This is a genomic window from Actinosynnema sp. CA-299493 (assembly GCF_050946825.1).
GTDB lineage: Bacteria > Actinomycetota > Actinomycetes > Mycobacteriales > Pseudonocardiaceae > Actinosynnema.
Genome location: NZ_CP191993.1, coordinates 4003013 through 4118355 on the forward strand (window position 1 = coordinate 4003013; position 115343 = coordinate 4118355).

General features: G+C 73.4%; 46 protein-coding genes and 3 pseudogenes (2 of these 49 running past the window's edge). 31 read left to right on the plus strand and 18 right to left on the minus strand.

Translation table 11 applies throughout. The features are described 5' to 3' along the window. From ACQPYE_RS17390 to ACQPYE_RS17405, 4 genes are all read left to right on the plus strand, one after another. Positions 1-28268: the 3' portion of a hypothetical protein gene (locus tag ACQPYE_RS17390; RefSeq protein WP_498722373.1), read on the plus strand. It extends 8305 nt beyond the left edge of the window; 28268 of the gene's 36573 nt are visible here — the last part of the coding sequence; the start codon falls outside the window, past its left edge; the stop codon is at positions 28266-28268. Positions 28269-28421: 153 nt separating this feature from the next. Continuing rightward, positions 28422-29135, plus strand: a complete 714-nt coding sequence (locus ACQPYE_RS17395) for a type VII secretion system-associated protein (RefSeq protein WP_498722375.1) — start codon at positions 28422-28424, stop codon at positions 29133-29135. A 310-nt stretch (positions 29136-29445) separates the two neighbouring features. Then, positions 29446-30642 carry a glycoside hydrolase family 16 protein gene (locus ACQPYE_RS17400; RefSeq protein ID WP_498722376.1) on the plus strand — a complete coding sequence of 399 codons (1197 nt, stop codon included), beginning with the start codon at positions 29446-29448 and terminating at the stop codon, positions 30640-30642. Between the two features lie 229 nt (positions 30643-30871). Continuing rightward, positions 30872-31237, plus strand: coding sequence for a hypothetical protein (locus tag ACQPYE_RS17405; RefSeq protein WP_498722377.1), 366 nt, complete (start codon positions 30872-30874; stop codon positions 31235-31237). Between the two features lie 43 nt (positions 31238-31280). Here the strand turns inward: ACQPYE_RS17405 and ACQPYE_RS17410 are convergent, their stop codons facing one another. The 3 genes from ACQPYE_RS17410 to ACQPYE_RS17420 form a co-directional block, all read right to left on the minus strand. Then, positions 31281-32522: a PrgI family protein gene (locus tag ACQPYE_RS17410; RefSeq protein WP_498722379.1), complete on the minus strand. Its 1242-nt coding sequence runs from the start codon at positions 32520-32522 to the stop codon at positions 31281-31283. Next, on the minus strand, positions 32495-33232 hold the full coding sequence (locus ACQPYE_RS17415) for a pilin (protein WP_498722380.1): 738 nt from the start codon (positions 33230-33232) through the stop codon (positions 32495-32497). The genes ACQPYE_RS17410 and ACQPYE_RS17415 overlap by 28 nt, the downstream gene beginning before the upstream one ends. A 189-nt stretch (positions 33233-33421) precedes the next feature. Further along, positions 33422-34408, minus strand: a complete 987-nt coding sequence (locus ACQPYE_RS17420) for a hypothetical protein (protein WP_498722381.1) — start codon at positions 34406-34408, stop codon at positions 33422-33424. Positions 34409-34975: 567 nt separating this feature from the next. Between ACQPYE_RS17420 and ACQPYE_RS17425 the strand changes: the two genes are divergently transcribed. The 3 genes and pseudogenes from ACQPYE_RS17425 to ACQPYE_RS17435 form a co-directional block, all read left to right on the plus strand. Next, entirely contained in the window at positions 34976-36067 is a 1092-nt protein-coding gene (locus ACQPYE_RS17425) for a hypothetical protein (protein WP_498722382.1), read from the plus strand. Then, positions 36064-36600, plus strand: a pseudogene (locus tag ACQPYE_RS17430) (TRM11 family SAM-dependent methyltransferase); the annotation flags it as partial. The gene ACQPYE_RS17425 and the pseudogene ACQPYE_RS17430, both read left to right, overlap by 4 nt. A 177-nt stretch (positions 36601-36777) precedes the next feature. Beyond that, positions 36778-37323: pseudogene (locus ACQPYE_RS17435) on the plus strand (DNA cytosine methyltransferase); the annotation flags it as partial. Between the two features lie 318 nt (positions 37324-37641). On the opposite strand, the gene ACQPYE_RS17440 reads toward ACQPYE_RS17435, so the two are convergent. Both ACQPYE_RS17440 and ACQPYE_RS17445 read right to left on the minus strand, forming a co-directional pair. Next, complete coding sequence (locus tag ACQPYE_RS17440) at positions 37642-38271, minus strand: 2'-5' RNA ligase family protein (protein WP_498722383.1); 630 nt, start codon at positions 38269-38271, stop codon at positions 37642-37644. Continuing rightward, positions 38268-39596: a helix-turn-helix transcriptional regulator gene (locus ACQPYE_RS17445; protein WP_498722385.1), complete on the minus strand. Its 1329-nt coding sequence runs from the start codon at positions 39594-39596 to the stop codon at positions 38268-38270. Before ACQPYE_RS17445 ends, ACQPYE_RS17440 begins: the two co-directional genes overlap by 4 nt. 589 nt (positions 39597-40185) lie before the next feature. On the opposite strand from ACQPYE_RS17445, the gene ACQPYE_RS17450 reads away from it, so the two are divergent. Beyond that, on the plus strand, positions 40186-41007 hold the full coding sequence (locus tag ACQPYE_RS17450; protein WP_498722386.1) for a DUF4082 domain-containing protein: 822 nt from the start codon (positions 40186-40188) through the stop codon (positions 41005-41007). Positions 41008-41197: 190 nt separating this feature from the next. On the opposite strand, the gene ACQPYE_RS17455 is transcribed toward ACQPYE_RS17450, so the two are convergent. Genes ACQPYE_RS17455 through ACQPYE_RS17465 form a run of 3 tightly spaced genes read right to left on the minus strand, consistent with a single transcriptional unit; the run spans position 41198 to position 44387 of the window. Continuing rightward, positions 41198-42250, minus strand: coding sequence for a zinc-dependent alcohol dehydrogenase (locus ACQPYE_RS17455; protein WP_498722387.1), 1053 nt, complete (start codon positions 42248-42250; stop codon positions 41198-41200). After that, positions 42238-43587, minus strand: coding sequence for an MGH1-like glycoside hydrolase domain-containing protein (locus ACQPYE_RS17460; RefSeq protein WP_498722388.1), 1350 nt, complete (start codon positions 43585-43587; stop codon positions 42238-42240). The genes ACQPYE_RS17455 and ACQPYE_RS17460 overlap by 13 nt, the downstream gene beginning before the upstream one ends. A gap of 5 nt (positions 43588-43592) precedes the next feature. Continuing rightward, a complete protein-coding gene (locus tag ACQPYE_RS17465) occupies positions 43593-44387 on the minus strand; it encodes a sugar phosphate isomerase/epimerase family protein (RefSeq protein WP_498722389.1) in 795 nt (264 codons plus the stop codon). A gap of 195 nt (positions 44388-44582) precedes the next feature. Between ACQPYE_RS17465 and ACQPYE_RS17470 the strand changes: the two genes are divergently transcribed. The 8 genes from ACQPYE_RS17470 to ACQPYE_RS17505 all read left to right on the plus strand — a co-directional run bounded on the left by ACQPYE_RS17470 (position 44583) and on the right by ACQPYE_RS17505 (position 55164). Continuing rightward, on the plus strand, positions 44583-45974 hold the full coding sequence (locus ACQPYE_RS17470; protein ID WP_498722390.1) for an ABC transporter substrate-binding protein: 1392 nt from the start codon (positions 44583-44585) through the stop codon (positions 45972-45974). A 7-nt stretch (positions 45975-45981) separates the two neighbouring features. Further along, positions 45982-46953 (plus strand): carbohydrate ABC transporter permease, encoded by a 972-nt coding sequence (locus ACQPYE_RS17475; RefSeq protein WP_498722391.1) that lies wholly within the window; start codon positions 45982-45984, stop codon positions 46951-46953. Then, the gene (locus tag ACQPYE_RS17480; RefSeq protein WP_498722393.1) at positions 46950-47843 is read left to right on the plus strand and encodes a carbohydrate ABC transporter permease; all 894 of its coding nucleotides are present in this window, start codon (positions 46950-46952) and stop codon (positions 47841-47843) included. Before ACQPYE_RS17475 ends, ACQPYE_RS17480 begins: the two co-directional genes overlap by 4 nt. Before the next feature lie 49 nt (positions 47844-47892). After that, complete coding sequence (locus tag ACQPYE_RS17485; protein WP_498722394.1) at positions 47893-49095, plus strand: ROK family transcriptional regulator; 1203 nt, start codon at positions 47893-47895, stop codon at positions 49093-49095. A 47-nt stretch (positions 49096-49142) separates the two neighbouring features. Beyond that, complete coding sequence (locus ACQPYE_RS17490) at positions 49143-51344, plus strand: alpha-galactosidase (RefSeq protein WP_498722395.1); 2202 nt, start codon at positions 49143-49145, stop codon at positions 51342-51344. Next, complete coding sequence (locus ACQPYE_RS17495; RefSeq protein WP_498722396.1) at positions 51341-52300, plus strand: Gfo/Idh/MocA family protein; 960 nt, start codon at positions 51341-51343, stop codon at positions 52298-52300. The genes ACQPYE_RS17490 and ACQPYE_RS17495 overlap by 4 nt, the downstream gene beginning before the upstream one ends. A 159-nt stretch (positions 52301-52459) precedes the next feature. Further along, positions 52460-52675 (plus strand): hypothetical protein, encoded by a 216-nt coding sequence (locus tag ACQPYE_RS17500; protein WP_498722397.1) that lies wholly within the window; start codon positions 52460-52462, stop codon positions 52673-52675. A gap of 95 nt (positions 52676-52770) precedes the next feature. Next, positions 52771-55164 carry a tetratricopeptide repeat protein gene (locus tag ACQPYE_RS17505; protein WP_498722398.1) on the plus strand — a complete coding sequence of 798 codons (2394 nt, stop codon included), beginning with the start codon at positions 52771-52773 and terminating at the stop codon, positions 55162-55164. Positions 55165-55318: 154 nt separating this feature from the next. On the opposite strand, the gene ACQPYE_RS17510 is transcribed toward ACQPYE_RS17505, so the two are convergent. After that, the gene (locus tag ACQPYE_RS17510) at positions 55319-55459 is read right to left on the minus strand and encodes a hypothetical protein (RefSeq protein ID WP_498722399.1); all 141 of its coding nucleotides are present in this window, start codon (positions 55457-55459) and stop codon (positions 55319-55321) included. An 83-nt stretch (positions 55460-55542) separates the two neighbouring features. Here ACQPYE_RS17510 and ACQPYE_RS17515 point away from each other — a divergent pair, with 83 nt between their 5' ends. Further along, positions 55543-55677, plus strand: a complete 135-nt coding sequence (locus tag ACQPYE_RS17515) for a hypothetical protein (RefSeq protein WP_498722400.1) — start codon at positions 55543-55545, stop codon at positions 55675-55677. A gap of 72 nt (positions 55678-55749) precedes the next feature. On the opposite strand, the gene ACQPYE_RS17520 is transcribed toward ACQPYE_RS17515, so the two are convergent. Beyond that, positions 55750-57003, minus strand: a complete 1254-nt coding sequence (locus ACQPYE_RS17520; RefSeq protein ID WP_498722401.1) for a hypothetical protein — start codon at positions 57001-57003, stop codon at positions 55750-55752. Between the two features lie 149 nt (positions 57004-57152). On the opposite strand from ACQPYE_RS17520, the gene ACQPYE_RS17525 reads away from it, so the two are divergent. Further along, a complete protein-coding gene (locus ACQPYE_RS17525; protein ID WP_498722402.1) occupies positions 57153-60131 on the plus strand; it encodes an AfsR/SARP family transcriptional regulator in 2979 nt (992 codons plus the stop codon). Positions 60132-60189: 58 nt separating this feature from the next. Here the strand turns inward: ACQPYE_RS17525 and ACQPYE_RS17530 are convergent, their stop codons facing one another. Next, positions 60190-60954: a Calx-beta domain-containing protein gene (locus tag ACQPYE_RS17530; protein ID WP_498722403.1), complete on the minus strand. Its 765-nt coding sequence runs from the start codon at positions 60952-60954 to the stop codon at positions 60190-60192. 209 nt (positions 60955-61163) lie between these two features. Here ACQPYE_RS17530 and ACQPYE_RS17535 point away from each other — a divergent pair, with 209 nt between their 5' ends. The 4 genes and pseudogenes from ACQPYE_RS17535 to ACQPYE_RS17550 all read left to right on the plus strand — a co-directional run bounded on the left by ACQPYE_RS17535 (position 61164) and on the right by ACQPYE_RS17550 (position 62790). After that, positions 61164-61328, plus strand: coding sequence for a hypothetical protein (locus ACQPYE_RS17535; RefSeq protein ID WP_498722405.1), 165 nt, complete (start codon positions 61164-61166; stop codon positions 61326-61328). A gap of 605 nt (positions 61329-61933) precedes the next feature. Beyond that, on the plus strand, positions 61934-62308 hold the full coding sequence (locus tag ACQPYE_RS17540) for a transposase (protein WP_498722933.1): 375 nt from the start codon (positions 61934-61936) through the stop codon (positions 62306-62308). Between the two features lie 18 nt (positions 62309-62326). After that, positions 62327-62449 (plus strand): annotated as a pseudogene (locus ACQPYE_RS17545) (DDE-type integrase/transposase/recombinase); the annotation flags it as partial. A 101-nt stretch (positions 62450-62550) separates the two neighbouring features. Next, positions 62551-62790 (plus strand): integrase core domain-containing protein, encoded by a 240-nt coding sequence (locus tag ACQPYE_RS17550; protein WP_498722934.1) that lies wholly within the window; start codon positions 62551-62553, stop codon positions 62788-62790. Here ACQPYE_RS17550 and ACQPYE_RS17555 read toward each other — a convergent pair. Then, positions 62713-63021: a transposase family protein gene (locus ACQPYE_RS17555; RefSeq protein ID WP_498722406.1), complete on the minus strand. Its 309-nt coding sequence runs from the start codon at positions 63019-63021 to the stop codon at positions 62713-62715. The two genes, ACQPYE_RS17550 and ACQPYE_RS17555, sit on opposite strands and share 78 nt — an antisense overlap. A gap of 413 nt (positions 63022-63434) precedes the next feature. Between ACQPYE_RS17555 and ACQPYE_RS17560 the strand changes: the two genes are divergently transcribed. Next, on the plus strand, positions 63435-64067 hold the full coding sequence (locus ACQPYE_RS17560) for a ribonuclease domain-containing protein (RefSeq protein ID WP_498722407.1): 633 nt from the start codon (positions 63435-63437) through the stop codon (positions 64065-64067). Between the two features lie 237 nt (positions 64068-64304). On the opposite strand, the gene ACQPYE_RS17565 is transcribed toward ACQPYE_RS17560, so the two are convergent. Further along, a complete protein-coding gene (locus tag ACQPYE_RS17565) occupies positions 64305-64601 on the minus strand; it encodes an integrase core domain-containing protein (RefSeq protein ID WP_498722408.1) in 297 nt (98 codons plus the stop codon). Positions 64602-65405: 804 nt separating this feature from the next. On the opposite strand from ACQPYE_RS17565, the gene ACQPYE_RS17570 reads away from it, so the two are divergent. Together ACQPYE_RS17570 and ACQPYE_RS17575 are read left to right on the plus strand one after the other, a co-directional pair. Next, positions 65406-66602 carry a macrolide family glycosyltransferase gene (locus ACQPYE_RS17570; protein ID WP_498722409.1) on the plus strand — a complete coding sequence of 399 codons (1197 nt, stop codon included), beginning with the start codon at positions 65406-65408 and terminating at the stop codon, positions 66600-66602. A 416-nt stretch (positions 66603-67018) separates the two neighbouring features. Further along, positions 67019-69853 (plus strand): helix-turn-helix transcriptional regulator, encoded by a 2835-nt coding sequence (locus tag ACQPYE_RS17575; protein ID WP_498722411.1) that lies wholly within the window; start codon positions 67019-67021, stop codon positions 69851-69853. A 76-nt stretch (positions 69854-69929) separates the two neighbouring features. On the opposite strand, the gene ACQPYE_RS17580 is transcribed toward ACQPYE_RS17575, so the two are convergent. From ACQPYE_RS17580 to ACQPYE_RS17595, 4 genes are all read right to left on the minus strand, one after another. After that, positions 69930-70691 carry a thioesterase II family protein gene (locus ACQPYE_RS17580; protein ID WP_498722412.1) on the minus strand — a complete coding sequence of 254 codons (762 nt, stop codon included), beginning with the start codon at positions 70689-70691 and terminating at the stop codon, positions 69930-69932. A 75-nt stretch (positions 70692-70766) separates the two neighbouring features. Beyond that, on the minus strand, positions 70767-71474 hold the full coding sequence (locus tag ACQPYE_RS17585; RefSeq protein WP_498722413.1) for a thioesterase II family protein: 708 nt from the start codon (positions 71472-71474) through the stop codon (positions 70767-70769). 203 nt (positions 71475-71677) lie between these two features. Next, a complete protein-coding gene (locus ACQPYE_RS17590; RefSeq protein ID WP_498722414.1) occupies positions 71678-72355 on the minus strand; it encodes a response regulator transcription factor in 678 nt (225 codons plus the stop codon). 45 nt (positions 72356-72400) lie between these two features. Beyond that, positions 72401-74296 (minus strand): sensor histidine kinase, encoded by a 1896-nt coding sequence (locus ACQPYE_RS17595; protein ID WP_498722415.1) that lies wholly within the window; start codon positions 74294-74296, stop codon positions 72401-72403. Between the two features lie 173 nt (positions 74297-74469). Between ACQPYE_RS17595 and ACQPYE_RS17600 the strand changes: the two genes are divergently transcribed. The 3 genes from ACQPYE_RS17600 (at position 74470) to ACQPYE_RS17610 (ending at position 76479) form a co-directional block, all read left to right on the plus strand. Continuing rightward, entirely contained in the window at positions 74470-75438 is a 969-nt protein-coding gene (locus tag ACQPYE_RS17600; RefSeq protein ID WP_498722416.1) for an ABC transporter ATP-binding protein, read from the plus strand. Next, positions 75435-76265 (plus strand): ABC transporter permease, encoded by an 831-nt coding sequence (locus tag ACQPYE_RS17605; RefSeq protein WP_498722417.1) that lies wholly within the window; start codon positions 75435-75437, stop codon positions 76263-76265. Before ACQPYE_RS17600 ends, ACQPYE_RS17605 begins: the two co-directional genes overlap by 4 nt. A gap of 73 nt (positions 76266-76338) precedes the next feature. Next, on the plus strand, positions 76339-76479 hold the full coding sequence (locus tag ACQPYE_RS17610; protein ID WP_498722418.1) for a hypothetical protein: 141 nt from the start codon (positions 76339-76341) through the stop codon (positions 76477-76479). Positions 76480-76554: 75 nt separating this feature from the next. Here ACQPYE_RS17610 and ACQPYE_RS17615 read toward each other — a convergent pair whose 3' ends face one another. Continuing rightward, positions 76555-77754 carry a macrolide family glycosyltransferase gene (locus ACQPYE_RS17615; RefSeq protein WP_498722419.1) on the minus strand — a complete coding sequence of 400 codons (1200 nt, stop codon included), beginning with the start codon at positions 77752-77754 and terminating at the stop codon, positions 76555-76557. Between the two features lie 305 nt (positions 77755-78059). Between ACQPYE_RS17615 and ACQPYE_RS17620 the strand changes: the two genes are divergently transcribed. The 3 genes in view from ACQPYE_RS17620 to ACQPYE_RS17630 are tightly spaced (at most 46 nt apart) and all read left to right on the plus strand, a layout consistent with a single transcriptional unit that may run on beyond the window. Beyond that, on the plus strand, positions 78060-90497 hold the full coding sequence (locus tag ACQPYE_RS17620) for an SDR family NAD(P)-dependent oxidoreductase (RefSeq protein WP_498722420.1): 12438 nt from the start codon (positions 78060-78062) through the stop codon (positions 90495-90497). Between the two features lie 46 nt (positions 90498-90543). After that, entirely contained in the window at positions 90544-103764 is a 13221-nt protein-coding gene (locus ACQPYE_RS17625) for a type I polyketide synthase (RefSeq protein WP_498722421.1), read from the plus strand. 37 nt (positions 103765-103801) lie between these two features. Further along, on the plus strand, positions 103802-115343 hold the 5' portion of the coding sequence (locus tag ACQPYE_RS17630) for an SDR family NAD(P)-dependent oxidoreductase (protein WP_498722422.1). It continues 7040 nt past the right edge of the window; only the first 11542 of its 18582 coding nucleotides appear in the window; its start codon is at positions 103802-103804; the stop codon falls past the right edge of the window.

Sequence of the window (115343 nt, forward strand, 5' to 3'; positions counted from 1 at the left end):
GCGACCTCGGCGCGGCGGACGTCGCACGGCCGGACACCGCCGACGGGCGGATGCCGTGGACGTACCGGCAGGTCGGTGACGTGGCCTCCGAGGTGCTCCGGATCCCGCGGATCCCGCGGGCGCCCAGAACGGCGGAACGGGCGGCGCTGATCGTCGACGGCACGTTCGCGTTCGACGATCCGGACCTCCGGGTGCGACGGGATCTCCTGCTCGTGGTCGAGGACGCCTTGGCCCGCGGGAGTGACGTGGGCGACGTCCTGCGGCTGGCCGGCGACATCGCGACCGACCTGGGCATCGAGGCGCCCGCTGGTGCTGCCCCCGTTCCCCCGGGCGTCGAGCCGACGCCGTGGACGGTGGACGACCTCAGGGTCGCCGCCGAGCGGACGTTCCGCCTCCTGCTGACCCAGCGGGGACTGGAGCAGAGGTCGGTGTTCCAGCAGGCGGAGCAGGTCCTCGGCTTCACCCACGACCTTGACCGGGTGGCGCCCGACGCCCAGGGGATGATCCGGTTCCTGATCGCCGGCGCCCTGACGCAGGATCGGACATCCGGTCCCGCGGTGGAGCTGGCGCGGACCATCGCCAGGGACCTCGGGGCCACCTCGCCGGCCGACGGCGGTGACGAGTCCTGGCGCGACGCCGTCGGCCGCAGGTCCGCGTGGACGAGTGACGAGGTCCTGCAAATCGGTGTCCAGGAGCGGTTCAAGGCTGGTCGCGCGATGCCGCCATCGCGGCGTGCCGCGCACCTCCAGGCAAAGTGGATCATGATGAGGACCTGCCACGTGGATGTGCTGGGCAACGGCGGCGACCTGCCGGCCGCCCTCACCCTCGTTGTGGTGGGCGAACTCGAGCAGGGCCGGGACATCCCCGCCGTGGTGGAGCTGGCCCGGACGATCGCCACCGACCTGGGGATCGCCGCCGCCGGCGACGGGCGATCCGGTGGCGACGCCGACGAGGTGGTGTCGCAGTTGGCGACCATCGCGACCGAGGTGCGGACCGAGCTGGACGCGGTGACGCCCGGCGAGCGCGACAGGTTGACGCGGCGTGCCAGGGACGTGATCACGTCGGCCACCAGCGCGCTCGTGCTCGACCGGTACGGGCCGGACGGTTTCCGCGTCCTGGACGATTTCGTCACGGTGGTGGCCGCGGACCTGCACCTGCGACCCGGCTACCGGAGCGGTGCGCTGTTCGCCCACTGGATCGCCGAGAACCTGGGGCTGGCCAACGCGATCGCGCCTCTGGAGGCGGCTGTGGACGCCGCCGCACCCGGGAACAGCGGGACCCTGGAGTTGTCGCTGGTCCCGGCCGCGGCCGGGGGCACGCTGTCGGACGCCCAGCTGAAGCCGGTGCGCGAGCTGGCGGTGACCCTGGGCGCAGTCGGGACCAAGCGACGGGAGCAGGGGTACGACACCCCTGTCGTCCGTCTCGTCGGGGACGAGTCGTCGCTGCGGCAGGTCGCCACGCTGCTGCCGGCGTCCGACGTTGCGGTGGACCGACGCCCGCGCGGCGTGGACGTGTACATCGACTGGGAGCTGCGACGGTCCGCCGAGACCCCGACCCCGTCGACCGCGGTGGTTCCGGTCACCGCGGTGGCGAGCACGCCCTCGCAGGACCTGCGGCACTCGCCGGAGTACGACGACGAGCGTTGGCGGCACAGCACCCGGTCGACGGCCGACTGGTTCGCGCCGGACAACCCGGTCTCCTCGCAGGACATCGCCACGGCCCGTGCCGACGCCCCGATCACCGAGTGGGTGCGGGGCCGCACCACCGTCGCTATGACCGGCAGTTCGTTCACCCCGATCCGAGCGACCCTGGCCACGGCGCAGGGCGTCGTCGCCTACGACGTCCGCGCTTTCGAGGTCGCCGGTGTGCCGGTGCGGGACCTTACGGTGCGGTTGTTCCTGGACCCGGCGGGCAGGCCGGTGCTGCCCGAGGTGGTCGAAGGCATGCGGCGGCGCGCGGTCGCCGGCGTCGAGGAGGCGTTCAACCAGGGTTATCGCCTGCCCGGTGGTGAGCAGTTGCACGTGACCGTCGAGTTCATCGACGACCCGACCACCGCCCACGGCCGCATCACGGTCTCCCCGCCCAGCAGCGGGACCGACCAGCTCAACTGGCCCGAGGACGCCGCGGAACGGGCGTTCGCTCACGAGACCGGGCACTTCCTCGGCTTGCTCGACGAGTACTTCGACCGGAGGGCGTCCAAGCCGGTCTTCCAAAGCCGCCCGTACGGCAGTGGTGCGGTCGTGTACGACCTGTCCCTCATGTCGGAGTTCGGCAAGTCCGAGTTCAGCATGGCGGTCAAGCCTCGTCACGCCTGGTTGATCGGCCGCACGATGAGGTCGCTGGAGAGCCGGCACGAACCCGAGGCCCAGGCCACCGAGCGGTTCGATGCTGTGCACACCGCCCAGGCGCTGATGTCCGGCGCGGCGGCGCTCGACCGGCCCGCGGGTGGCGCATCGCACGGGGGTGGCGCGAAGGTCGTGCGGCACCGGACGACCGCCCTGCCCGGCGGTTGCACCGCCTATTCGACGGCACCCGCTCCCAGCTCCACGACCTCGGCCCCCGGTCCCCGGTTCGAGGTGCCGGGAGGTGGTGGGATCCGGTTGCCCGCGGGCGGTGAGCCGCCCTTCGCGCCCGAGGACCTCGGCCGGGTCGAGGAGGACCTGCGCGACGCGCGTGCGGGGCTCGACACGAGCAGCGCCGCGGAACGCCGCGCGGTCCTCGCCGCGACGGGCGAGCCGGCCACCGACGGGCTCTCCCCGGACGATGTCGCGTTCGTCGACCTGCGCGACGGCGGCGGCAACCGGGTGGGCGTCGGCTTCCTCACCGGAGGCCAGGCCGTGAAGGCGGCGGAGACCTTCCGCAACCGCCGCGACGACGGTCGCTTCCGGGTCGCGGTGCACCACGACGAGGCCGGCTTCCGGGTGCCGCTGCGATCAGGCGGGCAGGTCGCGCTGGACCGCGGGGCCTTCCTGGCGCTCCTGTTCCGCTCCGGCCTGGTCGGACGGGACTCCGCGTTGGTGCTGCTGGCCTGCGACGTGCCCGACGAGTCGGGTCTGCGGGCGCTGGGCAGGGAACTCGGCCACCGGGGGACGATCGAGGCGTTCGAGGGCAAGGTGGTCCTGTCGCCGAGCACCGGCGCGGTCCAGGCGCTGCCCCCCGGTGTGGTCCCGATGGTGTCGGGCGCCGAACTCGTCCTGTCCGGCGACCCGATCGAACTCGGCCTCAACCGGATGGGCGTGCGGGGTGTGGTCTTCCCCCTCGACCAGCACCACGAGGAGCGGGTGCGCGGCCACCACCACGGGGTGGTGAGCGTGGAAGCCGTGCAAACCCTGCGGGTGTACGTGGCGTTCCGGGACGGGGGCTTCACCGTGCGCGGCGTCCCCGACGACGGCACCCGCCTCGCGGAGGAGGTGGCCCGGACCACGGCCTTCGGGCGCACACCGCCCACCGCGCCGATCACCCTGGTGGTGGACCCGTCCGAACCGGGCGGTCGCGACGTCCAGGCGGCGCGGGTGTTCGCCGAGGCGTTGCGCGGCGCCCGCGAGTACCGCAGCGTGTGGGCGGTCGGCGTGGGCCTCGACCGGTCGTCGCAGCTGCGGGTGTCGCCGCTGCGCGCCTCGGACGTCGTCGCGCGGACGTGGCCGGCCCGGCTCACCGGCGAGTCCTTCGCGCTGTCGCTGATGTCGCCGCGGGACGAGTTCGCCGACACCCTGGGCCGGCTCGCCGAGGACTTCACCGAGCACACGCTGCGCTACCTGCGGTGGGTCATCCCGGACGGGCGCACGGTGGAGCTGACCGCGCCCTGGGCGACCGCCACGGGGGTCGGCCGCGCCCAGCCGTTCCTGGTGTTCCTCAGCTCCGCCCACGGTCACTACCTCGTCCTGACCCGCGGTGGCCGGGTGGTCCTCCTGGACGCGAGCGAGATGGCCGAACTGCTCGTCTCCCACGAGGGCTTCACGACCGCGGCCGGGGGGTTCGCGCGTCGGCCGGTGGTCCTGATCAACGTCGGCCAGTACGACCGGCGGCTGAACCAGAACCTGCTGCGGGAGCTCCAGAGGCTCGACGGACCCAGGTTCACCTACGAGTACTCGGGCCCGATGCCCGTGTCGAACGCCTTCGGCGTCCTGAGCGTCGCGCGACCGGACGACTTCAGGCCGGGACCGCGCCCTCGGCTGCGCGACCACCTGGCCGTCGCGGGGGAGCGCTTCTTCGCCTTCGACGGGATGGATCCCGGTGAGGCGATGGTGGTGAACGCGCTGAAGTACGGGGTCGAGCTGTCGGGACCGTGGGCGGAGCCGGACCCGATCGTCGTCGTGGTGTCCGCGACGGAGCGGTTCGCCCACGTCTTCGGGGGCGCCGGGCCGGCGGAGGAGTTCGGCAGCGAGGCGACCGACGGCGGGGGATCGGTCGCCGAGGAGGCAGCCGAGGACGACCGGTCGGTGGACGACGACCCGGTCGAGCCGGCCCCGGGTGCGGAACCCGGTGGCAGCTCGACCGACTGGGTGGTGGAGTTCGACGGCGCGGAGTTCGCCACCGACATGCTGGACGTCGAGGGGTTCACCAGGGCGCTCGACACGTCCTCCGGCCCGATCGTGCTGGTCGGCGACCACGCGGGTGACCACGTCGCGCCAGGTGGGTTCGGGTACGACTTCGCGGGCGCGCTGCGCGCCGCGGGGATCTTCCGCGACGTGTACGCGGTGGCGGGCCGCGGCGTCGAGGTGCGCGACCGCGCCGTCGCGCCGAGGTCGGGCGCGCGGTTCGAACTGGTGTCCGTGCCACGCGCGGACGACCTGCGGCTGACCGAGCTGCGCAACGCGGACGGGGACTTCGTCGGGTTGCTCCTGCACGGCGCCGGCGGGCAGGACCGGGAGGACCGCGTGCGCGCGGCGCGGGCCTGGGCCGACGCGGCGACGCCCGACGCGCTGGCCCGCTTCACCCGCACCTCCGACGGCACCGAGTGGGACGCGCCGTGGACCGCGGCGGGGGAACCGACACCCCTGGTGGTGTTCGTCACCGGCTCGGACCCGGGGCACCCGGTGCTGCGCCGCGATGACGTCGAACTGCTGTTCTCCACGGCGGGGGTCGGCGGATTGCTGAGCCAGGAGGGGAGGTTCCGGGCCAAGGCGGGCACCGACCCCGCCCTGCCGTTCCTGCTGGCCTCCCTCGACGGCGGTCGCGTCGACGCGGCCGGCTTCGCCCGGGCCATGGCGGGCGGCGGCTACCACCGCCGGGTGCACCACCCGGAGGGGGCGCTGCGCCTCGCGGCGGACGGCCGGCTGGAGGTCGACGAAGGAGGCTTCGCCACCGTCCGACCGGAGCTGGACCCCGCGGCCGTGGTGACCCACGCACTGGGCAACGGTCGGTTCTTCCCGGTCCACCCGTTCGACGCGGCGTTGATGGCCGCCGGGCGGGACAGGACCGACGACCCCTACCGCTACGAGAACGTCGCCGGGCACCTGTCGTGGGGCGCCGAGGACGGGTCGCCGTGGTTGCTGGACGCCCACCGCGGCGCGGACGGCATGATCGTCCGCCTCACCACCGACGCCGACCTGCCCGGTGACGTCCTGGAACTGGACCGGCGCCAGTCCGAGGCGGTCCTCCGCGCCGGTTCGCTGGACCCGGACCTGGTGTTCCCGCCGAGCGCCTCGACGGAGGACCTGTTCGCGTGGCGGCAGGGGGTCATGAGGCTCCCGTCCGATCGCGACACCACCGCCCTGGCCTTCCCCGTCGACCACGAGCACATCAGCCACCTGCGCCTGCTGCACCACCGCCTGCGCCCGGCCGACGTGGCCGGGCTCGTGCTGGTGTACGCGGCGTTCCACAGCGGCGGGTTCGTGGTGCGCGGCAGGTCGGTCGACGGCGCGACCCTGGCGGACGAGGTGTCCAGGGCGATTCCCCCGCGGGCCGCGCCGGACAGGCGTCCGGTGCGACTGGTGGTGCTGTGGCACCAACCCGGCTCCGACTACCTGCCCCAGGCGGCCGCCTTCGCCGAGGCGCTGCGCGGTGACGGCCCCTTCCGCCAGGTGCTGGCCACGCACGACCTCGACATCACTCCCCGGGGTGCTGTCGACCTGGAGGCATCGCGGTTCGTCGAGGTGTCCAGGCCCAGGCCGTCCGACGCCGCGCACCTGTCGACGCGTGACCTCGCCGGCAACGACTTCGCCCTGGCGCTGGTGGCGGACGAGACGGTCAACGCCGCGATCGCGGACTTCTCCTCGCGCGTCACCGACCACGTGCTGCGCTACGTGCGGCGGTCCTTCGTCGAGCCCCGGCACGCCGAAACGCCGGCTCTCTGGGCGTCGGCCGCGGAGGGGAGCCGGGCCCGGCCGTTCCTGCTCGTCCTGCAAGGCGACGAGCACGGCTACTTCACCTTCTCCTCCCGCGAGGGCATGCGGCACTTCCTCCCCCCCGATGAGATGGCCGCGTACCTGGCCGGCCACGACGGCTACCGCCGGCTGGCGGGCGGTCCCGTGCGGCGGCCGATGATCCTGGTCACCCACGGCCCGCGCAACGCGGAGCAGAACCGGCGGCTGCTGGTGGAACTGGCCCGGTTGGCGGGGCCCCGGCAGGTCTACCACTACTCGGGTCCGCTGCCGCTGGGCGACGGAGCCCTGGTCGAGATCGCCCGGCCGGAGGTGGACTTCGAGCCGGGACCGGCGCCCGCGCCGGGCACCTACGCACAGGTGCGTCGCCGCGGGGCCATCGGCTTCCCCGCGGTGGACCCGGCCGGCTCCCGGGACGAGGTGGTCTCCGCGCTGGCGGAGGGCGCGACCGTCGAAGGGCCGTGGGGCGACGACGAGCCCTTGGTGCTGGCGCTGTCCACCGGGCAACGGCACGGCAGCCTCTTCGAGGCCAACGGCCGGCCGACCGAGTTCGACGGCGCCGAGTTCGCCACGAACCTGTTCCACGACGACGAGGCGGTCCGGGAACTGGAGTCGTCCCGGACGCCGATCGTGCTCGTGGGCGCGCACGCGGGCGACCACGTCGCGCCCGGTGGGTTCGGGTACGACTTCGCGGGCGCGCTGCGCGCCGCGGACATCTTCCGCGACGTGTACGCCGTGGCCGGTGGCGGCGTCGAGGTGCGGGACGGTGTCATCGTGCCCGTGCCGGGCGCGCGGTTCGTGCCGGTGTCCGTCCCACGCGCGGGCGACTTCCGCATGAACAGGCTGGTCAACGGCGCAGGCCTGTCCGTCGTGGTCGTGCTGCGCACGCCGAACGACGACATGTCCCCGGACCTCGTGCGGTCCTACCTCGGCAGGTCCGTGAACCGGGGCCTGTCCCCCGTGCGACCGGACGGCACGCCGGTGGAGACGCCGTGGCTGTTCGAGGGCACACCGCTGGCGATCGTCCTCCCGAGCACGCCCCACGGGCACCCGGTGTTGCGGCGCGACAACGCCGAGCGGGTCGTGCCCACGCGTGAGGTGGGCGACGTGCTGGCCGACGACCAGGGTTTTCGCACCATGGCGGGCACCAACTCGGACCGGGCGCTCGTCCTGCTCCCGCTGGGCGACGGGTCGGTCGACGCCGAGGCGTTCGCCGAGGCGATGGCCCGGGGCGGCTACCGCCGCCGGGTCCACTACCCCGAAGGGCCGGTCCGCTTCACCGACGACGGCCGGCTGGTGGTCGAGAGCGGCGGGTTCCGGACCGTCGAGCCGGCCGAGCTGCTGGCCGACGACGTGGCGACCCACCCGCACCTGGTGCCGGGCACGAACACGATCCGGGGACAGTTCTTCCCCGACGCGCTGGGCGACGTGCCGGAGATGGCGACGGCGGGCGCGCTGGAGGCGAGGCACCGCAGCGACCACTACTACCGGATGATGCCGTCGACCGTCGACGGCGTCGTCTCGTACGTCCCGCAGGACGACCTCCTGCCGTGGGCCGAGGAGGAAGCCACGCCGTGGTTCGTCGACGCCCGCGGCGATCACCACCACATGCGGGTGCGGCTGGCCACCCACCACCCGCACCGGCTGGGCGACTCCCTGTGGCTGGACGGCCGCACCGCCGGCCGCGTCATCCGGACCGGCCGGCACTACCGGGAGGCCGCTCGGGACGTGGGCCAGGGGCTGGCACTGGGCGAGGGGAGCTTCGCGGCGGCGCCGGCCCCCGACCGGATGACGGTCGCCGAGGGCATCCGGCAGGAGTTCGAGCGGCAGGAGGGCGTCCGGGTCCCGGTGTGGGCCGCGACGAACGCCACGGGCCACACCCGCGGGGGCGGGCAGCGGGTGGTCGGCTTCGGCGGCGCCTACGTGGAGGAACAGCTGCCCCTCTACCCGACGGCCGCCACCGACGTGCCGCCCGGCTACGAGCAGCCGCCCGGCTACGGGCCGGACCCCGGCGCGACCGTGACGCCGGACGACGTGTCGTTCGTGCCGCTGAGGGACGCCCGGAACCGGGTCGTCGGCGTCGGTTTCCTGGCCGGTGCCGAGGCCGACGCCGTGACCACCACGGTCAGCGCCTCCGCGGACGACGCGGACGGCGACACCGACGCGGTCGACACCTTCACGGTGGCGGTGCACCACGGCCCGGACGGGTTCCGGGTGCCGCTGCGCTCCGGCGGGGAGGCGCTGCTGGACGACCACGCCTTCGCCGCCCTGCTGTTCGCCCGCGGCTGGGCGCCGCCGGGTTCCACGCTGGTGTTCCTGGCCTGCGGCATCACCGACGACACCGTGCTGCGCGACCTGGCCGCCGCGCACGGGCACCTCGGCCCGGTCGTCACCTACTCGTCCAGGGTGGAGCTGACGCCGGACGGCGAGGTGCGGGAGCTGTCGGGCGACGACCCCGGCACCCCCGGCTCGGTGGTGCTGTTCGGCGGCCGGGACAGCGCTTCCCACCTGCCGTGCGACGCGAAGGCCCAGGCCGTGATCGCCTTCCCGACGGGGTGGCGGCACCGGCGGAACCTGGAGCACCTGCACCGGGAGGTCCCGCCCACCGGGCAGTCGCGAGCGGTGTTCGTGCACGTGCCGGTCCGGCAGGGTCGGTTCCTGGTCGGCGACGACCTGCTCGACGCCCGCGGGCTGCTCGGCGAGTTGGAGAACGGCACCGAGGGCTTCCGCTTCCGCGACCCGGGCACCCCGGTGCACCTGGTGCTGGACCGGGCGGGCCAGGGTTCCGATCAGCAGGCTGCCGACCCCCTGGCGTCGGCGCGCGAGTTCGCGGTGGAGGTGCGCGGTGACGGTCCGTACCGCGACGTGTGGGCCACCACGGCTTGGGCGGGGTCCGGCCTGCTGTTCACCCGGGTCGACGCGACGGTGCGCGTGTCCCGGCTCCGGCACTCCGATGTGGTGCAGGACGTCCACTCCTCCGACTTCGGCCTGTCCCTGATCCCGGACGGCCTGCACGACGCCGACCTGGCGCGGTTCGCCCGCGGCTTCACCGACCACTCGCTGCGCCACCTGCACCACACCGGCCGGGGTGGGGAGCCGGTGACGCGGGTCGCGCCCTGGGCCGCCGCCGCCGACGGCACGCGGGCACGCCCGTTCCCGCTGTTCCTGTCGTCCGACGGGCACGGCTACGTCGTGGCGACCCCGCAGGGCGCCCGCCTTGTCCTGTCGGCGCGGGAGATGGCCGAACTGCTGGTCTCGCACCCCCGCTACCGCGCCCGGACCGGCGGCCCGCTGGTCGTGGTCACCTCCGGGCCTGCCTCGGCCGGCGCGCTGAACCGGAAGCTGCTCAAGGCCCTGGCCAGGTTCGACGGCCCACGGCCCGCCTACGAGTACGCCGGCCGGTTCGAGGTCGATCCCGAGGTCGGCCTGCTGGGGGTCGACCGACCGGACGCCTTCCGGCCCGGTCCCGTGCCCGCTCCTGACCGGTACCGGCACACCGCGCTGTCCGACCGGCTGGTCTTCCCGTCGCGGCGGGGGACGAACGCCGGCCACACCGCGCTCGCCGGCGCCCTGCTGACCGGGAAGCGCGTCAGGGGCCCGTGGAACTCGCCCCCGGTCGTGCTGGCACTGCCCACGACCGAGCGCCACGGCGAAGTCGTCGGCCTCGACGGCCGGGTGGCCGAGTACGACGGCGCCGAGTTCGCCCGCCTCGTGCTGGAGAACCCCGGCTTCACCGGCGCCCTCCGCTCGACCGCGGGTCCGGTGGTGCTCCTCGGCGAGCACTCGGGATCGCTGGTGGCCATCGGCGGGTTCGGCTACGACTTCGCGGGCGCGCTGCGCGCCGGGGGGATCTCCCGCGACGTCTACGCGCTGTCCGGCGGCGTCGCCGTCGACCGGGACGCCGTCTCGGCGGCCAGGCCCGCGCCCTTCGTGCTGGTGTCGGGCCCGCGTGCCGGTGACCTGGTGGTCGAGCCGCTGGGCGGTCGGGAGGGCGGTCCGCCGGCGGCCTTCACGTTCCGCTCGCCGAACGACCACGACCGCTTCGCCGAGCACACCCGGTGGGCCGACCGGGTGTCCGGTGGCTCGTCGGCCCACGTGCTCTCCAACGGCAGGAGGCAGCGCGCGCCCTGGGCGACCGGGGACGCACCGCTCGTCGTCTTCGTCCTGGGGAACTCCCGGGCCCTGCCACGTCCGGGCAACGCCTCGCTGGTGATCTCCGACGGGCAAGCGGGCGACGTGCTGCGGGACGATCCGGCGTTCCGCGACGCGGCGGGCACCAAGATCACCAAGCCGTTCCTGCTGATCCCGCTCGACGGCGCGCCGGCCGATCCCGAGGCGTTCGCCGAGGCGCTGGCCAGGGGTGGTTACCACCGCGCGGTCTACGCCCCGCTGGGCAGGGCGTGGGTGACCCCGGACGGCGGCATCGCGGCCGACCGCGGGTTCCGCGTCGTGGAGCCGCCCGGCCTGACGCCGGACGACCTGCTGACCTTCCCGCACGTCGTGCCCGGCACCGGGCAGTTCTTCCCGCTGCGCCCGTTCGACGCGGTGCGGATGGCCGCACTGGGGCTGGGCAGGTTCGGCGCCCTCCACGACGGGCAGCCGCGCCGCGGCCTGTCCCCGGTCGACCCCGACCGGTCCTGGTTCGTGACCGCCGAGGGCGACTCGCGCGCCATGTCGGCGGCCCTGGCGTCCGGGCACCCCTACCTGCCCGGCGACCGGGTCGCGGTCGACGGCGCGATGGCGGCGCTCGTCATCCACCACAACGGTGTCCGCCGACGGGCCGGGTACGGCGTGCGCCGTGACTTCGTGCTGGAGGGCGGCGCCTTCGCGGCGCCGCTGGCGGGCGGCGCGCCCGTGCTGGCGGCACGGGCGCTGACCGGGCTCAGGGCGCTGGAGCACCACGCGGTGGTCGTCTGGGCGTCGGCGACCCCGCGCACGGCCGCTGCCGGGCTGCCCCTGCCGTTGGCCGGGTTCGAGCGGGTGTCGGCGCTCCCCGAGGCGGGCCTTCAGCAGGCCGGCCCCTGGGCGGCCACCGACGACGACCCCGTGCGGTTCGTGCGCCTGTTCGACGCCGATGGCGAGCCGGCGGGCATCGCGTACCTGGTCGGCCGCGAGGCCGAGGTGGCGCAGGCGGTCGCGCGCACCCACTTCCCCGTCAGGCGACGCCGGTTCCACGTCGTGGCGCACCACGGCGCGGACGGCTTCCGGGTGCCGTTGCGCTCCGGGCGGGAGAGGGTGCTGGCCGATCGCGCCTTCGCCAGGTCCGTGTTCGACGTGGTGAGCGTCCCCGAGTCCTGGCGGCTGGTGTTCCTCGCCTGCGACGTGCGCGAGGTGGCGGACCTCCTCGCGGCGGCGCGCGGACGGGGGCACCGGGGGGACATCGAGGAGCACCCCGGCCCGGTGCGGCTGTCGGTCGCGCGCGGGATCGAGTACTTCCCCGAGGGGACCGTGCTGCCGCCGATGGCGGACGCGGTCGTGCTGTCCGGGAACCCGGTGAGCCTCGGTCGGGCCGCGGCCACCGGCGGGGCGGCCTCGGTCGCGGTCGCCTTCCCCGTCGACGCGGAGCACGAACGGCGTTCGCGCGCACTGCAAGCCCGGCTGCCGCACGGCGGGCAGCACCCGCCGGTGCTGGTCCACGCCGCCTACCGGCACTCGGCGCACGGGCAGCCTCCGTCGACGGGCGGGTTCGTGGTGCGCGGCCGGCTCGACGACGGAGCCGGCCTGGCCGCGGAGGTCCGGGCGGTCGAGGGCTACGCCGACACCGGCGCCGGCCACCGGGTGCACCTGCTGGTGGACTGGCCTGCCGACGTGTCCGACCACGCCGAGTTGACGCGGGCGTTCGTCGACGCTCTGCGCGTCGACGATCCGCAGCGCGACGTGTGGGTCAACACGCTCTCCGCGGCCGTGCCCGCCGACGGGGTGTTCGACTGGAACGTGCTCGCCCTGCGACGGGTGTCCGGACCGGACCTGTCCGAGGTGCGCCCGCAGGTGCTGCGCGACCGTGACGGCGTCGACACCGGCCTGTCGCTGATGCCGGACGACGAGCACGGCGACTTCGTGCGCGACACCGTCGAGGCGTGCCTGTACCCGGAGGACCCCGGCGGCGCGTGGGCGGTGACCCCTGATGTCGTCGGGAGTCGGCCGTACCTGCTGGTCCTGCGCGGGGACGAGGACGACATGTTCATCGTCCGCGTCGACGGGGGCACGCTCCGCGTGGAGCCCCGGAGGCTGGCGGCGATGCTGTTCTGCCTCGACCAGGTCCGCGACGCCCTGCTGGGTGGAACGGTGCGGCGGCCTCTGGTCGTGGTGACCATCGGCATGGGCGACATGGCCAACCTCGACCTGGTGAACGAGCTGAACGGGCTCGCCGGCCTGCGACCGGCCTACACGTACACGGTCCCGTTCGAGGAGTTCGGCGACCCCCAGATCCCGCGACCACGTGATTTCACGCCCAGGTCGACCTTCGTGCAGGGCGAGTACGCGACGAACCTGGCGCCGGACGTCCTGTCCTACCCCATCCCCCCGCACCACGACGGAAACCACTCGGAGGTCGTGGACGCCCTGTCGCACGGGGCGCGGGTGGAGTGGGACCGGCGCGATCAGCGCCCGGTCTTCGTGGTGCTGTCCTCGTCCAGGCGCTACGGCCACGTCTTCGGCAACACCGGCACGCCGGCGCTGTTCAGCGGTGCGGAGTTCGCCCGCAACCTGGTGCAGAGCGGCGCGTACATCCGCAACACGTCGTCGGGAGGACTCGGGGGACCCGTGGTGCTGCTGGGCGCGCACGCGGGTGACCTGATGGCTGCCGACGGGTTCGGGTTCGACTTCGCCGCCGCCCTGCGGGAGATGAGGATCCCCCGTGACGTGTACGCGTTGGCCGGTGGTGGTGTGTGGGTGGAGGAGGACGGCGTCATCCGGCCCGAGGCCGGCGCCTTCTTCCGGCTGGTTTCGACGACCGCGCCCGTGCCCGACCCGCCCGGCCCTGTTCCCGGCCCCGCCTTCGCCCTCATGCACAGCTTCCTGGACAGCCTCCTGGACAACGGCTTCGACGACGGTGACGCGGAGCGCTACTCGGCGTACGGCTATTCCACCGACGACTCCGAGCCGGAGTTGCTGTGGGGCTCGACCGAACTGCCCGCGCCACGGGGCCGGACCGGTCAGGTCCGGCGGTGGCAGCCCTCCGCGGCGACTCGACCGGACAGCGCGGAGCCGATCGTCTTCGCCGAGGACCCCGCCCACGAGCTGCGGCTGCGGGAGTTGCACGAGCGGATGCCGCACGATGAGGAAGCACCGCCGATCCGCGTGTACGCGGCGTTCCGGGACGGTGGGTTCGTGGTGCGGGGGAGGGTGGTCGACGGCGCCGCCCTGGCCACCGAGGTGGCCGGCACCCGGCGGTTCCAGGAGGCGTCCGCGACCGCCCCGGTGCACTTCGTCGTGGACCGGGGGGTGAGGACCGACCACGAACAGCAGGCGCGCGCGTTCGCCGCCGCCCTGCGCGGCGACGGCCCGTACCGCGAGGTGCTGGCCACCACCGAGCCGATCAACTCCTGGTCGCACGCGGTCGACCTGCTCGAACTGCTCGGAACGGGCGCCATCGGGCTGGAACGGATGTCCGAGCTGCGGCTGCCCGACTCGCGGCTCACGCTCGCCGGTGACGCCGAGGGCACCACGTTCGTGGTGTCCCTGCTGTCGGAGGCGTCGGACACGAGCGCTGTCGAGGCGTTCGCCCGCAACGTCACCGACCACTCGCTGCGCCACCTGAGGCGGACGCGGTTCGTCGATTCCCGCCCGACCGAGCACTACGACGAGGTCGTGGCGCCGTGGGCGTTCGCCGCGACCGGCGACAGGGCACGGCCGGTGTTCGTCTTCCTGAGCGCCGACGCCGAGGGCAGGTTCGTCCTGCCGCTGTCGAACGGCACGCGGATCACCGCCGGCCCCCTCGAAGTGGCCGAGCTGCTGCTGGGCCTCGACGGCCTCCGGGACCCGGCGAACCCGTCGCTGCTGCGGCCGGTGGTGCTGTTCACCACCGGCGCCGGCAGGCACGAGGCGAGCCGGCAGCTGCTGCGCCGGTTCGTCCGCCTCGGTGGCGTGCGGCAGCTCTACCGCTACAGTGGGAGCGCGGACAGGCTGCCGGTGTCGCGTGACTCCCTGGCGCTGGAGGTCGGCCGGCCGGACGACTTCCAGCGCGTCGACCTGGTCGAACGCGACCACGGCCGTTACGCGCACACCGCGTCGAATGACGTCCTGGTCGTCAACGCGCCCGAGTCCGCCGACCCCGGGGTGGCGGCCGCGGTGGAGGCGTTGTCGGGTGGGGCGTGGGTGGACGGGCCGTGGTTCGAGCGGAGCCCGATCTTCGTGGCGGTCTCCACCACCGGCGGGCACGCCGTGATCGGCGACACCGGCACCCTCACCGGGCGCCCCTCGGTCGCCGAGTTCGACGGCACGGAATTCGGCGCCATGACGCGCGGCAACCTGGACTTCACCGCCGCGTTGAACGTGTTCCAGGGGCCGATCGTGCTGCTGGGCGCGCACGCGGGCGACCACGTGGGCATCGGCGGGTTCGGGTACGACTTCGCGGGCGCGCTGCGCGCCGCGGGGATCTTCCGCGAGGTCTACGCGGTGGCGGGCGGTGGCGTCGAGGTGCGGGACGGCGTCGTGGCGCCGGTGCCGGGCGCGCGGTTCGAGCGGGTGTCGGTGCTGCGGGCGGGCGACCTCCACGTGGTCGAGCTGCCCAACCGCAACGGCCGCACCGGCGTGGTGGTGCTGCGCAGCTCGGGTGATCGGGAGCGGGTGGACCTGCTGAGGAGCTGGATGGCCACCACCCCGGTGACGATCCCCCGCGTCGTCCGGCGGGACGGCACGCCGCTGGCCCGGCCTTGGGAGGACAGCTCCGCACCGCTGGTCGTCGCGTTCGGCGACCCGTTCGCCGGCCGGTTGGGCACCCGCCGGGACGGACACGACGTGCTCCTGACCGATGGCGACATCGGCGCGGTGCTGGCCGACGACGAGGACTTCCGCCGCGCGGCGGGGACCGATCCCGAGGTGCCGATCCTGCTGCTGCCGCTGGACGGTACCCCGGTCGACGGCGAGGAGTTCGCCTCGGCGCTGGCTCGCGGCGGTTACCGCCGGCGGGTCCACGTCCCGGACGGTCGGGTGACCTTCGGGCGCGAGGGGCGGCTGGTGGTCGACGGGAACGGGTTCCGGACCGTCGAGCCCGGCCCGCTCGACGCCGCCGACGTGGTGACCCACCCGTACCCCGGTCCGGGGCGCACCCGGCCGGAGGGCCAGTTCTTCCCGTCCCGGGCCTTGGACACCGTGCGGATGGCGGCGGCACGGGCGCGAGAGGTCGCGTCCGGCTCCCACTCGTACCCCCGGCGCACCGCCACGGGGGAACTCGCGCTCGAACGGCTGCCGCGGACGGACGCGGACGACTCGCCGTGGGTGGTCGACGCCCGGGGCACCTCGACCGAGGCGCGGGTTCGGCTCGTCACCGGGAACCCGCACCGGATGGGGGACCTCGTCCCGCTGGAGGGGCCCGCGTTCGGCGCGGTCATCCGCAACAGCGCCGTCCACCGTGACTCCGGGCACCCCGCCGACCACGGGGTGGTGCTGCGCTACGGGCCGTTCGGCGCCGTGTCCGCGGACGCGACGACCTCGGTGGCCGTCGGCGTCCGGGAGGAGTTCGAGGCTTCGGAGAACACCACCGTCCCCGTCTGGGCGGCCCGTGCACCGGCCGACGAGCCGGATGACGACGACGTGGACTCCCTGGGGCAGGAGGTCCGCTGGGACGACGATGACGACCTGGACACCCGCGGGGCGAGCACCGGTGTGCCGACTCCCTGGAACGTCCCCCAGACCGAGGTGGTGCCTCCCTACCAGGCCGAACCGGCGCGGCGACCGCAGCGACCGCCGGCCGGCGACCCGCCTCCGTACGACGAGGCGACGCGACCCGCCCACCTGGCCGCGGACGACCCGCCGCCGCCCGCCTACACGCCGCCGGCGGTGGACGACGTGGCGGTGGTGCGCCTCCACGACGGTGCCGGCCGACTCGTGGGCGTGGCCTTCCTCGCCGGAGCCGAGGCGGACATCGCCCGCGACGCGTTCCGCGCCGGTGCCGCGGAGGCCGGACTGCCGATGCGCGTCGAGGCCGACAGGGGTGAGGGACGGGTGTCCCCGGCCGGCAGGGCGCTCAGTCCCACCGCCGCCGAGTTCCGGTGGCTGCTGGGCGAGCCCGCTGCGGGCTCCGGGAACCGTCCGAGCCGCTTCTCGGTGGCCGTGCACCACGGCGGCGACGGGTTCCGGGTGCCGCTGCGCTCCGGCCGCGAGGTGGTGCTCGACGACAGCGTGTTCATGACGCTGCTGTTCGGCACGGGTGTCATCGACCCGGCCGACCACCTGGTGTTCCTGGCCTGCGAGATCGACGACGACGGCCCGCTGAGGCAACTGGCGGGGCAGTTCGGTCACCGGGGCTCGATCACGACCTCGGGGTCCAGGGTCGAACTGAACCGCGACGGCCTGGTGCGGCACCTGGCCGCCGACCAGACCGCGACTCCCGGCTCCGTGGTGCTGGGCCCGTCCGAGTCCCTGCTGTTCCCGATCCACGAGGGCGACCAGGTCAGCCTCTACTGGCACGCCCTCGACGCCGCGATGCCCCGTGAGAACGAGGTGCGGGTGTTCGCCCACGCCCACAACGGCCTGTTGTTCGCCCGGGACGGGTGGCGCCCCGCCGAGGACTTCGCCGCGGTGGTGCGCGACGCCTCCGCCTACCGCACCGCCGAGCCCACCACACCGCTCGTGCTCGCCGTGCACCTGGACCGGCCTTCGGCGGACCACCTCGACGCGGCCCGGCGCTTCGCCGAGGCGCTGCGGGGCGACGGGCCCCACCGGCCGGTGGTGACCAACACCGCGCCGCTGGTGCTCGCGCCCGGCACGGCCAGGTTCGACGCCGCGGCGGCCCGGTTCGTGCAGGTGTCGTCGGTGTGGCCGCGGGATTTGGTGCCGGCCACCGGGCACATCACGCTCGGTGGTGGGATGGGGTGGGCGTTCGCGCAGGACGACGTGCTCCACATCCCCCTGGACGAGCCCGATGACGCGGAGCCGGTGGTGTTCCCGCACCTGCCCGGCGGTGAGGACGTCGTGCGCTGGCGCGACCTGCACCGGAGGATGGTGGTGTCGGACGAGGTGGTGGTGTTCGCCCACGCCGGTGCGGGCCTGTTCTTCGCCGACGGGTGGCGTGACGACCGGGGCTTCGCCGCCGCGGTCGCCCGCAGCCCGCGGTACCTGGCGGCGGACCCGACGACGCCGCTGGTGTTCGTGTTCGACACCGGCGACTCCGACGGGGTCGACCTCGACGCGGTGCGGCGCGTCGCGGAGGCGCTGCGGGCGGACGGTCCCTACCGCCCGGTCGCGGTCAACAGGGTCCGGATCGACCCCGACCCGTCCACCGGCCTGGTGCTGCGGACCGGGGAGGGGTTCACCGAGGTGTTCGCGCTCCGCCCGTCCGACGTGCGGGCGGAGGGTTTGCGCGACGTGTACCGCCGTGCCCAGGGTTTGGCCCTGGTCCCCGACCCGGACCTGCGCCGCGACCTGGCCCGCGCGGCGGCGCTCACCGCGGACACCGCGCAGGGCATGGCGCTGTTCGTCGACGACCTCACGGACCTGCGCAACCCTGACTTCGCGGTGCAGGAGTGGGCCTCGACGACGACGGGTGACCGGGCGCGACCGTTCCTGCTGCACCTGGCGAGCCGCGGGGGCCGCTACGAGATCGGGTTGAGCGACGGGCGGCAGGTCCTCCTGACCGCCGAGGCGATGCGGTCGGTGCTGCGCGAGCAGCCGTTCTACCAGGTGCCGGCCACCGGTCCGGTGCGGCGGCCGTTGGTGTTGATCACGCACACGTCCGAGCCGGACAGCGCGTTGAACCAGGCACTGCTGGCCCTGCTGCGCCAGGACGGGATCCGGGCGTCGTTCGAGTACTCAGGTCCGGCGATCGTCGTCGGTGGGACGTCGAACGGCAGGTTGGTCAACAGTGCCATGCTGGTGGTGCTGTCCAGCGACCACAAGTTCTCCCGGGGGCCCTCGCTGGGGCCCGAGGACGTGGCGCTGACCGGCGCCGGTCGCAGGTTCCGCCTGGCCGCCACGTGGGACGTCGACGGCGACCTGGCGGCGCTGGCCGACCGGATCGCGACCCGGAACAGCGAACCGCTGGTGCTGGAGGTGGACGCGCGGGTCGAGCACGCGGTCGTGCCGACCGTCGACGGCGGCCTGGTCGAACTCGGCGGCGAGGAACTCGGGTCGATCGCCCTGCGGCACGAAGGCATCGCGGCGGCGCTCCGGGAGAACCCGTACCGGTCGGTGGCGCTGGTCGGCGAGCAGGCGGGCGCCCTGCCGGGGGTGGGCGGGTTCGCCTTCGACTTCGTCTCCGCGCTGCACGCGGTCGGCGACTTCCGGCCCGTCCTCGGGGTGTACCGGGACGCGGGCGGGCGACTTCGGATCAACCCCGTCGGGGGGTTGCGGATCGGTGACCTGACCGTGGACGTGGTGTCCGACTCCTGGGGGACGGCGGCCGCGGTGGTGGTCCGCTCACCCGGTGACGAGGAGCGGTTCGAGCAGGTGCGCCGGTGGGCGCGGGCCACCACGCCGGGCACGTGGTCGGGGCTCCGCGCGGTCCTGGGCGTCGCCGCCGACGTGCCGGGACGTCCGGTGCTGCTCTTGGCCTCCCGGTCCGGCGCCGGCTACCTGGTCGCGTTGTCGAACTCGTCCCCCTTCGTGACCGACGCGGTCGGGCTCGCGGCGGTGCTGCGCGACCACGACGACGTGCGCGACGTGGCGGGCATCGACCCGCGGGTGCCGTTCGTGCTCGCCTCGCTCGACGGCGCCCCGGTCGGCGGCGAGGACTTCGCCCGCGAGCTGCTGCCCGGCGGCTACGCGCGGCAGGTCCACCTGCCCGACGGGCGGTTGCTGCTCGGCGCGGACGGCACGATCGGGGTCGACGGCATGGGTTTCCGGGCGGTGGAAGCGCCCCCGGTGCCGCACAGCCGGTTGGCCGTCCACCCCCTCCACGACCCCACGACGGGCTGGGTCATCGGGCAGTTCAGCCCTGGTTCCGAGGCGGACCTCGCCACCATACCGAACAGCCTGGCGTTCGAGGCGATCACGGAGCGCAAGCACTACCTGAGTCAGCGCTTCGCGTCGCAGGAGAGCGGCACGACACCGCCCTTCGACGTCAGGCGCCGGATGAAGTGGCTGCACTCGGCGATGCCGCCGTGGTACTTCGCCATGCACGGGCTGCCGGGCGTGACCCTCGCGAGGTTGCGCGCGACTCGTCACCGCCTGGGGGACGAGCACTACCTCGACCCCGCGGCCACGGGGAGGTTCGCGGTCGGGAACCAGGTCTACCGATCGGTGCCGCACCTGCCGGGTCGTCCTGTGGTGGGTCACGTGTGCTTCATGGCGACCCCCGGCCAGGGCGGCGAGTCGGTCGCGTCCCACGTGCTGGCCGCGTTCCGCGCGGCGGAAGGTCCGCAGGTCGTGCTCTGGGCCGCGAACCAGGTCGTCGCCATGAGCCGCCGGAACGGCATGAGGAAGGTGTACGGCGGCGGTAGGTTCCGCCGGGCGGCGCTGCCGGGGCAACCGGAGGAGGAGTCCTCCGACGACGAGTCGGTGACCGGCGCCGACGAAAGCGGTGCCGGCCCGGAGCCGGGCGCACCGGCCGGCGGTCAGGTCCTGCTCCTCGGCGCGGGGGTGGGGTTCACGCAGCCGACCACGTCGACCGGGAACCTCGGCGGCTACCCGATGCCGTCGACCGGTGCGCCGGACTCCCCGCCCGGCCTCGCCTTCCCGACGCACGCGTCGGACCTGGAGCGGTGGGAGGTGCTGCACCGGGGCCTCGCGTCGTCCGGGGAACAACCCACCCCGGTCCACGTGTTCGCCCACTACCGGAACCAGGAGTTCCTGGTGGACGGGAAGTGGTGCGACGCCCCGCGGTTCGCCGCCGGGATCGCCGCCGCGCCGGACTACCGGGCCGCGCCTGCGACCGCGCCGCTGTTGCTGGTGCTCGACGGCGCGGGCACCGACCGAGAGGACCTGGCCGCGGCCCGAGCGGTCGCGACCGCGTTGCGGGGAGACGACGCCCCCTACCGGAAGGTCAAGGTCAACACGGCCCCGGTGACCGCCCACCCGGTCACCGGGGTGGTGGACCGCGTCGGAGCGCGCTTCACCGTGGTGTCCCTGGTCCAGGGAGCCGACGTGCGGGGACAGGAGCTGCGCGACGCGCGGAACCGCGAGTACGGCCTGGCCCTGTTGCCCGACGCGGAGCACAACGACGACCTGCGCGTCGCGGCGTCGTTCGCCACGGACTCCGCGCAGGGCACGGCGATGTTCGTGGAGGACTTCACCGACCTCGACAAGGCGACGTTCTCCGCGCAGGAGTGGGCACCGGCCACGACGGGCGACCGGGCGCGGCCCTTCGTCCTGCACCTGGCCGCCTACGCGGGCCGCTTCGAGCTGCGGACCCGCGAGGGGGTGACGGCGAGGCTGAACGCGTCGGAGATGCGCTGGTTGCTGCGAGGGCACGAGGTCTACCGACGCCTGGCCGCCGGGCCGGTGCGGCGGCCACTGGTGTTGATCACGCGTGCGCCCGGGCCGGACCAGCGGCTGAACCAGGAACTGCTGGCACTGCTGCACCAGGACGGGATCCGCGCGTCCTTCGAGTACTCGGGCCCGGTGGGCACCTGGCCGCGCACGTCGGACGGCCTGATGAGCAGGCCGTACCTGCCGCTGCCCCTGTCGAGCCTGCACACCTTCTCCCGCGGTCCCGCCCTGCGGCGCGCGGACGTCGTGCTGACCGGGACCGGCCGCAGGTTCCGCCTGGCCGCCGATGCGACCCTCGCCGGCGATGTGGTCGCGTTGGCCGACCACCCCCGGATGAGCGACTCGCTGATCATCGAGCTGGACACGGAGGTCGACCACGCGGTCGTGCCGACGGTGGACGGTGGGCGGATCGAGGCCGGCGGCGAGGAGGTCGGTCGGATCGCCTTGCAGGACCGCCGGATCGCGGCCTTGCTGAAGGCCCGCCCGAGCCTGCCGGTGGTGCTGTTGGGCGAGCAGTCGGGTGCGCTGCCGGAGATGGGCGGGTTCGGGTTCGACTTCGCCTCGGCGTTGCACGCGGCCGGTGACTTCCGCACGGTCGTCGCCCTGCACCGGGACGAGAACGGGGTGTCGGCGTTCAGGGTCGTCTCCCGGCTGCGGGCCGGTGACGTGGCCGTGGAGTCGGTGCGCGACCGCGATGGCCGGGTGGCCGCGGTGGTGGTGCGCTCGCACGATGACGAGGAGTGGGTCGACCAGGTGCGGGAGTGGGCGCGGGCCACCACCCCGGACACGTGGTCGGGGCTCCGCGCGGTCCTGGGCCCGGCTTCCGGTGACGCACGGCCGGTGCTGCTCCTGGCCTCCCGGGCGGACGACGGCTACCGGGTGGTGCTGTCGAACTCGCGGCCCTTGGCCGACGTGGCGGCGCCCGAGCTCGCTTCGGCGCTGCGCGATGACCGGGACCTCCGCCGGGTGGCGGGCATCGACCCGCGGGTGCCGTTCCTCCTGGCCTCGCCCGACGGTGTCCCGGTCGGGGTCGACGACTTCGCGCGCGGTCTGCTGCCCGGTGGTTACTCGCGGAAGGTCTACTGGCCCGACGGGCCGTTGCTGCTCGGCGCGGACGGGTCGATCGCGGTCGACGGCACGGGCTTCCAGGCGGTGGGTCCGCACCCGCCCGACGTCGACCGGTTGGTGGTCAACCCGATCCACGAGAAGGGCAGCGACCGGGTCATCGGGCAGCACGCCCCGCGTGACGAGAACGACGCCGTGACGGTGCCCGGCAGCCTGCTGGTCGAGACCGACGCAGGGTGGCGGCACTACTGGAACCAGCGCCCGGGGCAGGGACCGGCCGGTGCGAAGCCGTTCGACGTCAAGCGCCGGATGAAGTGGTTGCAGTCGACGATGCCGCCGTGGTACTTCGCCGTGCACGGGAGCCCTGGTCGCACGATGGCGCGGATCCGCGCCGCCGGTCACCGCCTGGGGGACATGCAGGTCCTCGACCCGAGGACCACGGCGAGGTTCGCGGTCGGGAACGCGGTCTACCGGTCGGTGCGGCACCTGCCGGGTCGTCCCGTGGTGGGTCACGTGTGCCACATGGCCGCGCCCGGCCGCGATGGCGAGTCGGTCGCGTCCCACGTCCTGGCGGCGTTCCGCGCCGCGGAGGGTCCGCAGGTCGTGCTCTGGGCCTCGTTCCAGATGGTGGCGGTGAACAGCGGCACGGGCAAGCGGACGGTCCGCAACGGCGGTCGGTTCCGGAGGATGGCGCCGCCGGGGGAGCCGCTGGAGGAGTTCTCCGACGACGAGTCGGTGACCGACGCCGAGGAGGGTGGTGCGGCTCCCGGTGGCGGGCAGGACCCGACTTCGGACGGGCACGTCCGGCTCGGCGGCGGGATGGGGTGGGGCTTCCCGCAGCCGGACGAGGAACCCGGCGGTCGCCTCGTCCCGTTGACCGCCACACCCGGCTCGGCCGCCGGCCTGTCCTTCCCGGCGCTGGCGTCGGACTGGGAGGAGTGGCAGGCGCTGCACCGGGGTCTCTCCTCGTCGGGTGAGCACCCCGCACCGATCCACGTGTTCGCCCACTACCGGGAGCACGGGTTCCTCACGCACGGCGCGTGGTGCGCCCCTGAGCGGTTCGCCACCGCGATCGCCCGCACCTCGCGGTACCGGGTCGCCGACCCGACCGCGCCACTGGTGCTCGTGCTGGACGGCGCGGCCTCCACCCAGTCCGACCTGACCGCGGCCCGAGCCGTCGCGGTGGCGTTGCGGGGTGACGGTCCTTACCGGGAGGTCCGGGTCAACACGGCGCCGCTCACCACCGACCCGGACACCGGGGTGGTGGACCGCGCCGGAGCGCGCTTCGCCGTGGTGTCCCCGGTCCAGGGAGCCGACGTGCGGGGACAGGAGCTGCGCGACGCGCGGAACCGCGAGCACGGCCTGGCCCTGCTGCCCGATCCCGAGCTCAACGACCACCTGCGGATCGCGGCGTCGTTCGCCACGGATTCCGCGCAGGGCATGGCGATGTTCGTGGAGGACTTCACCGCCCTCGACAAGGCGACGTTCTCCGTGCAGGAGTGGGCCCCGGCCACGATGGGCGACCGGGCGCGGCCCTTCGTGCTGCACCTGGCGAGCCGCGAGGGCCGCTACGAGATCAGGACGGACACCGGGGTGGAGGCCCGGTTGACCGCCTCCGAGATGAGGTCGCTGCTGCGGGAGCACGAGGTCTACCGGCGCCTGACCGGCGGACCGGTGCGGCGACCGCTGGTGCTGATCACCCGCACGGACGAGCCGGACAGCGCGCTCAACCAGACGTTGCTGACGTTGTTGCGCCAGGACGGGATCCGCACGTCGTTCGAGTACTCGGGGCCGGTCGGCACGTGGAAGTCCGCGTCGAAGGGCCTGCTGAGGAGGCCGTACCAGCCGCCGCCCCTGTCGAGCCGGCACGGGTTCACCCGCGGCCCCGAGCTGCGGCGGGCGGACGTGGTGCTGACCGGCGGCGGTCGCCGGTTCCGACTGGCCGCCGACGGCGCCCTCGCCGACGAGTCGGTCTGGTTGGCGGACCAGGTCGAGGCCGGTCCGGTCGAGTCCCTGGTCCTGGAGCTGGACACGGGGGACGACCACGCGGTCGTGCCGACCGCGGACGGCGGACGCGTCGAGGCGGGCGGTGACGAGGTCGGTCGGATCGTCCTGGCGGACCCGGAGATCGCGGCCCTGCTCAAGGCCCGCCCCGACTTGTCGGTGGTGCTGGTCGGCGAACGGTCGGGGGCCCTGGCGGAGGTCGGCGGTGTCGGGTTCGACTTCGCCTCGGCGCTGCACGCGGCCGGTGACTTCCGGCCCGTCTACGCCGTGGACCGGGACGAGAACGGGACGCCCGGGCTCAGGATCGTCTCGCACCTGCGGGCCGGCGACGTGGCCCTGGAGTGGGTGCGCGACCGCGACGGGCGGACGGCCGCGCTGGTGGTGCGCTCGCACGACGACGAGGAACAGGTCGAGCTGGTGCGGCGGTGGGCGTCGGCCACCACGCCGGAGACCTGGGCCGGGCTGCGCACCACCCTGGGCGCCGGGGCCGGTGACGCCCGCCCGGTGCTGGTCCTGGCCTCCCGGGCGCACAACGGTTACCGGGTGGTGTTGTCGAACTCCTACCCCCTCGACGGCGTGGGGGCGGCTGGACTGGCAGCGGCGCTGCGCGATGACCAGGACCTGCGCCGCGTGGCGGGTGTCGACGCGAGCGTGCCGTTCGTCCTCGCCTCGCTCGACGGTGCCCCGGTCGGGGTCGACGACTTCGCGCGGGGTCTGCTGCCCGGCGGCTACTCGCGCGAGGTGCACTGGCCGGACGGACCGCTGCTGCTCGGAGCGGAGGGGACGATCGCGGTCGACGGCACGGGCTTCCAGGCGGTGGGCCCGTACCCGCCGAACGCGGACCAGTTGGTGGTCCGTCCCCTCTACGAGAAGGGGAGCGACCGGGTCATCGGGCAATACGCTCCGCGCGACGAGGTCGATTTCGTGAGGTTGCCCGGAAGCCTGATGTTCGAGGCGGCATCCGGGGGGAGGCACTACTGGAACCAGCGCTCCGGGTCGGAGGCGATCGCCGCGAGATCCGACTTCGACGTCAAGCGCCGGATGAAGTGGCTGGGGTCGACGACGCCGCCGTGGTACTTCGCCATGCACGGCGGGCCGGGCCGCACCGGCGCCGGCATCCACGCCGGTCGTGGCCGTCTGGGGGACAGGCAGCGTCTGAGCCCGGTGGACACGGCGGCGTTCGCGGTCGGGAACCGGGTCTACCGGGTGGCGAAGCCCCGAGGTGCGGACGTGGTGGGCCTCGTCTGCTCCATGGCCGCTCCCGGCTCTGACGGCGAGTCTGTCGCCTCCCACGTCCTGGCGGCGTTCCGGGCCGCGGAGGGGCCTCGGGTGGTGCTCTGGGCGACGAGCCGGGACACCGGGGTGAGCAGTGACCACGGCAGGCGGGTCGTGACCCGAGGCGGGCGGTTCCGCAGGGCTGCGCTGCCCGGCGAACCGGATGAGGAGTTCTCCGACGACGAGTCGGTGACCGGTGCGGAGGGGGTCGACACCGCGGAGGGCGGTGCGGCTCCCGGTGGCGGGCTGGACCTGGCGTCGGACGGGCACGTCCAGCTCGACGGCGGGATGGGCTGGGCTTTCCCGCAGCCGGCCGAGGAACCCGGCGGTCGCCTCGTCCCGTTGACCGCCACACCCGGCTCGGCCATCGGCCTTTCGTTCCCGGCGCTGGCGTCGGACTGGGACGAGTGGGACGTGCTGCACCGCGGGCTCTCCTCGTCGCAGAAGGACCCCACCCCGATCCACGTGTTCGCCCACTACCGGAAGCAGAGGTTCCTCACGCGCGGCAAGTGGCGCACCCCCAAGCAGTTCGCCGCCGACATCGCCCGCACTCCCCAGTACCGGGCCGTCGACCCGACCGCGCCACTGGTGCTGGTGCTCGACACCGAGGACTTCACCCAGGCAGACCTGGCCGTGGCACGCGTCGTCGCGATGGCCCTGCGGGGTAACGGCCCCTACCGCGAGGTCGGGGTCAACCAGGCTCCGCTGACCATCGACCCCGACACCGGGGAGGTGGACCGCGCCGGAGCGCGCTTCGCCGTGGTGTCCCTGATCCGAGCGTCCGACGTGGTGGCCGGGGAACTGCACGACGCGCACGCCCGCGAGCACGGTCTGGCCCTGCTGCCCGACCCGGGCCTCAACGAGGAGCTGCGGATCGCGGCGTCGTTCGCCACGGACTCCGCCCAGGGCCTGGCGATGTTCTCCGACGACGTCGCCACGTTGCTCAACGTGAAGTTCTCCGTGCAGGAGTGGGCCCCGGCGACGTCGGGGGACCGGGCGCGGCCCTTCGTGCTGCACCTGGCGAGTCGCGGGAACCACTACGAGGTCAGGACGCACTGGGGGGCGCCAACCCGGCTGAACGCCTCCGAGATGCGCTGGTTGCTGCGGGAGCACGAGTTCTACCGGCGACTGGCCGGTGGTCCGGTGCGACGTCCGCTGGTGCTGATCACACGTGCGCCCCGGTCCGACAACGCGCTGAACCAGGACCTGTTGGCCCTGCTGCGCGAGGACGGGATCCGCGCGTCCTTCGAGTACTCGGGTCCGGTCGGCACGTGGGAGCGCACGGAGCAGGGTCGGTTGAACAGGCCGTACACCCCACCGCCCCTGTCGAGTGGCCACGCCTTCTTCCGCGGCCCCGCGCTGCGGCGGGCGGACGTGGTGCTGACCGGTTCCGGTCGCCGGTTCCGCCTGGCCGCCGACTCGGCCCTCCCGGGCACCGTGGTCGCCGCGGCCGACCGGATCGGGTCGAGCGCGATCCCCTCGCTCGTCCTGGAGTTGGACACGAGAGCCGACCACGCGGTCGTGCCGACTGTGGACGGCGGCCTGGTCGAGGCGGGTGGAGAGGAGGTCGGTCGGATCGCGCTGGAGGACCCGGGGATCGCGGCCCTGCTCCAGGCGCACCGGGACCTGCCGGTGGTGCTGGTCGGTGATCAGGCGGGAGCCCTGCCGGAGATCGGCGGTGTCGGGTTCGACTTCGCCTCGGCGTTGCACGCGGCCGGTGACTTCCGCCCCGTCTACGCCCTGAACGAGCACGGGAACGGGGTGCCGGAGTTCGCGCTCGTCTCGCAACCGCGGGTCGGGGACCTGGTCGTGGACAAGGTGCGCGACCGCGACGGTGTGGTGACGGCGGTGGTGGTGCGCTCACCCGGCGACGAGGAGCGGTTCGAGCAGGTGCGGCAGTGGGCGCTGGCCACCACCCCGGACACGTGGACCGCGCTCCGCTCCACCCTCGGCGTCCCCGGCTCGGTGGAAGGGCGACCCCCGCTGATCCTGGCTTCCACCTCCGACGTCGGCTACCGGGTGCTGCGGTCGGACTCGCGTCCCTTCGGCGTGGTGTCCGCCGTGCTCGCGGGGGTGCTGCGCGACGACCCCGTCGTGCGCGAGGCGGCGGGAACCGACGTGCTCCTGCCGTTCGTCCTCGCCTCCCTCGACGGTGTCCCGGTGGGAGCCGAGGACTTCGCCCGCGGACTGCTGCCCGGTGGCTACGCGCGGAAGGTCCACTGGGCCGACGGGCCGTTGCTGCTCGGCGCGGACGGCACGATCGCGGTGGCCGGCACCGGTTTCCCGGAGGTGGGCCCGTTCCCGCCCGACCTGCGGCAGCTGGTGGTCCACCCGCTCCACGACCGCGGGAGCGACCGGATCACCGGGCAGTTCGCCCCCGGTAGCGAGGGCGACCTCGCGATGATCCCCGGCGTCCTGCTGCTCGAAGCGGCTGCGGAGCGGCGCCACTACTGGAACCAGCGCACCGGAGACGACGGCGCGGCCCCGTTCGACGTCAAGCGCCGGATGAAGTGGCTGGAATCGACGATGCCGCCGTGGTACTTCGCCATGCACGGAGGTCCGGGCGTCACGCGCGCCAGGATCCGCGCCCCTCATGGTGCTCTGGGAGACGTGTACTACCTGGGGCCCAAGTCCTCGGGACGGTTGGCGGTCGGGAACCGGGTCTACCGGTCGGTGGCGCACCTGCCGGGTCGTCCCGTGGTGGGTCAGGTGTGCTCCATGGCCGCTCCCGGTGCGGACGGTGAGTCGGTGGCGTCCCACGTCCTGGCGGCGTTCCGCGCCGCGGAGGGCCCGCAGGTCGTGCTCTGGGCCGCGGACCGGGTCCTCCGGCTCGACGGCGCGGACGGCAGGCGCGCCGTCTACAACGGTGGCCGCTTCCGGAGGGCGGTGCTGCCGGGCCAACCCCAGGAGGACTCCTCGGACGACGAGTCGGCGACCGGTGCCGAGGACGACGAGCCCCCGCAGCTCGACGCCGCGATGGGACGGGCGTTCCCGCCACCAGCCGAGCCGGCGTGAGGACGGGGTACCGGTGACCCCGGATGCCCTGGAACGGGTCGATGGGGAACCGGCGCGTGCCTCAACGCGCCGGGTGGCCCCGTGCGAGTTGTCCGGGCGTGACGCCTGCCCGTGCAATGGTCCACGGCCACAACACCGCGACAGGAGGACGACGTGGAGGTCGACGCCGACGTCGAGAACTGGTTCCTGCTGATGGACCACACGTGGGAGCCGCAGAGCCAGGACGAGGCGCCGCCGCTGGAGGCGGTGGTGGGTCTGTGGCCGGTGCACCCGGACGGGAGGGTCGGGCCGTTCCGCACCAACCCGGCCTACTTCCCCGGCGACCCCGACTCGCCGGCCGACCCGATGGACGCGCTGCTGCGGCAGGTGATCAACGGTCAGGCGCAGGCCGAGCAGTTCCAGCTGCTGCTGCGCGACTCGCTGTTCGACATCGCCATGAACGGCGACGACCGGCCGCTGGTGATGCTCTCACCGGACGACGTGCAGTGCGTGGTGATCACCACCTCGGAGGTGCACCGGCAGCGCGTCAGCTCGCCGGACTGGCGGCGCATCGACCTGGCCGACCTGGTGAACCTGCTCGCCGACGACGTCGACGTGCTGTTCAACCCCGGCGGCCCGGCCTCGGCGCGCCTGTTCGGCGACTTCATGCGCCGGGCGCTCGCCATGACCGACGACGAGTTGGCCGAGGCCTACGAGCGCTTCCGCAAGACCGATGTGCTGGAGGTGACGCCCTGGGAGGTGCCGCCGGTCAGCAGTGCCAAGACCGATGACGTGGTGGACCCCGTCGGAGCTCCCCACCTCGACGGCGTGCCCGTCCCGGACGGCGAGGCCGACGTCGAGGAGCAGGCGCCTCCGCCAATCGTCTGACGACTGCCCCGCCGGTGCCCGAAGAGGCGGACCTGACCGGCCGGCGTCCACTGTCCCCGCTCACGCGTTGCCCCGTCCGGCCGAGGTCGGCGACGGTCGTCACCGACGACCGATCACGCGGAGGAGCAGGTTCATGGTGTCGCCACCGAAGTGGTACTGGAGGCTGCGCAGGCGGCTGGTGAAGTTGGCGCTCCGGCGACCGCGACTGCCCCGGCCCTCTCTGCCCCGATTCTCCCTGCCCCGACTCTCTCTGCCTCGACTCCCTTTGGCCAGGTTCTCCCCGCCCAGGCTTCCGCTCACCAGGCACCGGTTGTCCCGGACCCGGTTCCTGGCCACCGCGGCGCTGCCCCGGCTCCGGCTACCCGCGTTCCGGTCGTCGTCGAGGCCGCCCAGGGCGGCGCTGCTGCTGCCGGTCGCGGTGGTCGCCGTCGTGGTGGTCCTGGCCGCCTTGACGATCAGCGGTGACAGCTTCGTGGGCGGCACGGCCGCGTCCCGCACCACGGCTGCCGTCCCCGCGACCTCCACATCGACCCTCACCCCTTCGTCCGCGTCCTCCTCCAGCGCCGCCGGCTCCCCGGCCCCGCTCCCCGCCGCGCCCGCGGCCTCCGACCCTCCCGCGCCCGTCGCCCCGCCCGCCGTCGTGAAGCCGATCGCGGCCGGCCCACCGCCGTGCGGCCGGTTCTTCGACGACTTCCGGTACTCCTCCAGCCGCGACGGGCGGCTGACCGCGGCGGGGTGGACCGTCCGCACCGACCCCGGCGGCCCCGGCCCGGGTGGCGCGCGGTGGTCGGCGGACGCCGTCACCTTCCCCGCCGTCGACGGTGAGTCGGTCGCCCAACTCGCCGCCTCCACCGACGGCACCGCCGCCGGTACCACCCAGGCCGAGTTGTTCCAGGGCGCGCGCAGGTTCCGCGAGGGCACCTACGCCAGCCGCGTCCGCTTCGCCGACGGCCCGACCACCGGCGCTGACGGCGACCACCTCATGCAGGCCTACACGACCCTGTCCCCGATGAACGGCGACTACGACCCCCTCTACAGCCAGCTCAGCCTCACCGAGTACACGCCGAACGGCGCGTGGGGCTCGCCAGGACCGATGCGCAGCCACGCCAGCGTCTACACCGTGCGTCCGGACCCGTACGACGCCAAGCAGGCCGTCACGACCATGACGAGCAGCGCGAACGGCTGGCACACGGTGGTGGCGCAGGTCGGCGGCGGTCACGTGCGCTACTACTTCGACGGTGCGCTGGTCGCCGACCACACCAGCGACGGCGAGGGGCACTCGGTGCTGCCGCGGCAGGGGATGGGGCTGTACTACAACACCTGGTTCGTCGACCTGAACGGCCACCAAGGCGGTCGCAGCACCTACGTGCAGCAGGTCGACTGGACCTACTACGCGCAGGACGCGTCGATCGCGCCCGGTGACGCGGTCGGGCAGGTGACGGGTCTGCGCTCCGGGGGTGTGGAACGCCTCGACACCCTCCGGGGCTCGACCGCCCCGTGCGGCTGAACGGTTCCGGGGACCTCGTCGCCAGTGGACGGTCTACTCAGGACGGCCCCGGCATCCTGCCGGTGCGAGGTTTCTCTCGCTCACGTTGAGCCGAACAGATAAAGCGTCCCGCCCGTTCGGGCAGCGACGTCCGATCGGCGTTGCCGAGCACGCGGCGACGGCGTGAGAGTACCGGTGTTCCAAGACGCCGTTGCACACCCTTTCCTTGGACATGAGGAGTGACCGCACCATGACTTTCCTGAAACGCGCCGTCCTGGCCGTGGCCGTATCGCTGCTGGCCGCCGTGGCGGCATTCGGCACGGCCGGCAGCGCGCAGGCCGCGACGCCTGCTTTCAAGCTGTGCAACTACGGTTCGGGCTACCTCGCGTTCGCCAGCTTCCCCGACCGGCGCATGTCGACGGTCGGTGTGTGGCCGAACCAGTGCGTCGAGATGGTGGGTGTCGGCGCGAACGAGAGGTTCGCGATCTCCGCCCGGCCGATCGTCGGCAACGCCCTGACCCCCTCCCGCGTGGACTGGACCTTCGCCGGCGGGCGGACCCTCGTGCAGACCTGGGGAACCTTCAACGCCTTCAGCTACGGCAAGCTCCCCTACTGACCGGTGGTCACCGCTGTGACCCGGACCGCGACCGCGGTCCGGGTCACGGCCGTTTCCGGGGCTGTGGACGAGCGGCTGTGGCCCGTGGTCGTCGACTCCTTCGCGAGGCTGCGGCGTCCGGTCGCTCTGATCGCGCATGGCCAAGCGTGCAGACGCCCCTACTTCCCCCCGCGTCCGGTGCGCTTAGTTGATCGTCACGGCGAGTAGCTCTCATGGAGATCGACTGCGCGTACGGTGACGGCCGTCGCGGGTTCACGTGAGGGATCACATTGGGGATCAGGTTAGGGATCCTGTTAGGGCACCACCCCCACCGGTCGGTGTAGAGGCAGGCCGGCATGCTGTAAGGGGATCCCTTGGTATCCCAGACTCGCTTGCCCGCAAGCCGGTGGACACATTGGGACGGACTGGTGCTCACGCTCCGGGCCCGCATGTCCCCTACGATTCCGCTCGTCCTTCGTCGCCTTGTCGTCCTGTCACTTCCGTTCTTTAATTTCATAGCCGGCGGGAAACGGTAGCGGCGGAGGCGCTTGCCGGCCATCGCGCCGAGCACCGCCAGCGGCCCGGGGCCACCCAGTCCGTCGGTTGGAGCGGCACCGTCGATCGGTTCGCGCAGCAGGTCGGACTGTTCGCCGAGTTGGGCCAGGTAGTCGGCGTGCTCGACCGCGGCGGCCTCCAGCGCGGGGTGCGGCAGTCCGCCCGCGCGCTCTCGCAGCTCGGCGGTCAGGTCGAGCCGTTCGGTGCGCACCACCACCTGCACCGGGGCGGTGAGCGAGTGCAGGTAGCGGCCGAACGAGGCGACCAGCGCCTCCTGCTCGTTCGGGGTCCGCAGCGCGAAGTTGACCGTGGAGGCGACCGCGACCACCGCCAGGCCGTCACCGCCCAGGTCCACCACCCCGGTCTCGGTCACCGCCTCGGCAGGCAGCCGCAGCGCCGAAGGGGAGACCTGCTCGGGTCGCTCGACGCGGCCCTTGCCGTCGGTGGTCCGGTTCGCGGTCGGGGTGAGCCACGCGGGTGCCGGTCGCACTCCCTCCGGGGCGGCGACGCGGTGGCGTGGGGCCAGGCGTTGTCGGATGGCGGCGAGCAGCAGTGTGTCCAGCGGCATCCCGTCGCGTTTGCCGACCGCGAGCATCGTCGCCGCCGCGCCGAGCGGGACGACGAAGGCCGCGAACACGGCGATCGGCACGAACGTGCGGGTGGCCGCCCAGATCAGGTAGAGGACTGTCCCGGTGGTGGCGAGGACGGCGAGTTGGCGTGCGGTCAGCGGGCCGAGTACTCGGTCGTGCATGTCGACATTGGCCGGGATGCGACTGCTCCCAGATCTCCCCGACCCTGGGCAGGTCGTCCAGCGTCGGCGTGGACAGCAGACTGCTGCCCACCCAGCCCAACAGGACGTTGAGCGACTCGCCGACCAGCAGGTGCAGGAACCCGGCGATGCCCTCCCCGATGCAGGCGCCGGGGTTGAGAATCCCGCACTCGGACTCCGCCGGACGCATCGGTGCGGGCAGGCACTGCGGCGGTGGAGGCTGACCCGACTGCGGGCTCAGGCACGGGTTCGGCGGCGCTGTCGTGGACGGCACCGTCGTCGGTGGCGATGCCGTCGGTGAGTTCGTCGTGCTCGGTGGACACGGCACCAGGCACGGTCCCGGGCCGGCGCACGGATCGGCGGGTTGCGCGGATGCCGACAGTGGTGACACCGCCGATCGATGGCGATGCAGACCCGAGGCCGGTCAAGGACATGTTCCGCTGGTGCGGATGCGCGGTGGATGCAGCGGACTTCTCCTGCTCGCCGGGGTCGCCGGCGCCGAATACCCGCCGCACACCGCCCACGGTGAGGAACACCGTCGCCAGTCCGGCGAGGATGCCCATCAACCAGTTGCGGATGTTGTTGAGCACCTCGTCAACGCTGCCCGCGATCGTGAGCACCACGGTGTCCGCCTGGGCGGCCGACCCTGGGGCGAGCAGTACCAGCAGGACCACCTTGGCGAGCACGAGCATGCGGCGGAACGCGCGGCCCGCATCGCGTGAGAGATCGGAGGATTGCAGTCCGCCGGCTGCACGGAGCGGAGCCGAGGCAGGTGGCCGGACGGACGTGCGAACTGGTCTCACAGTGGTCCGGTGCGCATCGGTCGACGGGTCGGTTGTGGGCGTGTCGGCGGTGGTGGCGAGGATGGACGGGGGTCCGGGTCAGGCGCATCGTGAGGCTCCCGGAGTCGGGCCCGACAGCCGCTGTGGCGGCTCGGGTGAGGAGGTGGTGGGCGCGGGGGAGGGCGAGGTCCTCCCGCGTCCGTGAACTCCGGAAAATCCGTCCCGCGGGGACAGGCGGTCCCGCGATTTCCGTGGCGCGCGCTTCCGTAAAGCCGTCACTTTGCGTGATGAACCGGTAGTGGAGATCGACCGTCGGGCGGCCGTGGTGATGACCACCGAGTCGACCGCCCGGGTCGCCGGATCGTCCTCGCCCGCACCGGTGTGCGTCGTGTCCGCGGTGTCGTCGAGCAGGTAGGCGACCAGGCGGTGCTCGGCACGCCGGCGCGCTTTCTTCACCGCTTGGTAGGACAGGTCGCGTGCCGCCGCGGCGTCGGTCAGGGACACGCCTTCGAGGCGGGTGGAGCCGATGAGTTCGGCCTCGGTCGCGGTGATGGCGCCCTCGGCGACGGCGCGGGCCAGGACGAAGTCGGGGTGGCCCCACGGGGGTTGTGGCGCGGTCGAGCGGAACCCCGGGCTGAACGGCATCGGCCGGTCGAGCGCCTCGCGCACGGCCGCGTGGCCGGCGCGGTAGGCCGCCCACCGCAACCGCAACATGATGCGCGGCCGACGCAGATCCACCTCGCCCAGCTCGGCGACGAACCCGGCGAGCACGGCGGCGTGGATGTCGCTGGGATCGCCGGCGAACTTCGCCGACAGCGCGGCGACGATGGAGATCAGCGCGGGCAGGGCGACACCGACCGCGCCGACGGTCCAGGTGCCGCCCTCGGTGCGGGCGAGCAGGACCAGGTGCGCCCACACCGCGTCCCGCAGCGCCTGCGGGCAACGGCGGTTCAGCAGCCGGTCGCGCAGCTCGTCCAGCGGCACCCGCCGCGCCGGCAGGCCGGGGAACAACCGGCCGTCGACACCCACCGGGTGCGGGCCGACGGTCAGCCACGCGAACGCGGACCGGACGGCGTCCAACGGCATGTCACCACGCTCGAAACCCGAGCGCGGAACGACGTCATGTGAAGTCATGGAACAGCTCCCGAAGCGAGTCGGAACAACGACTCGCCCAGGACGCCACAGCGGGTAGTACCAACCACTGACCAAACTAGTACCGCACAGGTACCGACGACCTTCCGCGCGCCTCCCTGATCATCCGCAGATCGACCTTCACGGTGAGCATGATCATCGGCTTGACGTTTTCAAGATCCTCAACGGCGCGGCGGTAATGCCCCTCTAGCTGTGCTTAGTCGGGTCCGGTACTAGTTCGGTACCAGTTTGGTCATAGCGGTGTCCCTCAGGCAGCGGCGCGAAAATGACGAGCCGACCGGCGACGACTCGCGCCGGAAACCGCCGCCACCGTCCCGCGTGAAAGCCGCCCTCCTCGCATGCGCGAAGGCGGAGCGTAAGCCTTCACCAGTTTCAACGTGACTATGGAGTCATTCGGAAAGTGGCCCACCGCATGTCCCCGGAGGGCCTTTATTCGGAGTTCTCGGGTGTCGTCAGCGTCCCGCACCGACGGGCGCACCCCACCTCAGCGACGGGAATCCCATGGCCCGACCCGAGCACTCCGACAGCCGCCCACCACAACGCCACGCCGACACCACGCACCCCACCCCACCCCGCCCCGGTGGACGGCAGGGCGCAGACCGTCGTCCCTGGCCGACCGCCCCGACCACCACCCGCGTCAGCCCCGCCAAGCCCACCGGCGACACCACCCGTTCCCGGCCGCGCGGCTCGACCTCCACACCCACCCCGGCCACTGTCTGGACCGCCACCGCGCACCCGATCGACCTCGACGCCACATGGCCCACGGCGCTGGTGCAACGCATCGTCACCTCGTTCAGCCGTCCCGCCGCACAGGTCGTCCTGCTCACCTGGCCCACCACCGGCCACCAACTACCGGGGACCGTTCCGGAGGGGATCGACGGCGTCATCGACCACGCGCCGGACGCCGAGCCGAACCCCGAACTCGCCGACGCCGTGCGCACGATCGAACACCTCGACCGGGCCGTGCGCGTCGAGCACGTCCCGGCCGACCCGACCGCCACCGACCCGGCCTCCCGCCCCTTCCGGGCCGACTTCCTCGACGACACCGGCCCGGCTTCCGCGACCGTCCCGACGACACCGGCAGTCGCCATCGAAGCCACGGCGCACCATGGTCTGCTGACGGCCGACGGCACCGCGGACCTGGTCATCACCAGCCTGCGCCCGCACCACTCCGATGACCGCGCGGCAGACCTCGTCGCCGTCCACGCGGCCCGCCTGCTGCGATCCGGCGGCACCCTCACCGTGCTCACGCACTGTGACTGGACCAGCGGTGAGCTGACCGACCCGACCGGCGCCGTGGTGACCGCCGGGCAGAACGCCGACCTCCTCTACCTCCAGCACGTCGTCGCCGTCCACGCCCCCGTCCGCGACGGACAGTTCCACCTCGCCGACACACCACCCACCCACCACCGCGACGGCACGTCAGACCACACCGACACCGACGACGCACAGGCCCGCACGCGGCACCGCGCGCAAGTACGCGGACTGCCCGCACCCCACCAACGCATCCACTCCGACGTCCTCGTCTTCGCCCAACCGCACGACCACCAACCCCCGACGGACGCACCCGTGCGGAAGGAAGACATCCGATGAGCGTGCCGCGCACTCCCCGTTCTACTCGACCCTCCGCCGACACCGACGCGAACCCCTCGACCGGCACCAGCGACGACCGGCCCGAGCCGCCCGCGGTCTCGGTGTGGACCACCGCGCAGGCGTCACCGGCGGCCCAACGCAAGAACACCTACGTCCCCGACTCGACCGCGCACCCGGCCAAGATGCTGCCCGAGGTCGTCCGCCACGCCGTCACCCACTACACCCGCCCGGGCGAGCTGGTACTCGACCCCATGTGCGGGATCGGCACCACCCTCGTCGAAGCCGTCCGTCTCGGCCGCCGCGCCGTCGGCGTGGAGTACGAACCCCACTGGGTGCAGGTCGCCAACACCAATCTCGACCTCGCGCGGAAGCAGAACGTCGGCGGTGAAGATTGCATTGATGCGCGGGTGTTCCACGGCGACGCCCGCCAGCTCGTGACGCTGCTGCCGGAGGAGTACATAGGGCAAGCGGCGCTGGTGGTGACCTCCCCGCCCTACGGCCCCTCGACCCACGGGCAGGTGGCGGTCGCGCCGGGCGCGTGGGGTGCAGAAGTACCACCTCATCGCGCACGAGGACGTGCTCGTCTTCCGCACCGCCCTGCACAAGACCGCTGGCGGGCCTGCGGCGAGCGTGACCGACCTCGGGCAGGTCCGTTCGACGCTGTCCACCGGCCACGTCGGTGACGGTTCCGCCCAGCGAGGACGGGCGGCATGACCCGGCACCGTCTACCCCGCTCGCCCCGTGTGCGGGCGGCACGTCCGCTCGTTCCTGCCCCGGCTCCGGCGGTGACGCCGGGGCCGGGGCAGGGCACCTCAAGCCTCGAATGCGGTCCGGTCGTGGGGTCGTTGTGCACCGGCTACGGCGGCCTGGACCTCGGCGTGCTGACCGCACTCGGCGGCGGCCGGATCGCCTGGGTCGCCGACCCCGACCCGCACATCGAGCAGATCCTCGCCGCCCGGATGCCGGGCGTGCCCAACCTCGGCGACCTGAGGCACATCGACTGGGCGGGAGTCGAGCCGGTCGACGTGCTCGCCGCCGGATGGCCCTGCCAGGACATCTCCTCCGCCGGCAAGCGCGCGGGCATCGAGAAAGGAGCCCGCAGTGGACTCTGGACCGACATCGTGGCGGGCCTTCGCCTACTACGACCAGCGCTCGTCGTCGTGGAGAACGTCGCCGCGCTTCGGTGGCGCGGGGGAGGACTGCACCGTGTACTCGGCGACCTGGCCGAAACGGGGTACGACGCGGCATGGCGTAGCGTCCGCGCCTCCGACATCGGAGCAGCCCACCGCCGCGAACGGGTGTTCCTGCTCGCCTGGCTCCGCGTGCCCCGCCCCGGTCGAAGGGGCGGGGATGCCGGCGATGTCGACCGCGCACGACGGCTCATCGAACGGTGCCGCAGCCGCGAGCAGGCAAGGTGGCCCGACGCCGGGCGAGCGTCCGCTACTGCCCACCCCGCGGGCCTCGGACACCGCAACGGCGGGCCGTGCGGCCGGACGGGGATCCCGGCCACCGCTGTCGCAGCAGGTGCTCCCACTCGTGAACCCGACAGGGTTACTGACGACACCGCGAAGTATCTAGGTGGTTCCGAGGTCGACGGTGGCGACATCGGTCCACTCGTACGCTTTGTGGTCGCGGTTGAGGTCGATCAGCGACACGGTCGACACGGTGACCTCGCCGGTGTGCCCGCCGTGGGTGCGGAGGGTTTCGGCGATGGGTTCGGCGGGACCTGCGGTGTTGGAGTAGCCCAGCGACACGTGTGCCCGGAAGCCCGTCTCGGGTTCGGGGACGTTGTCGGGACCCCGGATGTCGCCGATGGCGGCACGGATGGCCTGCCGCAACCCGGCGAGCGGCTCCAGCGGTCGGGCGGGCATCTGGATGGTCTCGGGGTCGACGTGGGCGGGGCCGATGGTGACGGTGAACGGTTCCAGTTCGGCGCAGCGTGTGCGGGCGGCGTCGACGATCCGGTTCACGTCGTGTCGGTTGATCTCGTCGGTGAAGCCGACGCCTTGCAGTGTCAGGTGCAGCCAGCGCGTGGGGACCGGGTCGAGTTGGGGCAGCGAGGCGAGCGCGGGCGCGTAGTCGGCGACGAGCCGCCGCGCGCCGGGCTGGTCGGCGAAGGTGACGTGCCAGGTGTAGAACGACCGCCCGGCCTTCCAGCCTGGCCGCCACCACCAGTGGTCCCGCATGGGTTCCAGCTCGTTCACGCGGTCAGCTCCCTCGTCGCGGTGTCTGCGCGGAAGTCGACGATAGCCTCGAGGATTCGTTTGGCGGCGGGGTCGGAGGTGTGGCCGGTCCGTGCTGTGAGCTCTCCGGCTTCGGTCACGCGGTGCACCAGCGGCCGGACGCGGTGGGCGGCGGGTGTGTCCAGTACAGGCCGCAACGCGTCCTCGGCGGCGGCGAGATCACCGAGCACCAGGTGCGCTTTGACCTGTTGGAGTCGGGTCATGCGCTCCGAGCCCGGGTTGCGGCGTTCGCGCGGGGCGGCCTCGAACTCCGCCACGGCGCGGTCGGCGAAGGCCAGTGCGTCCTCGGCGCGACCCATCGCCAGTTCGGTGTCCGACCACAGCGACCCGGCGCGGTCCACCGAACACATCAGCGGCCCTGCCAATTCGTCCTCGACCCGAGCCGCGGTCTCCGCGATGCTCTGCGCGCGACGCAGCGCGATGCCTGCGCCCTCGCTGTCACCACCGCGGGCGAGGTCCAACGCCAGTGCGCTGGACAGGAACAGCTTCGCCGTGCCGGTCGTGGTGTAGTTCAGGCCGTCGGCGGCGTACCGGGCCGCGGTCGCGTAGTCCTGTCGCCAGAACGACGCGGTGTGCTGTGTGGCCCGCACCCACGCCCGCAACGCGTGGTGATCGGCCCGCTCGGCGCACATCCACGCGGCACGGGCGTGGTCCTCCGCGGCGTCGGCCCGCCCCAGATCCACCGAGATCCACGACAACACGGTCAACGACCATCCGGCGGCGGCGTACAGCTCGCGGGTGTGGCGAGGATCCTGGTGCCCGGACAGCAGGGTGAACGCCCGATCCCGCAGCGCCTTGGTGCGCGCGAACAACGGCAGGGTCGGAACCTTCAGGTAGGAGTGGGCGATACGTCGGATCTCGGCGTGCATCTGATCGACGGTCAGGTCGCCGACGTTCGTGGACTCCGCCCATGTCAAGAAGGCGGAAGACTCCTCGGCCGCACTCATCAGCAGTTCCTCCACAGTCCCCGGTTCGGCCGCCTGCGTGACAGGCACCGCGGTAGCCTCGATCCGTGATGCTCTCTTCGACATCACCTGTTGGTGAAGTTGTTTCTGGTTACGTTTGCCTTGTTCGCGTAGCGCGATCAACGAGCCATTCGCGTCCAGGACGTGGTCGAGGGCCTTGACGAGGTCGACCGAGGGCAGGTTGTGGTCCAGACGCTCCGCCAGTGACACGTACTGCCTGGTGTAGCCGATCTTCGTGGCGAGCTGTGGCTGGCTGAGGCCTGCTTGGATGCGTCGGCGGCGGATTTCGTGGGCGAGTCGGACACCGGCCGCTTCGAGCACGGTGGAGTGTTCATCTCGTGTCATATCGCCTCCGCCTGCGCCAGGGGGCAAATAGGGGCAAATAGCATGTTGCCTCTTGCGTTGTTCCACGATCGTACCTGGTACGGCTGAAATACGTCTGGACGATACAGGCCTTGAATGGTCAGGATTATGGTGCTGCGTGTGGTTCGCCCCTCATGGCCATGGCCATGGCCGGGTCAGGGCGATTGCGTAGTCAGTAGCTGTTTTCGAGCTTGGGAAAGTTGTTGTCGTGCCCAATCTCCGCGGGCGGTTCCACCTCGGGTGCTCCATGCTGCTGTCTGACGACCTCCCACCAGCCCGTTCAGCGGGCGAGGCGTTATCCCGGTCGGCGGCCTGCTCGGCCTCTTGCTTCATCCCGGCACGGGCCGCAGCGCACACTACGATCGCCGAAGTGCCGCACAACGAGTGAACCGGGCGTCCGATGTCGTGCGGCCACGCGGCGTGCACCACCCGGACCCACAGCCGACCGGTCGAACGCCGGGGGAGCCGCTGCGGGACGGGGCACGGCTTGTAACAGCGGCACGTGAAGCGCCGATCACCGTCCGTGAAACGAATCCTCGTTGTCCTCTTGTCCGCGACCTTGATCGGGTCTCTGCTCACCGGGACGGCCCACGCCGCGCCGGCGGCGTACCCCGCTTCGCCGACCAACGGGTCGACGGTGGACGTCGGCGTGCCGCTGCTGATCGCCGGGTCGGCCGCGAACGGCGAGTCGGGTGACGTCACCGGCGTCGACATCACCTTCGACGGCGGCGGGACGTGGATCCCGACCGGGACCGGGGCCACCGGCGAGCTGTGGATGCACGAGTACCCCTCCGCGGAGGAGGGGATGGTCACCTACAGCCTGCGCGCGTCCGGCTCCCAGGGACCCGGCCTGGTGACCGGGCCGTTCCACTTCTTCGTCGGCGGATCGGCCACGCCGCCCGAGCCCAACTGCCTGGCGTGCGCGCTGAACCTGCCGAGGCTGCCGGGCAGGCCGGTCGTCCAGGACATCGACGACGCCCCGGTGGAACTGGGACTGCGGGTGCGGGTCGACCGCTCGGGCCACCTCACCGGCGCGGCCATCACCCGCGGCGCCTACACCGGCCCGCGGACCCTGCACGTGTGGTCGGCGGACGGGACGCTGCTGGCCGAGCAGGTCTTCCCCTCGAACGCCCCCTACTACCTGACGCTCCAGAGTCCCGTTCCGGTGGTCGCGGGGGAGGAGTACGTGGTCTCCTACTACACCCCGGAGGGCGGGTACGCCTCCACGGAGGACTACTTCAGCGCCTCGATGGTCATCGCGCCGTACACCATGTCGAAGGGCGCGGGCGTCTACTCGTACGGCGGCGGTTTCCCCGCGGACACGTGGAACGGCAGCAACTACTGGATCATGCCGACCTTCGGCCGGTAGCGCGCTACGGGCCCGCGTCCTCCGGTTCCCGGTCGCCGTGCTGGTGCGGCAGCACGGTGGCCAGGTAGGAGCGCGGCGCGGCGGTCGTGCCGACGTCGCGGCCCGCGTTCTCGGACAGGAACCGGTGGGCCGAGCCGATCCGGCCCGCCGCTCAGGGCATCGGGTCGGCGCACGCCGACACCCCGGCGACCTACCCGGCCGCGGGTGGCGCGGCGAACCGCAGCACCACCTGCGTCACCTGCTCCGGCCGGGTGTCGATCAGCTCGTAGGCCGAGGCCGCCTCCTCGGCCGGCAGCACGTGCGACACCAGCGGTCGCAGCAGGAGGCGCCCGGCCACGGCCAGGTCGATGACGGTGGTGTTCAGCCGCCGGCGGTCCCAGCGGTGGGACAGGCCGGGCGCGACGCCGGAGATCTGCGAGCAGACCAGGTCGACCCGGTTGTGGTGGAACTCCTCGCCGAGCAGCAGGCCGCGCGCCTCGCCCTGGTAGAAGCCGCCCGCGACGACACGCGCGTTGTAGGCGACGGTGCGGACGGCCTCGTTGAGGGCCCGCGGGTTGCCGCTGACGTCGAGCGCGACGTCCGCGCCGCGCCCGCCGGTCAGCACCCGCACCTGCTCGGCGACGCCGCCCACCCGCGCGTCCAGCGTCTCGTCCGCGCCGAGCCGCCCGGCCAGCTCCAGGCGGTGCGGGATGGCGTCCACCGCGACGACCCGCGCGCCGTTGAGCCGGGCCAGCTGCGCCACGATCTGCCCCACCACGCCCAGCCCGAACACCACGACCGTCTCGCCGACGTGGATGTCGGCGTCCAGCACGACGTTGAGGGCCACCGCGCCGATGTGGCTGAAGATGCCGAGGACCGGGTCGGCCCGCGGGTCGAGCACCCGGTCCGCCGCGTACGACTCCTCCACCACGGCCGTCGAACGGTGCCCCCAGGTGCCCCAGACCACCTGACCCGGCTGGACCGCGGTGACGTCCTCGCCGACCTCGACCACCTCGCCGACCTCCTCGTACCCGACCACCGCCGGGTACGAGGAGGTCGGCTGCCCCGGCACGAACAGGCGCAGGTCGGGGTCCCACGTCTTGACGAAGTGGGCGTTGGTGCCGCGGTACTGGGTCATCTCGGTGCCCGCGGAGATCCCCGAGTACAGGGTGCGGAGGCGGACGCCGGTCGGCCCGGGCGGCGGGTCTGGCTCCTCGGCGAGCGAGACGGACCTGGGCGCGTCCAGCCGTACTACCGTTCCCATCGCTGCCCTCCTGGTTCGCTTGCGAGGACGTCCAGCAGGAGCGCCGCCGTCCAGCTGAAGTGGTCGGCGCCCAGGCCGTCCCCGGTCACCGGGTCGAAGTACTCCCGGAACCCGGCGCCGGCGACCAGGCCGACCATGTCGGACGCCAACCGCTCGGCGTGCCCGGTCTCGCCCTGCCGCCGCAGCGCCGTCCACAGCAGCCAGTTGGTGTTCATCCAGGTCGGCCCGCGCCAGTACCGGTGGCGGTCGACGTCGGGCGCGGTGAGGTCGTAGCTGGGCACGCCGCGCACGTGCGGCGAACCCAGGCCGAACGCGGGGCCGGTGAGCGTCGCCAGCAGCGCCTCCCGCCGCCCGGCGGGCAGGTCCGGCAGCAGCAGCGGCACCAGACCGGCCACCGTGCGCCTGGGCACGGCACGGCCGGTGCGCGCGTCGAGCGCCACGTAGCAGCCCAGCGCCGGGTCGAACAGCCCTGCGTGGATCTGGTGCGCCAGCTCCCCGGCCCGCTCGACGTGCCTGCCGGGGTCCGCGCCGGCGCGTCGGGCCAGGTCCGCCAGCGCGCGCTCCGACCAGGCCAGCACGGCGCAGAACAGCGGGTCGACCACGCAGAACGGCAGGCCGGTCAGGTCGTCGTCGGCGTAGCCGCGGTCGCGGTAGGCGGCGACGATGCCCATGTAGCGGGCGTAGTCCCGGTCGGTGGGCCGGTGCCCGGCGTCGGCGTGCCGCAGGTCGCGCCGCAGGCCGGTGATGTCGTCGGCCGACGCGGGATCGGCCGCGCGCAGCGGCTCGTCCCACGACGGGCTGTTGTCCAGCCCCGACTCCCACGGGTGCACGATGCCCACCAGGCCGGAGGCGACGCGCCGCCGTTCGAACAGGTAGTCGTGGAACCGGGCGAGCGCGGGGTAGAGGCGTCGGACCGCCGCGTCGGTCGCGTCACCGGGGTGGCGTTCGGCGACCGTGAGCACGGCGGCGGCGTGCACCGGCGGCTGCACCAGGCCGGTGGTCGACACGCCCGCCGCCGGTCCCTCGGGCGGCAGCGGTCGCCAGAACCCCGGACCGGGGAAGTAGGCGTCCTCGGGGACGGTCGGGTTGAAGACGATCTGCGGCACCCGCCCGTCACGCCACTGCGCGCCGTGCAACGCGATCAGCTCGGCGAACGCCCGCCGCGGGCTGAGGTGGGCCTGGCCGATGGCGATGAACGCCGAGTCCCAGCTCCACTGGTGCGGGTACAGCGTGCCGGTCGGCACGGTGGCCGAGCCGCGCCAGTTGCGCAGCAGCGTCGCGGCGGCCCGCCGCCGCAGGTCGACGACGTCGGGCGCGGAGGTCGTCCCGGTGCTCACCGCCCTCACCCGCCGGCCTGCCGGAGCAGGCTCACCGCGGCCGGCAGCACGGACTCCGCCGGACCGGACAGGTCGCACGCCAGGGACACCCAGCCCCGGTGGCCCGCGGCGTCGAGCGCCGCGAACGCCGCCCACCAGTCAACGTGGCCCGCACCCGGTTCCAGCCCGGTGGAGTCGGCCAGTTCGACGTGCCCCAACCACGGCCCGGCGGCCAGCAGCGCACCGGGCGGGTCGACCTCCTCGACGTTCATGTGGAAGGTGTGCGCGGCCACCCGCAACGACGGCAGCCCGATCACCCGGCACAGCTCCACCGCCTGGTCGAGGGTGTTGACCGGGCGGCCCTCGTAGCGGTTGACCGGCTGCACGCACAGCGACACGCCCTCGCCCTCGGCCCGTTCGGCGAGCCGGCGCAGGTCGTCCAGCGGCGCCCGGTAGTCCTCGGCGGACGGCGCCGCCGCGTGCCCGCCGGTCACCGGCAGCACCACGACCCGACCGCCCAGCGCCGCGATCACGCCCATCCGCTCGGACACCTGCCCGATGAGGTCCACCCGCCGGTCCACGTCGCCGCCCAGTGGCAGCACGTCCAGGCACACCGAGGGCACGACGACACCGCGGCCGACGGCCCGGTCGAGGTCGCCGAGGCGGGCGTCGAACGCCTCGCCGCCCGGCGCGCGCAGCTCGATGCCGTCGAAACCCGCCAGCCGCGCGAACTCCCACTTCTCCTCCACCGAGGCGCCCGGCAGGAGGTGCTCCTGGCAGGCGATCTCCCACTGCGGCATGTCGGCCATTAATCCCGTCATCGGGCAGAACGGCAATGCGGCATACCGATCCCGGCCCGCCCCCGTTCGGCGAACGCCTGCGCAGCACCCGAACTCGGGCCCGAAGCGGTCTCCGGGTTGGCGCTTGTCACGGGACGAACACGGGTGTTCAGTGGCGCCCACTGACGCCAGGGACATGGCCCGTGCCAGGTCGCGGACCACCGGAAGGGAGCAACCATGACCGGACGAGGACTCCGCGTGCTCGCCGCCGCGGTGCCCGTCGCCCTCGTGCTGGCGGCCTGCGGGAGCGACGAGCCCGGCGGCTCGGCGGACGGCCCGCTCGTCTTCTGGACGATCGAGGACACCGCTGACCGCGTGCAGGCCCAGGAGCGACTGCTCGCCCGCTTCACCGAGAAGACCGGCGTGCGGGCCGAGCTCGTCGCGGTCGCCGAGAACCAGCTCACGACCGTGCTCACGTCGGCCGCCGCGGCCGACGAGCTGCCCGACGTCATCGGGTCGATCTCGCTGCCGATCATGAGCCAGCTGCGCACCGACGACCTGCTGGACACCGAGGCGGCCGAGCAGGTCGTCGACAGCCTGGGCGTCGACACGTTCGCGGAGCAGTCGCTGGAGCTGACCCGCGAGGGCGACGCGCAGCTGGTGGTGCCCAGCGACGGCTGGGCCCAGTTGCTGTTCTACCGCAAGGACCTCTTCGCGCAGGCCGGGCTCCGGCCACCCACCACGTTCGACGCCATCCGGGCCGCCGCCGAACGGCTCGACCAGGGCGACGTCGCGGGCATCACCGCCAGCACCACGCCGGCCGACGTGTTCACCCACCAGACGTTCGAGCACCTCGCCCTGGCCAACGGCTGCCGGCTCGTCGGCGACGACGGGACGGTGGCCCTGGACAGCCCGCAGTGCGTGAACGCGTTCCGCTTCTACACCGACCTGATCGGCGAGCACTCCGTGGCGGGCAACCAGGACGTCGACACCACGCGGGCGACGTACTTCGCGGGCAAGTCGGCCATGGTGATCTGGTCGTCCTACCTGCTCGACGAGCTGGCGGGCCTGCGCGACGACGCCCTGCCCACCTGCCCGCAGTGCCAGGGCGACACCGCGTTCCTGGCCAGGAACACCGGCGTGGTCGCCGGGCTGCGCGGACCCGACGGCGGCGAGCCGACCACGTTCGGCGAGACCGCGTCGTTCGCCGTGCTCAAGGACGCCGCCACGGACGACGCCAAGCGGCTGGTCGAGTTCCTGATGACCGACGGCTACCGGGACTGGCTGGCCATCGCGCCCGAGGGCAAGGTCCCGGTCCGCGCGGGCACCGCGCAGAACCCGCAGGAGTACGCCGAGGCGTGGCGAGGGCTGGACGTCGGCGTGGACACCAAGGCCCCGCTGTCCCGGTTCTACGACGCGGAGACGCTGACGGTGGTGCAGGACAGCCCGAAGACGTTCCGGCGCTGGGGTTTCAACCAGGGCAAGGCCGAACTCGCGGGCGCCGTCGCCGGGCAGCTCGTCGTGCCCAAGGCGCTGGCCGAGGTCGTCAACGGCTCCGGTGACGCGGCGACCGCGGCGGGCAAGGCGAACGAGCAGGCCGCGGCCATCGCCCGAGAACTCGGCGAGTAGGCCCGTCGTGGCAGCGGGAACCCGCGTCGCACCGGCGCGCCGCGGGCGCACGGTCAAGCAGCAGGACGCCCGCACGGGTCTGCTGCTCCTCACCCCGACCCTGGTGATCGTGTTCGCGGTCGTGCTCGTGCCGCTGGCGTGGTCGGTGCTCATCGCGTTCCAGCGGGTCCGGCTGATCGACGTCGGCCGGACCGGGCTGTTCGCGAGGCTCACGACGGACAACTTCGCGCGGGTGTTCGCCTCCGACGTGCTGTGGGAGAGCCTGCGCACCACGGTCGTCTACACCGCGGGCTCGACGGTCCTGGCGGTCTCGCTGGGGCTGGTCGCGGCGCTCGCGCTGCGCAACCCGTTCCGCGGCCGGTCGTTCGTGCGCGCGGCGATGCTCATCCCCTACGTCGCGCCGGTCGTCGCGGTCACGTTCGTCTGGCGGGTGCTGCTCAACCCGGAGTTCGGCATCGTCAACAGCTGGGGCAGGGAGCTGTTCGGGTGGGACGACCCGATCGCGTTCCTCTCCCAGGGGCGCGCCGAGGTCCCGCTGTTCGGCCTCGACGTGCCGGTGCCGACCGCGCTGCTGACCGTCATCGCGTTCGAGGGGTGGCGGTACTTCCCGTTCGCGTTCCTGTTCCTGCTCGCCCGCCTGTCGGCGCTGCCCGCCGACCTGGAGGAGGCCGCCACCGTCGACGGGGCGACGCCGTCGCAGCGGTTCCGGCACATCGTGCTGCCGCAGCTGATGCCGGTGATCGCCGTGCTGGTCGTGCTGCGCAGCATCTGGACGTTCAACGAGTTCGACGACATCTTCCTGCTCACCGGCGGCGCGGCGGGCACCCAGGTGGTCAGCGTGCGCGTCTACGAACTGCTCACCGTGCAGCGCAACGTCGGCGCCGCCGCCGCCCAGTCCGTGCTGCTCGCCGTCGTGCTGGCGGTGCTGCTCGGCGCGTACCTGTGGTTGCTGCGGCGTCGGGAAGGAGCCAGGCCGTGAGCCGGACCGCACCGCCGCGACCGTGGACGCGCGACCGCGTCGAGCGCGCCGTGCTCGGCGTCCTGCGGCCGGTGGTGATCGTGTTCTTCCTGATCGCCACCCTGCTGCCGTTCTACTACATGCTCGTGCTGTCGGTGCGACCGATCGAGGACCTGCTGCGGCGGCCCGACTCGCTGCTGGTCGACTTCTCCGAGCTGACCCTGTCCACCTACGCCACCGTGCTGCGGCCGGTGCGCGAGGGCGGCCAGGGATTCCTCAGCCTGCTGGGCAACAGCGCCGTCGTGGCGTCCGCGTCGGTGCTCGTGGCACTGGTGATCGCCATCCCCGGCGCGTACGCGGTGAGCAGGCTGGAGTTCTTCGGCAGGCGGCAGGTCAGCTCGCTGTTCCTGGTGGTGTACCTGTTCCCGGCGATCGTGCTGGCGATCCCGCTGTTCGTGCTGCTGACCCGGATGCAGCTGCGCGGCTCGTTGACGGGCCTGGTGCTGGTCTACATCGCGCAGACCGTGCCGGTCGCGATCTACATGCTCAAGAACTACTTCGAGACGATCCCGGAGAGCGTGGAGGAGGCCGGTCTGGTCGACGGGTTGACCCGGGTCGGCGTCATCCGCCGGATCAGCCTGCCGCTGGCCATGCCGTCGGTCATCGCGACCGGGATCTTCGTGTTCATGATCGCCTGGAACGAGTTCCTGTTCGCCCTGCTGTTCCTGGTCGAGCGGCGGGACCGGTGGACGGTCTCGCTCGGCTTGGCGCAGCTCTCCGGCAGCGTCGAGGTGCCCACCACGGTCCTGATGGCCGGGTCCGTCGTCATCACGCTGCCCGTCGTGCTGCTGTTCTTCCTGACCGAACGGCTACTCTCGCAGGGGCTGACCAGCGGCGCGGAGAAGGGCTGACCCGCCGGTGGCAGCCGAGCCGACGCCCGTGGCGAGGAGGGGACACCCGGTGGCGCGCAGCGGTTTCACGGCGTCGCCGGGCGAGATCCTGGTGCTCGTCCGGTCCGGGCGGGTGAAGACCCGGCGCGACCTCCAGGAGCTGACCGGGCTGTCCCGCTCGACGGTGTCGCTGCGGGTCGACCAGCTCATCTCGGCGGGCTACCTGCGGGCGGTCGAGCGGCGGCGCGGCGCCGCGGGCAGACCCGCCGAGCTGCTGTCGTTCGAGGAGGGCGACAAGCTGGTGCTGGCCGCCGACCTCGGCGCGACGCACGCCCGCTTCGCGTTGACCGACGCGGGTGGCCGGATGATCGCCGAACGCACCGAGGACCTGCTCATCGGGCAGGACCCGGACGTCGTGCTGAAGATCGTCATCAGGCGGTTCCGGGAACTGCTCAAGGGCGCGGGCCTGGACCGGGCGCGGCTCGCCGGGATCGGCGTCGGCCTGCCCGGCCCGGTCGACTTCCGGACCGGGCGCCCCGTGCAGCCGCCGATCATGCCGGGCTGGCACGGCGTCCCAGTGGCCAGGACGCTCGCCGACGCGCTGGGCTGCCCGGCGTTCGTGGACAACGACGCCAACGTGCTGGGCCTGGGCGAGGTCCGCGAGCGCTACCCCGATGTCGACAACCTGCTGTTCGTGAAGGTCGGCACCGGCATCGGGGCCGGCGTGATCCTCGGCGGCCGGCCCGAACGCGGCGCCACCGGCCAGGGCGGCGACATCGGCCACATCCGGCTCGCCCGCCCGGTGGACGGCGCGCGGTGCCGGTGCGGCGCCACGGGCTGCCTGGCCGCGCACGCGAGCGGGGCGGCGCTGGCCCGCCAGCTCACCGAGCGCGGCATCCGGGCCGGGACCAGCCGTGACGTCGTCCGGCTCGTCGAGCAGGGCGACCCGGACGCGATCACCCTCGTCCAGGACGCGGGCCGGCTGCTGGGCGAGGTGCTGGCGACCGCCGTCGCGCTGCTCAACCCGACCGTCGTGGTGATCGGCGGCGACCTCGCGCGCACCCGCGAGCACCTGCTGGTCGGCGTCCGCGAGCGCCTGTACGAGCGCACCGTGCCGGGGCTGACCAGCAGCCTGGCCGTGGTGGAGAGCCGGCTCGGGGACCAGGCGGGCGTGCACGGGGCCCGGCACATGGTGATCGACCAGGTCTTCTCCGCCGAGGCGGTGGACGCCCGGCTCCCGCACGAACCCGCGCGGGCCGCGCTCGCGACCTGACCCCCGGACGACACGACACCGAGACCGGGCGACCTCGAAGGAGCGCGATGCCCGCCGATCCCGCCGCACCCGATCCCGCCGCACCCGACCTCCCGATCACGCGGACGACCTGCGCCGGACGCCCCGCCTGGCTGCTGCGGACCGCGCGGAACGCGATGCTGCTGTCCGTCGCGGACGGCGGGTCGCTGCGCCTGGACCACTGGGGCGGCGACGGCGGCGGTCTCGGCGGCGACTCCTACCTGCCGCACATCCCGTGGAACCGGCCGTCGCAGGCCCACTTCCTGGACGGCGTCCCGCTGGCCTACTCCGCCCACGGCGACCCCGCCTTCAAGGAACCGGCCCTGGTCGTCGCGCGCGAGGACGGCTCGTCGGTCACCCGCCTCACCTGGCGGGAGGACCGGGTCGGGACCGACGCGGGCGCGCCCGTCCTGTTCCTGGTCTTCGAGGACACCGCCACGGGCCTCGTGGTCGAGCACCGGTTCACCGTCCACGCCGAGTACGGCGTCGTCGTCCGCGACGTGCGCGTGGAGAACCGGGGGCTCGCGCCGCTGCGCGTGGAGCGGATCGCGAGCGCGGTCCTCGGCCTGCCGCCGGCGCACTACGAGTCGTGGACGCTGCACGGCAGGTGGGGCGACGAGTACCAGCTGACCCGACGCCCGTTGGCGGCGGGCAAGCTGGTGCTGGAGAGCAGGCGTGGGTTCACCAGCCACGAGGCCAACCCCTGGTTCGCCGTCACGCGGGCGGGGGAGGAGGGACCGGTCTGGTTCGGCGCGCTCGCGTGGAGCGGGAACTGGGTGATCAGCCTGGAGACCGAGCGCAACGACGCGCTGCACGTCGTCGCGGGCATCCACCCGTTCGACTCGGCCTGGCACCTCGAACCCGGCGAGGACTTCCGCACCCCGGCGCTGGTGTGCGGCTACGCCGACGACGGCCTCGACGGGGCGGCCCGCCTCATGCACCGCTACCAGCGCGACCACGTGCTGCCCGCCCGGCACCGCGACTCGCCGCCACCGGTGCACTACAACACCTGGCTGGCCACCTCCTTCGACGTCGAGGTGGGGCACCAGATCGCACTCGCCAGGCAGGCCGCCGACCTCGGCGTCGAGCTGTTCGTGGTGGACGACGGCTGGTTCGGCGCGCGCACCGACGACCACGCCGGGCTCGGCGACTGGGTGGTCGACCGGACCAAGTTCCCCGACGGCCTGGGACAGCTCGTCGACGAGGTCACCCGGCTCGGCATGGGGTTCGGCATCTGGCTGGAACCGGAGATGGTCAACCCGGACAGCGACCTCTACCGCGCGCACCCCGACTGGGTGCTGCACCTGCCCGACCGCGAGCCCACGATGTCGCGCGACCAGCTGGTGCTCAACTTCGCCAGGGAAGAGGTGCGCGAGGGCGTCCTGGCCCAGCTGCGCGCGCTGCTGACCGACCACCGGATCGACTTCGTCAAGTGGGACCACAACCGCCCGTACACCGAGGTCGGCTGGCCCACGGCGCGGCCGGAGCGGCGGCGCGAGGTGTGGGTGCGCCACGTCCGGGGCGTCTACGAGGTCATCGGCCGGCTGCGCGCCGAGTTCCCCGACCTGATGATCGAGACGTGCGCGGGCGGTGGCGGCCGGGTGGACCTGGGCATCCTGGGCCTGGCCGACATGGCGCAGGTCAGCGACAACACCGACCCGGCCGACCGGCTGCGGGTGCAGCACGGGTTCAGCCGCGCCTACGCGCCCCGGGCGATGGTCGGCTGGGTGGCCGACACCCCGGAACCCACCACCGGCCGCACCACCCCGCTGGAGTTCCGCTTCCGCGTGGCCATGCAGGGCGTGCTGGGCATCTCCGGCGACATCCTGCGGTGGGGCGAGGACGACCGGGCGCGGGCCCGCGAGCTGATCGCCGAGTACAAGCGGCTGCGCCACCTCGTCCAGGACGGCGACCAGCACTGGCTCGTCCCGCCCAGCGACACCGAGCCGTGCGCCGTGCAGTACGTGTCGCGCGACCGCGGCGAGGTGGTCGTGTTCCTCTACCAGGTGCGCGGTGTCGCGGGCGAAGGCCAACGCAGGATCGGGTTGCGCGGCCTGGACCGCGCCCGCCGCTACCGGCGCGAAGCGGACGGGCTGGTCACCACCGGAGCCGCGCTGATGGCCGCCGGCCTGCCCGCCGCGTTCCCGCCGCCGCCGGCGCCCGGGCACACCGAGGACTGGCGCAGCCGGGTCGAGTTCTGGCGCGCGATCGACGAGGAGGCGACCCGATGAAGGTGGCGTTGATCGGCACCGGCTACATCGCCGGGCGGCACGCGGCGGCGTTGACCGGCCTGGGCGCGGAGGTCGTCGGTCACGTCGGCCGCACCGACGTCGAGCGGGCCGCCGCGCGCTGGGGCGGCCGGGCCTACCGGGACACCGCCGGGCTGCTGGCCGCCGAGGAGGTGGACGCGGCCTGGATCTGCGTGCCGCCCGACGCCCACGGCGACATCGAACTCGCGCTCATCGAGCACGGCGTGCCGTTCTACGTCGAGAAGCCGGTGGGCCGCGACCTCGACGTGCCGCGCCGCATCGCCGCCGCGCTCGCCGACGGCGGGCCGATCGCCTGCGTCGGCTACTACTGGCGCGGCATGGACGTCGTCCCCGGGTTGCGGCGGATGCTCGTCGAGACCCCGCCGCACCTGGTGCGCGCCGCCTGGCACGGCCTCGTCCCGCCCGTGCCGTGGTGGCGGGTCGAGGCGCGCAGCGGCGGACAGGTCGTCGAGCAGGCGACCCACCTGTTCGACCTGGCCCGCTCCCTGCTCGGCGAGGCCGAGGTGCTGCACGCGGTCGCACGGCACTCCCCGGTGCCCGACCACCCGGACCTGGACGTGGCCACCGTCACCGCGGCCACCCTCGAATTCGCCTCCGGCCCGCTGGGCGTCTTCACCTCGACCTCCGTCCTGCACGCCACGGTGGACGCCGGCATCGAGTTCCACTGCGAGGGCCGCAAGCTGACCCTGACCACCAAGTCGCTGCGCCGCGAGGACGCCGGGGGCACGCACGAGACCCCGATCGGCCGCGACCCGCTCGTCACCGCCGACGAGCGCTTCCTGACCGCCGTGCGCGAGCGGGACCCGAGCCACCTGGTATGTGACTACGCCGATGCCTTGCGCACCCAGGAACTGTGCTGCCGGGTCCGCGACCTGGCGAGTCGAGCGGACGTCACATCACGTGGAACACCGCAGTGACACGTGGAAAGGGATAACAGCGGGTCGAGCCGCGCCGATCCCGCCGTGTGAACGGCCGTCCCGGCCGTGAGAGGCATACCTTCAGTAGTCACCGCGCGACGAAGGGGCGGCAGACCACCGGCACTGCTGCTCTCGATCGCCGTCACCGCGGCAGTGCCGGTGCTCTCCGTCGCGCCCGCCGCGCACGCGGGCGCGACGTCACCGGTCGTCCGGACAGCCGGGCCGACCGGCACCACCCCGGCCGACGGCGCGGGCAGCGTGGCGCTGACCCCGCCTCGTCCCGGGCGCCGTCCGGGCCCGGTGGGCGCAGGTGGTGAGCGGCACTGCCCGGTGGGGCGTCCGCCGTCGTCGAGCGCGTTCGACGGCGAGGTGTGAGCGACCTTCTTGTCGCGCCATCGCCCGCCGCCTCGACGAGGCGGTGACGAGCGTGTTGACCCGGTAGCAGTTGGCCGCCGCGAGAGCATGGAGACGTGCAGCACAACGAGATCAGTGGCGGGCTTTTCCTCAACGCGGTCGTCCAGGGGCGGAAGATCGTCATCAAGTTTCCACAGAAGATCACCCCGGCGCTGGGCGGGCTGCCCGACCGGTCGGCGGCCTTCGCGGGTCGGGACGACGTGCTGCGAGACGTGCTGGCGGCCTTGGACCCGGCAGCCGAGGAGGTGCTGGTGCAGGCCGTGTCCGGGCTGGCCGGCGTGGGTAAATCCGAACTGGTCAAGCAGGTGGCCCACGCGGCGCTCGGCAACGCGGGCTGGTTCCCGGGCGGGGTGCTGTTCGCGGACCTGTCCGGCCAGGACCCGATCCGCCGCCTGGAACCGGGGCAGGTGCTGGAGGGGTTCCTGCGCTCGCTGGCCATACCTCCGGCGCACATCCCACCGGACGTCCAGGACCGGACCCGGCTGTACACCTCGGTGCTGGCCGCGTACGCCGCGCAGGACAGGCGCCTGCTGGTCGTCCTGGACAACGCCGCGGACGCGGCGCACGTGCGGCCACTGCTGCCCACTGACGGGTCCACCCGCGCACTGGTGACCTCCCGCCGCCGGATGGGCGGATTGGACGCGCGGCTGGTTGATCTCGACGTGCTGACCCCTGCGGCGTCCGTGGACGTGTTGCGCGACGTGCTGCGCCTGGCACGTGGGCAGGGCGATCGCCGGGTGGACGACCACCCCCGGGACGCCACGACCGTGGCGCACCTGTGCGGCCACCTGCCCTTGGCGCTGCGGATCGCGGCCGCGCTGCTCGCGGACGACCCGGCGTGGTCACTCGCGGAGATGGCAGTCGCGCTGGAGGACGAGCGCGCCCGGCTGGACGAGCTGAGCAACGAGGACCGCGCGGTGCGCGCCGCTTTCGACCTCTCCTACGACCGCCTCGACGCCAGGCACGCCAGGATGTTCCGGTTGCTGGCGGTCAACCCCGGTCCGGAGGTCTCCACCCCCACGGCCGCCCGGCTCGCCGACGTTGACGAGCGCACCGCCCGGCGGATCGCGACGGAACTGGCCCGGGCCCACCTGATCGAGCACGGCACCGCCTCCGGTCGGTGGCGCATGCACGACCTGGTCCGCATCTACGCCGTGGAGCAGGGCGAGCGCAACGCCGAGGCCGACGACCGCGGCGCGGCCCTGGACCGGCTGCTGGACCATTACCTCACCACGACGCAGGCGGCCACTCGCGCGTCCTCCGGTGACGACGAGGCGGGCCCGTTCGCGAGCCGGGAGGACGCCACGTCGTGGCTGGACGTCGAACGCCCCAACCTGACGGCCGCCGTCCACGCCGCTGATCACCGGCCCGAGGCGGTGGTCGCCTTGGCCCTGGCGGTGGACGACTACCTGGGCCTGCGGCACCGGTACCCGGAGTGGATCGCCGTCGCCGACGCGGCGGTGACAGCCGCCCGGGGGTCCGGTGACCGACTCGGGGAAGGTCGGGCCTTGGAGAGCCTGGCCAACGCGTTGTGCGGGATCCACGCGGTGGATCAGGCCATCGAGACCGCGCGGGAAGCAATCGCGGTGCTGCGCGCGGCGAACCGGCCGGAGGAGGAGTCGGGCGCGTGGTCGACCCTCTCGTTCGCCTACGCCGCCGCCCGGCGTTTCAACGAGGCGACGGACGCCATGCACCGGAGCGCCATGGTCTTCTTCGAAGATGCCGACAGCTCTGCGAAAGCGAGCAGGGTCAGCACCGACGAGGGAACGTTGCTGGACACGATGCGGAAGTTCGACACCGCGTTCGAGACCTACGCCGAGGCGACGGCCGCCGCCCGGGAGTCCGCCGACCCGAAGGCCGCACAACGTGCGGGCGAGGAGCTGACCTTCGCCCTGACCGGCGAACGATCGGCCGACCGGGCAGACGAGGCGATCGCCGAGCAGATGCTCGACTCGGAGGCCGTGAACTCCGACCCGGGGTTACGGGCCGCGGCCCTCCACTACAGGGCGCAGGCCCTGGCACGTCAGGGCCGACTGGCGGAGGCCGTCGACGCCTTCGACGACGCCGTCTCGGCCGTGCGGCACGTGGACCGCTCCGACGGGCTGGCCCTGGCGCTGACCGACCGCGCGTTCCTGCTGCGGAGCGCGGGCCGGTACGACGAGGCCCTCTCCGACCTCGATGAAGGGGCGGAGCTGTTCCACGACACCGGTGACCTGCTGCGATCGGGCCTGGCCCGCAACAGCCTCGGCACCGTGCTCACCGGCATCGGTCGCCATGAGGAAGCGATCGAGGCGTTCCGCGCCGCGTTGGACGCCTTCGACCAGTCTCCGCACCGCCTCGCCCGGACCAACCGACGCGCCACGCTGAACAACCTCGCCATCGCCCTGGACCGGGCAGGCCGGCCGGACGAGGCCACCGAGACCCGCCACCAGGCCGAGACCGGGACCTGAAGACCGTGCCGGCCGTGGCCTTGGACCCGGTCCGAAGAAGCCGGTACACCCTGATCAGCAACCGGTGCCGGTCACGCACGACGAGTTTGTTCTCCACCACGATCCACTTGGCGAGGCCGATGATCCACAACCAGTCCGTCGACCACGACGTCCGTCACTCCGCTTCGTCGACGACATCGAGGCGCAACAGCAGGGGTTCCCGATCCAGCTCGCCGTTGTCGTAGGAGTGGACGAACGACCTCAGGGTCGCGCCGCCTTGGGACGGGGTGAGGAACTGGGCCGCCCGCGCCTTCAACCCGGCCCTGTCGCCGACCAGGATGACGTCGCGCGTGTCGTGGTTCGAGCGTCCGCGGGCGTCGGCGTTGCTCGCGGTGTTCGATGACCCGGACCGCGGGCTTGGACGCGCTGGTGACCGGGCTCTCCGGCGGGCAGCCGCTCCTGCCCGCCGACACGGTGAACCTCCTCCGCGACCCGTGCCTGCGCCATCTGCGGGAGGAGAAGAAGGACGGATGAGCGCCCGTGCCACGACGACGGCCGGGGCGCGAGCGGGATTCGCTCGCGGCCCGGCCGTGGTCGGTGGAGGGGTCAGGGGAGCACCTCCAGGTGGGCGTTGACCCGGTAGACGCCGCCGTGGCCCTTGTACCAACCGGACATGGTCGGCGAGCGGTGGTCGTCCCAACCGAGGTGGACCGGGTTGGTGTACATGAACTCGGCGTTCGACGGCAGCTTGACGTTCACGTGCTGCGGTGCGAAGACGTCGTCCTTGACGAGCTTGATCAGCCACCCGATGAAGACGTTGACCAGCCATGCGACCGCCTTGCCGATCGCGCCGGCGATGGCGGCGCCGAGGTAGGGCGAGAGCAGCCCGCCGATCAGCTTCTCGATCGCGTCCTGCACGATGCCCTTGACCTTCTCCCAGGCGGTCGTCAGGGCGTCGGAGAACCCGCCGAGATCCTCCTCGGAGAGGAAGACGCTGTGCCCGTAGTACCGCGGCCACACGCCGGGCTGGGACATGTCGAGCGTGGAGAACCGCTTGCCGCCGTTGCCGTAGGTGATGATCTCACCGGCGTCGAAGTCGTCGTGCACCTGGAACGGCGGGACCTTCTTGGTCACCCCGTCGGAACCGACGACCACCCCGCCCATCTCGATCTCGTCGCTGAACCACTCCTGGGAGGTCGTCTCGAAGCACTTCACCGACGTGATGTCCAAGGCGAGCGCCTTCACCCGCTTGATGGTGGACGGGTCGACGCCGAGCCTGTCGGCCTCCTCATTGACCTGCTGCTCGGCCGCGCGGCCTTCGATCGCCAGTTGGTCGGCCTGGCTGGTCAGCCGGGCGGTCAGCGCGGCCCGGTCCACCGGCAGCGTCTCGGTCTGGAAGACGCCCGCGAACCCCAGCCGGGCGTGCGTGGTCCAGTCGTTGCGGCCGTACTGGCCGAACTCGGCCATCCTGGCGTCGATGTCGGCGTTCACCATCGCCTGCGCCGAACGGGTGGCTTCCCGCAGCACCTCCGCCGGCATCGTGAGCATCCCGGCCTGGAGGATGGCCTCCACCGAGCCCTCCGGGTACACCCTGGTCGGGTCGGCCGCCACAACCGCCGTGGAGTACTCCAGGGCGTCCGCCGCGGCGCTGGTGACGGCCAGCACCTCCGGGTCGGTGCGGGTCGGGTCCGGCGTGGTCATCGGCGGGAAGTCCTGGTCCTCCCCGACCGTCGTGGCGGGGTTCACCAGTGCGACGGCCTGGGCCGGGACCAGCGTCGCGACCACGGCGGCGGTCACCAGGACGGCGGGCAGCGCGTAGCGCCGAGTGCTTCTCGGACGACTACGGAAGTGTGTATCCATCGCAGCTTTCCCCTCGGTTTCCGGGCGATCCCTGTCCGCCCGACACCGATAGGTCTACGGAGGTGTCGTTGTCCTGCGGTTGTGGTGCTGTTGTGACCGGTGCCGGGCACCTGGAACACCCTGCTGACCTGGTCAGATCCGATATCCGCGTGCTGGGTCCGGTCTGCGCGCACGGCTCCGGCGGCGCGGCGGCGCTGGCCGGCACCCGACAGCGTGCGGTGCTGGGCGTGCTCGCCCTGCACGCCGGCGAGGTGCTGTCCGCGTCACGACTGGTGGACGTGTTGTGGGGCGAGGACCCGCCGCGCACCGCACTGCGCACCCTGCACAGCCACGTCGCGCGCATCCGCCAGGCGCTGTCCGCCTGCGGCGTGCCCGAGGCGTTGACCACGCGGAACCCGGGCTACGTCCTGGACGTGCCGCGTGAGGAGGTCGACGCGCACCGGTTCGAACGGCTGGCGTCGGCCGGGCGGTCGGCCCTGACCGGGGGAGCAGCGGTCGACCGGGCGGTGGCGGTGCTGCGCGAGGCGGTGGGCCTGTGGCGGGGCGACGCGTTCGCGGGCACCGACCTGAGCTCGTGGGGCGAGCACGAGGTGGAACGCCTGCACGCGCTGCGGCTCTCCGCCGTGGAGGACCTCTGGGAAGCCGAGATCCGCACGGGTGGCCACGAGGCCGCCGTGCTGGAACTGCCCCGACTGCTGGCCGAGCGCCCGACCACGGAACGACTGGTCCGGCTGCACATGCTCGCGCTCTACCGCTGCGGCAGGCACACCGACGCCCTGGACGCGTTCGCCCGCCTCCGCCGCACGCTCGCCGACGAGTTCGGCGTCGACCCCGGTCCGGAGCTGGTGGACCTGCACACCGCCATCCTGCGCCGCGAACCCGTGCTCGACCCGCTGCCCGCGGCGGTCACCGTGCCGCCGCGGCAGCTCCCGGCCAGGGTCGGCCACTTCACCGGCCGCACCGCGGAGCTGGCCGAACTGGACCGGATGCTCGCACCGCACGACGCCCGGGACGGGTTCCCGATCGTGGTGGTCGCCGGCGCCGCCGGCATGGGCAAGACCTCGCTGGCCTTGGAGTGGGCGCACCGGGTCGCCGACCGGTTCCCCGACGGGCAGCTGTACCTGGACCTGCGCGGGCACGACCCGAAGCTGGCCCTGCCCGGCCGCGACGCGTTCGCCCACCTGCTGCGCGCCCTGGACGTGCCCGACGACCGGATCCCCGGCGAACCCGACGAGCAGGCCGCGCTGTACCGGTCGCTGCTGCACGGCAAGCGGTACCTGGTGGTGCTGGACGACGCGGCCGGAGTGGAGGACGTGCTGCGCTTCGTGCCGCCCGGCCCCGGGAGCCTGTTGCTGCTCACCAGCAGGCAGAACATGGCCGCGTTGGCCGCCCGGCACGCCACCCGGGTCGTCGGCGTGGCGGCCCTGTGCGACGACGAGGCGGTCAGCCTGCTCGGCAGCGTCATCGGGGACGACCGGGTGGCCCGCGAGTCCGGTCCGGCGGCCCGGCTGGCCCGGCTGTGCGGCGGGATGCCGTTGGCCCTGCGCATCGCCGCGGCCCGACTGGTCGGCCGGCCCGTCGGCGCGGTCGCCGAGTTCGCCGCCGAACTGACCGACTCCGAGCGGCTGGACGGCCTGGCCGTCGTCGGCGACTCCCGCACCGTGCGGACCGTCCTGAACAGCGCCTACCGGCCGTTGACCGCGGAGGTGGCCCGGGTGTTCCGCGGGCTCGGCCTGCACCCCGGCCCCACGTTCGGCGGCGACCTCGGTGCGGCCGTGTGCGGCCTGCCCGCCGCGGCCGGTCGACGTGCCGTGGCGGAACTGGCCGCGTCACACCTGGTCACGCCGGTGGAGCAGGGCCGCTACCGGTTCCACGACCTGATCCGCGAATACGCCCGCTGCCGCGTGCGCGCCGACGAACCCGACCACGACGGCACCGCGCGGCTGGTCGACTGGTACCTCGCGGCGGCGTTCCGGGCGAGCAGGCTCATCGACCCCGACCGCAGCCCGGTCACCCCCACCCTGCGGCACACGCCGGCCGAGCCGCCGTTCGCCCCGGACAAGCGCGCGGCGCTGGCGTTCCTCGACGCGGAGCGGGCCAACCTGGTCCCGGTCGTGGCGCACGCCCGGGAGAACGGCCACCTCACCGCGGCCTGGCAGCTGACCTCGCTGCTCACCAGCTTCTACGACGCCGCCGGCCACTGGCACGACCGCGTCGAGCTGTGCCGGCACGGCGCGGCGGCGGCCGGCGACCTCGGCGACACCGCGGCCGAAGCGGAGATGCTGCGGGCGCTCGGCGTGGCCTACTTCATGACCCGCAGGCTGCCCGAAGCGCTCGCGGCCAGCGACCGCGCCCTGACCGTCGCGCGTGCCGTCGGCGACCTGGCGGCCCAGGGCCACATCCACAACAACATGGCCAACATGCACGCCGAGCTGCGCCACTTCGACCGGGCCGTCACCGCCCACCACCTCGCCGTCGAGCACAGCACCGCCGCCGGGAACGACCTGGGCCGGGCGCTGGCCCAGCGCAACCTCGGCCACACGTACGTGCGGATGGGCCGGCCGGACCTGGCGTTCGCCCCGCTGCACGAGGCGCTGCGCCGGCTGCGCGAGCTGGGCCACGCCCGGCTGGAAGCGGGTACCCTCGACACCCTCGGCGAGGCGTACTTGCAGGTCGGCGAGCGGCACCGGGCGTCGGAGCACTTCGAACGCGCGCTGGCCATCAGCCGCGACATCGGCGACCGCTGGCTGGAGTGGGAAACGCTGCTCGACACCGGTATCGCGCGCCTCGACGGCGGGCACCACGCGTCCGCGCTGGAGCGCTTCGAAGAGGCGCTGGCCGTCAGCCGCGAGGTGGGTGACCGGCACGGCGAGTCCTCGACGCTGGGCCACATCGGTCGCACGCTGCTGCTCGTCGGCGACCTCGACGCCGCCCGCGAGCACCTGCACGCCGCCCTCGTCGTGAGGGAACGCGTGCCGGACCCCTACGAGGAGGCCCACGTCCACCGCAACCTCGCCGATCTCGCCGACCGCCTGGGCGACCCGGTCGCGGCCCACCACCGCCGGACGGCGATGAGGCTGTACGAGCAGGCCAACGCCCTGCCGGACGCCCAGGCGCTCAGCGCGTGACCGTGGGGGGCGATGACCACCGCCCCCCACAGTCAGCGCACTCCGCCACGCGGCCCGATCAGGTCGGGGGCCGCACCGTCACCGTCGCCCGGCTGGTGCCGACCGTCCCCGCCGACGGGTCGAAGATCTCGACCACGAAGTACCGGTCCGGCTCCCGCTCGGCACCCGGCAACAGCCGCACCGCGGCCACACCGGTCGTCGAGCCCGCGGGGATCGTGACCGTCCCCTCGCGGACCGGCTCGTAGTGCACGCCCGCCACGGCCGTCCCGCCGGACACGTGGAACCTGACGGTCACCGGCACCTCGGCCGCGGACGTGAGGTCCAGCTGCACGCCCGTCCACTCCGGGTCCCAGCAGATCTTGCCGCCGTCGAGCGACACCGACAGCGAGTCGTCGTCGTACACCGTGCCGAGGCCGAAGACGTCGTTGACGATGACGACCCCCTGCGGGTCGTACAACTCGACCGCGATCGACTCGTCCTTCTCGACCTCCTGGTCCGAGACCAGCGGCACCTTCACGACCAGCGGCTCCTGCCCGACCTGGAGCACCCCGTTCACCGGCGTGTAGTCGTTGTGCGCGGTCGCCCACCCTTCCACGCCGTTGTAGTCCTTGGTCCGGTACGCCACCGTCCCCTGCCCATCGCACCCCGGCGCCACGTCCACGGTGAACACCAGCGCGTTGGCCGCGTTCAGGCTGCCCTCGTACTGCCCGGCGTTCTGGATGGTCACCTCGGGCACGCACGTGGCGTGCGCGGTCGCGGTGTGCGCCATCATCGGCGTCAACGCCGCCGCGGCGGTGAGCACTGCCGGTATGAGTCTGCGCATCTTCCTGTCCCCCTCTGACTGTCTTGCCTGGTGACAGGAATACGCGAGCCCTGTTGCGGCCCGGTTGTGAACGTCCTGCGATGAGACGGGAGGCCCGGAGCAAGAGTCGTTCCGGGCCTCCGCGTCATCGGCTGGTCAGGCCTGCGCGGCACGTCAGGCTCGGCCGGTTCCAGTTGCCGCCGTGCCGGACGGTGCTGGTCGTAGGGCACATGGCCGCCGATTTCGTCGAACAACCGGCACATGCGCTTCACCACGATTCCGATGGGCTTGCCATCGGCATCCTCAACGACGTCGTCGAGCGCGGTGGCATGACCGGCCGTGAAGATCGCCCGCCGGCCCTCGTGTTCGACCAGGGAACCAAGCTTGCCGTTTAACCTGTTCGGCGGGGTTTGGTGCCCTTCTTGTGGTGGGCCGGTCGGGTGTGTGCCTGGCCGGTGGCCAGGAGTAGGCCGACGTCGAAGCGTTGCGCGATGACACGGTTCTTCGACCCGGCCGGTCGCCCTGGGCCGGGCCGAACGGGTTTCGGTGCCGCTGCTGGGCGGGCGAGAGGCTGTCGCACATCAGTCGACCTCAGGTCGTCAAGGGCGTGTCGTTGCTCTGTTCGGGGGATCACGCGGCAGCCATCGGTGGATGGCGTTCAACTTCACCGCTCGTGGCACCGGGGAGGCGTTCGCGCTCCCGCAGGACGTCCGTGACCGGCTTCCTCGACGGCATCTGTGCTGGAAGGTGCTGGAGGTGGTCGACGACCTCGATCTGTCCGGGTTCCTGGCCGGTTGCCGCCGCGCCGACACCGACGGCCGCGGCCAGGCTGACCCGAGCACGGATGGCGACCCTGCTCCGCCGAGCCGGCCGCCGGAACGACCCCGGCCTGGCCGAGCGGATCGTCGCGCAGCTGCAGACGCCGGCCCTGCGCCAACCGCCACCAGTGGAAGCAGGCTACGGTCACGCCGTCGCGGCGCTGCCGGCCATCGTGACCGTGATGCAAGTCGGTATCGCAGACCTCGAGGCCGCGTTGGCGACCGAACTCGGCCGGCACCCGACCGTCGAACTACTGCGCTCGGCACCTGGGCTGGGACCGATCCTGGCGGCGCGCGTGCTCGCCGAGATCGGCGATGACACCACCCGCTTCGCCACCGCTGGTGGGCCTTCGCCTCGATCACCAAGTCCGCTGGCGCCCGAGCCACTACGACCAACGCCGCGCCACCGGCGACAGCCACAACGCCGCCCTGCGCAACCTGGCCAACAAACTCCTCGGCCGCCTCTGGTGGTGCCACACCCACAACCAACCCTGGCGCGAAGACGCAGCCTGGCCCCAACCACAACCACCAAACAACACCCCCCGCTTGACACCTGACCCGCGTGAGGTGTCTACCTGCCCACGCGGGAGGGGTGGCTCTACCTGGCCACGGTGATCGACCTGCACAACCGCGAGGTCATCGGGTACGCGATGGCCGACCACATGCGCGCCGACCTGGTTCGCGACGCCCTCGACCTCGCCGTCAGGCGCGGCCTGACCAGCGATGATGCGGTTTTCACGCCGATCGCGGGTCGCAATACAGCTCCGGACTGTTCCGCTCCGCGCTCGCCGGTCACGGCATCCGCCCGTCGGCCGGCCGAACCGGATCGTGCTTCGATAATGCGGTCGCCGAGTCGTTCTCCGCCACCCTCAAGACCGCGATCCGCACCTCCGTCTGGGACACCCGCGACGACGCCCGACGCGACGTCTTCGCCTACCTGGGCTACTACAACCACGACCGTCTACATTCGACACTCGGCTACCGCACCCCGCATGAAGCCCGTGTCGGCTATCGTCAAGGCCTCGCCCTCGTGGCATAAAATCCGGTGTCCGGCCTCCGGGGACAACCTCGCCTGCTTCCAGAAGATCTGCCGCAGGCAACTCCGAGCCGGGCAGACCAGCCGCCGGGCGCGCAGATGCACGACGACCTGACGGCCGTCGACCGGCACGTCCTTCAGCATCCGATGGTGGTAGCCGTGCACCTTCGCCGCCGCGGTCTCGCACACCGGACACGGCACGGCCACATCCAGGGTGCGGGCCGTGACCGCCACGATGCCGCCACTGTCCGCCACGTCCTGGACGGCCAGCGCCGACAGTCCGAAAACACCGTTCCCACAAGGGAATCGACATCCATCACAAGGTCATGATCATGGCTGGCTACTCGGCGTCACCACCGACCACGGGTCAGAGCCGATCTTGAAACAGTCCCCGAGGCCTCGCTGTCCGTTGTGGCCACCCCGTGTGGGGGATGTCGACGTGACTGGTGTGCCGAGTTGTGGGCGATGCGTGAACGAGGCTAACTCACATGGGTGGTGGTCGGGGTGAACCAGTGTGTCGGGGCTTTCGGTGGTCGGGTGCGGTAGGGATGGTGGGACGGAGTCCCGGGCCCGCGTGGGTCCGGATCGTCGAGATCTGTGGGAAGGATGCCGAACCACATGGAACCGAAGATGTCCGACCAGCCACAGTGGACGCCAGCATGAGGAGGGCGGCATATGCGAACTACGCCGGAGTGTTCGACGCCCTCACCGGCAAGGGCGACGTCGAGGAGGTTAACCCGCCCCACGACTCGGAGAACATGGTGCTGACCTTCTGCCCGCCGGGCCAGGCGGTGCGCGAGGCCGACTTCGCTATTGCCTGGACGCCGGGCAACAGCGCCGGTGGCCAGGGCAACGCGTTTACCTGGATCCGGTACTGCCTGCGCTACACCCTAGTCGTGATCGCGGCCCTCGTATTCGGCCTGACATCGTCAACCGCAGCACTCGCGTCCGCCACAGCACCCGCAGCAACTTCGGCACAGACCCTGGTGGTGCCCAAGGATGCCTACACCGCGTACGGCCGCTGGAAGGCCAAGGACTGGCCTGAGGAACGCAAGTGGTACACCATCAACGGCAAGCACTGCTACGCGGGAGGCAAGTTCGAAAACCGGGAAGGTCTCCTGCCCGCTGGCGGCGACTACTACGAGTACGATATCTACTGCTACACCTCCGTACCCCCTCCCGGCGGCCGAGGGCCCAAGCGCATCGTCGTGGACATGAAGTTCGCACCACCGCGCGGCTACTACACCCCCGACCACTACCGCACCTTCCAGCGAATGTAAGTGCCCGTTTCCGAGCTTGGGCAGGCGAAGGCTCTTTGGTGCGCAGACGAGGGAACTCCTGGTAGATCGGACGTTGTCGAAGCGCCGCTCTGCCAGGAGTTCCATTGTTATCGTGCCCGATGCCCGCAGGCGGATCCATCGCGGGGGCCCTCTGTTGCCTTCTGGCGGCCTCTACTGGAGAGGCCCTCTCCGGTCCGGCACTCCGGTAGTTGTCAATTCAGATGAGACAGGTTGTGTTTATGGGGTCGGTTGCGGTTGCTCGATGGGCTGGTTGATCCAGGCCACGTCGGGCAGTGCGGGTGGACGGGGACGGCGTGCGAAACGCGCCGGATATCGGGCGTAGGCGCGGTCGAGGACGCCCTGGCGTTGGTCGCGGATCTGGTCGGCGGTTCCGAAGTGGACGGACGCGGGGGTGTGCATGCCGATGCCGGAGTGTCGGTGTTCGTGGTTGTAGGCGAGGAAGAACTCCTCGCAGAACGCGCGGGCGTCGGCCAGTGAGCCGAACCGTTCGGGGAAGTCGGGCACGTACTCCATTGTCTGTTCTCGTCTGTGCTCTCTGAGAGTTCCCGCAAGAGCGCGTGTGCTTTTCCCATGATGTCCAGCGCCATCCGGGTCCTGGTCAGGTCGGAGGTCAGTTTCTCGTTCTGCCGGCGCAGTTTCTCCATTTCGATCTGCTCGGCCGACCTGCGCGCCGGTGTCGCCGGGGCCGTCGATGCCGCGGGCCCACCACCCAGCCGCCCCGCGTCGCGGGCCCTGGTCCACTCGATCACGTGCGAGGAGTACAGGCCCTCGCGTCGCAGGATCGCGCCCTTCTCCCCATTTGGGGCGTTCTCGTACTCGGCGGCCAGGGCGAGCCTGTACTCGGCGGTGAACGTCCGCCGGGACGGGCTCGCGGCCGGATCGGCGGACGCCGCGCCGGAAGAACGCCGGGGCCGCTTGTCGGATGAGGTGGACACGAGCACCAGGATCTCCGATCCCGCCCTTGATCAGGAACCCCGCTCACACGAGGTGTCTCACAGCAGTCTGACCAAGAGGGGGCCGAGGTGATCAGGCAGCGCGCCGCCGCCCGCGAGTGACGTCGGCAGGCGCAGGACCGACATCGGTTCCACCCCGGACCGCCGGGGCGGATCCGCGGCCGGGGCGTCGGGTCGACTCGCCTGACACCGACCGGCCACCCCCCGTGCCGGGTCGTGGTTCCGGGTCGCCGAACCAGGGGGTGGCAGGGGTACACCCTTGTCGGCGACGGCTGTTAGCGTCCGCTGGCCGAGGTCGTTCTTCGTGGTCGCGTCCCGACGTCTCGCTGCGGGTGCCGGATCACCACACGGGAAAGCGTCTCAAATGGGCCACCACTTCGCTTTCATGACCGTGCCCGCGCACGGGCACGTCAACCCCGGGCTCCCGGTCGTCGCCGAGCTCGTGCGGCGCGGTCACCGGGTGACCTACGCCATCAACGACGAGTTCGCCCCGGTGGTCGCCGCGACCGGTGCCGAGGTGGTCGGTTACCGGTCGACCGTGCCGTCCGAGTCCGACCCCACCACGTCGTGGCCGGAGAGCGACATCGCAGCGCAGCGCATGTTCCTCGACGAACTCCTCGCGGTCACGCCCCAGCTCGACGTGGCGTATGCGGGGGACGTCCCGGACTTGGTGGTGCACGACGTGTGCGGTTGGCACGGAGCCGTGCTGGCCGCCGAGTGGGGGGTGCCCGCCGTGCAGCTCTCGCCGACGTTCGTGCCCTACGACGGCATGGCCGAGGACTTCGGCATCGACCTCTCGGCGCCGCCCGCGCCGGAGATGGCGAAGCTGCTGGCGGAGTTCGAGGGCTTCCTCAAGGCCCGCGAGGTGCCGCTGACCCCCTTCGGGATCATGTTCGGGCCGCGCCGTGGGCTGGTGACCATGCCCAGGGCGTGGCAGGTGCGCGGGGAGCGGGTCGCACCCAACTACACCTTCGTCGGTCCGGGTGTCCGCGCCGCGGCGGGCACCTGGCAGCCGCCCGACGACCGCCCGGTGCTGCTGGTGTCGCTGGGCTCGGCCTACACCGACAAGCTGGACTTCTACCGCCGGTGCTTGACGGCCTTCGCGGAACTGGACTGGTACGTGCTGATGTCGGTGGGTCGCTTCGTCGACCCGGCGGACCTCGGCCCGGTGCCGCCCAACGTCGAGGTGGTGCGCTGGGCGCCTCAGGTGGAGGTGCTGGCGCACGCCGCCGCGTTCCTCACCCATGCGGGCATGGGATCGACCATGGAGGCGCTGTCCTTCGGGGTCCCGATGGTTGCTGTGCCGCAGGCGTGGGACCAGTACCTCAACGGCAGCCGCATCGCGCAGCTCGGCGTCGGCGTGCACCTGCCGGTGGCCGAGGCCACGCCGGCCCGCCTGCGGGAGGCGGTGCTGCACGTCGCGGGTGATCCGGGCGTCGCGGCCCGGGTCGCCGCGATGCGGCGGGAGGTGCACGACGCCGGCGGTGCGGTCGCGGCGGCGGACGCGTTGGAGGCGGAGGTGGCGGTGTCCGCCCGCGCCGCGGTCCGATCCCGGCGATGAAGCCGGTGGACGGCGCGCACCCAGTGTGATCGACTGAATGTGACGGGTAGCGGTTCAGGTCTGATCGATTGGAATTCTTGATGGCGGCGAGGTAAAAGACGAGGGCTCGTGTTAAGTCGTCATGAGCAGTGTCGGCTATTGTTCCGCCACTTGTAACCGAGGCGTCCTCGCATGTGCCCGGCCGGGCGTTGCAGGCTTGCTGCCCGCACGTTCCGGCTGCTTGTTGGTGCTTTTGCGGCAATGCACTGCTCCGAACGGCGGTCATTCGGATCGCGATTTCCTGTCCGGTCAGCTGTGTTGACAAGTCTCCACATGCGGCCTTCTTCCGGTTACATTTGCACCGCTCCAGGGCGTGCCCGCAGCGCGCTCTCGGTGTCGGGGACAACGCGGTGGGGGAGTTCAATCGGAAGGGTGTTATGGCACTGGTCGAGCGGCATGAGGAATTGGCGACCCTGGACCGGCTGTATGCCGAGTGCGTGAATGGCAGGGGCCAGGTCGTCGTCGTCAGCGGCGGGGTCGCCAGCGGCAAGACCGAACTGGTGCACGAGTTCGCGGAGCGCGTGGCGGCACGCGGCGCAACGCTGTTGAGCGCCGCCAGCTCCCGCGCCGAGAGCACCCTGGGGTTCAAGGTGCTCGGCCAGCTTTTCCGCAGCCCGTCGTTGCCCGAGCCGGTAGCCGATCGCCTCAACGCGCTCCTGCGCGACCACGACCACGACCACGCCCGGCCGACGACGCCCGACGACCCGATGGCCATCGGGGACGCCAGCGCGGGTCTGCTCGACCAGGTGTGCACGGCTCTGCTGGAACTGGCCAGGGGCGAACCGCTGGTCATCTGCGTCGACGACGTGCAGTTCACCGACGTGCCGTCCCTGCAGGCGCTGCTCTACCTCCAGCGGCGGATGCGGTTCGCGAAGGTGCTGGTGGTGCTCGGCAAGTGGGTGCTGCCCAGACCGAGCCAGAACGCGTTCCGCACCGAGCTGACCCGCCACCCGCACACGTCCCACCTGAGGCTCGCCCCGCTGACCCACGACGGGGTGGCGGAACTGCTCGCCGGATCGTTCGACGAGGTCACCGTGCGGGCGCTGGCGCCGGTGCACCACGCGATCAGCGGCGGCAACCCGCTGCTGGCCAAGGCGCTGGTCGAGGACCACCTCGCGGCGGTCCGCCCGGGCGCGGCGCCCGCCGACGGCGATGTCGTCGTCGGGCACGAGTTCGGGCTCGCCGTGCTGACCTGCCTGCACAGGTGGGATCCCTCGATGCTGCGGGTCGCCTGCGGGCTGGCGCTGCTGGGCGACGCGAGCACCCCGGTGCTGCTCGGCAGCCTGCTCGACGTCTCCTCCGACTTCGCCGCGCAGATGCTCGACGTGATGGAGATGGCGGGCCTGCTCAACGGCGGGCGCTTCCGCCACCCGGTCGCCCGCGCGGCGGTGCTGGACAGCCTCACCGCCGCCGAGCGCGCCGCGCTGGACCTCGCCGCCGCCGCGCTGCTGCACGCCGACGGCGCCGCCGCGCCCGAGGTGGCCGCGCACCTCGTCGCCGCCGACCGGTTCGGCGGCCAGGTCACCGGTCAGTGGGCCGTCGCCGTGCTGCGGCACGCCGCCGGCGAGGACCTGGGCCACGGCCGGAGCGACGACGCCCTGGCCAAGTTCGACCTGGTCGTGCGGATCACGTCCGACGACGACGAGCGGGCCGACATCAACGCCCTGCTGCTGCAACTCGCGTGGAGCCGCAACCCGGCGGCGGTCGGCAAGTACCTGACGCCGCTGCGGACCGCCCTCGCCGAGGGGCGGCTGTCGCGGCACAACACGCTGCAACTAGCCAAGTTCCTGCTCTGGTACGGCTGCACGAAGGAGCTGTCCGGTGCACTGGTCGAACTCGCCGCGGCGGCGGGCGGCGCGGACGCCGGCGGCGAATTCGGGCTGGTGGTGCAGTGGCTGTCGTTCCTCTACCCGGCCGCGGCGCCGGTGCCGGCGCCCCGTCGTGCCGAGCGCCCGCGCGGCACCGTGTACGGCCCGTGGACGGGTGCGCTGACCATGCTCGAACGGCTGTGCTCGGGCGAGTCGGCCGACGAGATCGCGATGACCGCGGAGCACGTCCTGCAGAACAGCAGGTTCGGCGACCGCACGCCGGGGGAGCAGGTCGCCTCGGTGGCGGCGGTCACCGTGCTGGTGCACACCGACCGCGCCGAGGCGGCGGGCCGCTGGTGCGAGGCGCTGCTGGCCGATCCCGCTGTGGGCGGTCTGGAGATCTGGGGCGCGCTGTTCGGCGCGCTGCGCGCCGAGGTGCTGTTCCGGCAGGGCGACCTGCTCGCCGCCGCCGAGCAGGCCCGCGAGGCGCACGAACTGCTGCCGCCGCGGGGCTGGGGCGTCGTGGTCGGTGTGCCGCTGTCGGTGCGCGTCGCCGCGGCAACGGCGATGGGCAGGCACGACGAGGCGGCCGCGCTGCTGCGGATCCCGGTGCCCGACGCGGTGTACGACACCCAGTTCGGGCTGCACTACCTGTACTCCCGCGGGCAGCACCGCCTGGCCGTCGGGAGCCCGCACGCCGCGCTGAACGACTTCCGGCGCTGCGGCGAGCTGATGCGCGAGTGGCACCTGGACCTGCCCAACCTGGTGCCGTGGCGGATCGGCGCGGCGAAGGCGCACCTGCTGCTGGGCGACCGGCAGGGCGCGCGGGCGCTGGTCGTCGAGCACCTCGGCCTGCGCGGCGCCGACGGGCCGCGCGCCCGCGGCATCGCGCTGCGAGTGCTGGCGTCGACGGCGCCTCAGGAGCGCCGGACCCGGATGCTGCAGGAGTCGGTGGAGCTGCTGCGCGTCGCCCGGGACCGCTTCGAGCTGGCGCACTCGCTCCTGGACCTCAGTCGCGCGCACAAGGCCGAGGGCGACTGGGAGCAGGCGCGGGCGATGGCCCGGCGCGCCGGGCAGATGGCCAAGGCGTGCCGCGCGGAACCGCTGAGCCGGGAGCTGTCGATCGGCCGGGGCGACGAGGTCGCGGAGACGCGCGACCCCGGCGCCGGTGACCAGGACAGCCCAGACGCTTTGAGCGAGGCCGAACGCCGGGTCGCCGCGCTGGCGGGCCTGGGGCACACCAACCGGGAGATCAGCGAGAAGCTGCACATCACGGTGAGCACCGTCGAGCAGCACCTGACCAAGGTCTACCGCAAGCTCAACGTCACCAAGCGCGCCGAGCTGCCCGCCAGCCTGCCGCGCGAGGTGCTGTCGTCGGCGGAGAAGCACCGGCACCTCGGCTGAGGTCGTGAGGTCGTCGCGCCCCCCCCGGCCGGTGGTCCACCGGCCGGGGGCAAGCGCCCTGACCGGCACCGGCGCTTCAGCTCGTGGTCACCGCGCCGGTGTGCCGGGCGATCCGCCCGATCACGGCGGGGGCGTGGTGGTTGAGGTAGAAGTGACCGCCGGAGAACACCTCCAGCTCGAACGGGCCGTCGGTGTGCTCCGCCCAGCGGCGCGCCTCGGACAGGTCGACCTTCGGGTCGGCGTCGCCGACCAGGGCGAACACCGGGGTCCGCAGCTTCGGCCCCGGTCGGTACCGGTACAGCTCCGCGGCCCGGTAGTCGGCGCGCACAGCGGGCAGCACCATGCGGAGGACCTCGTCGTCGTCGAGCAGCCGGGACTCGGTGCCGTCGAGGCGCTTGATCTCGGCGATCAGGCCCTCGTCGTCGCGTTCGTGCACCCGCTCGTCGCGGTGCGCGCCGGGCGCCCGGCGACCGGACGCGAACAGCCCGGCCGGCTCGACCCCGCGCTCCTCCAGGCGCAGGGCCAGCTCGAACGCCACCGAGGCGCCCATGCTGTGCCCGAACAGCGACAGCGGCCGGTCGGCCCACTTCAGCACGACGTCCACCAGCAGGTCCGCCAGTTCGTGCACCGAGTCGACGCACGGTTCGTGCCGCCGGTCCTGCCTGCCGGGGTACTGCACCGCCAGCACCTCGACGTCCGGCGTCAGCGCCCGCGACACCGGGAAGTAGAAGCTTGCCGACCCGCCCGCGTGCGGCAGGCACAGGAGTCGGTGCCGCGCCCGCGGCGACGGGTGGAACCTGCGCACCCACGGGTCGGTGGGATCGGGGACGGAGAGCATGGAGCCGACCATCCCAGCGGGTGTCGGGGGAGGACAACCCCTACCGACCGGTGGCCCGCGCCGCGCCACCCCGCGTCAGCCGTAGTTGCCCTCGCACAGCGCGATGACCCGCTGCGACACCGCGTTCGCCACTGTGGACACGAAAACCCTCAGGTAGAAGTGGTCACCGGAGAACACCTGCAGCTCGAACGGTCCGGAAGTGACCTCGCCCCACTGCAGCACCTCCTCGACCGGAGCGCTGGGGTCGTGGCCGCCGACCATCGCCAGCACGTGGCAGGCGAGCCTCTCCCGGTGGTCCCACCGGTACGTCCGGAGCGCGGTGTCGTCACCGTCCCGTGCGGACTGGGGCACGCCGGCGCCGTCGAGGAACAGCACGGAGCGCGGCTCTGCGGGGTGGGGGAGCGACGGCGCGGGCGTGCCGGAGGCGACCAGGGCCAGCGGCTCCGCACCGCGGCGACGCAGGCGCAGGGCCGTCTCGAAAGCCACCAGCGCCCCCATGCCGTGCCCGAACAGCACCAGCGGCGGCGCCGAGCCGGTCGGCAGGGTCGCCACCACGCTGTCGGCCAGTTCGGTGATCGTGAGCACCGGCGGCTCCCCCCTGCGGTCCTGCCTGCCGGCGTACTGCACGGCGGCGACCGACAGGGACCGGGGCATGGCCTGGGCTATGTGGGAGAAGAACATCGCGGTCGCCCCCGCTGGGGCGAAGCACAGCAGTCGTGCGCAAGCGTCCTCGGACTCGCGTAACTGCGTCGTCCATGAGTCCCTCCCCGGTCCTGCACCCATGCTCTCCACACTTCTCTCCGCGGCGTCGGTGTCGCGGGCGGCGGACGGCGGACGGCGACGAGCGACGCGGGACCGGCTCGGCGGTCCTGGTTTGTGACTTGGTCAAGGTCTCGACCCACGAGGTGGACGGCAACCCCTACCGGGCGACCAGGTGATCGGGCACGCGTCTGCGCGGCGAGGTTTCGAGGAGGTTAAGGGTGCCTCTAGGGGGTGCCTCTCGGGGGCGTCCAATCAGGACTTCCGTCGAGGTAGGCCAGCACCGCCAGCACCCGGCGGTTGTCGTCGGGGGAGTCCGTTATGCCGAATTTCGCGAAGATGCTGGTGGTGTGCTTGCTGATCGCGCCCTCGCTGAGGTGCAGCCGCTGCGCGATGGCCGCGTTCGACCGGCCCTCGGTCATCAGGTGGACGACCTCCCGCTCGCGCGGGGTGAGCCGGTCCAGTGGCTCCTGCCTGCTGCCGCTGCTCAGCAGCGTGGAGATGACCTCCGGGTCCAGGGCCGTGCCGCCGCCCGCCACCTGCCGCACCGCGTCGATGAACTGGTCGCCACCGAGCACCCGGTCCTTGAGCAGGTAGCCGATCGCGCCCGCGCGATCGGCCAGCAGCTCCCGCGCGTAGAGCTGCTCGACGTGCTGGGAGAGCACCAGGACGGGGAAGCCGGGGGTCTCCCGGCGGGCCGCCAGCGCCGCTCGCAGGCCCTCGTCGGTGAACGTCGGCGGCAGCCGGACGTCCACGATCGCGACGTCCGGCCGGTGCTCGCGCAGCGCCTCCAGCAGCTCCACGCCTGTCTGCACCGCCGCGACCACTTCGATGCCGCGGGCGGTCAACATGTGCGTGAGACCCTCACGCAGCAGGTGCAGGTCCTCGGCGAGCACGACGCGCACTGGCACTCCGGTGATGAGGGGGTCCGGCGTCCCAGCGTAGCGCGATCACTCCTGCCGCCAGCTCTCGCACGGCACCCGCAGTGCCACTACGGTGGGTCCGCCCGCCGGGCTGTCCACCGAGAGGTCGCCGTCGAACGCGGCGAGCCTGCGCCCCAATCCCCGCAACCCGCTGCCCGCGCCGGGTTCGGCGCCGCCGACACCGCTGTCGCGCACCTCCGCGTGCAGCGCGCCGTCCCGGAACCGCAGCCGCAGCCACGCGCGCCGCGCCCCGGAGTGCTTGGCCACGTTGGTGAGCAGCTCGCGCAGCGCGAAGTAGACGGCGGACTCGACCGCGGCCTCGGCGCGGCCCGGCAGGTCGATCTCGGCGGTGACCTCCAGCGGCGAGTTGAGCGCCAGGGCGCGCACAGCGTCGCCCAGCCCTCGCTCGGCCAGGACCGGCGGGTGGATGTCGCGGATCACCGCGCGCAGCTCCACCAGCGTGCCCGCCAAGCCCTGCCTGGCCTTGGCGACCATCGCCTTGGCCTGTTCGGGATCGCGGTCGACCAGGTGCTCCACCGCGTCGAGCTGCATCCCGATCGCCACCAGCCCGGCTTGAACGCCGTCGTGCAGGTCCTGCTCGATGCGGCGCAGCTCGGCCACCTGCACCTGGTTGGCGTCGGTGCGCGCGTCGGCCAGCTCCCGCACCCGGCGGGCCAGCAGCGCCGCTTCGGTCGGCGCCAGCAGCGCCACACCCAGGCGGTCGTGCCACCGCAGCAGCCACGGCGCGACCAACGCGCCACCCACCACCACCAGCACGCCCAACACCAGGCCTGTCACCGGCGGCGCGCCGGTCGGCCACCCGGTCATCCCGGTCACCGCCCACCAGCCGAACGCCGGGTCGTAGTCCAGCCAGGACCGGGTCGGCACCCACCACACCCAGGGCCACACCAGCGCCGCTGCCGCGTAGCAGGTCGCGGCGATGATCATCGCCCCCGGCAGGCGCACCACCGGCTGCGCGGCGAGCCACAGCAGGTCGCGCCACGTCGCCTTGTCGCGCAGCACCCACCGGTACCGCCGCAGCCGCACCACCGGCCGCGGCGAGCGGACCAGCGTGCGCCCCACCAGGTACAGGCCGTCGCGGCGCGGCTCGGGCGGCTCCGGCGGCGGCAGGTAGGGCTCCGGCACCTCCCGGCCGGTCCGGCGTGCCAGCAGCCCGCGCCGCAGACCCAGGTAGGGCCGCACGACCCGCTGCGCGGCAGGCAGCAGCCACCCGCCCGGCACCAGGCACAGCACGACGAGCACGGCCAGCACCAGGTCCGGCCCGGCCAGCAGGACTCCCAGCGCCAGTTCGCCCAACGCCACCAGCCGCCCGCGCAGCCGGGCCAACGGGCCACGTCGCCCGGCGTGCGACCGGGCCGGCCCCAGCAGCGCCGCGGCAGACCGGCCGTACCCGCGCAGAGCGCCGGGCCCGACCGCGAGAGCCGCGGCGACCGCCACCACCGCCAGGGGCACGCCCGGCCACGCGGGCGCCGCCCACACCAGCGCGACGGCCGCCGCGAGCAGCGCGACCGGCACCAGCGCGGTCACCGCGCCCACCAGCGGGGACAGCAGCAGCCACAGCGCGTCCCGGCGCGTGGCCGGGTCCCGCACCAGCCAGTTCAGCGTCCGCTGGTACCGGGGCAGCGCTGGGGAGCGGTGGAGCTGGTCGCCCAGCCGGTAGTAGCCCAGCGCGTCGGCCTGCGGCGGCGCGGGTCGCGGGTGGTACGGGGAGGGGATGTCCACCCCGCACCACCGGCCTGCCAACGATCGGGTCAGCTCGACCAACCGCCGCGCGCCCAGGGTGGCCGAGAGCAGACCTGACAGCGTGCCCAGGAACCCGACCAGCAGCACCGGCGGGCCCAGCACCCCCAGCACTACCAGCGCGAACCCGCGCAGCGGCACCCGCGCGCACCGCTCGACCATGCCCCGTCCTCCCCACGCCGTCCGCGCCCAGTGTGTCCGATGCCCGTTCCCCACGCGTGACCCCTGGCGACCCCTACCGGCGCGTCGGCGGTTCCCCCCTAACTTGAGGCGCGGCTCCTAATACCGAGGTGACGGGCTTTTGCGCCTTCGGGTACGGCCATACGTTGTGGCGCGTGACTGAAGCGGTGGCGGTCGACGACCTGCGGAAGACCTACGCGAACTCGCCGGTGGCGGCGGTCGACGGGTTGAGCTTCTCGGTCGAGGCGGGGGAGGTCTTCGGCCTCCTCGGGCCCAACGGCGCGGGCAAGTCGACCACGATCGGCGTGCTGACCACCCGGATCCTGCCGACCGGCGGTTCGGCCCGCGTCGGTGGCGTGGACGTGGTGCGCGAGCCGTCGCGGGCCCGCAAGGCGCTCGCCGTGGTGTCCCAGCGCAACAACCTGGACCGGGGGGTGACCGTGCGGCAGAACCTGCTGTTCCACGCCGCGTACCACGGCGTGCCCCGCGCCCGCCGCGTCGCCGACGCCGACCTGGTGCTGGAGCGGATGGGGCTGGCCGAGATGGCGAACTCCCGGGTGGACTTCATGTCCGGCGGCCAGGCGCAGCGGGTGATGATCGCCCGTGCCCTGATGCACCGGCCCACCGTGCTCTTCCTCGACGAGCCCTCCAGCGGCCTGGACCCGCAGTCGCGGCTGTTCGTGCACGACCGGATCGCGGAACTGCGCGCCGAAGGCGTCACGGTCGTGCTCACCACGCACGACATGGACGAGGCCGAGAAGCTGTGCGACCGCATCGGCATCATCGACCACGGCAAGCTCATAGCGCTGGACACCGCCTCGGCGCTGACCCGGACGCTGCCCGGCAGCACCACGATCACCGTCGCGGTGCGCCTGGACGACGCGTCCGCCGAGGGCGTCTCCGCCGCGCTGGAGGGCGTCAACGACGTGGAGCGTGTCGAGGCGCTGGGTGCGCGGGAGGGCGCCGAGCAGTTCCGCCTCTACGCGGCCGCCGACTCCGACGTCGTCCTGCCGTCGGCGCTCAAGGTCCTGGGCGACTTCGGCTGCCGGGTCAGCGACCTGTCCATCGGCACGCCGAGCCTCGAGGACGTCTTCATCCACCTGACCGGCCGGGAGATGCGATGACCACCACCGATACGCGGGCCGTGGCGGAGCGGACCCTCGGGCCGCACACCGCGGGCGATTCCCTGCGCGCTTTCCTGGCGGTGCTGGGGCGCGACGTCTTCGTCACCGGCCGCGAACTGCCCTCGTTCCTGGCGCAGGTCGTCCTGCAACCCCTGTTCACCCTGTTCATCCTGGGCAAGGTGCTGGGCGACCTGGGTTACGTGGGCACCGAGTTCGAGAAGGTGCTGCTGCCCGGCGTGATCGGGCTCGCGGGCTTCGTCGGCGCGCTCCAGAACACGGCGTTGCCGCTGGTCCTGGACTTCTCCTACACCCGCGAGATCGAGGACCGCCTGCTGGCGCCGCTGCCGACCTGGTTGGTGGCGGTGGAGAAGATGGTCTTCGGCGCGGTGCGCGGCATGATCTCCGGCCTGCTGATGATCCCGTGCGGGATCCTGCTGCTGGACAACGTGGACTGGCCGTGGGCGCTGACCCCCGGGGTGATCGGCGTGCTCGTGCTGGGCACCCTGCTGGGCGCCGTCCTCGGCATGACCATGGGCACGTTCGTCCCGCCGCACCGCATCGAGATCATGTTCGCGGTGATCCTCACCCCGCTGATGTTCACCGGTGCGACCCAGTTCACCTGGCTGGCGCTGGAGAAGCTGCCCTGGTTCCAGGTTGTCAGCGCCCTCAACCCCCTCACCTACATCAGCGAGGCGCTGCGCGCGGTGGTGCTCGGCGACCAGATCCGGTCGATACCCCTGTGGGTGTCGCTGACCGTGATGGTGGGCGCGTTGCTCGTATTCGGCGTGGCCGGGGTGAAGGGCTTCCGCAAGCGCGCGCTGGACTGAACCGGCGACCCGGCGGTGGTAATTTCGAGTGATAACGTCCGGTGCGCATCGGACCACTATGGAAGGTTTCGCGGTGAACGAACGTTACCTGGGGCTGCTCGGTCTGCTCGGTCTGCTCGCCCTGCTGGGTTTCACGAACTCCTGGTTCTTCGCGTTCGCATTGTTCTTCCTGTTCTTCTTGTTCTTCCTGGTCAAGCCGAAGGCACGGCCCTAGCACAGGGGACGACGGCCCGAGGACCCTCCCGCCGCGGGGTCCTCGGGCCGTCGCACGTCCGCCGCGCCGGCGGTCTCACGGCCGCGCCCGCAGGCTCTCCTCCACCACGTCCGCGGCCCGCGCCACGCCGCCACCGGTGGCCATCTCCTCGCTGAAGCGCGCCACGCGTTCCCGCTGGGCGTCGTCGGCCAGCACCTCCCGGATCGCCGTGCGCAACGACTCCGGGGTCACGTCGGTGGGCGCCAGCGCGTGCGCCACACCCAACTCGCCCAACCGCTCCGCGACGTAGTCGTTCTCCACGTGCTGCGGCACGCACAGCAACGGCGTGCGGTGGTGCAGGGCCATCAGCGAGGTGCCGAACCCGCCGTGCGTCACGCACGCCGACGCCTGCTCCAGCACCGCGTGCAGCGGCAGCCAGGGGTGCGCCACGACGTTGGGCGGCAACGGCCCCAACGACTCGGCGACGCCGGACTTGCCCAGCGCCAGCAGGACGCGCTCCGGTTGGCCTGCGAAGGCCGCCGCGCAGTCCCGGAAGAAGTCCGGACGGTCGTTGAACGCCGAGCCGAGCGAGATCAGCACCAGCGGCCCGTCGCCGGGCGGTGCCTCGAACCCGCCGCGCTCCGCCGCCGGGTCCAGGCAGGGCCCGACGAACTCGAACCGGGCGTCGAAGGTCTCCTCCGCGATCTGCGCGCGTCGGGGCAGGAAGACCAGGTTGCGCGGCTCCACCTCGCCCAGGAACGCGCCCACGTCGGCGCCCGCCATGCCGTGATCGGCCAGCAGTTGCACCAGGCGCAGGAAGAACTCGGTGAACTTCGGGTGCCGTGGGTCCACGCCGTAGCGCGGCCCGGCGAGCTGGTCCACCGAGAACCGTTCGTGCTGCGCGAACGTGGGGAACGTGCGGATCGCGGGCACACCCAGGTTCCGGCTCAGGATGCGGCCGGCCGCGAACATCGTGGTGTCGTAGAGCACCAGGTCCGGCCGGTCGCGCTCCAGCACCGCCGGGCAGACCCGCATCGCGGCGATGTTCTCCCGCAGATAGGTCAGGGGCACCGCGGCGATGACGTCCGGCGTCATCTCGGTCGGAATGGGCTGCCGCGCCAGCGGCGAGCTGTACGGCACCGGTTCGGCGCCCGCGCCGACGACCACCTCGGCGTACTCCTCGCCCACCGCGTAGGTCACCCGGTGGCCGCGGGCGACCAGCTCGGAGACCAGGGGCAGCGTGGGCCGGACGTGCCCGTGCGCCGGCAGGTTGAGAAAAGCGACATGACTGCGCACAGCGGTTGTCCCCGCTTCACGAAGGCGTCGTGACGCCGGTTCCGACGATTTCCCACCACGTTAACACCGGCGCACCGCGACGTTCCCGCACACACCGCAGCATCCGGGGTTGCCGGGCCGGGGAATGGTGTGTCGGGATCGGGGTTAGGGGCGATTAGGGGTGTGGTCGGATCGCCGCCCGATTGTAACTTCAGTCGACCCCGCACCACGTCGGACCGGCCGATCGGTGTGGCTCGGGGCGCAATTCGGAGTACGCCCGCGCGGAACGGGAACATCGCGAAAGCCGAGGGGCGGGTGATCTTGTGGTGAGCCGGCCCGCTGTCGCACCGACCGGCGCCGACCACGACTGCGCGGTAGGGGTCGTCGGACTGGCCTGCCGGTTGCCGGGGGCGTCGGACCCCCGCGTCTTCTGGGACCTGCTGCGCGCCGGGCGCGACGCCGTGGCCGACGTGCCGCCCGGCCGCTGGCCGGACGCGGAGGAGGTCCTGGGCCGCTACCCGGCCGGGATCCGCCGCGGCGGCTTCCTGGACGACGTCGCCGGGTTCGACGCGGAGTTCTTCGGCATCTCCCCGCGCGAGGCCGCCGTCGTGGACCCGCAGCAGCGGTTGGTGCTGGAACTGGCCTGGGAAGCGCTGGAGGACGCCGGCACGACCCCCGAGGTCGCGGCCGGCCGCGGCGCCGGGGTGGTCATCGGAGCGATGGCCGACGACTACGCCACGCTCACCCGCTCCGCCGCCACCTCCCACACCCTCACCGGTCTGGCCAGGGCGATGCTGGCCAACCGCGTCTCGCACCTGCTCGGCCTGACCGGTCCCAGCCTGACGGTGGACGCGGCGCAGGCCAGTTCGCTGGTCGCGGTGCACCACGCCTGCCGGCTGCTGCGCCGCGGCGAGGCCGACACCGTGCTCACCGGCGGGGTGAACCTGAACCTGACCCCGGTCGGCAGCGCCGTGCTCGCCGAGTTCGGCGCGCTGTCCCCGACCGGTCGCTGCCACACCTTCGACGCCCGCGCGGATGGCTACGTGCGCGGCGAGGGCGGCGTGGTCCTGGTGCTGCGCAGGCTGGCCGACGCGCTGGCCGACGGCGACCGGGTGTACGCGGTGATCGCGGGTGGCGCGGTGAACCACGACGGCGGCGGCGAGGGGCTCACCGTGCCGCGCGCCGACGCGCAGCGCGACGTGATCCGGCTCGCCCACGCCGACGCCGGCGTCACCGCCGCCGACGTCGACTACGTGGAACTGCACGGCACCGGCACCCGCGCGGGCGACCCGGTGGAGGCGGCGGCCCTGGGCGCGGTGTTCGCCGGGAGCGGGCCGCTGGCCGTCGGCTCGGTGAAGACCAACATCGGGCACCTGGAAGGCGCGGCCGGCGCGGCGGGCGTGCTCAAGGCCATCCTCGCGGTTCACCACGGCGAACTGCCGCCGTCGCTGCACTTCGCGAACCCCAACCCGGGCATCGACCTGGACGGTCTGGGCCTGCGGGTCGTCACCGCGCTGGAACCGCTGGCCGGCGGGGTCCGCACCGCGGGCGTGTCCTCCTTCGGCATCGGCGGCACCAACTGCCACGTGGTCGTGCGCAGCGCCCCCGCCGAGAACCCGGCACCCGCCGACACTCCTGCACCCGGCGTCGACCTGCCCGGACCGGTGCCCCTGCCGCTGAGCGCGCGGTCTGCCGAAGCGCTGCGGGAGAGCGCCGCGCGGCTGAGCGCGTACTTGGCCTCCGAAGCCGTGCCGCTGTCCGCGGTGGCCACCACCCTGGCGACCGGCCGCGCGCGTTTCGAGCACCGTGCCGTCGTCCTGGCCGCCGACCGCGACACGGCTGTCCGCGGTCTCACCGCGCTATCCGAGGACCGGCCGGCGCCCTCGGTCGTGCTCGGCCGCGCCGGCGATCCGGGCCGGGTGGTGTTCGTGTTCCCGGGTCAGGGCTCCCAGTGGGTCGGGATGGCTGTGGAGCTGGCGGAGCAGTCGCCGGTGTTCGCGGCGCGGTTGGCGGAGTGCGCCGCCGCGCTCCGGCCGTTCTGCGACTGGTCGTTGGACGACGTCCTGGTTGATCCGCTCGCGCTGGAGCGGGTGGACGTGGTTCAGCCGGTGTTGTTCGCGGTGATGGTGTCGTTGGCGGCGTTGTGGCGGTCGTGGGGGATTGAGCCGGCTGCTGTGGTCGGCCACTCCCAGGGCGAGATCGCGGCGGCGTGTGTCGCCGGTGCGTTGTCGTTGGAAGATGCCGCGCGGGTGGTGGCGTTGCGGTCGCGGGTGCTGCGGAGGTTGGCGGGTCGCGGCGGGATGGTGTCGATCGTCGCCTCCGAGGACGAGGTGCGTGGGTTGATCGCGCCGTTCGGCGAGCGGATCTCGATCGCGGCGGTGAACGGGCCTTCGGCGGTGGTGGTGTCCGGTGAGCCGGGCGCGTTGGACGAGCTGGCCACGGGTGTTCTGCGGGCGAAGCGGATCGCGGTCGACTACGCGTCGCACTCGGCTCAGGTGGAGGAGTTGCGCGAGGAGCTGGCGGAGGTGTTGGCTCCGATCCGGCCGCGTGTCGGTGACGTGCCGTTGTACTCGACGTTGACCGGTGAGGTGGAGGACGGGTCGGGGCTGGACGCCGAGTACTGGTTCCGGAACCTGCGTTCGACCGTGGAGTTCGCCTCGGCGGTGGAGAAGCTGGCGGGTGACGGTTTCGGTGTGTTCGTGGAGTGCTCGCCGCACCCGATCCTGAGCACGTCAGTGCGAGAGCAGGCCGATGTCGTCGCGGTCGGGTCGTTGCGCCGTGACGACGGTGGCCTGGACCGGGTGCTGCTGTCACTGGGCGAGGCCGTGGTGCGCGGTGTCACTCCGAAGTGGACGGACGTGGTCCCGGACGGCGGGCGTGCCGACCTGCCCACCTACCCGTTCCAGCGCAGGCACCACTGGCTCGGTGGCGTTCCACCGATCACCGCCACCGCTCCGCCGCCACCACCGCGGGCGCAGGCCGTCCGCACCGGTCCCGGACCGGGCTTCGTGCTCGCGCACACCGCCGCCGTCCTGGGGCACGAGAACCCGACCGACGTCGACGCCGCCCGCACGTTCCGCGACCTGGGCTTCGACTCGGTGATGCTGGAGGAGCTGCGGAGCAGGCTGGCGGACCGGTCCGGCCGCACCGTGCCGGGCTCCACGCTGTTCGACCACCCCACCCCCGACGCGCTGTCCGCGTGGTGGGCCGATGGTGCCGCACCCGAACCCGTCCGCGCGAAGCCGCGGCGGGCGGACGGGCCGATCGCCGTCGTCGCCATGGCGTGCCGTGCCCCCGGCGGCGTCACGTCGCCGGAGGAGCTGTGGGACCTCGTCGCGGCCGGCGTGGACGCCGTCTCGGGCCCGCCGACCGACCGCGGCTGGGAACGGGCGCTGCCCGGCGGCACCTCCGCCGTGCGGGGCGGGTTCCTGCACGACGCCGCGGGGTTCGACCCGGAGCTGTTCGGCATCTCGCCGCGCGAGGCCGTCGCGATGGACCCGCAGCAGCGGGTGCTGCTGGAACTGGCCTGGGAGGCGTTCGAGCGCGCCGGCATCGACCCCGCCGCCCTCCCCGGGCGCGGCACCGGCGTGTTCATCGGCGCGATCCCGCAGGAGTACGGACCACGGATGCACCGCGCGGGCGACGACACCGCCGGCTACGTGCTGACCGGCACCACCACCAGCGTCGCCTCCGGTCGCATCGCCTACCAGTTCGGCCTGGACGGCCCGGCCATCACCGTGGACACGGCGTGCTCGTCGTCCCTCGTGGCACTGCACCTGGCGTGCCGATCGCTGCGCGACGGCGAGACCGACACCGCCCTCGCCGGCGGCGTGACGGTGATGGGCGCGCCCGGCATGTTCGCGGAGTTCGCCCGGCAGGGCGGGCTGGCACCGGACGGGCGCTGCAAGTCCTTCGCCGCGACCGCCGACGGCACCGGCTGGGCCGAGGGCGCCGGACTGCTCGTCCTGCGCCGGCTGTCCGACGCGCGGCGCGACGGTGACCCGGTGCTCGCGGTGATCCGCGGCAGCGCGGTCAACCAGGACGGCGCGTCGAACGGGCTGACCGCGCCCAGCGGCCTGGCCCAGCAGCGGGTGATCCGGGCCGCGCTCGCGGACGCGGGGCTGGAACCGTCGGACGTGGACGCGGTCGAGGCGCACGGCACCGGCACCAGGCTGGGCGACCCGGTCGAGGCGCAGGCGCTGCTGGCGACCTACGGCGCGGACCGACCCGCCGACCGGCCGTTGGCGCTGGGCTCGCTGAAGTCCAACATCGGGCACGCCCAAGCCGCGGCGGGCGTGCTCGGCGTGATCAAGGTCGTGCAGGCGATGCGGCACGGCGTGCTGCCCAAGACCCTGCACGTGGACGAGCCGACCCCGCACGTGGACTGGTCGGGCTCGGTGGAGCTGTTGACCGAGGCGCGACCGTGGGCGGGCGAGGGTCCGCGGCGTGCCGCGGTGTCGTCGTTCGGGATCAGCGGCACCAACGCGCACCTCGTCCTGGAACACGCCGTCGAAGCCCCCGTCGAAACTGTCCGGAACCCGGACCGGTTCGCGGTGTGGCCGTTGAGCGGGCACAACGAGGCGGCCTTGCGGGCACAGGCGTCCCGCCTGCGGTCCGCGCTCGACTCCTCGGCGGATCCGCACGCCGTGGCCCGGTCGTTGTCCGTCCGCGCCACGCTGGACCACCGGGCCGTCGTGGTGGGGACGACGATCGACGAACTGCTCGACAGCCTGACCGCCGTGAGCGAGAGCCGTCACGGTGCTGTGGTCCGTGGTGGGACGGCGTTCCTGTTCACGGGTCAGGGTTCGCAGCGGGTGGGGATGGGTCGTGGTTTGGCGGCGTCGTTCCCGGTTTTTGCTGATGCGTGGGGTGAGGTGTTGTCGTACTTCCCGGCTTCGGTGCGGGAGGTGCTGACCTCGGATGATGCACGGATTGACGAGACGGAGTTCGCTCAGCCCGGTCTGTTCGCGGTCGAGGTGGCGTTGTCGCGGTTGTTCGCCTCGTGGGGCGTGACGCCGGATGTGGTGGCGGGTCACTCGGTCGGTGAGGTCGTGGCTGCTCACATCGCGGGTGTGTTGTCATTGGAGGACGCGTGTCGTGTGGTGGTGGCGCGTGGTGCGTTGATGCAGGTGCTGCCCGCGGGTGGGGCGATGGTCGCGGTCGAGGCGTCGGAAGACGAGATCACCTTGACCAGGGGTGTGTCGTTGGCTGCGGTGAACGGGCCTCGTTCGGTGGTGTTGTCCGGTGATGAGGAGCCGGTGCTGGCGTTGGCGGCGGGGTTCGCTGCGCGGGGTCGTCGGACGAAGCGGTTGACGGTGAGTCACGCGTTCCACTCGGCGCGGATGGACGCGATGCTGGACGAGTTCCGGGCCGTTGTGTCGTCGGTGTCGTTCGCCGAGCCTCAGGTGACCTTTGTGTCGACTGTGGATGGTGGTTCGGTCGCGGACCCGGAGTATTGGGTTCGGAATGTGCGGCAGACGGTCCGGTTCGCGGACGCCGTGGCGGAGTTGCCGGATCAGGGTGTGGTGCGCTGCGTCGAGGTCGGGCCGGACGCGGTGTTGACCGCGTTGGTGCCGGACCTGCCGTGTTTCCCGGTTTTGCGCGCTGATCGGGATGAGGCGGTCACGGCTGTCTCCGCTCTGGGTTCCGTGTACGCCACGGGCGGCGTGGTGGACTGGTCGAGCATGCACGAGGGCGGCCGGATCGCGGACCTGCCGACCTACGCCTTCCAGCGCACGCACCACTGGCTCGCCCCCGACGACGCCCCGACCGCCGCTCGTCCCCGCGAAGACCTGGTCTACCGGGTGCGCTGGGCGCACCACCCCGATCCGGACACCGCCACCGCCAACGGCAGGTGGCTCGTCGTGGTCCCGGATGAGGTGGTCCACCCGGCGGCCGGAGGACTGCCTGCCGCGCTGGTCCACCGCGGCATCGACGCCGTGGTGCTCGCAGTGCCCGCCGCGGCCGGGCGCTCCGAGCTGGTCGACCTGCTCCGCCCGCACCTCGCCTCCGCCACGGCCGTGTTGTCCTTCCTGGCCCTGGACGAGCGCACACCCCCGACATCCGGCGTGCTGGCGCTGTTCCAGGCGTTGCAGGACCTCGACGCGGCGGTGCCGACCTGGCTGCTCACGTCGGGCGCGGTCGGCACGGACCCCGTCGACCCGCCGCGGTCACCCGCGCAGGCGGCCGTGTGGGGACTGGGTCGGGTGGCCAGGCTGGAGTCACCGCACCTGTGGGGCGGCCTGCTCGACCTGCCCGACGTGGTGGACGACGCCGTGCTGGACCGGGTGTGCCGGGTGCTGACCGCGCCGGGGCAGGAGGACCAGTACGCGGTCCGGGCACCCGGGACGCGGGTTCGGCGGCTGGTGCGCGCCGACCTCCCGGCCGGGGACTTCCGCCCGCGCGGCACGACCCTGATCACCGGTGGCACCGGGGCGCTGGGCGCCGCGGTGGCCCGTGACCTCGCGGACCGGGGCGCGGAACACCTGCTGCTCGTCGGCCGGCGCGGCCCGCTGGCTCCCGGTGCCGCCGACCTCGCCGCCGACCTGGAACGCCGGGGCGCGCGGGTCACCGTGGCCGCTTGCGACGTCGCCGACCGGGCCGCGCTGGCCGAGTTGCTGGCCGGCGTGCCGGTCGACCTGCCGCTGCACGCGGTGTTCCACGCCGCCGGGGTGGTGCAGGACGCCACCGTCGCCGAGTCGTCCCCGCAGGCCCTGGCCGTGATGGACAGGGTGAAGGCCGAGGCCGCGCACGCGCTGCACGACCTCACTCGCGACCTTCCGCTGACCGCGTTCGTGCTGTTCTCCTCAATCGTCGGCGTCACGGGCAACCCCGGCCAGGCCGGCTACGCCGCCGCGAACGCCGCCCTGGACGCCCTGGCCGAGTGCAGGCGGGCCGAAGGGCTGCCGGTGACCGCCGTGGCGTGGGGGCCATGGGCGGGTGCGGGCATGGCGGATGGGGTGTCCGACGGCCTCACCCGGCGCGGGCTGCGTCCGCTTGACCCGGCCGTCGCCGTGGCAGCGCTGCACGACGCGGTGGCGTCGGCCGAACCCGCCGTGGTCATCGCGGACGTGGACTGGTCCCGGTTCGCCTCTGTGCTGCGCGCCCCGCGTCCGTCCGGCCTTCTCGACGCGATCGTCCCGGCCGAGCCGGCGGCGGTTGCCGACACCCCGATCCGCGCGGACGCACCCGCCGCCGAGCGCCGCCGGGCCGCCTTGGCGCTGGTCCGCGCGCACGCCGCCGCCGTGCTCGGCCACACCACCCCGAACGCGGTGCGCCCGGACACGGCCTTCCGCGACCTGGGGTTCGACTCGCTGGCCTCGGTGGAGCTGCGCAACGCGCTCGGCGCGGCCATCGGCCACCGGCTCCCGGCCGGCGTCCTGTTCGACCACCCGACGCCCCGCGCGCTTGCCGAGCGGGTCGAGCGGCTCGTCTTCGGCGACGCCGCACCGGTCACCGAGGAGCGCGCCCGACCGGTCGAGGAGCCGATCGCCCTGGTCGGCATGGCGTGCAGGCTGCCCGGCGGTGTGCGGACCCCCGACGAACTGTGGGACCTGGTGGCGCGCGGTGGTGAGGCGATCAGCGGTCTGCCGACCTCGCGCGGGTGGGACCTCGACGCCCTGCGCGCGGCGGGAGTGGTGGACCGGGGCGGCTTCCTGCACGACGCCGACCGGTTCGACGCGGCGTTCTTCGGCATCTCGCCGCGCGAGGCGTTGGCGATGGACCCGCAGCAGCGGCTGCTGCTGGAGACGTCCTGGGAGGCGGTGGAACGCGCGGGACTGGACCCGCATGCGTTGCGGGGCACCGGGACCGGCGTGTTCGTCGGCGCTTCGCACCAGGAGTACGGGCCACGGCTGGATGCGGCAGGGGAGAACGTCGCCGGACACCTGCTCACCGGCGGGCACACCAGCGTCGCGTCGGGCCGCATCGCTTACGCGCTGGGTCTGGAAGGTCCGGCGTTGACGGTGGACACGGCGTGCTCGTCGTCGTTGGTCGCCCTGCACTTGGCGGCCCAGGCGCTGCGCTCGGGTCAGTGCGACCTCGCCCTGGCCGGTGGCGTCACCGTGATGGCCTCACCCGGTGTGTTCGTGGAGTTCGGCAGGCAGCGTGCGATGTCGCGGGACGGCCGCTGCCGGTCGTTCGCCGCGTCGGCGGACGGCACGGGCTGGGCCGAGGGCGTGGGTGTGGTGGTGCTGGAGCGGTTGTCGGACGCCCGGCGCAACGGTCATGGGGTGTTGGCGGTGGTGCGTGGTTCGGCGGTGAACTCGGATGGCGCGTCGAACGGGTTGACGGCTCCGAGTGGTCCGGCTCAGCAGCGGGTGATCCGGGCCGCGTTGGCGGATGCGGGCTTGGCTCCGTCCGATGTGGATGTGGTGGAGGCTCACGGCACGGGGACGACTCTGGGTGACCCGATCGAGGCCGAGGCGTTGCTGGAAGTGTACGGGCGGGACCGCGACGAGCCGTTGTGGTTGGGGTCGTTGAAGTCGAACATCGGGCACACCCAGGCCGCGGCAGGTGTCGCGGGTGTGATCAAGATGGTGTTGGCGATGGAGCACGGCGTGCTGCCCGGGACCCTGCACGTGGACGAGCCGACGCCGCACGTGGACTGGTCGGCGGGTTCGGTGGAGCTGTTGACCGAGTCCCGGCCGTGGACGGGTGGCGGCCCGCGGCGTGCCGGGGTGTCGTCGTTCGGCATCAGCGGTACCAACGCCCACGTCATCCTGGAGCAGGCCGATGCCGAACCGGCTGTCCCCGAACCGGCCGGTGCGGGGGAGCGGGCCGGGCTGACCGCGTGGCCGCTGTCGGCCAAGGACGAGGACGGGCTCCGGCGGCGGGCCACCGCGCTGGCCGACTGGCTCGCAGGGCCGGGCGACGCGGCGACGCCAGGCGCTGTCGCTCGAGCGCTGGCCGGTCGGACCGCGTTCGACCACCGGGTGGTCCTGCTTGGCCGTGACCGCGTGGAACTCGCCGCCGCGGCGCGCGCTCTGGGCGACGGCGTCGACGACCCGACCCCGCCGCGCGGTCGGGCGGCCGACGGCGGGCTGGCGCTGCTGTTCCCGGGTCAGGGCGGCCAGCGGTGGAACACCGGGCGCGAGCTGCACGGCGCCGAGCCCGCCTTCGCCGCCGCGTTCGACGAGGTCACCTCCGCCCTGGACCCGCTGCTGGACCGACCGCTGCGCGACGTGCTGTGGGCCGACGAGGGCTCACCCGCCGTCGGGCTGCTGGACCGCACCGAGTACGCCCAGCCGGCGTTGTTCGCCGTCGAGGTCGCCCTGTTCCGGCTCCTGCACGCCCGCGGGGTGCGCCCGGACCTGCTGCTCGGCCACTCGGTCGGCGAGCTGGCCGCCGCGCACGTGGCCGGTGTGCTGTCCCTGCCCGACGCCGCCGCGCTGGTCGCCGCGCGCGGCAGGCTGATGGGATCCCTGCCCGCCGGCGGCGCGATGGTGGCCGTTGCCGCGTCCGAGGACGAGGTGCGACCGCTGCTCGACGAGGGGGTGTCGATCGCCGCGGTCAACGGCCCCCGCTCGGTCGTGCTCTCCGGTGACGCCGACGCGGTGGACCGGCTCGCCGGGCGGTGGCGCGACCGGGGTGTGCGCACCACGCGCCTGCGGGTCAGCCACGCCTTCCACTCAGCGCACGTGGACCCGGTGCTCGAAGAGTTCCGGGTGGTGGCGGAGAAGCTGTCCTACTCCGCGCCGCTGCTGCGCGTCGTCTCGAACGTGACCGGTCGGATCGCCACCGACGAGGAGCTGACCTCGCCGGAGTACTGGGTCCGGCACGTGCGGGCCGCGGTGCGGTTCCACGACAGCGTCGTCACCGCCCTGCGGGACGGCGCGGACGCGTTCCTCGAACTGGGCGCCGGCGGCGCGCTCACCGCGATGGTCGCCGAGTGCCTGGGTGACGAGCCGCGTCCCCGACCGGTGGTGGCCGTGCCGCTGCTGGGCCGGTCCTCGCCCGAGGCCGACGCGGTCACCGCAGCACTGGCCCGGCTGCACGTCCACGGCCGGGCGCCGGCGCCCGTGCCCGGCGGTGCGGGCGGGCGCCTGGACCTGCCGACCTACCCGTTCCGGTCCGAGTCGTTCTGGCTCACCGCGCCCGCCGCGGGCGGCTCGAACGGCCACCCGCTGCTGCACGGCGAGACGACCCTGGCGGGCACCGGGGACCTGCTGCTGACCGGCGCCGTGTCCACGGCCGCGCAACCGTGGCTGGCCGGGCACGTCGTCGGCGGCCGGGTGCTGCTGCCGGGCACGGCCCTGCTCGACCTGGTCTGGCACGCCGCCGGCCGCGCGGGCGGGCACCGGGTGGACGAGCTGACCCTGACCGCGCCGCTGGTCGTGCCCGAGGGCGAGGAAGTGGCCCTGCAGGTGCGGGTGGAGCCGCCCGCCGAGGACGGTTCCCGCGCGGTGTCCGTGCACGCCCGCCGGGCCGGCGGCGCGTGGACCGCCACCGCCACCGGACGCCTCGCCGAGGACACCGGGCCCGAGCCGGAGCCCGCCGCCGCGCAGTGGCCCCCGGCGGGAGCCGACCTGGTCGACGCCGCCGCCCTCTACGACCGGTTCGCCGACAACGGGCTGGACTACGGGCCGGCCTTCCAGGGCCTGCGCGGTGTGTGGCGGCACGGCACGGCGCTGCACGCCGAGGTCGTGGCACCCGACGACCTGGTGGGCGCCGCCGGCGCCGCGCCGCACCCGGCCTTGCTGGACACGGCGCTGCACCCGGTGGGCCTGGGCACGCTCGACGGCGACCGGGGCAGCGGCCTGCTGCCGTTCTCCTTCGCCGGCGCCCGCCTGCACGGCCCCTTCACCGGCACGCCGCTGCGGGTCGCGCTGGAGCCGGTCGGGCCGCTGACCGTCGCGGTCACGCTCACCGACGACACCGGTCGGCTGCTGGCTTCGATCGACCGCCTGGCGCTGCGGCCGGTCACCCCGGAACTCCTGCGCGCCGCCCGACCGGCCGTCGACTCCCTGCACCGCCTCGACTGGAAGCCCCTGGACGACCGGGCCGCACCCGACCGGGACGCGCGGTTCGTCCTCGTCGGCCACGATCGGGAGGTGCGCGTGGGCGCGCTGCCCACCGCCGAGGAGGTGCACGCCCTCGCCGCCGACACCCTCGCCCGGATGCACGGTTTCCTCGCCGACCCCGGCACCGCCGACCGGACCATGGTCGTGGTCACCAGGGGCGCGGTCGCCGTGCGGGACGACGAGGACGTCACCGACCTGGCCGGCGCGGCGCTGACCGGTCTGGTGCGCTCGGCGTGCGCCGAGCACCCCGGTCGGTTCGCCCTGGCCGACGTGCCCGCCGCCGACGACCTCGACGCCCTCGCGGGCGCGCTGGCCGCCGGTGAGCCGGAGGTCGCGCTGCGCTCCGGCCGGGCGTTCGCGCCTCGACTGGCGCGCGTGACCCCGGACGAACGCGCCGGGACGCTCCCCGCCCTCGACCCCGACGGCACCGTGCTGATCACCGGCGGCACCGGTTCCCTGGGCGCCCACCTGGCCCGGCACCTGGTGACCGGGCACGGCGTGCGGAACCTGCTGCTGGCCGGCCGGCGCGGAGCCGAAGCGCCGGGAGCGGAGCGGCTCGCCGCCGAGCTGGCGGCCCTGGGCGCCCGGGTCGAGTTCGCCGCCGGTGACGTGGCCGACCCCGCCTGGTGCGCCGACCTGCTCGCCGCCGTCCCCGACGACCGCCCGCTCACCGCCGTGGTGCACGCCGCAGGCGTCTTGGACGACGGCGTGCTGACGGGCCTGACCCCCGAGCGGCTCACCGCCGTGCTGCGGCCCAAGGTCGACGCGGCCCTGACCCTGCACCGGCTCACCGCCGACCTGGACCTCGCCGCGTTCGTGCTCTTCACCGCCGCCGCCGGCGTCTTCGGCACGGCGGGACAGGCCAACTACGCGGCGGCCAACACCGCCCTGGACGCCCTGGCACGGCACCGCGCGGCCCGCGGCCTGCCCGCGACCGCCCTGGCGTGGGGGCTGTGGGCCGACGCGGGCGGCATGACCGGGCACCTGGCCGACGTGGACGTGGCCCGGTTGGGCAGGCTCGGCATCCGACCCCTGGCCGTCGAGGACGGGCTCGCGCTGTTCGACGCGGCCCTGCGCACGGGTCGACCCGCGCTGGTGCCGGTCGAGCTCGACCTCGTCGCGCTGCGCGAGGCCGATGGCGTGCCCCGGCTGCTCGCCGGGCTCGTCCCCGTACGGCGGACGGCACCGAGCGGTCCACGCGCGACACCCGACCTGGCGGCCCGCGTCGCCACGATGACGCCCGCGGAACGGGAGCGCGAGCTGCTCGCCCTGGTTCGCGGCAGGGTCGCCGCGGTGCTCGGGCACACCTCGGCGCTGAAGGTCGACCCCGACGCCGCGTTCACCGATCTCGGGTTCGACTCGCTGGCCTCGGTCGAGCTGCGCAACCAGCTCGCCGCCGCCACCGGGCTGCAGTTGACCGCCACGCTGGTCTTCGAGCACCCGACGCCCGTCGCGCTGGCCACCGGCCTGGCCACCCGCCTGGGCGACGCCGCGACGCCGTCCCCGCGACCGTCCCCGACCGGGTCGACGCCGGTCGGCGGGGTGCAGTCGCACCTCGACGGGCTGCGCCAGGCGCTGGCCGCCGCCCACCCCGCCGACCGCGCCGGCCTCACCGCCCGGCTGCGGGAGCTGCTGACCGACTGGGCCGGACCGGACGACCCGCCGGAGGTGCCGGACGAGGACGTGGCGGCCGCCTCCGACGACGAGCTGTTCGACCTGATCGACAAGGAGTTCGGCGACTAGTGGAGCGCACATCCCCCATCCGGCCGATCAGAGCAGGTGACCTCGCGTGACCACCGAGCAGAAGCTGCGCGACTACCTGAAGAAGGTCACCACCGACCTGCGCCAGACCCGACGTCGCCTGCAGGAGGTGGAGGCGGGCGCGACCGAGCCGATCGCGATCATCGGCATGGCCTGCCGCTACCCCGGTGGTGTGCGCTCACCGGAGGACCTGTGGCGGCTGGTCGCCGACGGCCGCGACGCGGTGTCGCCGTTCCCCGACGACCGGGGCTGGCCCGCCGACCTGCACGACCCCACCGGCCGCACCCCGGGCACCTCCCTGACCGGCGAGGGCGGGTTCCTGCACGACGCGGCCGAGTTCGACGCCGACCTGTTCGGGATCAGCCCGCGCGAGGCGCTGGCGATGGACCCGCAGCAGCGGCTGCTGCTGGAGGTGGCGTGGGAGGCGTTCGAGCGGGCGGGGATGGACCCGCGCGGCCGGCGCGGCAGCCGCACCGGCGTGTTCACCGGTGTGATGTACCACGACTACGCCTCCCGGCTCGACGGCGTGCCCGAGCACCTCGAAGGCTTCATCGCGAACGGCAGCGCGGGCAGCATCGTCTCCGGCCGCATCGCCTACACCTTCGGGCTGGAAGGCCCGGCGGTCACCGTGGACACCGCCTGCTCCTCCTCGCTGGTCGGCCTGCACTGGGCGATGCGGTCGCTGCGCGCGGGTGAGTGCTCGCTCGCCCTCGCGGGCGGGGTCACCGTCATGTCCACCCCGCACACGTTCGTGGAATTCTCCCGGCAGCAGGGCCTGGCGCTCGACGGCCGCTGCAAGTCGTTCGCCGAGTCCGCGGACGGCACCGGCTGGGCCGAGGGCGCAGGCCTGCTGCTGGTGGAGCGCCTGTCCGACGCGGTCCGCAACGGTCACCAGGTGCTGGCGGTGGTGCGCGGCTCCGCGGTGAACCAGGACGGCGCGTCGAACGGGTTGACCGCTCCGAGTGGTCCGGCGCAGCAGAAGGTGATTCGGGCCGCGTTGGCGGACGCGGGCTTGGCCCCGTCCGATGTGGACGTCGTGGAGGCGCACGGCACGGGTACGACGTTGGGTGACCCGATCGAGGCCCAGGCGTTGTTGGCGACCTACGGCCAGGAGCGCGAGACCCCGTTGTGGTTGGGGTCGGTGAAGTCGAACATCGGGCACACCCAGGCCGCCGCCGGCGTCGCCGGGATCATCAAGGTCGTCATGGCGATGCGGCACGGCCTGCTGCCGCGCACGCTCCACGTGGACGAGCCCTCCTCGCACGTGCCCTGGTCCACCGGCGCGGTGTCGCTGCTGACCGAACCGGTCACCTGGGCGGCGGGCGAACACCCGCGCCGGGCGGGCGTGTCGTCGTTCGGCGTCAGCGGCACCAACGCCCACGTCCTCATCGAGGAAGCCCCCGAACCCGCGCCGGAGCCCGCTTCGCACACCGCACCCGCCGGCCCGGTGGCGTGGCCGCTGGGCGGGCACTCGCCCGAGGCCCTGCGCGCCCAAGCCGACCGGCTGCGCTCGTACCTGGCCGACCGCCCGGACCTCTCCGCCACCAACGTGGCGTTCTCGCTGGGCACGGCCAGGGCCGCGCTCGGCCACCGCGCCGTCGTGGTCGGTTCCTCCCGCGAGGAGTTGCTGGCGGGCTTGGCGGCCGTCGACAGCCAGGGTGCTGTGGTTCGTGGTGGGACGGCGTTCCTGTTCACGGGTCAGGGTTCGCAGCGGGTGGGGATGGGTCGTGGTTTGGCGGCGTCGTTCCCGGTTTTTGCTGATGCGTGGGGTGAGGTGTTGTCGCACTTCCCGGCTTCGGTGCGGGAGGTCTTGTCTTCGGATGACGTGCGGATTGACGAGACGGAGTTCGCTCAGCCGGGTTTGTTCGCGGTTGAGGTGGCGTTGTCGCGGTTGTTCGCGTCGTGGGGTGTGCGGCCGGATGTGGTGGTGGGTCATTCGGTCGGGGAGATCGCCGCTGCTCACGTCGCGGGTGTGTTCTCGTTGGAGGATGCGTGTCGTGTGGTGGTGGCGCGTGGTGCGTTGATGCAGGCGTTGCCTACCGGTGGAGTGATGGTCGCCGTGGAGGCGTCCGAGGATGAGATCACCTTGCCCGAGGGTGTGTCGTTGGCTGCGGTGAACGGGCCTCGTTCGGTCGTGTTGTCCGGTGATGAGGAGCCGGTGCTCGCGTTGGCTCAGGGCCGGCGGAGCAAGCGGCTCACGGTGAGTCACGCGTTCCACTCGGCGCGGATGGACGTGATGCTGGACGAGTTCCGGGCCGTTGTGGCGTCGGTGTCGTTCGCCGAGCCTCAGGTGACCTTTGTGTCGACTGTGGATGGCGGTTCGGTCGCTGATCCCGAGTACTGGGTGCGCAATGTGCGGCAGACGGTCCGGTTCGCGGACGCCGTGGCGGAGTTGCCGGATCAGGGTGTGGTGCGCTGCGTCGAGGTCGGGCCGGACGCGGTGTTGACCGCGTTGGTGCCGGACCTGCCGTGTGCTCCCGCCCTGCGCGCCGACCGCGACGAGCCGACGTCGGTGATCACCGCCCTGGCGTCTGTGCACGTCCACGGCGGGTCGGTGGACTGGCAGGCCCTGAACCCCGGTGCGCGGACCGTGGAACTGCCCACCTACGCGTTCCAGCGGCGGAGGTACTGGCTCGACGCCGACCGCGCCCCCGCCGGCGACCCGGCGGAGGTCGAGTTCTGGGCCGCCGTCGAACGCGAGGACGCCGAGGCGTTCGCGGCGACCCTCGACCTGAACCCGGACACCGCCGGACACGTCCTGCCCGCGTTGGCGGCCTGGCGCCGCACGGGCCGGGACCGCGCCGCGACCGACGCCCTGCGCTACCGCGTCACGTGGTCGCCGACGTCCGGTGGTCGAGCCACGGCTCTGCCCGCGCACTGCTTCGTCGTGGCCGCCCCCGGTGACGTGCGGGCCGACGCGCTGGTCGCGCTCGGTGCCACGGCGGTCCCGGAACCGTCCGACCTGCCGCCGGGTGCGACCGTGCTGTCCCTGCTTCCCGACGCGGCGTCGACCCTGGAACTCGTCCGGTCGCTGGTGGGTGCCGACGTCCGGCTGTGGTGCCTCACCACCGGCGCAGTCCACCCGGCGACCGACCTCGACGCGGCGGGCGTGTGGGGCTTGGGCCGGGTCGTCGGGCTGGAGCACCCCGACCTGTGGGGCGGGGCGATCGACCTGCCCGCGGACCCGGACGCGACGACCTGGGAACGGGTCTGCGCCGTGCTCGCGGGCGATGAGGACGCCGTCGCGGTCCGCCACTCGGGGGTGCACCTGCGCCGGCTCGTCCCGGCGGCGGTGCGGCCCGGTGGCCGGCCGTGGACGCCGCGCGGGACCGTGCTCGTCACCGGCGGCACGGGCGCGCTCGGAGCCCAGGTCGCCCGGTGGGCCGCCGGCCAAGGCGCCCGTGACATCGTCCTGACCAGCAGGCGGGGGCCGGACGCGCCGGGTGTCGACGCGCTCGTGACCGACCTGGCCGGGCTCGGCGCGACCGCCACCGTCGTGGCCTGCGACGTGGCCGACCGCGACCGGCTCGCGGCGCTGCTGGCCGAACACCCGGTGGACGCCGTCTTCCACACCGCTGGCGTGGCCCGCGACCTCCCGCTGGTCCGGACCGGCGCCGACGAACTGGCCGACGTGCTGCGCGCCAAGACCACCGGCGCGCTGCTGCTGGACGAGCTGCTGCGCGAGTGTGACCTGAGCGCTTTCGTGCTGTTCTCCTCCGTCGCGGGGGTGTGGGGCAGCGGCGACCTCGGCGCGTACGCCGCGGCGAACGCCGGGTTGGACGCCCTGGCGGAACAGCGCCGCGCGCGGGGCGCGGTGGCGCTGTCGGTCGCGTGGGGTCCGTGGGACGAGGTCGGGATGGCCGCCGGTGACGCGGCGGATGGCCTGCGCCGTCGCGGCCTGCGCCCGCTCGCACCCGGGATCGCGCTGGCGGCCCTGGGCACCGCGCTCGCCAACGACGACACCTCCGTGGTCGTCGCCGACGTCGACTGGGACCGGTTCACGCCCGCGTTCACCGCCACCCGCCCGAGCTCGCTGCTCGACAGCATTCCCGCGGTGCGTGACGCCCGGCGTGCCACGTCGGCACCCGCCGCGCGACCCGACCTGGGCGACCTGACCCCTGAGGACGCCCGCGAGCGGCTGACCGGGCTGGTGCTCGACCGCGTCGCCACCGTCCTGGGCCACGAGCCGGACGCGCTCCTCGACCGGGGGAGGGCCTTCCGGGACCTCGGGGTCGACTCGCTGACCGCCGTCGAGCTGCGCAACGCCCTGAGCGCGGCCACCGGCCTGAGCCTGCCCGCCGGGCTGGTGTTCGACCACCCCACCCCGGACGAGCTGATCGCCTTCCTGGTCGGGGAGCTGACCGGCGCGGGCCGGGTGGCTCCCGCGCGGACCACCCGCGCGGACGCGGACGACGACCCGATCGCCATCGTCGGCATGGGCTGCCGCTTCCCCGGCGGCGTCGACACCCCCGACGCGCTGTGGGACCTGCTGGTCGCGGGCGGCGACGCCGTGCGGCCCTTCCCCGCCGACCGCGGCTGGGACCTCGCCGCGCTCATCGACCCCGACCCGTCCCGACCCGGCACCACCTACGCCCACGAGGGCGCGTTCCTCGACGACGCCTCGGCGTTCGACGCGGACTTCTTCGGCATCTCGCCGCGCGAGGCCGTCGCGATGGACCCGCAGCAGCGAGTGCTGCTGGAGGTGTCGTGGGAGGCGCTGGAGCGGGCCGGTATCGACCCGGTGTCGTTGCGAGGCAGCGACACGGGGGTGTTCGCGGGCACCAACGGCCAGGACTACGCCTCCGTGGTCGAGCACGCGGCCGAGCGCCCGGACGGCTACCTGGGCACCGGCAGCGCGGCCAGCGTGATGTCGGGTCGGGTGTCCTACGCGCTGGGCCTCGGAGGTCCGGCGTTGACGGTGGACACGGCGTGCTCCTCGTCGCTGGTCGCGCTGCACCTCGCGGTGCGGGCGCTGCGGGCGGGGGAGTGCTCGCTCGCGCTCGCGGGCGGCGTCACGATCATGGCGACCCCCATCGCGTTCACCGAGTTCGCCCGGCAGCGCGGCCTGGCCGCCGACGGCCGGTGCAAGGCCTTCGCCGACGCCGCGGACGGCACCGGGTGGGGTGAGGGCGCGGGGATGCTCGTGCTGGAGCGGTTGTCGGACGCGGTTCGCAACGGCCACCCGGTGTTGGCGGTCGTGCGCGGTTCCGCGGTGAACCAGGACGGCGCGTCGAACGGCCTGACCGCGCCCAACGGGCCGGCGCAGCAGCGGGTCATCCGCGCCGCGCTCGCCGATGCGGGGCTGGAGCCGTCGGACGTGGACGTGGTGGAGGCGCACGGCACCGGCACCACCCTGGGTGATCCGATCGAGGCGCAGGCGCTGATCGCGACCTACGGGCAGGACCGCGAACGGCCGTTGCTGCTGGGGTCGGTGAAGTCGAACATCGGCCACACGCAGGCCGCTGCGGGCGTCGCGGGCGTGATCAAGGCAGTGCTGGCGATGCGGCACGGCGTGCTGCCCAAGACCCTGCACGCCGACGTGCCCTCGTCCCGGGTGGAGTGGTCGTCCGGTGCCGTGGCGCTGGTGGGCGAGAACACGCCGTTCGCCGACGTGGACCGGCCGCGCCGGGTCGCGGTGTCGTCGTTCGGGTTCAGCGGCACCAACGCGCACGCCGTGCTGGAGCAGGTCGCGGTGCCGGTCGAGCCGTCGCGCCCGGGTCACCCGGCGCCGGCTGTGTGGGCGCTGTCCGGCCGCACGGCCGAAGCGGTGCGCGACCAGGCCGCCCGGCTGGCCCGGTTCGTCGAGGACCGGCCCGACCTGGTCCCCGGTGACGTCGGCCTGTCCCTGGCGACCACCCGTTCGGCGTTCGAGCACCGGGTGACCGTCGTCGCGCCGATGCTTGCCGAAGCCGTGGTCGAACTGCGTGCGGTGCCGAACCGCCTGGTGACCGTCGCGCGCTCCGGTGGGACGGCGTTCCTGTTCACGGGTCAGGGTTCGCAGCGGGTGGGGATGGGTCGTGGTCTGGCGGCGTCGTTCCCGGTGTTCGCCGAGGCGTGGGCTGAGGTGTTGTCGTACTTCCCGGCGGAGGTGCGGGAGGTCTTGTCCTCCGATGACGATCGGATCGACCAGACCGCTTTCGCTCAGCCTGGTTTGTTCGCGGTCGAGGTGGCGTTGTCGCGGTTGTTCGCGTCGTGGGGTGTGCGGCCGGATGTGGTGGTGGGGCATTCGGTCGGGGAGATTGCCGCTGCTCACATCGCGGGTGTGTTCTCCCTGGAGGATGCGTGTCGTGTGGTGGTGGCGCGTGGTGCGTTGATGCAGGCGTTGCCTACCGGTGGAGTGATGGTCGCCGTGGAGGCGTCCGAGGATGAGATCACCTTGCCCGAGGGTGTGTCGTTGGCTGCGGTGAACGGTCCGCGTTCGGTCGTGTTGTCCGGTGATGAGGAGCCGGTGCTCGCGTTGGCTCAGGGCCGGCGGAGCAAGCGGCTCACGGTGAGTCACGCGTTCCACTCGGCTCGGATGGACGCGATGCTGGACGACTTCCGCGCTGTCGTGGCATCGGTGTCGTTCGCGGAACCGAGCGTCACCTTCGTGTCCACTGTGGATGACGGGTCGGTCGCGGACCCCGAGTACTGGGTTCGGAATGTGCGTCAGGCGGTGCGGTTCGCTGACGCTGTCGCGCGGTTGCAGGGTGTGGCGCGGTGTGTGGAGATCGGGCCGGACGCGGTGTTGACCGCGTTGGTGCCGGACCTGCCGTGCGCTCCCGCCCTGCGCGCCGACCGGGACGAGACCGTCACGGTCCTCACCGCCGTGGGCACCGTCCACGCCACCGGGGGCGCGGTGGACTGGCAGGCCCTGCACCCCGGCGCGCGGACCGTGGAACTGCCCACCTACGCGTTCCAGCACCAGCGGTACTGGCTCGACACCGGCCGCGCTCCCGCGCACGACCCGGTCGACGCCGGGTTGTGGGACGTCGTGGCGCGTGGTGACGCCGCCGCGTTCGCGGCCGACCTCGACGTGGACCTGGCCGCCGCCGAACGAGTCCTGCCCGCGCTCGCCGCGTGGCGGCGTGATCGCGGTGAGGCTTCGGCGGCGGACGGCTGGCGCTACGGCTCCGTGTGGCGTCCCGCCGATGCCGTCGCAGCCGCCTCGGAGCTGCCGGGGCGCTGGTTGGTGATCGGCGGCGGTGAGCCGCTGCGCACGGCGTTCCCCGGCGTCGAGTCGATCGAGGTCGGCGCGGACCTGGCGGATCGGCTGCGCGGGCGTGCGGTCGACGGGGTGCTGCTCGACGCGACCGGGAGTGGACCCGACCTGCTGCTGCGCGTCGTGCGAGCGCTGTCCGACGCCGGAGTGGACGCCCCGCTGTGGTGCCTGACGCACGCGGCAGTGGCCGCCGACCCGACCGACCCGCCGGTGGACCCCGACCAGGCCGCCGTGTGGGGTTTCGGCCGGGTGGCGGCGTTGGAGCTGCCCGAGCGCTGGGGCGGGTTGGTCGACCTGCCCGCGCAACCGGACGCCCGCACCTGGCGCGGGGTGCGCGCGGTGCTCTCGTCCGGGAACGCCGACCAGGTCGCCGTGCGCCGGGGCACGGTTCTGGAGCACCGGCTGGTGCCGCTGGCCGCCGCGCGCGCCGGGTCGATCCGGTCCGGCGCCACGGTGCTGATCACCGGCGGCACCGGCGGACTGGGCGCAGCCGTCGCCCGTCGGGTGGCCGTGGCCGGCGCTGCCCGCGTGGTGCTGGTCAGCCGCCGCGGCCCCGACGCGCCGGGTGCCGCCGCGCTGCTGGGCGAACTGCGGGAGCTGGGAGCCGACGCGGTGGTCCGCGCCGCCGACGTCACCGATCGGGAGGCGGTGTCGGCGCTGCTGGCGGAGTTCCCGCCGGACGTGCTGGTGCACGCGGCCGGCGCCGGTGGTCGGCTCACCCCGATCGCCGACCTGTCCGACGAGGAGCTGGGCGAGGTGCTGCGCGCCAAGGTGGCCGGCGCGGTGTTGTTGGATGAGCTGCTGGGCGAGCGGGAGTTGGACGCGTTCGTGCTGTTCTCCTCCATCGCCGGGATCTGGGGCAGTGGACGCCAGGCCGCCTACTCCGCGGCGAACGCGGCGCTCGACGGGCTCGCCCGGTCCCGGCGCACCCGCGGCCTGACCGCGACCGCCGTCGCCTGGGGACCGTGGGACGGCGTCGGCATGGCGGTCGACGCGGACGTGCTCACCGGGCTGCGCAGGCACGGTTTGCGCCCGCTGGACCCCGACCGCGCCGCCGCCGCCCTGCTGCGCGAACTCGGCTCCCGGGAGCCGGTCGTCGTCCTGGCCGACGTCGACTGGGCGGTGTTCCACCCGGCGTTCACCGCGCGCCGCCCCGCGCCGCTGTTCGCGGAGATCCCCGCCGTCGCCGCGCTCACCCCCGTGCCGACCGCGGAGGTGCGGACCGACCTGTCCGAGGCGGAGGCCGTGCGGCTGGTGCGCACCCTGGCCGCCGAGGTGCTCGGCCACCGCGACGTGCACGCCGTGCAGACCGATCGGGCCTTCCGCGACCTGGGCTTCGACTCGCTCACCGCGGTCGAGCTGCGCGACCGGCTCGGTGCGGCCACCGGTGTGGCGCTGCCCGCCGCCGTGGTGTTCGACGAGCCGACACCCCGGCGGTTGGCCCGGCTGCTGGTCGGCGACCGCGGCGGCGACGACGTGCGGGCGGTCGCGGGCGCGCCCGCCGACGACCCGGTCGTGATCGTCGGCCTGGCCTGCCGCTACCCCGGTGACGTGCGCTCGCCGGAAGACCTGTGGCGACTGGTCGTGTCCGGGACCGACGCGGTGTCCCCGCTGCCGGTCGACCGGGACTGGCCGACGGACCTGCACCACCCCGACCCCGACCACCGGGGCTCCTCCTACGCCGGCGAGGGCGGCTTCCTGGCGGGCGCCGCCGGGTTCGACCCCGAGCTGTTCGGGATCAGCCCGCGCGAGGCGCTGGCGATGGACCCGCAGCACCGACACCTGCTGGAAGTCTCCTGGGAGGCGCTGGAACGGGCCGGGATCGACCCGCACGCGCTGCGCGGGAGCCGCACCGGCGTGTTCACCGGCACCAACCCCAACGACTACACCACCGTGCTGGCGCAGGCGGTCGAGGACGTCGGCGGCTACCTGGGCACCGGCAACGCGCCCAGTGTCGCGTCGGGCCGGATCGCCTACGCGCTGGGTCTGGAAGGTCCGGCGTTGACGGTGGACACGGCGTGCTCGTCGTCGTTGGTCGCGATGCACCTGGCGACCAGGGCGCTGCGCTCCGGGGAGTGCGACCTGGCCCTGGCCGGTGCCGCGGTCGTCATGTCGACGCCGAGCGTGTTCATCGAGTTCAGCAGGCAGCGTGCGATGTCGCGGGACGGCCGCTGCCGGTCGTTCGCCGCGTCGGCGGACGGCACCGGCTGGGCCGAGGGCGTGGGGATGGTGGTGCTGGAGCGCCTGTCCGACGCGGTCCGCAACGGTCATCGGGTGCTGGCGGTGGTGCGGGGTTCGGCGGTGAACTCGGATGGCGCGTCGAACGGGTTGACGGCTCCGAGTGGTCCGGCGCAGCAGCGGGTGATCCGGGCCGCGTTGGCGGATGCGGGCTTGGCTCCGTCCGATGTGGACGTCGTGGAGGCGCACGGCACGGGGACCACGTTGGGTGACCCGATCGAGGCGCAGGCGTTGTTGGCGACTTACGGCCAGAACCGTTCGACGCCGCTGTGGTTGGGGTCGTTGAAGTCGAACATCGGGCACGCGCAAGCCGCGGCGGGCGTCGCGGGTGTGATCAAGATGGTGTTGGCGATGGAGCACGGCGTGCTGCCGGGGACCCTGCACGTGGACGAGCCGACGCCGCACGTGGACTGGTCGTCGGGTTCGGTGGAGCTGTTGACCGAGGCCCGGCCGTGGACGGGTGGCGGCCCGCGGCGTGCGGGGGTGTCGTCGTTCGGGATCAGCGGCACCAATGCCCACGTCATCCTTGAGCAGGCACCGAACCCTGAGGTCATCACGCCCGCGCCGCCATCGGGGACGGCGTTCCCGGTGCACGCGCTGCCGCTGTCCGCCGCCGGTCCCGCCGCCCTGCGCGCGACCGCCGCGCGACTGGCCGAGTCCCTGCCCGACGACCTCTCCGGCGTCGCGCACGCCCTGGCCACCACCCGTGCGGGGCTCGGGCACCGCGCGGTCGTCCTCGGTGCCGACCGGGCGGAGCTGCTGGCCGCCCTGACCGCGTTCGGCGCGGGTGAGCCCACTGCCGACGTCGTGCACGGCGGACCGGCCGCGGACGGCGACCTGGCCCTGCTGTTCCCCGGTCAAGGGGCGCAGCGGCCCGGCGCGGGGCGCGACCTGGCACGCGCGCACCCGGCGTTCGGCGTCGCGCTGGACGAGGTCTGCGCCCACCTGGACCGCCACCTGGACCGCCCGCTGCGGGACGTGCTGTTCGACGCCGGGTCCGACCTGCTGCACGACACCGCCTACGCCCAGCCGGGGCTGTTCGCCCTGGAGGTGGCGCTGTTCCGGCTCCTGCACGACCAGGGCGTGCGGCCCGCGGTGCTGTTGGGTCACTCGATCGGGGAACTGGCCGCCGCGCACGTCGCCGGTGTGCTGTCCCTGCCCGACGCCGCCGCGCTGGTCGCCGCGCGCGGCCGGTTGATGCAGTCGCTGCCCACCGGCGGCGCCATGCTCGCCGTCGAGGCGGAAGAGGCCCGGGTGCGCGAGGCGCTCGCCGGCCACGACCCCGCCGCGGTGGACGTCGCCGCGGTCAACGGACCGTCCTCGGTGGTCGTCTCCGGCACGGCCGAGGTCGTCGACGCGCTCGCCGCCGGGTTCGGCGCGCTGGGCGTGCGCACCCGTCGCCTGCGGGTCAGCCACGCCTTCCACTCGCCGCTGGTCGATCCCGTGCTGGAGGAGTTCCGCGCCGTGGTCGCCGGGATCACCCTGCACGAGCCGCGGCTGCCGGTGATCTCCGACGTCACCGGCCGGCCCGCCGCTCCCGGTGAGCTGACCGACCCGGAGTACTGGGTGCGCCACGTCCGCCACGCCGTCCGGTTCGCCGACGGCGTCCGCGCGGCGGCCGACCTCGGCGCCACCCGCTTCCTGGAGGTCGGACCCGGAGCGGTGCTCACCGCGATGGCCCGCGCCGCGCTCGGCGACGACCACCCCGGCACGGCCTTCGCGCCCCTGCTGAGGCCCGGGTCCGACGAACCGCGATCGGTGGTCGCCGCGCTGGCGGCGGTGCACGTCGCGGGCGAGCCCGTCGACTGGGCCGCGTTCGCCGGGACCACCGCGAGCCGGGTCGAGCTGCCGACCTACCCGTTCCAGCACGTCCGCTACTGGCCGACCAGGCGCCCGGCCGGCGACCCGGCCGACGAGGCGTTCTGGGCGGCGGTCACCGGCGGCGACGCCCACGCGCTGGTCCGCGAACTGGACCTGCCCGCCACCGTCGACCTCTCGGCGTTGCGCTCGGTGCTGCCCGCCCTGGCCGGGTGGCGTCGCGCGCGCACCCCGGCCGCGGACCGGTGCTACGACGTCGAGTGGCACCCCGTCACCCCCGGCGCCGGCCCGCAGGGGCACTGGCTGGTGCTCGGTGACCCGGACGGGTCCGGCCCGCTGCGCGAGGCCCTGACCGACCGGGGCGTGCGGGTCAGCACCGATGCCGGTGCGGGCGGGCGCTTCGACGGCGTGGTCGCGGTGTCGGTGCCCGACGAGGCGCACGTCCTGGCCCTGCTGCGGTCCGGCGTCGAGGGCCCGCTGTGGTGCCTGACCGGGGGAGTGGACGACCAGGCAGCCGCCGGTGTCCACGCTCTGGGCCGGGTGGCCGCGCTGGAGCAGCCGCACCGGTGGGGCGGGGTCGTCGAGCTGGCCGCCGAACCGGACTGGGCGGCGGTGTGCTCGGTCCTGGGCGGGGTCGAGGACCAGGTCACCGTGTCCGGCGACCAGGTGTCGGCCCGGCGGCTGGTGCGCGTCGCGCCCGGCTCCGGGGTGTGGCGACCCCGTGGGACCGTGCTCGTCACCGGCGGCACGGGCGCGCTCGGCGGCCACGTCGCGCGCAGGCTCGCCGCCGACGGCGTCGAGCACCTGGTGCTGGTCGGCAGGCGCGGACCGGACGCTCCGGGCGCCGAGCGGCTGCGAGGCGAACTGGAGAAGCTGGGCGCACGGGTGAGCCTGGTCGCGTGCGACGTCACCGACCGGGACGCGCTGGCCGCCGTGCTGGCCGAACACCTGGTGGACGCCGTCGTGCACGCCGCGGGCGTCGCGCGGCTCGCGCCGCTGGCGGACCTGTCCGACGGGGAGCTGGCCGAGGTTCTCGGCGCCAAGGTGACCGGTGCGGTGTTGTTGGACGAGCTGCTGGGCGACCGGGAGTTGGACGCGTTCGTGCTGTTCTCCTCCATCGCCGGGATCTGGGGCAGCGGCGAGCACGGCGCGTACGCCGCGGCCAACGCCCGGCTCGACGCCCTGGCCCGGCGTCGCGCCCGGTCCGGGAAGGCGGCCACCGCCATCGCCTGGGGCCCGTGGGCCGGAGGCGGGATGGCGGGCTCCGCCGAGGTGGCCGACGGGTTGCGCCGCCGGGGCCTGACCCCGCTCGACCCGGCCGACGCGGTCGAGGCGATGCTGCGCGCGGTCGCCGGCGACCGCACCTGCGTCACGGTCGCGGACGTCGCGTGGCCGGTGTTCGCGCCACCGTTCACGGCGGCCCGCCCCAGCCCGCTGCTCACCGCGTTCCTGCCCGCGGCCGACACCGCCGCCGTACCCGCCGGGGAACGGGACGACGAGCGGGAGCAGCTCCTCGAACGGCTGGCCGCGCTGGACGCCGTCGACCGCAAGCGGGCGCTGCTCGACGTCGTGCGCGCCGAGGCCGCGAAGGTGCTCGGCCACACCTCGGTGGCCGCGGTGGAGAGTCGCCGCGGCTTCCTGGAGCTCGGCTTCGACTCGCTGACCGCGGTCGAGTTCCGCGCGGCGCTGGCGGCCCGCACCGGGCTGGCGCTGCCGCTGACGCTCGTGTTCGACCACCCCACGCCCGACGCGCTCGCCGAGCACCTGATGGGGGAGGTCGGCGGCGAAGACCCGCTTGCCGAGCTGGCCCGCCTGGAGGCAGGGCTGGCGCGGGTGCCGGACGCGGTCGGGTTCGCGGCCCGGCTGCGCGAACTCGCGGACCGCCTCGCGCCCGCACCGGCCCGATCCGCCCCGGCGGACGGTCCGGCGCTGGACGAGGTCAGCGCCGACGAGCTGTTCGACCTGATCCAGACCGAGTTCGGCAAGTCCTGACGATGCGGGCACACGGCGAGATCGAGGGCGGTGCTAGGTGACCGAGCGCTCCGGCAACGAGCAGAAGCTGCTGGACCACCTCAAGTGGATGACCGGTGAGCTGCGCACGGCCAAGCGGCGTGTCCAGGAGGCCGAGGACCGCGACCGGGAACCCGTCGCGATCGTCGGCATCGGGTGCAGGCTGCCCGGCGGCGTCGACTCGCCCGAGGCGCTGTGGGACCTGCTGTCGCAGGGCCGTGACGCCATCGGGCCGCTGCCCGCCGACCGCGGCTGGGACCTGGCCGCGCTCTACCACCCCGACCCCGACCACCCCGGCACGTTCTACGCGGCGGGCGGCGGGTTCCTCGACGACGTCGCCGGGTTCGACGCCGACCTGTTCGGCATCAGCCCGCGCGAGGCGTTGGCGATGGACCCGCAGCAGCGGCTGCTGCTGGAGACCGCGCACGAGGCGCTGGAGCGCGCCGGGCTGACCCGCGACGCGGTGCACGGCACCCGCACCGGCGTGTTCGTCGGCACCAGCAACCAGGGTTACGGCTCACTGCTCGGCGACCGGGACGGTGTGGAGGGCCACGGGCTCACCGGCACCGCGATCAGCGTCGCGTCCGGTCGGCTGGCGTTCACCTTCGGCCTGCGCGGACCCGCCGTCACGGTGGACACCGCGTGCTCGTCGTCGCTGGTCGCGCTGCACCTGGCGATGCGCGCCCTGCGCCGCGGCGAGTGCGACGCGGCCCTCGTCGGCGGCGCCACCGTCATGCCGACCCCCGGCGTGTTCGTGGAGTTCTCCCGGCAGCGCGGCCTGTCCCCGGACGGGCGCTGCAAGGCGTTCGGCGCGGGCGCCGACGGCACCGGCTGGTCCGAGGGCGTCGGGGTGCTCGTCGTGCAGCGGTTGTCCGACGCGGTGGCGCAGGGCCGACCCGTGCTGGCCGTGCTGCGCGGCAGCGCGGTCAACTCCGACGGCGCCAGCAGCGGCCTCACCGCGCCCAACGGCCCGGCCCAGCAGCAGGTGATCCGGGACGCCCTGGCCGATGCCGGCCTGGAACCCGCCGACGTGGACGCGGTGGAGGCGCACGGCACCGGCACCACCCTCGGCGACCCGATCGAGGCCCAGGCGCTGCTGGCCACCTACGGGCGCGGCAGGCCGCAGGACCGGCCGCTGCTGCTCGGCTCGCTCAAGTCGAACATCGGCCACACCCAGGCCGCCGCCGGTGTCGCGGGCGTGGTCAAGGCCGTCCTCGCCCTGCGCCACGGCACGCTGCCGCGCACCCTGCACGCCGACACCCCCACCCCGCACGTGGACTGGTCGGCGGGTGGGGTGGCGCTGGCGGCCGGGAACACCGCGTTCCCCGAGACCGGACGGCCCGCGCGCATCGCGGTGTCCGCGTTCGGGATGAGCGGCACCAATGCCCACGTCGTCCTGGAGAGCGCGCCCGGAGCCGCTGCCGAGCAGATGTCGGGTGCCGTCGCTGGGCGGGTGCCGAGTGCTGCTGTCGAGCAGGTGGCGGGTGCTGCCGAGCAGGCGTCGGAGGTCGCGGCGCCGCTGCTGTGGGCGGTGTCCGGTCGGGGCCGGGAGGCGTTGCGCGACCAGGCGTCCGCGCTGGCCGCGTTCGTGCGCCGGCGCCCGGAGCTGTCAGCCGCCGCGCTCGCGCGGTCCCTGGCGACCACCCGCACCGCCTTCGGCCACCGCGCGGCGCTGGTCGGCCGCACCCTCGACGACCTCCTGTCCGGGCTGACCGAGGTGGCGGCGGGCGCGGAGCCCGCGCTCGGGGGGCGCGGCGTGGCCGCCGAGGACCGCCGGGTGGCGCTGGTCTTCCCCGGCCAGGGTGCGCAGTGGGCCGGCATGGCGGTCGACCTGCTCGACACCGACGAGGTGTTCGCCGGGCGGCTGGCCGAGTGCGCCGCCGCGCTGGCCCGGCACTGCGACTTCGACGTGCGGGACGTGCTGCGCTCCGCGCCGGGCGCGCCGGGGCTGGACCGCGTCGAGGTGGTGCAGCCCGTTTTGTTCGCGGTGATGGTGTCGCTGGCCGAGACGTGGCGCTCAAGGGGGCTGCGACCGGTTGCCGTGGTCGGTCACTCGCAGGGTGAGATCGCGGCGGCCTGCGTGTCCGGTGCACTGTCGTTGGAGGACGCGGCGCGGGTGGTGGCGTTGCGTTCACGGGTGTTGCGCCGCTTGGCCGGTCGTGGCGGGATGGTGTCGATCGCGGCGGCCGAGGCGGACGTCCGGGCCCGGATCGAGCGGTTCGGTGAGCGGATCTCGGTCGCCGCTGTGAACGGGCCGTCAGCGGTCGTGGTGTCGGGTGAGCCTGGCGCGCTGGACGAGTTCGTTGCGATCTGCGATGCCGAGGGTGTTCGGGCGAAGCGGATCGCGGTGGACTACGCGTCGCACTCGGCGCAGGTGGAGGAGTTGCGCGAGGAGCTGGCCGAGGTGCTGGCGCCGATCCGGCCGCGCCGGGGCGCCGTGCCGATCTGCTCGGCGCTGACCGGACGCGTCGAGGACGGCTCCGGCTTCGACGCGGGTTACTGGTTCGACAACCTGCGCGGCACGGTGGCCTTCCACGACGCCGTGCGAGCCCTGCTGGACGAAGGTGTCGACACCTTCGTGGAGGTCAGCCCGCACCCCGTGCTCACCGTCGGCCTGGAGGAGACCGCGGGCGACGCCGACGTGCTGGTCACCGGCACGCTGCGCCGCGACGAGGACGGGCCGCTCGAACTGCTCCGCGCCACCGCCCGCCTGCACGTCCGCGGCGTCCCACTCGACCTCCCGGCGCTGCTGCCCGAGGCGGACCGGGTCGACCTGCCCACCTACGCCCTGCAACGCCGGCGGTTCTGGCCGAGCGGTGACGCGACCGCGAGCGGCGACCCGGCCGCGCTGGGCCTCACCGGCACCGGGCACGCGATGCTGGGCGCGGGCGTCGTCCTCGCCACCGGCGACGGGGCGCTGCTGACCGGCCGCGTGTCGACCGGCACCCACCCGTGGCTGGCCGACCACGTGGTCGACGGCCGGGTCGTGGTGCCCGGAACGGCCCTGCTGGACCTGGCCCTGCGCGCCGCCGACCAGGTGGACGCCCCGGCGGTGCTCGACCTGACCCTGGAAGCGCCGCTCGTGCTGCCCGAGCAGGGCGGCGCGCACCTGCAGGTGTCGGTCGGCGCGCCCGACGCCGCCGGCGCCCGGCCGGTCGCGGTCCACTCCCGCCCCGACACCGCGACCGACGACGAGCCGTGGACCCGGCACGCCACCGGCGCGCTGGGAGCCTTGCGCGCCGACCAGGGGATCGACCTCACCCAGTGGCCGCCTCCGGGCGCGCGAGAGGTTCCGATCGGGGACCTCCACGCGGACCTCGCGGACCGGGGCGTGGTCTACGGACCCGCGTTCGGCGGCCTGCGCCGCGTGTGGCGGCGCGATGACGAGGTGTTCGCCGAAGCGGCCCTGGACGACACCCTGCGCGGTGACGTCGACGGCTTCGCGGTGCACCCCGCCCTGCTCGACGCCGCCCTGCACGCCACCGGGTTCGGCGCGTTCGTCGGCGACCCCGACACCGGGTGGCTGCCGTTCTCCTGGCAGCACGTCACCCGCCACGCCGCGGGCGCCGACGCCCTGCGGGTGCGGCTGGCACCGGCGGGGACGGACGCCGTGTCGGTGACCGCCGCCGACGCCACGGGCGGCCCCGTGCTGTCGGTGGGCGCGCTGGCCTTCCGCCCGCTCGCCGCGCAGCTCCCGGTCGCCACGCGGCCGGGCGGGCTGTTCCGGCTGGACTGGGTGCCCGCGGACAGCGGCGAGACCTCGCCCGCGGCGGGCCCGTTCGACGCGCCCGACATGTCCGGCGCACTGTCCTCGGCCGCGTCGGGCGACGTGGTCTGGCAGGTCGCACCGGGCACGGACGCCCTCGACACCGCGCTCAGCCTGGTGCGGCACACGCTGTCCGAGCAGACCTCGCCCGACGTCCGGCTGGTCGCACTGCTCGACGGCGACGACCCGACGTGCGCGGCGGTGGCGGGCCTGCTGCGGTCCGCCGGGTCCGAGCACCCCGGCCGGTTCGCCGTCGTCGACGGGACCGCCGCCGTGCCGGTGGGTGGTGAACCGTGGGTGCGGGTGCGCGACGGTGTCGTCACCGCGCCCCGGCTGGTCCGGCACACCGGGGGGAACCGGGAGACCCCGGCGTTCCCGGCGGGTTCGCGGGTGTTGATCACCGGTGGTACCGGGACTCTCGGTGTCGTGCTGGCGCGGCATCTGGTGGCGGTGCATGGTGTGCGGGATTTGGTGTTGGTGGGTCGTCGTGGTGGGGAGGTGCCTGGGTTCGCGGGGTTGGATGCGCGGGTCGAGGTGGTGGCGTGTGATGTCTCGGATCGTGTGGCGGTGGCGAAGCTGTTGGCGGCGCATCCGGTGACCGCTGTCGTCCACGCCGCCGGTGTGCTGGACGACGGCGTGGTGACGTCGTTGACGGCTGAGCGCGTCGCCGGCGTGATGGCGCCGAAGCTGGGTGCGGCGTTGGTGTTGGACGAGTTGACGCGTGGGTTGGATCTGACCGCGTTCGTGGTGTTCTCGGCTGCGGCGGGGTTGTTCGGGAATGCTGGTCAGGGTGCTTATGCGGCGGCGAACGCTGCGGTGGACGCGTTGTGCGTCCGTCGTCGCACGGAAGGGCTGCCCGCGTTGTCGTTGGCGTGGGGTTTGTGGGACCGCGCCAGTGGGATGACCGGCCACCTGGGCGAGCAGGACCTCACGCGGATGAGCCGGGCCGGAGTGCGCCCGCTGACCGACGAACGGGGTCTCGCCCTGTTCGACGCGGCGATCACCTCGGACGAGCCGTTGCTCGTGCCCATCGACCTCGACCTCGCGGCGGTCCGCGCCGCGGATCGGGTGCACCCCCTGCTGCGCGCACTGGTGCGTCCCATGCCGCGCCGCGCGGCCGTCACCGACCAGACGGCCGACTCCGACCCGACCGCCTTGCCACCCGCGCAGCGCCGCGAAGCCCTGCTGCGGATCGTGCGCGCCCAGGTCGCCGCCGTCCTCGGCCACACCTCCGCCGAAGCGGTCGAGCCCGACCGCGCCTTCAAGGACCTCGGCTTCGACTCGCTGACCGCCGTGGAACTGCGCAACCGGCTGGCCGCCGCCACCGGCGAGCGACTGCCCGCCACCGTCGTGTTCGACCACCCGACCCCGCTCGCGCTCGCCGACCTCCTCCTGACGAGGTTGTCCCCGAGCGGAGGCAGCCACCAGACCCGGGCCTCGTCCGCCGCCCCGCCCGACGAGCCGATCGCGATCGTCGCGATGGCCTGCCGCTACCCCGGCGGGGTCCGGTCGCCGGAAGACCTCTGGGAGCTGGTGGCCTCCGGCGGCGACGCCACCTCCGGGTTCCCCACCGACCGGGGCTGGGACCTGCTCGGCGGGTTCGACCCGACGAACGAGCGCCCCGGCACGTTCTCCACCCGGGAAGGCGCGTTCCTGCACGACGCGGCGGAGTTCGACGCGGAGCTGTTCGGGATCTCGCCGCGTGAGGCGTTGGCGATGGATCCGCAGCAGCGGTTGTTGCTGGAGACCGCCTGGGAGACCTTCGAACGCGCGGGGGTCGACCCGCACGGGCTGCGCGGCACCCGCACCGGCGTGTTCGCGGGCGTGATGTACCACGACCACGCCACCCGTCTGCGCCACGTCCCCGCCGATCTGGAGGGCTTCCTCGGCACCGGTGGTTCCGGCAGCGTCGTGTCCGGCCGCGTCGCCTACACCTTCGGGTTGGAGGGTCCGGCGATCACGGTTGACACGGCGTGTTCGTCGTCGTTGGTGGCGTTGCACCTGGCGGCTCAGGCGTTGCGTTCGGGTGAGTGTGATCTGGCGTTGGCCGGTGGTGTGACGGTGATGTCGACGCCGGGCCTGTTCGTGGAGTTCTCGCGGCAGCGGGGGCTGGCGCCGGACGGGCGCTGCAAGTCGTTCGCGGCGGCGGCCGACGGGACGGGCTTCGCCGAGGGTGTCGGCGTGCTGTTGGTGGAGCGGTTGTCGGACGCGCGTCGCAACGGGCATCCGGTGCTGGCGGTGCTACGAGGCAGTGCGGTGAACCAGGACGGAGCATCGAACGGACTCACAGCGCCGAACGGTCCGTCGCAGGAGCGGGTGATCCGGCAGGCGTTGGCGAACGCGGGTCTGCGGCCGTCCGATGTGGATGTGGTCGAGGCGCACGGCACTGGCACCACCCTGGGTGACCCGATCGAGGCGCAGGCGTTGCTGGCCACTTATGGTCAGGACCGGGAAACCCCGCTGTGGTTGGGGTCGGTGAAGTCGAACATCGGGCACACACAAGCTGCGGCCGGTGTTGCTGGTGTGATCAAGATGGTGCAGGCGATGCGGTATGGGACCGCGCCGCGCACGTTGCACGTGGACGAGCCGTCGCCACACGTCGACTGGGCCGCCGGGGCGGTGGACCTGCTCACTGAAGCGCGCCCGTGGCCGGAGGTGGACCGCCCTCGCCGGACGGCTGTGTCGTCGTTCGGGGTCAGCGGCACCAACGCGCACGTCGTGCTGGAACAGGCTCCCGACAGCCCTCCGGCGGCCGGCCGTCCCGAGACCCCCGGACCTGTCGCTTGGGTGCTGTCCGGGCAGTCCGAGACCGCGTTGAAGGCCCAAGCCGCCCGGCTCGCGGACGTCCCGGAGGGCAACACCGCCGACATCGGCTTGGCGTTGGCCACGACGCGGGCGGCACTGCCGCACCGCGCGGCCGTCGTCGGTCGGAGCCACGACGAGCTGGTGGCCGGACTGCGCGCGTTGGCGGTGGAGGGCGGTGGGACAGTCGCGGTGCACGGCGGGACGGCGTTCCTGTTCACGGGTCAGGGTTCGCAGCGGGTCGGCATGGGTCGTGGGTTGGCCGAGGTGTTCCCGGTGTTCGCCGAGGCGTGGGACGAGGTGCTCTCGCACTTCCCGGCGGAGGTGCGGGAAGTCCTGTCGTCCGAGGATGCGCGGATCGACGAGACCGCTTTCGCCCAGCCGGGCCTGTTCGCGGTCGAGGTCGCGTTGTCACGGCTGTTCGCGTCGTGGGGCGTCATCCCGGATGTGGTGGTCGGCCACTCTGTCGGTGAGATCGCGGCTGCTCATATCGCGGGTGTGTTCTCGCTTGCGGACGCTTGTCGTCTGGTGGTGGCGCGTGGTGCGTTGATGCAGGCGTTGCCCACTGGTGGGGCGATGGTGGCCGTGGAGGCGGCCGAGGACGAGGTCACCTTGTCCGGGGGTGTGTCGTTGGCGGCGGTGAATGGTCCGCGTTCGGTGGTGTTGTCCGGTGATGAGGAGCCGGTGCTGGCGTTGGCGGCGGAGTTCGCGGCGCGGGGTCGTCGGACGAAGCGGCTCATGGTGAGTCACGCGTTCCACTCGGCGCGGATGGACGTGATGCTGGAAGAGTTCCGAGCCGTTGCGGCGTCGGTGTCGTTCGCCGAGCCTCAGATGACCTTCGTGTCCACTGTGGATGATGGTTCGGTTGCGGATCCGGAGTACTGGGTTCGGAATGTGCGTCAGACGGTCCGGTTCGCGGATGCCATTGACCGGTTGCAAGATGTGGCGCGGTGTGTGGAGATCGGGCCCGACGCCGTGCTGACCGGGCTGACCGGCGACCTCCCGTGCTCTCCGGCACTGCGCGCTGATCGGGACGAGGCGACGGCCGTCGTCACGGCCCTCGGTGCCGTGCACGCCACCGGTGGCGTGGTGGACTGGGCGGCGGTCTTCCCCGGTGCACGCCCCGTCGCGCTGCCCACGTACGCCTTCCAGCGCACCCGCTACTGGCTGGACGCGGGCGAAGCCCCCGGCCGACCGGCATCGCCCCTGGACGAGGTCTGCTACCAGGTCGACTGGGCACCGCTGACGGCAGACGTGGCGAAAACCCTGCGTGGGGACTGGGTCCTCCTGTCCGGCGCCGACGACACCGACCTGACCGCCGACCTGATCGACAGGGGTGCCCGCCCGGAGGAGATCGGTTCCCACCTGGCCGATGCGGACGGGTTGCTGCTGGTCACCCCGACCACGGCCGAACTGGTCTCCACGGTCCGCCGCCTGGTCGCCGACGACGTCCGGACGCCGCTGTGGGTCGTCACCCGCGACGCGGTGGCCGTGCATCCCGATGCCCCGGTCGACCCCGGGCAGGCGGCGGTGTGGGGCGCGGGTCGGGTGGTGGCGCTGGAGCACCCCGAGCTGTGGGGAGGGCTGGTCGACCTGTCCGGTGCACGCGCGGTGGACCGGCTCCCCGGCGTCCTGGGCGGGACCGAAGACCAGGTCGCCGTTCGCGGCTCTGGTGCGTGGGTACGCAGGCTCACCCCCGCGCCCGTCGCACCGGAGGACTGGACGCCTCGCGGCACGGTGCTGATCACCGGCGGCACGGGGGCGCTGGGGTCGCACGTCGCGCGCTGGGCCGCCGAGCGGGGCGCGGAGCGGTTGGTGCTGGTCGGCAGGCGTGGTCCGGACGCGCCGGGCGTGGCGGAGCTGGTCGCTGAGCTGGCCGGTGTCGAGGTGCACGTGGTGGCCGCTGATGTCGCTGACCGTGACGCGGTGGCGGCGTTGGTCGCGGAGTGGGAGCCGGATGCGGTGGTGCACACCGCGGGTGTCTCCTCCACTGGGCGGCTGCTCGATGTCACGCCTGCGGACCTGGCTGAGGCTGCGCGGGCGAAGGTGGTTGGTGCGCGGTTGTTGGACGAGGTGACGCGTGGGCGTGGGTTGGACGCGTTCGTGGTGTTCTCCTCGATCGCGGGGGTGTGGGGTAGTGGTGGTCAGGTGGCCTATGCCGCCGCGAATGCGGAGTTGGACGCGATCGTGCAGAACCGTCGCGCGTCGGGTCTGCCTGGTACGTCCATCGCGTGGGGACCGTGGGCGGGCGACGGCATGGGCGCGGGTCGGGTCGGCGAGGACCTGGCCGTGCTCGGGTTGCGCTCGCTCCAGCCGGAACGCGTGCTGGCGGCGTTGACCCGGACCGCGCACCCGCTGCTGGTGGTGGCGGACGTGGACTGGTCCCGGTTCACGGCCACCTTCACCGCCCGCCGCCGCAGTCCGCTGCTCGACCGCGTCGCCCCGCCGGCCACCACCGACACCGCGCGTACCGACCTGGCCCGCGACCTGCTCGCGCTGCCCGACACCGACCGGCTCGCCGCCCTGGTCGACCTGGTCCGCGCCCGCACCGCCGCCGTCCTCGGCCACGACGGTGTCACCGCCGTGCCCGCCGACCGGGCCTTCCGCGACCTCGGCGTGGACTCCCTCACCGCTGTGGAGGTCCGCGACGCGCTGAACACCGCCACGGGGCTCAAGCTCCCGGCGGCCGTGGTGTTCGACCACCCGACGCCCCGCGACCTGGCCCGCAAGCTGGACGAGGACCTCGCCGGACGTGCGGCCGACCACGCGGCCGTGGCCGCGACGACCACCGACGAACCCATCGCGATCGTGGGCATGGCCTGCCGGTTCCCCGGCGGCCTCGACAGCCCCGAGCAGCTGTGGGAGGCGTTCACCGAGGGCCGCGACGTGATCGGACCGTTCCCCGCCGACCGCGGCTGGGACACCGAGGCGCTGAGCGCCGAGTCCACGGCCCGAGCCGGCGGGTTCCTCGACGCGGCGGCCTTCGACGCGGACTTCTTCGGCGTCAGCCCGCGTGAGGCCCTGGCGATGGACCCGCAGCAGCGACTGCTCCTCCAGGTGTCCTGGGAGGCCCTGGAACACGCGGGCGTCGACCCGCACCGGCTGCGCGGCAGCGCGGGCGGCGTGTTCGTCGGCGTCAGCAGCCAGGACTACGTGTCACTGCTCCGCCAGGCCACCGAGGACGTCGGCGGGCACGTCCTGACCGGCAACGCGATCAGCGTGGTGTCCGGCCGCGTCGCCTACACCCTCGGGTTGGAGGGCCCGGCCGTGTCGGTGGACACGGCGTGCTCGTCGTCGTTGGTGGCGCTGCACCTGGCCGCGCAGGCGCTCCGATCCGGCGAGTGCGACCTCGCCCTCGCGGGTGGTGTGACGGTCATGCCCACCCCCGGCACGTTCGTGGAGTTCTCCCGGCAGGGCGGCCTGTCCCCGGACGGCCGCTGCAAGGCGTTCTCCGACGCCGCCGACGGCACCGGCTGGTCGGAGGGCGCCGGGGTGCTGGTCGTGGAGCGGCTGTCCGACGCGCGCCGACGCGGTCATCGCGTGCTCGCCGTGGTGCGCGGCAGCGCTACCAACCAGGACGGCGCGTCCAACGGGCTCACCGCGCCCAACGGCCCTTCGCAACGCCGTGTCATCCAACAGGCACTGGCCAACGCCCGCCTGTCGCCGGCCGACGTGGACGTGGTGGAGGCGCACGGGACGGGCACCGTGCTGGGCGACCCCATCGAGGCCCAGGCCCTGCTGGAGACCTACGGGGCCGACCGCGACCCCCGCCGGCCGCTGTGGCTGGGCTCGGCCAAGTCCAACCTCGGCCACACCCAGGCCGCCGCCGGCGTGGCCGGGGTGATGAAGGTCGTGCTGGCCATGCGGCACGGCCTGCTGCCGCGCACCCTGCACGTGGACCGGCCCTCCTCGCACGTCGACTGGTCCGCGGGCGACATCCGGCTGCTCACCGACGACCGGCCGTGGCCCGAGGGCGACCGGCCTCGACGCGCCGGTGTGTCGTCGTTCGGGATGAGCGGCACCAACGCGCACGTCGTGCTGGAGGAGCCGCCCGGCGAGGAGCCCGTGTCGCGGTCCGTTACCCGGTCGGCGCTGCCGTGGGTGCTGTCCGGCCGATCCGCCGCCGCGCTGCGCGACCAAGCGGACCGGCTCCTGTCGTCGGTGGACGGGCACGACCCGGCGGACGTGGCGTTCTCGCTGGCCACCACCCGTGCGGCGTTCGAACACCGCGCCGTCGTGGTCGGCACGGACCAGGGGGAGCTGACCGCCGGTCTGCGTGCGTTGGCCGAAGGTGTGGAGCATCCGGCGTTGGTGCGGGGGACGGTTTCGGACGCTGGTCGGGTGGTGTTCGTGTTCCCCGGTCAGGGTTCGCAGTGGGTTGGTATGGCGTTGGAGTTGGCGGATCAGTCGCCGGTGTTCGCGGAGCGGTTGAACGAGTGTGCTGCGGCGTTGGCTCCGTTCTGTGACTGGTCTTTGCGGGATGCTCTCAGTGATCCGCTCGCGTTGGAGCGGGTTGATGTGGTGCAGCCGGTGTTGTTCGCGGTGATGATGTCTCTTGCCGCGTTGTGGCGTTCGTGGGGTGTCGAGCCGGCTGCTGTGGTGGGTCACTCGCAGGGTGAGATCGCGGCGGCGTGTGTGTCGGGTGCGCTTTCGCTTGAGGATGCGGCGCGGGTGGTGGCGTTGCGGTCTCGGGTGTTGCGTCGTCTGGCTGGCCGGGGCGGCATGGTGTCGATCGCCGCTTCCGAGTCCGAGGTGCGTGGGTTGATCGCGCCGTTCGGTGAGCGGATCTCGGTCGCTGCGGTGAACGGTCCGTCGGCTGTTGTCGTGTCGGGTGAGCCGGACGCGTTGGACGACCTGGTCGCGGCTTGTGAGGCTGACGGTGTTCGGGCGAAGCGGATCGCGGTGGACTACGCGTCGCACTCCGCGCAGGTGGAGGAGTTGCGCGAGGAGTTGGCGCAGGTGCTGGCACCTATCGCGCCTCGCGCGGGTGAGG

What these genes read in the sequence shown, in the direction of transcription:
- ACQPYE_RS17405 (WP_498722377.1), top strand. Translation starts at nt 30,872, where the DNA reads ATGACTTTCCTGAAACGCGCCGTCCTGGCCGTGGCCGTATCGCTGCTG.
- ACQPYE_RS17410 (WP_498722379.1), bottom strand. Translation starts at nt 32,522, where the DNA reads ATGCACGACCGAGTACTCGGCCCGCTGACCGCACGCCAACTCGCCGTC.
- ACQPYE_RS17415 (WP_498722380.1), bottom strand. Translation starts at nt 33,232, where the DNA reads ATGCTCGTGCTCGCCAAGGTGGTCCTGCTGGTACTGCTCGCCCCAGGG.
- ACQPYE_RS17420 (WP_498722381.1), bottom strand. Translation starts at nt 34,408, where the DNA reads ATGCCGTTGGACGCCGTCCGGTCCGCGTTCGCGTGGCTGACCGTCGGC.
- ACQPYE_RS17425 (WP_498722382.1), top strand. Translation starts at nt 34,976, where the DNA reads ATGGCCCGACCCGAGCACTCCGACAGCCGCCCACCACAACGCCACGCC.
- ACQPYE_RS17455 (WP_498722387.1), bottom strand. Translation starts at nt 42,250, where the DNA reads ATGGGAACGGTAGTACGGCTGGACGCGCCCAGGTCCGTCTCGCTCGCC.
- ACQPYE_RS17465 (WP_498722389.1), bottom strand. Translation starts at nt 44,387, where the DNA reads ATGACGGGATTAATGGCCGACATGCCGCAGTGGGAGATCGCCTGCCAG.
- ACQPYE_RS17470 (WP_498722390.1), top strand. Translation starts at nt 44,583, where the DNA reads ATGACCGGACGAGGACTCCGCGTGCTCGCCGCCGCGGTGCCCGTCGCC.
- ACQPYE_RS17490 (WP_498722395.1), top strand. Translation starts at nt 49,143, where the DNA reads ATGCCCGCCGATCCCGCCGCACCCGATCCCGCCGCACCCGACCTCCCG.
- ACQPYE_RS17495 (WP_498722396.1), top strand. Translation starts at nt 51,341, where the DNA reads ATGAAGGTGGCGTTGATCGGCACCGGCTACATCGCCGGGCGGCACGCG.
- ACQPYE_RS17515 (WP_498722400.1), top strand. Translation starts at nt 55,543, where the DNA reads ATGACCCGGACCGCGGGCTTGGACGCGCTGGTGACCGGGCTCTCCGGC.
- ACQPYE_RS17520 (WP_498722401.1), bottom strand. Translation starts at nt 57,003, where the DNA reads ATGGATACACACTTCCGTAGTCGTCCGAGAAGCACTCGGCGCTACGCG.
- ACQPYE_RS17530 (WP_498722403.1), bottom strand. Translation starts at nt 60,954, where the DNA reads ATGCGCAGACTCATACCGGCAGTGCTCACCGCCGCGGCGGCGTTGACG.
- ACQPYE_RS17535 (WP_498722405.1), top strand. Translation starts at nt 61,164, where the DNA reads ATGGCCGCCGATTTCGTCGAACAACCGGCACATGCGCTTCACCACGAT.
- ACQPYE_RS17540 (WP_498722933.1), top strand. Translation starts at nt 61,934, where the DNA reads ATGCAAGTCGGTATCGCAGACCTCGAGGCCGCGTTGGCGACCGAACTC.
- ACQPYE_RS17565 (WP_498722408.1), bottom strand. Translation starts at nt 64,601, where the DNA reads ATGGAGTACGTGCCCGACTTCCCCGAACGGTTCGGCTCACTGGCCGAC.
- ACQPYE_RS17570 (WP_498722409.1), top strand. Translation starts at nt 65,406, where the DNA reads ATGGGCCACCACTTCGCTTTCATGACCGTGCCCGCGCACGGGCACGTC.
- ACQPYE_RS17575 (WP_498722411.1), top strand. Translation starts at nt 67,019, where the DNA reads ATGGCACTGGTCGAGCGGCATGAGGAATTGGCGACCCTGGACCGGCTG.
- ACQPYE_RS17580 (WP_498722412.1), bottom strand. Translation starts at nt 70,691, where the DNA reads ATGCTCTCCGTCCCCGATCCCACCGACCCGTGGGTGCGCAGGTTCCAC.
- ACQPYE_RS17585 (WP_498722413.1), bottom strand. Translation starts at nt 71,474, where the DNA reads ATGGGTGCAGGACCGGGGAGGGACTCATGGACGACGCAGTTACGCGAG.
- ACQPYE_RS17595 (WP_498722415.1), bottom strand. Translation starts at nt 74,296, where the DNA reads ATGGTCGAGCGGTGCGCGCGGGTGCCGCTGCGCGGGTTCGCGCTGGTA.
- ACQPYE_RS17605 (WP_498722417.1), top strand. Translation starts at nt 75,435, where the DNA reads ATGACCACCACCGATACGCGGGCCGTGGCGGAGCGGACCCTCGGGCCG.